Origin of the sequence: Lyngbya sp. CCAP 1446/10, assembly GCF_026130175.1 — a bacterium.
Lineage (GTDB): Bacteria > Cyanobacteriota > Cyanobacteriia > Cyanobacteriales > Microcoleaceae > Microcoleus.
The window spans coordinates 1-101898 of record NZ_JAIGNI010000031.1; the positions used below are offsets into that span (position 1 = coordinate 1).

The 101898-nt window shown below is 45.4% G+C and carries 100 protein-coding genes and 1 tRNA gene; 35 read left to right on the plus strand and 66 right to left on the minus strand.

Annotated elements, in window-relative coordinates; all coding sequences use genetic code 11:
• The 4 genes from K4039_RS14345 to K4039_RS14360 form a co-directional block, all read left to right on the plus strand.
• A partial coding sequence (locus K4039_RS14345; protein ID WP_265235863.1) for a hybrid sensor histidine kinase/response regulator occupies nucleotides 1-1959 on the plus strand: 1959 nt, incomplete at its 5' end.
• A gap of 131 nt (nucleotides 1960-2090) precedes the next feature.
• Complete coding sequence (locus tag K4039_RS14350; protein WP_265235864.1) at nucleotides 2091-2567, plus strand: chemotaxis protein CheW; 477 nt, start codon at nucleotides 2091-2093, stop codon at nucleotides 2565-2567.
• Between the two features lie 193 nt (nucleotides 2568-2760).
• Complete coding sequence (locus tag K4039_RS14355; protein ID WP_265235865.1) at nucleotides 2761-3468, plus strand: pentapeptide repeat-containing protein; 708 nt, start codon at nucleotides 2761-2763, stop codon at nucleotides 3466-3468.
• Complete coding sequence (locus tag K4039_RS14360; protein ID WP_265235866.1) at nucleotides 3401-3538, plus strand: hypothetical protein; 138 nt, start codon at nucleotides 3401-3403, stop codon at nucleotides 3536-3538. The genes K4039_RS14355 and K4039_RS14360 overlap by 68 nt, the downstream gene beginning before the upstream one ends.
• A 158-nt stretch (nucleotides 3539-3696) precedes the next feature.
• Here K4039_RS14360 and K4039_RS14365 read toward each other — a convergent pair whose 3' ends face one another.
• From K4039_RS14365 to K4039_RS14470, 23 genes are all read right to left on the minus strand, one after another.
• Nucleotides 3697-3828 (minus strand): hypothetical protein, encoded by a 132-nt coding sequence (locus K4039_RS14365; RefSeq protein ID WP_265235867.1) that lies wholly within the window; start codon nucleotides 3826-3828, stop codon nucleotides 3697-3699.
• Nucleotides 3797-4495 carry an urea ABC transporter ATP-binding subunit UrtE gene (urtE, locus tag K4039_RS14370; RefSeq protein ID WP_265235868.1) on the minus strand — a complete coding sequence of 233 codons (699 nt, stop codon included), beginning with the start codon at nucleotides 4493-4495 and terminating at the stop codon, nucleotides 3797-3799. Before urtE ends, K4039_RS14365 begins: the two co-directional genes overlap by 32 nt.
• 69 nt (nucleotides 4496-4564) lie before the next feature.
• A complete protein-coding gene (urtD, locus tag K4039_RS14375; RefSeq protein ID WP_265235869.1) occupies nucleotides 4565-5311 on the minus strand; it encodes an urea ABC transporter ATP-binding protein UrtD in 747 nt (248 codons plus the stop codon).
• Between the two features lie 204 nt (nucleotides 5312-5515).
• Complete coding sequence (locus K4039_RS14380) at nucleotides 5516-6244, minus strand: TIGR00266 family protein (RefSeq protein WP_265235870.1); 729 nt, start codon at nucleotides 6242-6244, stop codon at nucleotides 5516-5518.
• A 91-nt stretch (nucleotides 6245-6335) separates the two neighbouring features.
• The gene (gene urtC / locus K4039_RS14385) at nucleotides 6336-7478 is read right to left on the minus strand and encodes an urea ABC transporter permease subunit UrtC (RefSeq protein WP_265235871.1); all 1143 of its coding nucleotides are present in this window, start codon (nucleotides 7476-7478) and stop codon (nucleotides 6336-6338) included.
• 26 nt (nucleotides 7479-7504) lie between these two features.
• Complete coding sequence (locus K4039_RS14390; RefSeq protein WP_265235872.1) at nucleotides 7505-8665, minus strand: urea ABC transporter permease subunit UrtB; 1161 nt, start codon at nucleotides 8663-8665, stop codon at nucleotides 7505-7507.
• Between the two features lie 185 nt (nucleotides 8666-8850).
• Nucleotides 8851-10170, minus strand: coding sequence for an urea ABC transporter substrate-binding protein (urtA, locus tag K4039_RS14395; RefSeq protein ID WP_265235873.1), 1320 nt, complete (start codon nucleotides 10168-10170; stop codon nucleotides 8851-8853).
• A gap of 464 nt (nucleotides 10171-10634) precedes the next feature.
• A tRNA-Ala gene (locus K4039_RS14400) sits at nucleotides 10635-10707 on the minus strand.
• A 132-nt stretch (nucleotides 10708-10839) separates the two neighbouring features.
• Entirely contained in the window at nucleotides 10840-11559 is a 720-nt protein-coding gene (locus tag K4039_RS14405) for an HAD family phosphatase (protein ID WP_265235874.1), read from the minus strand.
• A gap of 432 nt (nucleotides 11560-11991) precedes the next feature.
• Nucleotides 11992-12891: a class I SAM-dependent methyltransferase gene (locus tag K4039_RS14410; protein WP_265236040.1), complete on the minus strand. Its 900-nt coding sequence runs from the start codon at nucleotides 12889-12891 to the stop codon at nucleotides 11992-11994.
• A gap of 127 nt (nucleotides 12892-13018) precedes the next feature.
• Complete coding sequence (locus K4039_RS14415) at nucleotides 13019-15523, minus strand: ATP-binding protein (RefSeq protein ID WP_265235875.1); 2505 nt, start codon at nucleotides 15521-15523, stop codon at nucleotides 13019-13021.
• 472 nt (nucleotides 15524-15995) lie between these two features.
• Nucleotides 15996-16724, minus strand: a complete 729-nt coding sequence (locus tag K4039_RS14420; RefSeq protein WP_265235876.1) for a TVP38/TMEM64 family protein — start codon at nucleotides 16722-16724, stop codon at nucleotides 15996-15998.
• On the minus strand, nucleotides 16717-16914 hold the full coding sequence (locus K4039_RS14425) for a hypothetical protein (RefSeq protein ID WP_265235877.1): 198 nt from the start codon (nucleotides 16912-16914) through the stop codon (nucleotides 16717-16719). The genes K4039_RS14420 and K4039_RS14425 overlap by 8 nt, the downstream gene beginning before the upstream one ends.
• On the minus strand, nucleotides 16893-17879 hold the full coding sequence (gene arsS / locus K4039_RS14430; protein ID WP_265235878.1) for an arsenosugar biosynthesis radical SAM (seleno)protein ArsS: 987 nt from the start codon (nucleotides 17877-17879) through the stop codon (nucleotides 16893-16895). Before arsS ends, K4039_RS14425 begins: the two co-directional genes overlap by 22 nt.
• A gap of 160 nt (nucleotides 17880-18039) precedes the next feature.
• Nucleotides 18040-18441: an arsenate reductase, glutathione/glutaredoxin type gene (gene arsC / locus K4039_RS14435; protein ID WP_265235879.1), complete on the minus strand. Its 402-nt coding sequence runs from the start codon at nucleotides 18439-18441 to the stop codon at nucleotides 18040-18042.
• Nucleotides 18442-18614: 173 nt separating this feature from the next.
• The gene (gene arsH / locus K4039_RS14440) at nucleotides 18615-19274 is read right to left on the minus strand and encodes an arsenical resistance protein ArsH (RefSeq protein ID WP_265235880.1); all 660 of its coding nucleotides are present in this window, start codon (nucleotides 19272-19274) and stop codon (nucleotides 18615-18617) included.
• A gap of 7 nt (nucleotides 19275-19281) precedes the next feature.
• The gene (locus tag K4039_RS14445; RefSeq protein ID WP_265235881.1) at nucleotides 19282-19968 is read right to left on the minus strand and encodes an MIP/aquaporin family protein; all 687 of its coding nucleotides are present in this window, start codon (nucleotides 19966-19968) and stop codon (nucleotides 19282-19284) included.
• 120 nt (nucleotides 19969-20088) lie between these two features.
• A complete protein-coding gene (locus K4039_RS14450; RefSeq protein WP_265235882.1) occupies nucleotides 20089-21117 on the minus strand; it encodes a PstS family phosphate ABC transporter substrate-binding protein in 1029 nt (342 codons plus the stop codon).
• Nucleotides 21118-21239: 122 nt separating this feature from the next.
• Nucleotides 21240-21593, minus strand: coding sequence for a helix-turn-helix transcriptional regulator (locus K4039_RS14455; RefSeq protein ID WP_265235883.1), 354 nt, complete (start codon nucleotides 21591-21593; stop codon nucleotides 21240-21242).
• 99 nt (nucleotides 21594-21692) lie between these two features.
• Nucleotides 21693-21947 (minus strand): hypothetical protein, encoded by a 255-nt coding sequence (locus tag K4039_RS14460; protein ID WP_265235884.1) that lies wholly within the window; start codon nucleotides 21945-21947, stop codon nucleotides 21693-21695.
• Nucleotides 21948-22031: 84 nt separating this feature from the next.
• Nucleotides 22032-22280: a hypothetical protein gene (locus K4039_RS29815; RefSeq protein WP_321161610.1), complete on the minus strand. Its 249-nt coding sequence runs from the start codon at nucleotides 22278-22280 to the stop codon at nucleotides 22032-22034.
• Entirely contained in the window at nucleotides 22273-22509 is a 237-nt protein-coding gene (locus K4039_RS29820) for a hypothetical protein (RefSeq protein ID WP_321161611.1), read from the minus strand. The genes K4039_RS29815 and K4039_RS29820 overlap by 8 nt, the downstream gene beginning before the upstream one ends.
• Nucleotides 22510-22867: 358 nt before the next feature.
• On the minus strand, nucleotides 22868-23542 hold the full coding sequence (locus K4039_RS14470; RefSeq protein WP_265235885.1) for a HEAT repeat domain-containing protein: 675 nt from the start codon (nucleotides 23540-23542) through the stop codon (nucleotides 22868-22870).
• A gap of 347 nt (nucleotides 23543-23889) precedes the next feature.
• Between K4039_RS14470 and K4039_RS14475 the strand changes: the two genes are divergently transcribed.
• Nucleotides 23890-26349 (plus strand): CBS domain-containing protein, encoded by a 2460-nt coding sequence (locus tag K4039_RS14475; protein ID WP_265235886.1) that lies wholly within the window; start codon nucleotides 23890-23892, stop codon nucleotides 26347-26349.
• Nucleotides 26350-26371: 22 nt separating this feature from the next.
• Here the strand turns inward: K4039_RS14475 and K4039_RS14480 are convergent, their stop codons facing one another.
• Nucleotides 26372-28750 carry a tyrosine-protein kinase domain-containing protein gene (locus K4039_RS14480; protein ID WP_265235887.1) on the minus strand — a complete coding sequence of 793 codons (2379 nt, stop codon included), beginning with the start codon at nucleotides 28748-28750 and terminating at the stop codon, nucleotides 26372-26374.
• A gap of 206 nt (nucleotides 28751-28956) precedes the next feature.
• Between K4039_RS14480 and K4039_RS14485 the strand changes: the two genes are divergently transcribed.
• On the plus strand, nucleotides 28957-29307 hold the full coding sequence (locus K4039_RS14485) for a hypothetical protein (protein ID WP_265235888.1): 351 nt from the start codon (nucleotides 28957-28959) through the stop codon (nucleotides 29305-29307).
• A 121-nt stretch (nucleotides 29308-29428) separates the two neighbouring features.
• On the opposite strand, the gene K4039_RS14490 is transcribed toward K4039_RS14485, so the two are convergent.
• From K4039_RS14490 to K4039_RS14505, 4 genes are all read right to left on the minus strand, one after another.
• Entirely contained in the window at nucleotides 29429-29554 is a 126-nt protein-coding gene (locus K4039_RS14490) for a hypothetical protein (protein ID WP_265235889.1), read from the minus strand.
• Between the two features lie 322 nt (nucleotides 29555-29876).
• Entirely contained in the window at nucleotides 29877-31301 is a 1425-nt protein-coding gene (locus tag K4039_RS14495; protein ID WP_265235892.1) for an MFS transporter, read from the minus strand.
• Between the two features lie 380 nt (nucleotides 31302-31681).
• Nucleotides 31682-32359 carry an ATP-dependent Zn protease gene (locus K4039_RS14500; protein WP_265235894.1) on the minus strand — a complete coding sequence of 226 codons (678 nt, stop codon included), beginning with the start codon at nucleotides 32357-32359 and terminating at the stop codon, nucleotides 31682-31684.
• 213 nt (nucleotides 32360-32572) lie between these two features.
• Nucleotides 32573-33421 (minus strand): DUF3598 family protein, encoded by an 849-nt coding sequence (locus K4039_RS14505; RefSeq protein ID WP_265235896.1) that lies wholly within the window; start codon nucleotides 33419-33421, stop codon nucleotides 32573-32575.
• Nucleotides 33422-33439: 18 nt separating this feature from the next.
• Here K4039_RS14505 and K4039_RS14510 point away from each other — a divergent pair, with 18 nt between their 5' ends.
• The gene (locus tag K4039_RS14510; protein WP_265235898.1) at nucleotides 33440-34270 is read left to right on the plus strand and encodes an S-adenosyl-l-methionine hydroxide adenosyltransferase family protein; all 831 of its coding nucleotides are present in this window, start codon (nucleotides 33440-33442) and stop codon (nucleotides 34268-34270) included.
• Nucleotides 34271-34411: 141 nt separating this feature from the next.
• Here K4039_RS14510 and K4039_RS14515 read toward each other — a convergent pair whose 3' ends face one another.
• The 4 genes from K4039_RS14515 to aat form a co-directional block, all read right to left on the minus strand.
• The gene (locus tag K4039_RS14515) at nucleotides 34412-35425 is read right to left on the minus strand and encodes an alpha/beta hydrolase (RefSeq protein ID WP_265235900.1); all 1014 of its coding nucleotides are present in this window, start codon (nucleotides 35423-35425) and stop codon (nucleotides 34412-34414) included.
• Nucleotides 35382-37940: a leucine--tRNA ligase gene (leuS, locus tag K4039_RS14520; protein WP_265235902.1), complete on the minus strand. Its 2559-nt coding sequence runs from the start codon at nucleotides 37938-37940 to the stop codon at nucleotides 35382-35384. Before leuS ends, K4039_RS14515 begins: the two co-directional genes overlap by 44 nt.
• A gap of 250 nt (nucleotides 37941-38190) precedes the next feature.
• Entirely contained in the window at nucleotides 38191-38850 is a 660-nt protein-coding gene (locus K4039_RS14525; RefSeq protein WP_265235904.1) for a Uma2 family endonuclease, read from the minus strand.
• 100 nt (nucleotides 38851-38950) lie between these two features.
• Nucleotides 38951-39529, minus strand: a complete 579-nt coding sequence (gene aat, locus K4039_RS14530) for a leucyl/phenylalanyl-tRNA--protein transferase (RefSeq protein WP_265235906.1) — start codon at nucleotides 39527-39529, stop codon at nucleotides 38951-38953.
• A 64-nt stretch (nucleotides 39530-39593) separates the two neighbouring features.
• Here aat and K4039_RS14535 point away from each other — a divergent pair, with 64 nt between their 5' ends.
• A complete protein-coding gene (locus tag K4039_RS14535; RefSeq protein WP_265235908.1) occupies nucleotides 39594-39923 on the plus strand; it encodes a hypothetical protein in 330 nt (109 codons plus the stop codon).
• Between the two features lie 223 nt (nucleotides 39924-40146).
• Here the strand turns inward: K4039_RS14535 and rpsN are convergent, their stop codons facing one another.
• The 4 genes from rpsN to rseP form a co-directional block, all read right to left on the minus strand.
• Entirely contained in the window at nucleotides 40147-40449 is a 303-nt protein-coding gene (gene rpsN, locus K4039_RS14540; RefSeq protein WP_265235916.1) for a 30S ribosomal protein S14, read from the minus strand.
• Between the two features lie 144 nt (nucleotides 40450-40593).
• Nucleotides 40594-41238 carry an endonuclease III gene (gene nth, locus K4039_RS14545; RefSeq protein WP_265235918.1) on the minus strand — a complete coding sequence of 215 codons (645 nt, stop codon included), beginning with the start codon at nucleotides 41236-41238 and terminating at the stop codon, nucleotides 40594-40596.
• A gap of 58 nt (nucleotides 41239-41296) precedes the next feature.
• A complete protein-coding gene (locus tag K4039_RS14550) occupies nucleotides 41297-42076 on the minus strand; it encodes a Uma2 family endonuclease (RefSeq protein ID WP_265235920.1) in 780 nt (259 codons plus the stop codon).
• Nucleotides 42077-42387: 311 nt separating this feature from the next.
• Nucleotides 42388-43488, minus strand: a complete 1101-nt coding sequence (gene rseP, locus K4039_RS14555; protein WP_265235922.1) for an RIP metalloprotease RseP — start codon at nucleotides 43486-43488, stop codon at nucleotides 42388-42390.
• Nucleotides 43489-43548: 60 nt separating this feature from the next.
• On the opposite strand from rseP, the gene K4039_RS14560 reads away from it, so the two are divergent.
• Nucleotides 43549-43671 carry a hypothetical protein gene (locus K4039_RS14560; protein ID WP_265235924.1) on the plus strand — a complete coding sequence of 41 codons (123 nt, stop codon included), beginning with the start codon at nucleotides 43549-43551 and terminating at the stop codon, nucleotides 43669-43671.
• A gap of 85 nt (nucleotides 43672-43756) precedes the next feature.
• On the opposite strand, the gene K4039_RS14565 is transcribed toward K4039_RS14560, so the two are convergent.
• The 3 genes from K4039_RS14565 to K4039_RS14575 form a co-directional block, all read right to left on the minus strand.
• On the minus strand, nucleotides 43757-44434 hold the full coding sequence (locus tag K4039_RS14565; protein ID WP_265235926.1) for a GIY-YIG nuclease family protein: 678 nt from the start codon (nucleotides 44432-44434) through the stop codon (nucleotides 43757-43759).
• 163 nt (nucleotides 44435-44597) lie between these two features.
• Nucleotides 44598-45461 carry an aldo/keto reductase gene (locus tag K4039_RS14570; RefSeq protein ID WP_265235928.1) on the minus strand — a complete coding sequence of 288 codons (864 nt, stop codon included), beginning with the start codon at nucleotides 45459-45461 and terminating at the stop codon, nucleotides 44598-44600.
• 202 nt (nucleotides 45462-45663) lie between these two features.
• A complete protein-coding gene (locus tag K4039_RS14575; protein WP_265236042.1) occupies nucleotides 45664-46446 on the minus strand; it encodes an ABC transporter permease in 783 nt (260 codons plus the stop codon).
• A 464-nt stretch (nucleotides 46447-46910) separates the two neighbouring features.
• Between K4039_RS14575 and K4039_RS14580 the strand changes: the two genes are divergently transcribed.
• Complete coding sequence (locus K4039_RS14580; protein ID WP_265235930.1) at nucleotides 46911-47984, plus strand: radical SAM protein; 1074 nt, start codon at nucleotides 46911-46913, stop codon at nucleotides 47982-47984.
• Between the two features lie 774 nt (nucleotides 47985-48758).
• A complete protein-coding gene (locus tag K4039_RS14585) occupies nucleotides 48759-49124 on the plus strand; it encodes a DUF2500 domain-containing protein (protein ID WP_265235932.1) in 366 nt (121 codons plus the stop codon).
• Nucleotides 49125-49314: 190 nt separating this feature from the next.
• Here the strand turns inward: K4039_RS14585 and K4039_RS14590 are convergent, their stop codons facing one another.
• Both K4039_RS14590 and K4039_RS14595 read right to left on the minus strand, forming a co-directional pair.
• Nucleotides 49315-50097, minus strand: a complete 783-nt coding sequence (locus K4039_RS14590) for a TerC family protein (protein WP_265235934.1) — start codon at nucleotides 50095-50097, stop codon at nucleotides 49315-49317.
• 84 nt (nucleotides 50098-50181) lie between these two features.
• Complete coding sequence (locus K4039_RS14595) at nucleotides 50182-50415, minus strand: hypothetical protein (RefSeq protein ID WP_265235935.1); 234 nt, start codon at nucleotides 50413-50415, stop codon at nucleotides 50182-50184.
• A gap of 66 nt (nucleotides 50416-50481) precedes the next feature.
• Between K4039_RS14595 and psaM the strand changes: the two genes are divergently transcribed.
• Nucleotides 50482-50577 carry a photosystem I reaction center subunit XII gene (gene psaM / locus K4039_RS14600; RefSeq protein ID WP_015174804.1) on the plus strand — a complete coding sequence of 32 codons (96 nt, stop codon included), beginning with the start codon at nucleotides 50482-50484 and terminating at the stop codon, nucleotides 50575-50577.
• 277 nt (nucleotides 50578-50854) lie between these two features.
• The gene (locus tag K4039_RS14605) at nucleotides 50855-51268 is read left to right on the plus strand and encodes a hypothetical protein (protein ID WP_265235955.1); all 414 of its coding nucleotides are present in this window, start codon (nucleotides 50855-50857) and stop codon (nucleotides 51266-51268) included.
• Between the two features lie 157 nt (nucleotides 51269-51425).
• Here K4039_RS14605 and ctpA read toward each other — a convergent pair whose 3' ends face one another.
• Nucleotides 51426-52712, minus strand: coding sequence for a carboxyl-terminal processing protease CtpA (gene ctpA / locus K4039_RS14610; protein WP_265235957.1), 1287 nt, complete (start codon nucleotides 52710-52712; stop codon nucleotides 51426-51428).
• 597 nt (nucleotides 52713-53309) lie between these two features.
• On the opposite strand from ctpA, the gene petB reads away from it, so the two are divergent.
• The 3 genes from petB to proB all read left to right on the plus strand — a co-directional run bounded on the left by petB (nucleotide 53310) and on the right by proB (nucleotide 56189).
• Complete coding sequence (petB, locus tag K4039_RS14615; RefSeq protein WP_265235959.1) at nucleotides 53310-53978, plus strand: cytochrome b6; 669 nt, start codon at nucleotides 53310-53312, stop codon at nucleotides 53976-53978.
• Nucleotides 53979-54161: 183 nt separating this feature from the next.
• A complete protein-coding gene (petD, locus tag K4039_RS14620) occupies nucleotides 54162-54644 on the plus strand; it encodes a cytochrome b6-f complex subunit IV (protein WP_265235961.1) in 483 nt (160 codons plus the stop codon).
• A 435-nt stretch (nucleotides 54645-55079) separates the two neighbouring features.
• Entirely contained in the window at nucleotides 55080-56189 is a 1110-nt protein-coding gene (gene proB / locus K4039_RS14625) for a glutamate 5-kinase (protein WP_265235963.1), read from the plus strand.
• A gap of 92 nt (nucleotides 56190-56281) precedes the next feature.
• Here the strand turns inward: proB and K4039_RS14630 are convergent, their stop codons facing one another.
• Nucleotides 56282-57037 (minus strand): hypothetical protein, encoded by a 756-nt coding sequence (locus tag K4039_RS14630; RefSeq protein ID WP_265235964.1) that lies wholly within the window; start codon nucleotides 57035-57037, stop codon nucleotides 56282-56284.
• A gap of 372 nt (nucleotides 57038-57409) precedes the next feature.
• Between K4039_RS14630 and ndk the strand changes: the two genes are divergently transcribed.
• Both ndk and K4039_RS14640 read left to right on the plus strand, forming a co-directional pair.
• Entirely contained in the window at nucleotides 57410-57859 is a 450-nt protein-coding gene (gene ndk / locus K4039_RS14635; RefSeq protein ID WP_265235966.1) for a nucleoside-diphosphate kinase, read from the plus strand.
• Between the two features lie 446 nt (nucleotides 57860-58305).
• A complete protein-coding gene (locus K4039_RS14640) occupies nucleotides 58306-58563 on the plus strand; it encodes a hypothetical protein (RefSeq protein WP_265235968.1) in 258 nt (85 codons plus the stop codon).
• 225 nt (nucleotides 58564-58788) lie between these two features.
• On the opposite strand, the gene K4039_RS14645 is transcribed toward K4039_RS14640, so the two are convergent.
• Nucleotides 58789-58935, minus strand: coding sequence for a hypothetical protein (locus K4039_RS14645; protein WP_265235970.1), 147 nt, complete (start codon nucleotides 58933-58935; stop codon nucleotides 58789-58791).
• Between the two features lie 175 nt (nucleotides 58936-59110).
• Between K4039_RS14645 and K4039_RS14650 the strand changes: the two genes are divergently transcribed.
• A complete protein-coding gene (locus tag K4039_RS14650) occupies nucleotides 59111-59413 on the plus strand; it encodes a DUF433 domain-containing protein (protein WP_265235972.1) in 303 nt (100 codons plus the stop codon).
• Nucleotides 59410-59775, plus strand: coding sequence for a DUF5615 family PIN-like protein (locus K4039_RS14655; RefSeq protein ID WP_265235974.1), 366 nt, complete (start codon nucleotides 59410-59412; stop codon nucleotides 59773-59775). Before K4039_RS14650 ends, K4039_RS14655 begins: the two co-directional genes overlap by 4 nt.
• Nucleotides 59776-59924: 149 nt before the next feature.
• Here the strand turns inward: K4039_RS14655 and K4039_RS14660 are convergent, their stop codons facing one another.
• The 8 genes from K4039_RS14660 to K4039_RS14695 all read right to left on the minus strand — a co-directional run bounded on the left by K4039_RS14660 (nucleotide 59925) and on the right by K4039_RS14695 (nucleotide 64541).
• Complete coding sequence (locus K4039_RS14660) at nucleotides 59925-60587, minus strand: Na(+)/H(+) antiporter subunit B (protein WP_265235976.1); 663 nt, start codon at nucleotides 60585-60587, stop codon at nucleotides 59925-59927.
• Complete coding sequence (locus K4039_RS14665; RefSeq protein ID WP_265235978.1) at nucleotides 60584-61198, minus strand: DUF4040 domain-containing protein; 615 nt, start codon at nucleotides 61196-61198, stop codon at nucleotides 60584-60586. Before K4039_RS14665 ends, K4039_RS14660 begins: the two co-directional genes overlap by 4 nt.
• Entirely contained in the window at nucleotides 61195-61500 is a 306-nt protein-coding gene (locus tag K4039_RS14670) for a monovalent cation/H(+) antiporter subunit G (RefSeq protein WP_375339807.1), read from the minus strand. The genes K4039_RS14665 and K4039_RS14670 overlap by 4 nt, the downstream gene beginning before the upstream one ends.
• Nucleotides 61497-61748: a hypothetical protein gene (locus K4039_RS14675; RefSeq protein WP_265235980.1), complete on the minus strand. Its 252-nt coding sequence runs from the start codon at nucleotides 61746-61748 to the stop codon at nucleotides 61497-61499. The genes K4039_RS14670 and K4039_RS14675 overlap by 4 nt, the downstream gene beginning before the upstream one ends.
• Nucleotides 61745-62128, minus strand: coding sequence for a Na+/H+ antiporter subunit E (locus K4039_RS14680; protein ID WP_265235982.1), 384 nt, complete (start codon nucleotides 62126-62128; stop codon nucleotides 61745-61747). Before K4039_RS14680 ends, K4039_RS14675 begins: the two co-directional genes overlap by 4 nt.
• Nucleotides 62129-62393: 265 nt before the next feature.
• Nucleotides 62394-63836 carry a cation:proton antiporter gene (locus tag K4039_RS14685; protein WP_265235984.1) on the minus strand — a complete coding sequence of 481 codons (1443 nt, stop codon included), beginning with the start codon at nucleotides 63834-63836 and terminating at the stop codon, nucleotides 62394-62396.
• Between the two features lie 8 nt (nucleotides 63837-63844).
• Nucleotides 63845-64180 carry an NADH-quinone oxidoreductase subunit K gene (locus tag K4039_RS14690; protein ID WP_265235986.1) on the minus strand — a complete coding sequence of 112 codons (336 nt, stop codon included), beginning with the start codon at nucleotides 64178-64180 and terminating at the stop codon, nucleotides 63845-63847.
• Between the two features lie 43 nt (nucleotides 64181-64223).
• Nucleotides 64224-64541, minus strand: a complete 318-nt coding sequence (locus tag K4039_RS14695; RefSeq protein WP_265235987.1) for a hypothetical protein — start codon at nucleotides 64539-64541, stop codon at nucleotides 64224-64226.
• A 273-nt stretch (nucleotides 64542-64814) separates the two neighbouring features.
• On the opposite strand from K4039_RS14695, the gene mnmG reads away from it, so the two are divergent.
• Nucleotides 64815-66731 (plus strand): tRNA uridine-5-carboxymethylaminomethyl(34) synthesis enzyme MnmG, encoded by a 1917-nt coding sequence (mnmG, locus tag K4039_RS14700; RefSeq protein ID WP_265235989.1) that lies wholly within the window; start codon nucleotides 64815-64817, stop codon nucleotides 66729-66731.
• Between the two features lie 247 nt (nucleotides 66732-66978).
• On the opposite strand, the gene K4039_RS14705 is transcribed toward mnmG, so the two are convergent.
• The 3 genes from K4039_RS14705 to K4039_RS14715 all read right to left on the minus strand — a co-directional run bounded on the left by K4039_RS14705 (nucleotide 66979) and on the right by K4039_RS14715 (nucleotide 68321).
• Nucleotides 66979-67242 (minus strand): type II toxin-antitoxin system RelE/ParE family toxin, encoded by a 264-nt coding sequence (locus K4039_RS14705; RefSeq protein WP_265235991.1) that lies wholly within the window; start codon nucleotides 67240-67242, stop codon nucleotides 66979-66981.
• Nucleotides 67235-67489: a hypothetical protein gene (locus tag K4039_RS14710; protein ID WP_265235993.1), complete on the minus strand. Its 255-nt coding sequence runs from the start codon at nucleotides 67487-67489 to the stop codon at nucleotides 67235-67237. Before K4039_RS14710 ends, K4039_RS14705 begins: the two co-directional genes overlap by 8 nt.
• Before the next feature lie 124 nt (nucleotides 67490-67613).
• Entirely contained in the window at nucleotides 67614-68321 is a 708-nt protein-coding gene (locus K4039_RS14715) for a hypothetical protein (protein WP_265235994.1), read from the minus strand.
• 332 nt (nucleotides 68322-68653) lie between these two features.
• On the opposite strand from K4039_RS14715, the gene K4039_RS14720 reads away from it, so the two are divergent.
• The 8 genes from K4039_RS14720 to K4039_RS14755 all read left to right on the plus strand — a co-directional run bounded on the left by K4039_RS14720 (nucleotide 68654) and on the right by K4039_RS14755 (nucleotide 77608).
• Nucleotides 68654-70576: an ABC-F family ATP-binding cassette domain-containing protein gene (locus tag K4039_RS14720; RefSeq protein ID WP_265235996.1), complete on the plus strand. Its 1923-nt coding sequence runs from the start codon at nucleotides 68654-68656 to the stop codon at nucleotides 70574-70576.
• Between the two features lie 80 nt (nucleotides 70577-70656).
• Nucleotides 70657-71775 carry an AAA family ATPase gene (locus K4039_RS14725; protein ID WP_265235998.1) on the plus strand — a complete coding sequence of 373 codons (1119 nt, stop codon included), beginning with the start codon at nucleotides 70657-70659 and terminating at the stop codon, nucleotides 71773-71775.
• A 187-nt stretch (nucleotides 71776-71962) separates the two neighbouring features.
• Nucleotides 71963-72319, plus strand: a complete 357-nt coding sequence (locus tag K4039_RS14730; protein WP_265236000.1) for a hypothetical protein — start codon at nucleotides 71963-71965, stop codon at nucleotides 72317-72319.
• Between the two features lie 450 nt (nucleotides 72320-72769).
• Complete coding sequence (locus K4039_RS14735) at nucleotides 72770-73996, plus strand: hypothetical protein (RefSeq protein ID WP_265236002.1); 1227 nt, start codon at nucleotides 72770-72772, stop codon at nucleotides 73994-73996.
• Between the two features lie 358 nt (nucleotides 73997-74354).
• Nucleotides 74355-74933: a TIGR04376 family protein gene (locus K4039_RS14740; protein ID WP_265236004.1), complete on the plus strand. Its 579-nt coding sequence runs from the start codon at nucleotides 74355-74357 to the stop codon at nucleotides 74931-74933.
• 95 nt (nucleotides 74934-75028) lie between these two features.
• Nucleotides 75029-76090 (plus strand): S-methyl-5-thioribose-1-phosphate isomerase, encoded by a 1062-nt coding sequence (gene mtnA / locus K4039_RS14745; RefSeq protein WP_265236006.1) that lies wholly within the window; start codon nucleotides 75029-75031, stop codon nucleotides 76088-76090.
• 196 nt (nucleotides 76091-76286) lie between these two features.
• Nucleotides 76287-76751 carry a type IV pilin-like G/H family protein gene (locus K4039_RS14750; protein ID WP_265236007.1) on the plus strand — a complete coding sequence of 155 codons (465 nt, stop codon included), beginning with the start codon at nucleotides 76287-76289 and terminating at the stop codon, nucleotides 76749-76751.
• A gap of 14 nt (nucleotides 76752-76765) precedes the next feature.
• A complete protein-coding gene (locus K4039_RS14755; protein ID WP_265236009.1) occupies nucleotides 76766-77608 on the plus strand; it encodes a sulfurtransferase in 843 nt (280 codons plus the stop codon).
• A gap of 219 nt (nucleotides 77609-77827) precedes the next feature.
• On the opposite strand, the gene K4039_RS14760 is transcribed toward K4039_RS14755, so the two are convergent.
• Entirely contained in the window at nucleotides 77828-78175 is a 348-nt protein-coding gene (locus K4039_RS14760) for a hypothetical protein (RefSeq protein WP_265236011.1), read from the minus strand.
• 241 nt (nucleotides 78176-78416) lie between these two features.
• Between K4039_RS14760 and K4039_RS14765 the strand changes: the two genes are divergently transcribed.
• Entirely contained in the window at nucleotides 78417-79334 is a 918-nt protein-coding gene (locus tag K4039_RS14765) for a cation diffusion facilitator family transporter (RefSeq protein ID WP_265236046.1), read from the plus strand.
• Between the two features lie 140 nt (nucleotides 79335-79474).
• On the opposite strand, the gene K4039_RS14770 is transcribed toward K4039_RS14765, so the two are convergent.
• The 6 genes from K4039_RS14770 to metK all read right to left on the minus strand — a co-directional run bounded on the left by K4039_RS14770 (nucleotide 79475) and on the right by metK (nucleotide 87549).
• Nucleotides 79475-79663 carry a hypothetical protein gene (locus K4039_RS14770; protein ID WP_265236013.1) on the minus strand — a complete coding sequence of 63 codons (189 nt, stop codon included), beginning with the start codon at nucleotides 79661-79663 and terminating at the stop codon, nucleotides 79475-79477.
• A gap of 279 nt (nucleotides 79664-79942) precedes the next feature.
• Nucleotides 79943-80089 (minus strand): hypothetical protein, encoded by a 147-nt coding sequence (locus K4039_RS14775; protein ID WP_265236015.1) that lies wholly within the window; start codon nucleotides 80087-80089, stop codon nucleotides 79943-79945.
• A 78-nt stretch (nucleotides 80090-80167) separates the two neighbouring features.
• Nucleotides 80168-82183 (minus strand): HAMP domain-containing sensor histidine kinase, encoded by a 2016-nt coding sequence (locus tag K4039_RS14780; protein ID WP_265236017.1) that lies wholly within the window; start codon nucleotides 82181-82183, stop codon nucleotides 80168-80170.
• A 575-nt stretch (nucleotides 82184-82758) separates the two neighbouring features.
• On the minus strand, nucleotides 82759-84666 hold the full coding sequence (locus K4039_RS14785) for a HEAT repeat domain-containing protein (protein ID WP_265236019.1): 1908 nt from the start codon (nucleotides 84664-84666) through the stop codon (nucleotides 82759-82761).
• 331 nt (nucleotides 84667-84997) lie between these two features.
• Nucleotides 84998-86164 carry a glycoside hydrolase family 10 protein gene (locus K4039_RS14790; RefSeq protein WP_265236021.1) on the minus strand — a complete coding sequence of 389 codons (1167 nt, stop codon included), beginning with the start codon at nucleotides 86162-86164 and terminating at the stop codon, nucleotides 84998-85000.
• 122 nt (nucleotides 86165-86286) lie between these two features.
• Nucleotides 86287-87549 (minus strand): methionine adenosyltransferase, encoded by a 1263-nt coding sequence (metK, locus tag K4039_RS14795; RefSeq protein WP_265236023.1) that lies wholly within the window; start codon nucleotides 87547-87549, stop codon nucleotides 86287-86289.
• A 298-nt stretch (nucleotides 87550-87847) separates the two neighbouring features.
• On the opposite strand from metK, the gene K4039_RS14800 reads away from it, so the two are divergent.
• A complete protein-coding gene (locus K4039_RS14800) occupies nucleotides 87848-89572 on the plus strand; it encodes an AAA-like domain-containing protein (protein ID WP_265236024.1) in 1725 nt (574 codons plus the stop codon).
• Between the two features lie 65 nt (nucleotides 89573-89637).
• Here the strand turns inward: K4039_RS14800 and K4039_RS14805 are convergent, their stop codons facing one another.
• Together K4039_RS14805 and K4039_RS14810 are read right to left on the minus strand one after the other, a co-directional pair.
• Nucleotides 89638-89985: a rhodanese-like domain-containing protein gene (locus K4039_RS14805; protein ID WP_265236026.1), complete on the minus strand. Its 348-nt coding sequence runs from the start codon at nucleotides 89983-89985 to the stop codon at nucleotides 89638-89640.
• 319 nt (nucleotides 89986-90304) lie between these two features.
• Entirely contained in the window at nucleotides 90305-90913 is a 609-nt protein-coding gene (locus K4039_RS14810; RefSeq protein ID WP_265236028.1) for a hypothetical protein, read from the minus strand.
• On the opposite strand from K4039_RS14810, the gene K4039_RS14815 reads away from it, so the two are divergent.
• Complete coding sequence (locus tag K4039_RS14815; RefSeq protein ID WP_265236030.1) at nucleotides 90912-91067, plus strand: hypothetical protein; 156 nt, start codon at nucleotides 90912-90914, stop codon at nucleotides 91065-91067. The genes K4039_RS14810 and K4039_RS14815 overlap by 2 nt on opposite strands.
• A 42-nt stretch (nucleotides 91068-91109) precedes the next feature.
• Nucleotides 91110-91718 (plus strand): 30S ribosomal protein S4, encoded by a 609-nt coding sequence (rpsD, locus tag K4039_RS14820; protein ID WP_265236032.1) that lies wholly within the window; start codon nucleotides 91110-91112, stop codon nucleotides 91716-91718.
• Between the two features lie 229 nt (nucleotides 91719-91947).
• Here rpsD and K4039_RS14825 read toward each other — a convergent pair whose 3' ends face one another.
• On the minus strand, nucleotides 91948-93378 hold the full coding sequence (locus K4039_RS14825) for an MFS transporter (protein WP_265236034.1): 1431 nt from the start codon (nucleotides 93376-93378) through the stop codon (nucleotides 91948-91950).
• Between the two features lie 636 nt (nucleotides 93379-94014).
• Between K4039_RS14825 and cbiD the strand changes: the two genes are divergently transcribed.
• Both cbiD and guaA read left to right on the plus strand, forming a co-directional pair.
• Nucleotides 94015-95166, plus strand: a complete 1152-nt coding sequence (gene cbiD, locus K4039_RS14830) for a cobalt-precorrin-5B (C(1))-methyltransferase CbiD (RefSeq protein WP_265236036.1) — start codon at nucleotides 94015-94017, stop codon at nucleotides 95164-95166.
• Nucleotides 95167-95498: 332 nt separating this feature from the next.
• Complete coding sequence (guaA, locus tag K4039_RS14835) at nucleotides 95499-97112, plus strand: glutamine-hydrolyzing GMP synthase (RefSeq protein ID WP_321161612.1); 1614 nt, start codon at nucleotides 95499-95501, stop codon at nucleotides 97110-97112.
• 135 nt (nucleotides 97113-97247) lie between these two features.
• On the opposite strand, the gene K4039_RS14840 is transcribed toward guaA, so the two are convergent.
• Entirely contained in the window at nucleotides 97248-101279 is a 4032-nt protein-coding gene (locus tag K4039_RS14840) for a zinc-ribbon domain-containing protein (protein WP_265236038.1), read from the minus strand.
• Nucleotides 101280-101898: the final 619 nt, after the last annotated feature.

The window sequence follows — 101898 nt, forward strand, 5'->3', positions numbered from 1 at the left end:
CCTCTCCCCCTCTCCCCCTCTTCCCCTCTCCCCAACCCGCAAAGACCAACAATCCGCGTAGATTTAGAACGCTTAACAGAATTAGTAAATCTAGTCGGAGAATTAGTCATCAACCGTACCAATTTGGAACTGCAAGAATCAGAATTGCGGGGCGAAGTCAAGCGAATTCGCCGCAGTATCGTAGATTTAAACCAATTCGGCGGCCAGTTGCGGGAAGAATACGACAGACTGAGTTTTGCAGACTGGAAAGGAGGAAACGGCAATTCGGGATTGGTGGGAAAAATTGCAGCAGCAGAAACAGAATTTCCACTGCTTGCTAACGTCAAATCCTCGATCGCCCATAATCACTTCGATATCTTAGAGATGGATCGTTATACAGAGTTCCACTCGACAGCATCTGAAGTCATCGAAACCGCCGAATCAATTTCACAATCCGCCACCAAATTAGACACTTTAGCAATGAAATTCGAGCGCAGTACCGACCAACTGCGCCGCATTACCGAACAGCTACGCAGCCGCGTCATGCAGTTGCGAGTCGTGAGTTTCAGTCGCGCCGTAGATCACTTACCTAGGGCGCTTCGAGATATGTGCCTCACCTACGATAAAGATGTCAACTTGCTGTTAGTAGGAAGAGATACCAAAATTGACGAAAGTTTGCTGGATGCTTTGCGCGACCCCTTAATACACTTAGTCAGAAACGCTTTCGATCACGGCATCGAAATGCCCGAAATTCGGCAAGCAATCGGCAAGCCAGCCAGCGGTCAAATTGAAATAGAAGCCCGTCACCAAGGCGGTCAAACTATTATTACTATCGCCGATGATGGCAAAGGAATTGACCCGGAAATCATTCGCAGCAAAATTGTTAAAAAAGGTTTAGCGACGGAAGAACAAGCTCAAGAATTTTCGATTATTGAACTCTATGATTTTCTATTTTGGCCCGGTTTTAGCACTGTCGAAGAAGTGAGCGATCTTTCCGGGCGGGGAGTCGGACTCGACGTGGTGCGAACAAATTTGCGGACTGTGCGCGGGACGGTGAAGGTGGATTCTCGCCTGGGAAAAGGTACGAGTTTTATCATCAAACTGCCGCTGTTGCTGTCGATTACTGAGGCTTTGATGGTAAAGACCGATCGCAATAAAATAGCAGTTCCACTGGATGCAGTCGAGGAAATTCTGCACGTTAAAGCTTCGGAAGTTCACACCGCCGGCAATCAACCAATGTTGTGGTGGCGGGATGAATTTATTCGTTTGGTGCGGATGCAAGATTTGCTCGAATACAGCGTTCTCGGCCCCGATGGCCCCTCCCCAGACCCTTTGACTCAAGATCACATTCCCGTGCTGGTTTTGGCTTCTAGCGAAGGAATGCTGGCGGTAGCAGTGGAACGCCTGATCGGCCAGCAGGAAATTGTGGTTAAACCTCTGCCGCCGCCTCTCTCGAAGCCTCGCGGGGTTTTGGGGAGTACGATTTTGGGGGACGGGCGGGTGGTGACTATTTTGGATGTGGATGATTTGGTGGGTCAACCTTCTTTAGCCAATAGTTCGATCGCGCCTGTGTCGGGTACAACGCCGCATATGGCGCCGAGTTCGAGTCAGTCACCCCAGATTTTGATAGTGGACGATTCCTATACAATTCGGCAGTTATTGTCTCTGATGCTGACTCGCGCCCGCTACCGAGTCGTGCAGGCTAAAGACGGTTTGGATGCCCTGGAAAAGCTGCAAAATGGTCTCGATTGCAGTTTGGCGATTGTTGATATTGAAATGCCCCGGATGGATGGATTTGAATTATTGCGCTCTATGCGATCGACCCAGCGGTTTGCTAAAATCCCTGTAGCCATGCTGACCTCCCGCAGCGGCGAAAAACACCGACAAATGGCAATGGAATTAGGCGCAAATCAATATTTCACCAAACCTTACAGCGAAGCCCAACTTTTAGAAGCCATCCCCAAATTAATCAAACATTAAATAATTAGTCAGTAGTCATTAGTCAGTAGTCAGTAGTCAGTAGTCAGTAGTCATTAGTCATTAGGAATACAAATGTTTCGAGCTTTTGGATTTACCAATTACCAATTACCAATCCCCCAATCTAAAATCGCATGACTCACACGAATTACAATCGTCGTTTTCGCAGCAAGAAACAAGGCGCTGTCAGAACGCCTCCTCGAAAACTTATTTCCTTTGAACTGGGAAACGTTAATTATGCAGTTTCTATAGAAAAAGTGCAGCGCGTGGTTAAAGACTTTAATCCCTACGGTTTTTTAAATAGCGGTCAAAGTTTAGTGCGGCACCAAGAAGAACTGATTACCTTGATTAATTTATCCAAAATATTTCCTAGCAGTCGGAGCATTGCTGACTGCAACTACCTGATTGTTTGCAGCTTAAATAAGAGCGATCGCCTGGGAATTCCCATTCCTGATATGCCCAAGATTTTGGAAATTTCTGAAGAAAGCTTCGGCGAAATTCCCGAATTGTACCGCAAACAGCAACTACCTCCGGTAATAGAAAAGATAATTCGCGCACCCGACGGTTCTGAAGTCTTTTATCTGAATTTGGATCTATTTAGCGAAATGTAGCGCGCCCGCTGCTAATCAATGTTAGGTAGTAATGAGGACTTGAGTTTTCTTGAAAATCTGAGGACTAAAATCCTCACTACCAACCAATTTTATATTTTTATGTCAAACACATATAACGTAATTATTATCATATAATACGGCAATAAAGGCGCATAATATCATACAATATAAATGATTTATTTGCAATGTTTTTATGAAAAAAATCACAAGATTGTCGATCGCCCTGCTAATGTTTGCCGCTACTCTACAATATCCGAAGGTGGGACTGCAACAAAGGGCGATCGCCCAAACACCAACACCCCAACCAGAAACACCTCAACCACCAATCATCCAACCACAAATACCCGAACCACCAAGACTCCAACCACCAACAACTCAACCACCAACACCCCAAACACCAACACCCCAACCAAAAGCAGAAGATCCCAAAAACCTCGGCTACGTCTCCCCAGAATTTGCCGAAAAATTTTCCCAGCAACAAATTGACCAAATTAACGCCAACGTCGAAACGCTGTTGCTAACCCAAAGCTGCGTCCGGTGTGACCTCCGAGCGATAAAATTAGTTAACATACGCTTAAAAAATGCGATCGTCACAGGAGCAGATTTATCAGACGCCAACCTCAGCGGCAGTACCTTCGAGATCTCAGATTTTGTCAACACCAATATGGCTCGCACAGACTTAAGCGGAGCCCAGTTAATCGGAGCAAGAATCAGCAACACCAACCTCCGAAAAGCCAACTTGACAGGAACCAATTTAGACGGTGCAGACTTGCGATTTTGCGACCTCAGAGACGCAAATCTGTCAAATGCGAACCTCCGCAATGCTAATATAGATGGCGCTAGTATCGATCGAGCAAGCATGGCCGGCACCACAATGCCAGACGGCAGCAAAAAGCAATAACACAGTAGAAGGAAGAAGGAAGAAGGAAGAAGGAAGAAGGAAGAGGGAAGAAGAAAGAAGAAAAAAGTAATGAAATTCCTACAGGCAAAAACCGGGTTTTTAAAATCGTTACCAGGCAGAGCCTGGTAACGAATATCTGGAGGCTCTGCCTCCTTTTTCCTCTTTCGCAATCGAGGCAGAGCCTCGCTGATATGGGTTCCCAGGCAGAACCTTGGAACCAGTTAAGTTTCACATAAAATTGACACCAATTCCTTCTTCCTTCTTCCTTCTTCCCTCTTCCTTCTTCCTTCTTCCTTCTTCCTTCTTCCTTCTTCCCTCTTCCTTCGATTCAAACAGCCAAAAATCTCTGAACCACCTCATCGCTCAATTCGCCAGTGCTTCCAGAAGCCACAATCCCACCTTTTTGCATAGCATAATACCAGTCAGCTTGCCGCACAAAATGCAAATGCTGCTCCACCAACAAAACCGAAATTCCCCTAGTCGCAACCACGCGGCGCACCGCAGCCTCTATATCCAAAATAATAGACGGTTGAATCCCCTCCGTCGGTTCATCCAAAACCAGCAATTTCGGCTCACCCATCAAAGCCCTAGCAATCGCCAACTGCTGCTGCTGTCCCCCACTCAAATCGCCTCCCATGCGATCGAGCATAGTCTTCAAAACCGGAAATAACTCAAAAATCTCATCAGGAACTTCAGGATTTTTTGTCAGAGTTGGTTTCGCTTCCAAACCTAACAAAAGATTTTCTTTCACAGTCAAACGGGGGATAATTTCGCGCCCTTGAGGCACATAACCAATGCCCATTTTAGCCCGCTGGTGAGTCAACTTAGAAGCAATAGATTGTCCGCCAAAATTAATTGTGCCGCTGCGCGGTTGCAGCAACCCCATAATCGTTTTTAGCATCGTAGTTTTGCCAACACCATTGCGGCCGATCAAACAAACCATTTGCCCCGCATTGACGCTTAAATCGACACCGCGCAAAATGTGACTTTCGCCGTAATAAACATTCAAATCAGAGACTTGCAGCATATATTTAATAATGGGTAATAACTAATGATCAATGACTGATGACTAATGACTAATGACAATTGTCAACTATCAACTGTCAGGTTTTCCTAAATATACCTCAATTACGCGATCGTCATTTTGCACCTCATCCATCGTTCCTTCACACAAAACAGAACCCTGATGCAGCACCGTCACCTTTTGAGCAATTTGCCGCACAAACTCCATATCATGTTCTATCACTAACACCGAATGACTTTCGGCCAACGAAATCAGCAAATCTCCAGTCAGCGCCGTTTCCTCATCAGTCAAACCAGCCACAGGTTCATCCACCAACAACAAATCAGGAGATTGCGCCACCAACATCCCAATTTCCAACCACTGCTTTTCCCCGTGAGAAAGCAAACCAGCCGAAACATCAGCCTTAGCCACCAAACCAATTGTTTCTAACAAACCCGCAACCGTGCGCTTTTCAGCAGTAGGAGCAGGCTTAAACAAAGTTGGAAATACATTTTTATTGCCGTTACAAGATAGCTCTAAATTTTCGCGTGGCGTTAAATTCAAATAAACTCGCGGCGTTTGAAACTTGCGGCCAATACCCAGACGAGCAATCTGATATTCCGACAACTTCCGCAAATTTTTTCCCTTAAATAACACACGCCCTTCTGTCGGCTGCACCTTCCCAGTAATCGAATCGAGAAAAGTTGTTTTCCCCGCACCATTTGGGCCAATGATAACTCGCAGTTCGCCCGCATCCATACTAAAATTCAAACCATTGATAGCTTTAAAACCATCAAAGCTAACAGTCAAATTTTCTATTTCTAATACTTTTCCACTCATAGATTTGTCCTTAATTTTATTTGTATTTTGTAGGGTGTGCACTGCGCACCGATTGACTTTGAACACCATCGAAAATCATCGGTTGACTTTTTTGGTGCGCAATGCGCACTTTATTCTTTAGTCCGCGCACCATCCGGACTTCGTTTGTGTAGTCGCGGTTTCAACCGCCGACTCCAACTCTGACTGACGAACCCTACCGCCGATTTACTCTAACTGAAAACTGCTAGAACTGCTCGGTATTGCAGTTGGCATTGCAGCCATAATTCGCTCAGCCAATTTCGAGAGTGGCAGACTTTGCAAATACACTTTACCAGGCCCAGTTAGCTTGACCAAAAACAAGCCTTCGCCACCAAATAAAGCATTTCTAAACCCGCCCACAAACTGAATATTGTAATCTACAGTCGGCGAAAAAGCGACCAAACAACCAGTGTCTGCTCGCAACACTTCGCCAACTCCCAAATTTTTCTCAACTATTGTTCCTCCCGCATGAACAAAAGCTAACCCGTCACCCTGCAATTTTTGCAGAATAAAGCCTTCTCCGCCAAAGAAACCAGCACCGAGTCGCTTGGTGAAAGCTACATCAATGTCAATACCGTTTGCCGCACAGAGAAATGAGTCTTTTTGACACAGAAATTTGCCGCCAAGTTGACCTAAATCGAGGGGAATTATTTTCCCAGGATAGGGGGCGGCAAAAGCGACGCGGGCCTTGCGATTTCCGCTGTTGACAAAGGTGCTAATAAAAAAACTTTCCCCTGTCAGCATCCGTTTGAAACCTTGAAATATGCCACCACCTGTGGCTGTTTGCATCTGGATGTCACCTTCCATGTATGTCATGGCTCCCACTTCAGCCCTGACGCCTTCTCTGGGGTCTAGTTCAATTTCGATGAGTTGCAAGTCGTCGCCGTAGATTTTGTAGTCAATAATATCTGCCATCTCTTTGTCCCTAAAATTAAATAACTCAATATTTTACTACAAAATCTTTCCTGGACAATCCGCAAGCATAACGTATATCATTTTTGAGCATTCAATGTTCAAGTTCTTCTTTTTCTCGCTGTACTTCGGGGTCTTGTTCCAGGCTGGGATAAGTAGATGCGTACTTTGGTTTTTTGAACAGGCGGCGGATGTGTTCAAAATCGTGATTTTGCAGCCATCCAACTAAGCCATCTGGCAGGACTGTGACGACTATTAAAAATAGCGCGCCTTGGAAAAATAGCCAGACTTCAGGAAATTGTTCGCTCAAGAAACTTTTGCCAAAGTTGACTAGCAGCGCTCCCAATATTGCTCCTGATAATGTGGCGCGGCCTCCTACGGCTACCCAAATTACCATTTCGATCGAAAATGCAATGTCCATTGCTTTCGGGGAAATGATTCCGGTTTGTACTGTGAATAAGGCGCCTGCTATTCCGGCTAAACCGGCGGATATTGCAAATACTAAAACTTTGTATCCTGTGGGATTGTATCCGGAGAAACGCAGGCGCACTTCGTCGTCGCGAATTGCTAGTAGCAAGCGCCCAAAACGCCCGCTTGTCAGCCACCGACAGAGGGCGTAGGTTGCTACTAGAAATAGTATGGTGAGAATGTAGAAAATATATTGAGTATCTCTACTGTTGACTGTGGCTCCGAACAGGGTTTTAAAGTCGGTGAGTCCGTTGGTTCCGTTAATCAGTTTTTGCTGACCGTTGAAAAAGTTGAAAAATACTATTGTTGCTGCTTGGGTGAGAATTGAAAAGTAAACGCCTCGAATTCGATTACGGAATACTAAGTAACCTAAAAGTCCACCTAAGATGGCTGGAATTAGGAATATTGCGATGATTGAGAAGGGAAAAGAGTAAAATGGTTGCCAAAACCAAGGCAGTTCAGTAACGCCGTAGAGGCTCATAAATTCGGGCAATTGAGTGCTGGCGTTTGGGGGAATTTGCAGTTTTAGGTGCATGGCGAATGCGTAGCCACCTAGGGCAAAAAACACGCCATGTCCCAGACTGAGTAAACCTGTGTATCCCCAAATTAAGTCTATGCCGAGGGCGGCAATTGCTAGTGCTAAAAATCGTCCTAATTGGTTGAGACGAGCGTCAGGAACTATTCCTGGGATGAGCAATATTAGAGTTAGGGCGATCGCCCCTACAATTGCTGCTTCTTTTAGCCGTGCCTTTTTTTGTGTATTTTTCATTTTTTTGGCGATCGAAGCTGTAGTTGTTAATTCTCAACAGTGCGTCCTTTTTGCGGAAAAATTCCTCCTGGCTTCACTTGCAGAAAAGCCATAATTAAGGCGAATACCATGACTTTTGCCATGCTGGTTGTGGCGAAAAATGTGAAGAAGTCCGCTAAAGGCTTGACAGGAGCGAACATTATTGCTAAGGTTCCCGAACCTATCAAGTAATTTGCAGTGCCGATCGCCATTGCAGCAACTACACTGCCCATAATCTTGCCCACACCGCCCACAACCACAACCATAAAAGTATCGACAATATAATTTTGTCCGGTATTTGAGCCTACCGAACCGATCAGACTAATCGCGCAGCCAGCAACACCAGCCAACCCAGAACCCAAAGCAAAAGTCAGCGCATCTACTTTTTCGGTAGGTATTCCCAAACAAGCGCTCATGCTGCGATTTTGCGTCACAGCGCGAATCCGCAATCCCCACACAGACTTTTGCAAAAATAGGTAAATTCCCGCCAAACAAACTCCTGTCAGCGCAATAATAAAAAGTCTGGCGTAGGGGAGTTGAAAATTGCCCAAGGGGATGCCGCCGCGCAGCCATGCAGGCGCTGTCACATCAACGTTTTGAGCGCCAAACCAAGGTTGAGTTACTGCGAGTTTGTAAGTTTCGCTTAAAACTGCGCTGACAGCCCAAGAAATACCCAAAGATAGAGGTAAAATTATGGCGATAAATGTGCTGCGAGTGCGATCGAAATCCGGGCGTCGTTTCAGCACCTGCAAACCGCCAAAAAATAACAAACAAAAAACCACTATTCCCGTTACCAGCAGCCAACTAACGCTGCGGACAAACTGCTGTAAAATCAAACTTACGCCCCACGTCGCCAGCAGAGTTTCTAGAGGCCGCCCGTAAAGATAGCGAATCACTCCGCGTTCGAGAATTAATCCTACCAGTGCCGCGACTAAAAAAGCTAGGGGAATGGCAAATAAAATATACATTTCAAAGGCAAATCCTCCAATACCTTTGAAAACATTCTGCACTACAAAAGTTGTATAAGCTCCCAGCATCATCAATTCGCCGTGAGCCATATTAATCACGCCCATCAACCCGAAAATAATCGCTAATCCCAGGGCTGCAATTAGTAAAACAGCGCCGATGCTAATGCCGTTGAATAAACCGTCCAATAAGCCGCTCAGCACTTTTTTACTCCTATTTTTCTATAATATTTGGTGTAGTTATGTAAGAGATAAGGTACGCATTTCGCACCACGAGCCACCTTTTAGGTTCGTAGTTATCTAAGGGATAAGGTGCGCATTGCGCACCTACAAACTGACATCCGTTACATCCCGTACATTGCTCGTTGCCGAACTTGATTCTGCTTTACTTAGCTGGTCTTAAATTTGCCGCCTTTTGCCGGATCTGACCAATCACAAGAAAAGCCTTTTGTTTCGGGGACAAACTGATTCCAAGGCACCGGCTTCACTGCTTCTGGAGTAGCAAAAACAATCTCAAACAAACCGTCTTCTCTTACTTGGCCCAATCGCACAAATTTAGCAAGGTGGTGGTTAGCTTCCAGCGTTACTTTGCCCTCCGGCGCGTCAAAAGTTTGACCCAAAGCTGCTGCCCGCACTTTGTCCAAATCGTCGGCTGTTCCTGCTTTTTCGACGGCTTGCTTCCACAGGTAAACCATGATGTAAGCTGCTTCCATCGGGTCGTTTGTCACTCTGTCTTTGCCGTATTTTGCTTTGAATGCTGCGACAAACTTTGTATTTGCGGGAGAGTCCACAGTCATGAAGTAATTCCAGGCGGCGTAATGGCCTTTAAGATATTCTACGCCGATCGCCTTTACTTCTTCTTCTGCAATACTGACAGACATGGACGGATATTTGTCCGGGCCCAAACCTGCACCCTGCATCTGTTTGAAAAATGCGACGTTGCTGTCGCCGTTGAGCGAATTGAAGATCACGCCGCCGTCGGGCAAAGCTGCCTTGATTTTAGTAATAATTGGCGTGACTTCTGTACCGCCCAAAGGTATGTAATCTTCGCCAACTAATTCGCCACCTTTGGCTGCTAGCTGTGCTTTGATAATTGTATTTGCGGTGCGGGGAAAAACGTAGTCAGACCCAACTAGAAAGAATTTTTTACCTTTATTTTCTAGCAGCCAGTCTACTGCGGGTTCGATTTGTTGGTTCGGGGCAGCCCCGGTGTAAAAGATATTCTTGGAACACTCTTGACCCTCGTATTGTACGGGATACCAGAGCATATGATTTTTTTCTTCAAATACTGGCAATACTGCTTTGCGGCTGGCGGATGTCCAGCAGCCAAAGACGGTGACAACTTTGTCTTGATCGATCAATTTTTTGGCTTTTTCGGCAAAAGTTGGCCAGTCTGAGTTGCCGTCTTCTACTATTGCTTGAATTTGTTTTCCCAGGACGCCGCCAGCTTTATTGATTTCTTCGATCGCTAATTGTTCGGCATCGACAACGCTTTTTTCGCTGATTGACATTGTGCCGCTCAACGAATGCAAAATTCCTACTTTGATCGTGTTTCCACTGACTGCTGCTGGTGTAGTTCCTGTTGCTGTTGGAGAAGCCGCTGGGGTGGCTGTTGGAGTCGGAGTTCTACAAGCTTTGAGGAATAAACTTGTTGTGAGGGTAGCAGAACCGTATAAAAGAAATTTCCGCCGATCGAATCGCTTTGTCATTTTTTCTTGTTACTCTTGAATAGCTCAGTCCGATGATTGAGAATAATAACACATAGCGACTTGATATTAAGACTAGCTTAAGCAGAATGTTGTATGTTTAGATACAAAAATTATTATTGATTGACAAAATGAAGGTGTTGTGGGGATTGATGACAACTGCGGCAGAAACCGGGTTTAGAAACCAAAATACGTCTTTTCAGCAATTGATCTGAAATTAGAAACCGGCTTTTTTTAGAGAAATACCTGATGAATGCTTGGAGTTAGGCAGTAATTGGTCGATCGCACACTCATAGGCAAATATCAAAAGCAGATGACGATCGCCCTTTCTACAAATATAGCAACAGCCACATCCGGCGCGGACATAAATAACCTGAATGAATAGAGCCGAAAACCTATAGCATAAATGGTTTGATTCCCCTACTCTGCAACTGTCAACTGTCAACTGTCAACTGTCCACTGATTTATGGAGAATAGCGGACTCGAACCGCTGGCCTCTGCGGTGCGATCGCAGCGCTCTACCAACTGAGCTAATTCCCCTGATTTACTACCTTCAATTTAGCATTTTAGATGCCCGATTGCCGAATCTCAAAGGCTTACAGGCTGCATTTGCGTTGACTTCGGCAGACAGTCACCTACATTAGCACGTAACTGCTAAAAACGTCAAGTGTTTTATGCTGCTGGTGGAGTCGGGGCGATCGAGCAAAGTTGGGCTACTCTATCCAATTCTAAATCAGCAAAATAGTCCACCGTCCAATTAGCTTGGCGCTGGATCATGTGAAACGGGTAAGTGTGAGTCACTCCCGCTACCTGCATCCCCGCTTTTTTCGCCGCTTCAATCCCCGCAAAAGTGTCTTCTAGGGCCAAACACTCGATCGCCCGCAAGTTAAAACCGGGATATTTCTGGTTGAGAAGTTCCACAGCCAACAGATAGCCGTCAGGTTCTGGTTTACTCGCCGCCAAGTCGTCGCCTGCGATAATTAACTCGAAATTTGCAGCCAAACCCGATCGATCTAACACCAATTCTATATCCGATCGCATTGCCCCACTAACTACCGCCATTTTTAGTCCCGAAACCCGAATTTTGTCAATAAATTCTGCCAAACCCGCATAAATGGGCAATGTTTCCAAACTATTGATTGTTTCCTGATAAGCTTTGGCCTTGCCAAGTAGCAAGCGATCGAGGTATGTTTCTGTCAGATATCGTCCCCGGCGTTTCAGCAGTTCGGTAATACAAGTGCGATCGCTCCTTCCCAAACAAACTTCTCGAAACTCCCCACGTTTGAGCTGGAGATTTTCATCGAGCATCAGGCGATCGATTAAGTTCTCGTGAATCGACTCGTCATTAATAATAACGCCATTAAAATCAAATAAAACTGCTTTTAGAGTCATTAGAAGAAGGAAGAAGGAAGAAGGAAGAGGGAAGAGGGAAGAATGAAGTTGTATCAATGATTCAAAGTACGGTAACACATAGATTATGCGCGATCATCTGTAGGGACATGGCGCCGTGTCCATTGGTGTCAACTTAAGCCTAAAAACTTTTGTATCTCTCGTTTATAGCAGAGGCCAGATCCCCCTAAATTCCCCGAAAGCAAGGGGGACTTGGAGTGCTTCTTGTCCCCCCCTTCTTAAGGGGGAGTAGGGGGCAAGCTAAGGGGGGATCTGGCCTTAATCGCCAAACAGCCGTCTGTGACTACGTTCGCAGCTTAAGTTGACACGCCTTGGGCAATGCCGTGTCCTTACCGGGATCTGCGACTTTTAATAATTGATATAAGATTCAGGATTGTCGCAAAACTTTTTTAAATTGGTATTACTAACAATAAATCAAGCGGGAGCCGGAATGCCAGGTAAATCGCCATCAAAATCAGGAGTGCGATCGCCCAAATTCGACACCTTCGCCTGACGCACCGGCTCGAAATCTTCTCCAAGAAGAGGTTTCACGCCCTGCGTCACCTGATGCACCCACCAATGTTCCTGAGTTTGCACCGCAGCAAATCCCGCAGCCCCCGCCCAAGCATCAATACTACCAGCCGCGTAAGACTTAATATAAGGCTCTTCAAAGATATCAGTCAGCCACTCTGTCTGCCGCAAAGTTTTTTGATTTCCGTCCAAAATTGCCACTTGTCCCCCAACCTTCAGCAGTCGGAAGCTTTCTCGCAAAATTGCCTGCGAGACAGCAGGCGGCGTTTCGTGAAACAGCAACGAAGCTGCGACTAAATCGAAGCTGCTGTCAGCAAAACCCACGCTTTCAGCATTTCCGTGCAACCACTCGATATTTAACCCAGCTTTTTGCGCTTTCATTTCGGCGACTACCAGCATATAAGGCGACAAGTCCAGGCCGATAACTTCCGCTTCAGGAAAGGCTTGTTTGAGCATCAGTGTGGTCGAACCGGTGCCGCATCCCAAATCAACAATTCGGCGCGGTTTTACCCGCACAGCGTCAATCAAGCATTGCCTGACGACTGTTTCGTGGGGAGGCAAAACGTATTGCGTGATTGGATCGTAGGAAACGGCGGCACTGCGGTTGAGGTAGCCGCCTTTGATGCCGTGAAAGTTTTGGCTGCTGTAATATTCGGGATAAACTAGGTTTGGTTGTCGGTGGCGATCGCCCGCTGTTTCCCAGTCAATACCCTCGTAGAGTCGTTTGATTGCTTCTTCGTCGATCGCCAGTCGGATCAGCGGCGACAAAAAGCGCTCGAAAATTGTATCCTTACCAACAGCCATAAAAACTCCTTGCACAACAACTCTTTTAATTTTAGCCAACGCCAGCCAGTTAGTCGATTTGAGATTTTCCATTTTTCGATTTGAGATTGGCGTTTACCTCCCGTACCCTGCTTCTTGCCGAACCTCTTTAGATTTTAGATTTTAGATGGGAGTTTGCCTCCGCGACACTCATCCGTTGCCCAACTTGCTTCTTCCTGCTTGCTTCTTGCTGTTCGTTACTAATCGGAATTTTTATCAAAAACTCCGTCCCGCCAGCCGGAGGTTGAGAAATTTTGATGCTACCGCCGTGTCCGTCCACTACAATTTTGTAGCTAATTGCTAATCCCAAACCAGTCCCTTGCCCAACTGGTTTTGTAGTAAAAAATGGGTTAAAAACTTGATCTTGAATGTTGTCGGGAATGCCCGGGCCGTTGTCGGTAATCGCCACTTTCAGAAATTTACCGCCATTTTCTCGAATTACTCCCGTGGAAATAGTAATTATTTTATCCAGGCGATCGATCTCATTCAAAGCATCCATCGCATTGCTCAGCAAGTTCATAAACACCTGATTTAGCTGAGAAGGATAACACTCAACTGAAGGCACTTTTCCGTATCTCTTGACTATGTAAATGCCATTTTTGATACGGTTGGAGAGCAGCAGCAAGGTATTCTCCATACCTTCGTGAATATCCGCCATTTTTTTGTCAGATTCATCGAGGCGAGAAAAGTTGCGTAAAGAAAGAACTATGCTGCGAATGCGTTCGGTTCCTATTTTCATAGAATTTAATATATGTGGCAAATCCTCTTCAATAAAATTTAGTTCGATTTCTTCGGTAAAATCGGCAATTTCTGGGGGAACTTCTGGGAATGTTTGTTTGTACAAACTCACCAATTCTAATAAATCTTTAGTATATTTTGTGGTGTGAGGCAAATTAGCCGAAATGAAGTTAACCGGGTTGTTGATTTCGTGCGCTATCCCCGCCACCATTTGACCGAGGGATGACATTTTTTCGCTCTGCACTAAATGGGTTTGAGTCTTTTTTAGTTCGTGTAAGGCACTATTCAGCAGTTTTACTTGGTCTTGGGTTTGAGTGTAAAGGTGAGATTGAGTAATTGCGATCGCCAATTGATCTGCTACAGCTTTTAACAGTTTAATTTCCTCCCCGCTCCAAAACCACTGAGTAGCGTGGCTGCAAACTAAATAACCCTGTCGCTGGTTTTGAGTCGGCACAGGCACGGCTAAATAGCTATTAGCTTTCAGTTCGAGCGGTTGACTTGCACCCCTAGTCCAAGTGTCGCCAGTAAAAATAATTGGCTCTGATTGGTCGCTCCCTACTGACAAATTTTCCACCAAGTAAGGCTCAAAGTTTATCGCTTGTCTCGGACAATCAAATTGGGAAGATTCCCACAAAATTTGTAAAGTTTTGTTCTGCGGTTCGTACCAACCAAAAGCCGCTCGTTCTAGATGCAGCAAATTTACTATTTCTTCGACTGTACTTTGCACGATTTTGTCTAATTCTAGAGAAGCGCGAATGCGTCCAGCAATCCGGTTGAGCATGGCTTCTCGCTCGGCTCTGGCGTGATTGTTTTCCGAGTAATAAATTAGCCAAATTGCTGCTAGCATTGCCGGAACGAGCAGTCCGACGACGACGGATGTCAGAAAATTTAATGCTTGCAGTTTGGATTCAATATTTTCACGGGGAATTATTAAGGCCATCGACCAATTCACTTCCTCGAGGGGAGCGTAGACCGCATAGACCCATTTGTTATCTATGTTTACCAGTTCGATGTTCGTCTGGCGAGCGATCATGTGCCGCGCAATTGTGGAGAGTGCGGAATCTTTTGACTGTAAAAAGCTTGGAGCAGGCCGATCGCTATTTCCGATTAAGTTATTGTTGGGATGAACAATTGGCACTCCTTCTGAATTGAGCGCAAAAGCATAACTCTCGGAACCGTAATGCAGGCTGTTAACAACATTTGCTACTCTGTCTAATTTAATGCTGCCCGATAGGACTCCAATTACTTGATTGGAAGCCTGTGGCAATGCCCAAACAGGAGCTGAAACGACAATCGTCGAAACTTGTGTACTGCGGCTGATCAGCGGGTCAGAAACGTTAATCTGCCCGGCGATTGCTTTTTTAAAGTGTTGGCGGTCTTTGACGTTCGTGCGGTTGCCTAGAGTGTTAGTTAGTGAGCCGTCGGGTTGAATTAATGCCAGGATGAAATACTCTTTTAACCTGTATATTTCTCCTTGCAACCGGGGTTCTACTAATTCCCAATTGAGAGTGCGAACCTTTGGAGAGTAAGCGATGGTTTCTATTTCTGCTTTGCGGCTGCTGAGCCAGCGATCGATTTCATCGGTGCCTTTTTGTAGTTTTAATAGTGCTATTTCCTTTAAATTGTCGAGGATTAGCCCGCGCACAAAAAAATAGCTGACGCAAGTAGTTGTGCTAATGGTTAAAGCCGTGGTGCCGAGAATTAGCAGGGTCAGCAAATGGCGCCGCTGCCGTCTGTGCTGCGAAAGACTTTGCAGTTGCTGCCAGCGCGATTGAGCGCTGATGCTGATGTTTTGCCAAAAATGGCGCAGTTTTTGCCTTTGGTGGGGCGGCGGCGCAGAAACGGGTCGGGCTTGATTTGCTGGTTTTTGCATCATCAAATGTTCTCGTCGAGAGTCAAATCGATCGAACGGCATTGGTCAATGGGCAGAATTAATATCAGGTCAGCAGTGAGGACTTGAGTGGGAGCATTTTATTTCTGTAAAAAGCATTTTTTTTCGATTGCTGTTGGCCCTGAGCGACCTATATAAGGCTCGTGAGGGAGACAGCACTACGACGATCCCACTTGATTCCTCCTAGGTTTTGCCGATCGGGATGTGGATTTCTGGCTGCCAACTATTTTTATTTCGATCGCAATATCGCATTCTATTTTGACATCAATTTTGTATTTTGACCTTTGAGTGTACTTTCTGGAGGTTAGTGCTTTACGATATATTTAATATCTATCTCGTTTGTATAACAAAATCTTTGTAAATAACACAGAGAAAATACGGAGTTTTTTAAATTAGCAATGTATTATAAATTATGGGCAAAACCGTATTGACATTTTTACAAATTTGCGCTAGAGCTTCAAGCAGAAATCTTTTCGTCTAAAGCTTTTTTGGCCAAGCGGGTTGCATAAACGGTGAGGGCGATCGTTGCTAGCAAACCAATGCCGTATAGAGCCCACTCAGCAGTAGTGCGCGATCGCCCTTCGGCTCCGATTGCAGCCAAACTCCCAGCCAGGGAGCCGATATAAACATACATCACGGTTCCGGGAATCATACCAATCCAAGAGGCGAAAAAATAGTCTCTGAGAGACACCTGCGTGACTCCAAAAGCATAGTTAAGTAAATTAAACGGAAAAATTGGCGAAAGCCGCGTCAGTAATACAATTTTCCATCCTTCCGAAGCAACTGCGGAGTCGATCGCCTGAAATTTGGGATTTCCTTCTATCTGTTTGGAAACCCAATCGCGAGTTAAATACCTACCTATTAAAAAAGCGCAAGTTGCGCCCAAAACCGAGCCGATAGAAACGCAAACCGTGCCGCCAACGACTCCGAACAAAACGCCAGAACCGAGAGTCAGCAAAGAACCGGGGATAAATAAAACTGTTGCGATAATATAAATTACGATAAAAGCTGCGGGGCCCCAAGGGCCGAGATTGGCGATCGACTCCAGCCCATTTTTCAGAATTCCTTGAAAATTGAAAAACTTTCCCGCCACAATCAAAGCCACAACCAAACCAATCCCTACAATTAGCTTCCATTTATTTGATGGTGGTGGATTTTCTTCACCGGGCGATCGCAAATCATTCATAACTTAAAATCTCCATTCTCAATAATATGGGCATGGGGCATTGGGCCCAAAAGCATGGGGAATCGGGAATCGGGAATCGGGCCCAAAAGCATAGTTTCTTCCTTCTTCCTTCTTCCTTCTTCCTTCTTCCTTCTTCCTTCTTCCTTCTTCCTTCTTCCTTCTTCCTTCTCAAATCAAAGTACCGCCGCAACTAGAACCGGAACCTGCCGTACAGCCGTAACAATAAGCAGCAGTTTGCACCTCTGGAATTACATCTAAACTACCAGATTCTAGCAATTTAGCAACAGTTATCCTTTCCCCGCTGCCAGTTTTAGCCGGCAGATTCTCCATTTGGTTAAAATCGCAGTCGTAGACATTGCCCAAATAGTCGATCGACAATTCGTTGCGACACATTAAATGTTCCAGAGTACCGGGATTAAAATTATCCTCCAAAAATCCTAGATAAGGCTTGTGAAGTTTCTTATGTTCCAAATGAAACTTAGTCCGTCCCACGGGCAAATTAGTAATCGCGAACAAGTGATTAAAACAAATCCCAAAATGTTCGGCTAAATAAACCTTGTAATCTTGCTGTAACTTCCCCTGTTCCGCTGTTAGCGAAAACTTATCTGTTGTCGGCACTTGCGGATTGTACACCAAATCCAGAATCAAATTGGGGTTTTTCCCGTATCCCAACTGATTTAGCTTTTGCAGCGCTCGAATCGAACTGTCAAAAACACCGCTACCGCGCATTTTGTCAACATTATCAGCTTGGTAGCAGGGAAGCGATGCCACTATTCTAAGTTGGTGTTGCGCGCAATATTCGGGAATATCTTCAAAACCCTTTTCAAAGTAAATCGTCAAATTAGAACGAACAATTACCTCTTTACCTGTCGTCCGGGCAGCTTCCGCCAGCGGTTTAAAACCGTAAAGCATTTCGGGAGCACCGCCAGTGAGGTCAACAGTTTTAATTTGAGGAAAACGGCGAATGATTTCGATTAATTGGTCGCATATTTCCGGGGAAAGTTCTTCTGTTCGTGTTGGGCTAGCTTCTACGTGACAGTGAGTGCAAGCGAGATTGCAGCGTTTCCCTAGATTAATTTGTAAAACTGTAATCGGCTTTTTAGTTAAAGCTGAGTTGAGTTTCTTTTTGAAAGGTGTGATTGCTGTCTGAATCATGTGCTAAATTTTTTAGTCTGTGCTCGCAACGAATATAGAGGCGTTCCGGGGGAACGCCTCTCATAATTTAGCACTAATTCTTTGGATGCGACAGCGACAGGTTAAAATCTGTCAGTTGAGAATCGATCGCCACCCCAAGCCAAGGATGATAATTTCAAGATTAATCTGTTTTGAGAGAGTCAACTAATTTTTCAACTCGTGCTTTAATTTCACCTCGAACGCGATGAAAAGTTTCGATAGGTTGTCCGTCGGGATCGTCGAGTTGCCAATCTTCAAATACTTCTCGCAATACCCACGCTTCGGGTAAATTCACGCCGCAGCCGCACAGAGAAATTACTGCGTCGTAGTCTTCGGCATTGAATTCGCTTAATGCGTTAGATTTTTGGTCGGTGATATCAATGCCAATTTCTGACATGACTTGAATTGCTGTCGGGTGAACTCTGCTTGATTCTAAGCCGGAACTGCTGACGGCAATTTTGTCTTTGCCGATGGTTTTAGCGAATCCTTCTGCCATTTGCGATCGGCAGGAATTTCTTTTACAAACGAACATTACTTTTTTCATGGTTTTTTTGTTGGTTGTTGTTACTTATTGCACAGGCCTCGGCGGTTAGAAACCGCGGCGACACAAGCGAAGTCCGCCTCCGCGGACTGAAGAGAAATTCTTGATTCTTCAACCCGCGGAGGCGGGTTTTGTCTGTGTCGCCGCGATTTCAATCGCCGGGTGATTCCGCGATTTCAATCGCCGGGTAATTCCAGGGCGCGATTTGCTAGGGCGATCACCTCCTTAGCGGCTTGTTCCTTGCGTTCGCTGTGGCGATCGGTCAAATAGTCAGTTTGCTCCCGCAACAACAAGGTAAACTTGTACAATTCCTCCATTACGTCGATCGCCCGATCGCGATACGGCGAATCCTTCATCGTCCCATCATCATTAAACTCCTGATAAGCCTTAGCAACCGAAGACTGATTCGGAATCGTAAACATCCGCATCCAGCGGCCCAAAATCCTCAAAGTATTAACAGCATTAAAAGACTGAGAACCACCGCTAACTTGCATCACCGCCAAAGTACGGCCTTGAGTCGGTCTAACAGCCCCAATACTCAAAGGAATCCAGTCAATTTGATTTTTCAGAATGCCCGTAATATTGCCGTGCATTTCTGGACTAGACCACACTTGACCCTCCGACCAAAGGCTCAATTCCCGCAATTCCTGAACCTTCGGATGCGTATCTGGAACGCTGCCATAAATCGGCAATTCCAGAGGATTGAAAAACCGAACTTCCGCACCAAAGCCCTGAATAATTCGAGCCGATTCTTCCGCCAACAAGCGGCTGTAAGAACGCTCTCGCAAAGAGCCGTATAAAAACAGAATTCTCGGTTTATGCGTAAAATTTGCCATGATACTTTCAATTAAAATCCCGAAATCCGTTAGATAATTGTCGGTAAACAGCGACTGCTAACTGTGCGCCCCAAATCGGAGCAACCCAGTACACCCAGTGGTGTTCCCAAAATCCGCCAATTAAAGCCGGGCCGAGCGATCGCGCCGGATTCATGCTCGCTCCGGTAATCGGCCCCATAAATGCAGCTTCTAAGCCTACAGTTAACCCAATTGCTATCCCCGCAAAACCGATATGAGCGCGTCTATCTAATCCAGAACCTAAGATAACAAACATTAGGATAAAAGTCAGAACAGTTTCTAAAATTAGAGACTGCAACCAGTTGCTATTAAGAGGGATAGTTGCACCGAGATTTGCTACTTTTCCTAAAGTAATTAACAGCAGCGCGGAAGCTGCGATCGCCCCCGCACACTGCCCCAAAATATAAGGCAAAACTTTGTATTTTGGGAAAAACCCGCTCGCCCAAAATCCTAATGTTACCGCTGGGTTAAAGTGCGCGCCGCTGATATGCCCGATCGCATAAATCATCGCGGCTACAACTGCACCAAACACAAAACTAACGCCCAAATGAGTGATTGCACCCTGGCTAATTTGGTTGACCATCACCGCGCCGGTGCCTGCAAAAACTAGAATAAACGTGCCGAGGCATTCGGCGAGCGCTTCTCTCCTGCACTCCGGTGAAAACAAGCTTCTCACTGTCTTAGAAACTGACTTGAACATTGAGTCAATACGTGATAAATTTACCTCTGTGGTTAAATTTTAGTTGCACTCCAGGTTGACCGATCGCCAGCTACAACTGTCGATTTCCGCTGATACCTAAAAAGTCGCCTGTTTTCGTAATAACTCCTCAATTGTCGAGTCAAGCTGAGCCTTGCCACCAAACACTGTCCCCACCTTGCCATTGTAGAAGTGCTGATAAATTATTTGATAGCCTTGTTTGGGTAAAGGAATATAACCCACAGAACTAACTAAGGTCGGAGCTTTCTTCATGTAAAATTCTACAAAGTTGCGTACCTCTACTTTCTTTTGAGCAGAGTTGTAGTTGACATAGATAAATAGAGGTCGTGCAAGGGGGTTATATTGAGCTTTTTCTACAGCTTCGCGCGACGGTAGCACGGCTCCTTTACCCCTGTCAATAGCTACAGCTTTCAATTTACTTTGATTGTCTTCGTAATAGGCAAATCCAAAGTAACCCAAAGCATTTTCATCTTTAATAACTCCCTGCACTAAAACTGTGTCATCTTCACTAGCTGTATAGTCGGTGCGACTGGCTTTAGCATTACCTACTATGGCTTCTGTGAAGTAGTCAAATGTACCGGAATCTTTGCCTGCACCGTAGAGGGTTATAGGTCTATTTGGCCAATTTGGTCGAATCTGATTCCAGCTAGTAATTTTTCCTTGGGCTCCTGGTTCCCAAATCTTTTTCAATTCATCTACAGTAATGTCTTTTGCCCAGTCATTTTTGGGATTGACTACTACTGTAAGGGCGTCAAATGCGATCGGCAATTCGTAGTAGCGGATACCAGCTTTGTTGCAAGCTTCCATCTCCTCGGCCCGGATGGGTCGCGAGGCGTTGCTGATGTCAGTTTCGCCAGCACAAAACTTTTTAAATCCACCGCCAGTGCCGGAAAATTCAACAGTAATTTGTGCTTTTTTGGGATGCGTATTTTGATATTCTTTGGCCATCGCATCCGTAATTGGATACACAGTGCTGGAACCGTCAATTTTAATGCTTTGCGAGTCTTGCGACTGGACTTGTCCGCAGGAGTTGAGGAGCCCGATCGCACCTATTGTCAAAGCAATTATACTTAGTGCGAAAACCTTGGGCTTTGCTGCTGAGTTCATTGACCTCACCCAATGCCATAACTAAGGGGTATACTCAAATCATATCAATAAATTTTGATATGTCAAGTATGAGGGAAGACAAACAGGCAATAAACATATTAAGAAATATTGATGGGTCAACCCTAGTCAGCACAAGGGCGCGCCGGCAGCATCTGGCTGAAGTACCGATACTCGGCGAGGTACTGTTCCAGGGCGACAAACTGAGCTAAATTGAGGCTGTAGTAGACCCAGCGGCCTTCTTGGCGGCTGCGAACTAAACTGGCTTCTTTTAAGGTTTTGAGGTGGAACGAGAGTTTAGGCTGAGGGACAGAAAGCCGATCGCACAGATCGCAAACGCACAACTCCTGTTCCCGCAGCAACTCCAAAATCTGAATCCGTAGGGGGTCAGAAAGAGCGTGAAAGCCTGCGGAGACCAGTTTTTCCGAAATCTGTCGCTGTGGAATGCGATCGGGCGCAGCCGTAGAATTTTTAAGCATCAATTATTTTGAAAAAATCCATACAAAATATCATCGTTTCTCAAGCTTAATCCCAGAAAATTGGTGCATTTAGCATCGAGAGATCCCTCCGACAGAATATTACTTCGGAGTCTGTACCCGCGCCGGCACATCAGTGAGTCCGGCTTTTTGCATCAGCGTCAGCACCCCTACAGATAGAATTCCCCCAATAACTACCCCGACAACTATCAGGATGAGAAAGGCTTTTTGCAGAGTTTTTTTAGTAGCTGGGTGGTACTGTCTCGGCAATTCTTCACCTTGCTCGTCAAGTTCTTGCTCCAAGGGGTCTAGCGGATTGGATGGATTTGAGTTAAAAGGATTCGGCGCTTGATTCATGGCTGGCTTTGGTTAAAGGATATCAACAACTATTTTAACTTGCGATTTGCACGCCGCAGCTTAAATAATAAATTCTAGTTTAACTCAAGACTCTATAAAATTTATTAAGATATCGAGGATTTTAGCAACATTATTGATAAAATGTTCGTCTGTGTCAATTTCGATCGCAATTCGTTCTAGCTTAAAGAATTTCCAGATACTCCCAGTTGTCAAAACTCTATAAATTGTCTGAATATCATTTTCGTGACGCTCGTTAAAGATTTGTGCTGCGATCGTTTCTGCCATGCACTCTCCTAGGCCGGATTGAATATTATCATTTTTTGCTTCAACCAAGGCGATTACTGGGGATTCTATGACAAGCTGTTCGGGCGATCGGAAGCGTGAGAAAATCGCAATAACCGCTCAAACCCCTAGCAGGGTCTACATTAAATTCTCGACCTGAAAATAAACTCATCCGTTCCGGCAGCCGTTTTTTGATCTCAACTAATATCGGCGCGATAATTAGCTCCGATCGAGCTTTATCTGAATTAATTTCTAGTGCTAAAGGTAGATTGAATTGCAAAGTTTATTGCAAAAATTTGCTTGGCTTTATTTCGGGAATATCGCCAAACAAACCAACCGTTCTATTAAAAATTATGCCAAAATTTGTCTTAATTTGTTCGACGCTAAATTGACTGTACGGCATTTAAATTACTCTCCAAAAACAATCAAAAAACCTCTAGCACTCATTCACTATCTTGTCTTGAAAAACCTCTGCGTTTATCTGTGTTAATCTGTCCTTCATCTGCGGTTGTTCTCACTTATAAAAAATTTATGAAATTCAAGTCTAATAACTTATTTAAAATATCGCAATCGGGGCGGGTCGATCTGATTTTATTGCTTAAATTACAGATTTTTGGTGAACCCGCCTCTACAACATTTTACCCTTCTGCTTTGGAAAGGCGATCGAGAGAAATTGTTGCGGCTTGAGATACTTGAGAATTGCTGTCTTTTTCTAAGTATTTCAAAGCAGAGACACTTTTAACACTAGGCAAATTCCCCAAAGCTTCAGCCAGCCTCTGGCGGATCAGCCAATCTTCCGACTGAGCAAAGTTGAGGATGCGATCGATCGCCCCAATGTCCTTAATTTCCCCCAAAGCCGAAATCGCCGCCTGCTGGATCACCACTTGCTCGCATTCGAGAGCTTTCAGCAGCACGTCGCGAGCCCGCGGATCTTTGAGATTTCCCAGAGAAACCGCCGCACTAAAGCGCACCAGCCATTCAGTATCTTCATAAAAAGCCCGCACCAAAGCCTCAAAAGCTCTGATATCTTCCAGATAGCCCAAAGCACCAGCAGCGTCAGCGCGAATGCCGTAATCCGGGTCAGTTTCTAGTAATTTGACTAAAATGGGATAACACTCTGCTGTCGGTTTGACTCCTAGAGCAAACACAGCCATCGATCGCACTTGCAAACTTTCGTCGTTCAACACCTTTTTAATCAAAGGTACAGCCTCAGCCGCCGGTACGTTTCGCAAGTTAGCCAAAGCCACCATGCGATCGGCTGAATTTTCGCTTTCTAACTTGGCTGCAATTTGCTCTAAGCTTAAAGTTGTCATTATCGGTAAATCTTGTAGTAAAACTTTACATTCTGGTTATTTTGATTATAAGTGAGTCTCCGGTTAAAAGCAGGCAGTAAAAACCGCCCCATGATTTGAACTCAGTGAAATTACGGATTAGTGAGACTATTAATATGAAAATAATAAATTAGAAAGTCTATTATTTAAAATTCAAGCACAGGCGAGGTGTTTGGCCCCTTCCCTAAGGCTTTGCCCGATTGTTATACCATTTTCACAAAACAATGCAACTTTAGGGAAGCTCCAAACCCTTATGCAATAAGCGATTACCATCGGAAATCGAAAATCGAAAATGGTATTAGCCGCTCTCCGACAACCTGCAATTAACTATGTCCTTTTATCACCCGCCCTTTTATTCCTCAGCCTTAGAACAAGCGATCGACCGCTACCCCCTAACTGCCGGCCCAGAAACTTCCTTAGCAGTGGCGATCGCCCTGATGAGTCAGTTGCAAAACAGTTGTCTCCTAGTCAAAGGGCCTTTACCCTCAGACAAGGGGGCCATGACCGAAACATCCCCGCCGGACAAGGTGCGGGCCCGCTGCGTCCTCGTCGTGCAGAACCAGCAGACTATCACCACAGGCAACTTATCCGAAAACCCCAGCCGCGGGTTGTTAATCGGCATCTTAACCCCCGCCGACTTAGTGAGGCTGATTGCTTCTGGCAAAATAAACAGCCTGCAAAAAGTGGCCCTCCACAAAATACCAATTTCCGAAGTGATGTCCCCGGTGTCGGTTTCCCTCACAGAATCCGACGACCAAGACGTGTTTACCGCTTTATCCTTATTTCGCCAGCACCGAATTCGCTATTTGCCGATCGTCAATCAATTCCGGCACTTGGTAGGAGTGCTGACACGAGAAAGAATTCGCCAAGTATTGCAACCTTCCAACATTCTCAAATTGCGGCGGGTAGCAGAATTGATGACTACGCCAATTACAGCGCCCCACACCGCCTCGCTGCTGAGCATAACCGAACTGATGTCTGAGCATCAAGTCAGTTGTGTAGTCATTACAAAAAACAAAGAATTGACAATGGAGAAGCCCAAAGATGACTCTACCTCCATTTTTCACTATTCCTTTCACCAACCCCAAGGAATTGTCACCGAATACGACATCGTGCAGGCACAGTTTCTCGAACTGAATTTCGAGCAAACCCCAGCTCAAAAAGTCATGAGAACTCCCCTGCAATTTCTGGAACCTTCCGATTCCCTGTGGACGGCGCACAAACAAATGCAGCAGCAACAAGTGCAGCGGTTGGTGGTGTGCGGGGGACGTGGAGAACTGTTGGGAATTATTACCCAAACCAGCTTGCTCAGAGTCCTCGACCCGACAGAAATGTACCGAGTTGTCAAACAGTTGCAGCAGTCGGTTTATCAACTGCAATCGGAAAAATTGGAACTGCTGCAAAGCCGCAATGCTAAATTGGAACAGCAGGTGCGCGAACGAACTGCCAAACTCCACGAACAGGTGCAGCGCGATCGGCTGTTAACTCAAATTTCCTTGCGGATTCACCAATCCTTAAACCTCGAAGAAATTCTCAACGCCAGCGTCGATGAGGTTCGGCAAGTTTTGCACGCCGACAGAGTAGCGATAGTGCGTTGGGAGTCGAGCAATTTCGGCATTTTTGTGGCAGAATCCGTTGCCCCCAAGTGGTCTTCTATCTTGGGAGAAACCATGCCAGATAATATTTGGCAAGAATCTGCATTTGCGATCGAACAGGAGATTTATGCCGTCTCAGACATCGACCAAGCTAGTTTAAGTCCCGAAAAATATGCGCGGTGGCAGCAAGCCCAAATCAAAGCTTATTTGATTGTACCAATTTTGCAAGACGGCAATTTGTGGGGGATGATGTGCGTCCATCAGTGTTCCAAATCCCGGCAGTGGCAGGCTTCGGAATTGGATTTGCTGCTGCAACTGGCAACTCAAATCGCGATCGCCATTCAGCAAGCCCAACTCTACCAGCAAGTACAAAATCTCAACACCGACCTCGAACGCCAAGTCCAAGAACGCACCGCCGAATTGCAACAAAAAATTCAGGAACTCCAGCATTTAAACGTCCTCAAAGATGAATTTCTCAGCACAGTTTCTCACGAACTGCGGACGCCTTTAGCTAACATGAAAATGGCTATTCATATGCTGAAAATTTCTCCCACACTAGACCGGCGCCAGATTTATTTAGAAATTTTAGAAACAGAATGTACTAGAGAAACCGATTTGATTAATGCTTTGCTAGATTTGCAGCGGCTCGAAGCAGCAGCTTGTCCAATCGACCTCGAACCAGTAAACTTAGAAATCTGGCTGCCTGCGATTATCGAGCCATTTTACACCAGGGCCCAGAACCGCCACCAGCATTTGCGAGTCGAGTGCGATCGCCACCTCCCCACGATCAGTTCCAACCGCGCTAGTTTAGGACGAATTTTAGCAGAACTCCTCAACAATGCCTGTAAATATACTGCCAATGACGGCGAAATCTCTTTGAAAGTTGAGTGCAAAAAGAGAGACTGGGAAAAAGGAAGAATCGAGAAAAATCCGCGACAAGCAAGTGTTCTGGCTTCCGAAATTCAATTTACACTCAGCAATCAATCGTCTATTTCGATAGAGGAATTGCCTCGAATTTTTGAGAAATTTTATCGAGTTCCCAACGCCGATCCCTGGAAACAAGGAGGTACAGGTTTGGGTTTAGCTTTGGTGCAAAAACTTATCGAACAGTTGCAGGGAAAAATTGAGGTTGAAAGCAGCAATGGCTGGACTAATTTTACCGTAACATTTCCTATTAACCAGGATGAGAATTAGTCCGCCGTCATCTTTTTTGCTCTCACTCTTTTTTGGGAGCTAGTTTGCGGATGCCAGACTCTACTGGTACAAAATTCAAATATTCATTTTTATCTTCCACAAGTGATGATTTAGATACTTGATACTTCTTGCCTTTGGTGGGGTGATTCGCAACGGTGCCCAAGCAGGGTATGCCAAAATTTTCTAATTGACTGAAAACTGTTTTGACTACAGAAAACTTGACCTGGCGAACTGATACAACCATCAGTATTCCATCGGTGCGCGCCGCTAAAAAATTGGCATCTTTACTGTCAACCAGCGGCGGCGTATCATAGATAACTAAGTCAAATGTTGCGTGCAGTTCTTCCATCAAATACTGCATCTGAGATGAGGCAAGCCGTCTGGCAGTACCGGGGACAGGAAGACCGGCAGTTAATACAAACAGATTATCTGCTAGGTGCGATCGCTGGATAATTTCATTGGGTTCGTGTTTACTGTCGTCGAGCAAGTTGCTCAATCCCTTGATATTAGGCAGTCCCAAGAGCAAGTGCAAGCTGGACGAATGCAAATCGGCATCTACTAACAGCACTCGCTGGCCCGCCAGCGCTGCGACGTGGGCTAGGTTTAAAGCAACGGTAGATTTGCCTTCGCCAACTGTAGCCGAACCAACTGCCAAAGATCCAATAGTTCGATTTGAAGAAAGAAAACGGATATTAGTATAAAGAGAGTCAAAAGCTTCTATAAATTCGGAAGCTATTTTTTTATCCCCCTCTTTTCCTTCAAGATAAGCATAGGCATTAGCAATAGAAGGCGGAAATTTTTTAGCATTTTTGTCCCGAGGAATCACTCCCAATAAAGGTGGATCAAACGCATCTTTAACATCATCAGCAGAGTAGAAAATATTGCGGAACTTTTCAATCAGGATAGCCACGGCCACACCCAAAACTAGCCCCCCAACAATTGCCATGAAAAATTTGTTGGCATTTTTCGAGGCCACGGGAATATATTCGCCACTCTTAGGCTCTCGCGGTATCTGCGGCTCAGAAATTATTTCCCAAGGTACTTGGCTTTGAGCTGCTTGGACGCGCAGAGTTTCTCGCTGAGTTAAAAGTTGATCGCGGGTGCGGGCTGCTATGTCTAATTGCTGTTGCAGTTCGTTGTAGCGACGAGCTATACTGGGAAATTCTCTTGCTTGTCGGCTCAAATCATTTTTTGTTTGGGTGATCGCCTGACTGCGAGCTTCTAAAACTTGAACTTGGTTAGCAGTATCAACTAATTGTTTGATCAAACCTATGCGAATCGAATTTTGAAAATTCTGAACTTTAGCATTGGCTTGAGGGCCTACTAAATTTTGCCCCAAAATTCGCTCCGTTTGCTGGTTGAGCAAAGCTACTAAATTTGCCCGCTTGCGCTCTAAAGCTTCCACTATCGGGTTAGCAGATTTAAAACGAGCTGTTTCTATAGCAATCTGACCTTCTACTTCCTTAACCTTGGTCAGCAACTCTTTATATTGAGGTTCTTCGCTTAAAGCTGAAGCGGCAATAGCTTCATTTGGTGTAAAATCTAATTGCTTTTGCAAATTAGCGTACAGCGTTTTCTGTTCCTGGAGCAGCCTTTGAGTTTCTAACTCTAAAGTTTCTACGGCGCGAACTTGCACGATCAATTGCGCGCCTTGTTCTTTAGGATCGGTAATTTTTTGCTGCTGCTGTATCACCTGTAACTCCGACTTCAGGTCATTTACGCGCTTGCTAAGTCCAGGAAGCTGGTTTTCAATAAAATTAACACCTTCACCAATACGACTCTTGCGTTCGTCAAGGCTGTACTTTAAATATTTCTTTTTAACTTCTTGTAAAACAAACTTAATTAATTCAGGTTCATTGCCCAGGAAACGAATTTCCAAAATTTTAGTTAGCGTCAACTCATTCTCTCCGAGGCGCAAAACGACTAATCCTTTTTGAAGAAGTTCCTCGGTCATTTTTGGATATTTTTTTTGGACTTGTTTCGTAATAGCCGATAGCATCTGAGGACTCTGGAGAATTTGCAGTTGAGTTGCGTAGTCCAAACTAAAAAAATCTCGACTGGGCACTCCCCCCCCCTCGCTGCGATTGGCGAGAGCAGCGGGGTCAGCAATTCTTGCCTCCGTTGTCACGGGTTCCACTAGCAGCCGAAAATCGCCTTGATATGTTTTTTTGCTTTGCTTGATCTGAAAATAAATTCCACCGCCTGCTAGAGCGACAATCCCAATGATGACTAGGGCTTGTCGCCCAAGAGTTCTAAACAAGGGCTTGAGATTCAATCCTTTCTGAGGCGGCCCGCTTAACTCTTCTCCCTCGTCAACGGGAAATTGCTGCACCTGTCTGCTCTGGTTGCTAATTGGTACGATATGAGCGTCCTGTTCTTTTTCCATGTTGACCTCTTTCATATTTTTTTGGTAAAATCAGCTTGATTCTGCGAGCCTTCTGCTTGATACTTTCACCCTTGACTTCAGGATATCACAGGAGATTCTGGGTTGGTTGGCTCTATTTCCTGCCAATAGTTGTCACTACTTTCACATAGTATACAAAAATAACTAAATTCATATCTTGTGCCGGCTGCAAAAGTTATTTTACTAACTGAAGAGAGAGTTGTATGCGACTGTATTTCTGTCGGCTGTGTTCTGCTTGTATTCCGGGTTTCTGGGGGACTCTGCCAACTTTTTCTGGTATCGCTGAGCTTCACCGCAGCTCGCGCCATAACTTTACCAAAATTTTACAATTTCGGATCACACCTGGGCTACCGATCGTGCTGGTATTGCCTTCTCATCTCTGCCATTTTGGCGATCGCCACCAACGACAGCAGCACCTGTTTAACTTACCCGCGAAATCGGCTAAAAAGTTTGACATTTTCCACGTAGATATAATAATTAACACCATTGGGCAGATGTTTGGAACGGCAAGGAATCGAATCAATTTCCGACAAAAATCTGCTTTTATCTTTTAATTGTCAATTTTTTGACGATATGGATAGGTGTTTAAATTTATATAATTAGACAGCCTAATTATAGTATCACAAATTGATCTCGATAGTACGAAAACGACATAAAAATTAATACTTGGTGCGCTCAAACTCGATCGACATCTGGAAAAACTGAAGCCTTCTGGGTTTTGCTAGCGGGCGGATGGCGCTGGGCGATGTGATGTCGGAGAAATATGCGGTTTCTGGGCTTTTCCAGTCTTACTAAAACCATCGCTGTGATTCGCCATCCGAGAAGAGTTATCGCACCAATAGCAGCGGGAAACGCGCAACTGGCTGTTTTTTTTTGGAGGAACAGATGAAAGAGGCTGATGACAGATTCCTAAGGGAAGAGAAAGAGTTCGCAAGTGATGCGATAATTTCTCTGGATATCGCCCAGATGAGATTTTTGTAGTTATTGGTTTTTGACTTTACTAATTACCAGAAAGAATTGGTTTAAAGTCGGAACCCTTGTAGGGAGAAATTAAAATCAGACGATTCCTTACTCCACTCCTCTTCCTTCCAGGTAGAAGTCGCTGTCAACTGTCAACTGTCAACTAATTCTGTGCTTTCTTTTCTCGAAGTTTCAACAAAACTTCTGCATGAACTTCGCGGGTAATCGGATAGAAATATGTGAGAATCATGCCGCAAATTAAAGCAATTGTGGGCAGTGGTCCGATCGCAACTCGAATCGCAAACAGCGCAGAATTAGGCTGTACGGGCGCAGCCTGTCCCTGAATTGTGGCGAGAAATCCAGCTTGTTCTAATGCTTGGCCTACCAACCACAAGCCGATCGCCAAACCAATTTTTTGCAGCAACACCATAAACGAATAGAACACGCCTTCGCGTCTTTCGCCTGTTTGGAGTTCGTCGAGTTCAATCACATCCGGTATCATCGACCAAGGTATGAGATAAGCAGTAGAAACTCCCACACCGGCCATAACTGCTAACAGGTACATCTGGACTACTTGTCCTGGTTGCAGGAAAAACAGTCCAGCTTGGGCGATAATCCACAAACTCATGCCCATAAAATAAACGGCTTTTTTGCCATATCGCTCGCTGACTCTACTCCAAACAAATAACATGGCGAGTGCAGTGCCTTGAACGGCGATCGCGGTTTGAGTAAAAGTTGCTGGCGGCAGTCCCATCCAGTTGATGACAAAATATGGCAAAATCGAAGCAGTTAATTGCACTCCCAACCAAGAACAGAGGTAAATTCCAATTACGTACAAAAAAGGACGATTGTTAAAAGCAATCCGCAACTGTTCTCCTATCGGCAAGGAAGTTGAATAGTCGTCTACGGGATTTTCTGCTAATTGAGATAAGACGTGTTTGCGGGTTCCCAAAAAGCACCAGTACAAAGGCAATACTGAAATCACTGCACAGAGTGCGCCTAATATTAAGTATTTTTGGGTATCATCTTTAACTATTGCAAAGATAATTTGCGCTATGATTAGTGACAAAATGCTGCCACCGATCGAGAAAGTAAACCGGAAACTATTAAGGCTAGTACGTTCGTTGTAGTCTTGGGTTAATTCTGGGGTGAGGGCGGTGTAAGGCAGGTTGACGGCGGTGTAGGCTGTATTAAACAAAATGCCGATCGCCACATAGTACCAAAATAGTATCGTGGGGTCTTTGCTGGGCACAATCCACTGCAAAAAGAAGAAGATGCCGAAAGGAATTGCGCCGTAAACCATCCAAGGATAGCGGCGGCCCCAGCGATGAGATGTGCGATCGCTCAAAACCCCGACAATCGGGTCATTGATGGCATCCCAAACCTTACCGATTAGCAAAATGTTGCTAGCAGTCCCCGCAGCCAAACCGGCTACGTTAGTAAAGAAAAACAGCAGGAAAAATACCAGAACATTCGCCGTAATTGCGGGGCCGAGGTCTCCTGCACCGTAAGCTAATTTTGTGGAGAAGCTGAGTTTTTTGGTTTCGGGGTTATTGGCCGCTGGTTCAGGCGGGGAAGTGTTGCTCATAAACTTTTGTTTCGGGATTTTTGGGCAGGCGCAGTCTTTCCAGTAGGAGTATAACTCATGCTATGGCTTAATCACCTGTTGCAGCATTTGGATTTAATTTTTCAGGGCGCTGCTCAGAGCAACGGTCCACTCATGGTTTCAAGAAATAGAATTGTTAAAATTAGATGCGGGCGGGCTTACTAAGTTGTTTTTAGCGATCGGTCTGAGCATGAATACTTGGTAATTCCGAAGTCATAAAGTGTTCTATGTTTCAATTATTGTATGTCAAAAAGCAATCAAACTATTGTGGGCAGTTGCTCCGACAGCGCCCCGAATATTCAAGTTAAATGCGTAACATCTTACTCCAAAAACAATTTTGTTTTGAGATCATTTTTTGGTTTTTACAAGTTTTGCTGGATAATGTCGCAACACTCAGCAACGGTTGCTCTTTCTTCCATTGCTGTGACTAAAGCTTCGTAAGCTGGCTTATGACTTTCGATGAGGTTTTTTGCTCGCAGCGAACCCCAGTTTTGTTTGAGTTGAATTTCGGAATTGGGACGGCGGAGTTGTGTTAAAATGGCGCTGATTTTGGTGCGATCTTCTGCGCCGCCTAGTGCACTGCCATAAACAAAGTTTTCTGCGACTATTCCGGCCATCCACACGGTACAATATTGGTCTAAAAGTTGGGATGAAAGATTGCCGCTTTGTAGTTGAGATGCTAATTGTTTGTCTTCAAATCGGACGCCACCTTGGGCGGTTTGACCTTGTTTGAAGGCTTCCCAAGCGTTGAGGGCGTAGCTGGTTACGGGAATTCCTAACAGGTGCGCGACTAGGAAATGTCCGGCTTCGTGATGGAGGATGCGATCGCGCTTTTGCTTGGAACTTCCCCCCAGCCAATCTACTAATATTGTACCGCCTTGACCTTGCCACTGGAAACTGTCGAGGGTGGCTAGCCCCAATAGGCAAAAAGTGGCGATCGCAGGTACGGCCTCTGGTAAGTTGAATAGGGGGCCCAATATAATCGAAACGGTGATGGCGAAGATAGAAATCGCGATAATATTCAAAGAAGTGTCTTTCATATTTGAGAATTGGTAATGGGCAATTGGTAATTTGGAATTGGTAAGTAGGTCGGTACAAATAAACATTAGATGGGGAGATGGGTTCGGCGACTTTTGCCTTGTTCTTCTCGCTTGTATAGGAGTGATTTTTAGATGGATCGGGCGTGTTTTGCCTTGTTCTTCTCGCTTGTATAGGAGTGACTTTTAGCTAAACCCGCCCCTACTAACTAATGACTAATGACTAATTTTGCGTTCAGTAACTAAAGTCAAACTGACCCATTCACCTTTGTCATTATAACTGCGAATCATCCGAAATCGCAAGTCAGGTTCTACCAACCAACCGGCCTCAAAAAATATAGGTTTTCTGAGTTCAATTTTGACAGGTAAAGTGCAAGAACCGCCGTCAGGAAGTAGCAAAAATTGCACGGGCGAAGCACTTTCCTTAAAATTAATCACAGAGCCGTCAATGCTGCCACTAGAACTGATAACATTAGCATTACTGCCAAAAGTGATTTTCTGCACGAGGCGATCGCCATTTTGCAAATCCAATTGTAGTTTGGTAGAATAACGATCGGGAGAACGCCAGTCTGGATACATCATCACGGCCTCGCCCTCCCATTCTCCCAGCAAATCACCAACAGTTAAAGGCGGACGTTCGGGGACATTTTTATCGAGCTGTTTTTCGCGAATTAAGGTAAGTTGTGAGAAATTGCCGTCGGTATTGTAGATCATAAGGAAGCGCAACCGGCGATTATTGTAGATAAAACCAAACTCGGCACCGCACTCAGAAAAAGGCGCTAGTTGAATAGTACCCTGAGAAAAAGATCCATTCTCAAAAAATAGGATATCTCGTCCCAAAGTTTGATATTCTCGAAAAAGTTCGCTGACTTGGGGTTCGCCGACACCGCTAGGATTTGGGGAGAAACGCCGCAGTTTTAATCGTACAGTTTTGTTCTCGTTGAGTCCTTCGATAGAAATAATACTTGGAGTATCTTGCATTACCTCTCCCCGCACTGATAGCTGAGTGAAGGAACCGTGCCATTCTCCTAAGTTTTGCAAAAAGTTTTCCCACTGCGCTACCATATTCTTACCTTTGGATTTATGTCTAAAAATAGAATTATAACTCTACTGACGGATTTTGGATTAAGCGATGTTTATGTGGGAGTGATGAAAGGTACGATCGCCCAAATTAACCCGCAGTTAAAAGTCATTGACATTACGCACCAAATACCCTCGCAAAATATTGCGGCGGCGAGGTTTTGTTTGATGGCTGCTTTTGCTTATTTTCCAGCGGAAACCGTACACATTGCGGTTGTTGATCCGGGTGTGGGTAGCAACAGACGCGCAGTTGCAATTAAATGTGCTAATTGCTTCCTTGTCGGGCCTGATAACGGGTTGTTTAGCGGGGTGTTGAGTCGGGAAAGTGCGTTAGCGAAGCCCTCGAAGAGGATCGCCGCTGTGGAGTTGACCAATTCGCAATATTGGCGATCGGCCGAAGCCAGCAGCACGTTTCACGGTCGCGATATTTTCGCAGCAGCGGGGGCTCATTTGGCGAACGGGGTGCCGCTGGAAGAGTTGGGAAGGGCGGTAAGCGCTGCAAGTTTAGTGCAGCTACAGATACCAAATTGCGCCGTTACAGCCACAGGTGCGACTGGTTGCGTTCAATATGTCGATCGCTTCGGCAATTTAATTACTAATATCCCGAATAATTGCATTGTATCTAACAATTGGTCAGTGATAATTAGCAATAGTTGCGATCCAATTCGCATTCCCAGCGGTAAAACTTACAGCGATAGCAATCCCGGTGATTTAATTGCGATAATTGGTTCTGACGGTTGGCTAGAAATTGCCGTTAATGGCGGTAGCGCTCAATCCGTTTTGCAGCTACAATTTGGAGATATGGTAGAAGTAATTTACAGAGATTACGTGTAATCTGCATTTATAGTCGTGGAGGCAGAAACCGGGTTTTTTACAAAAATATTGCATCATAGCTTTTAATATCGGTGAAAAACCCGGTTTCTTTGGTCTTGATTCGTAAGTCTAGATTTCAGATCGGTTCTAAAAACACCTTATTCATTTAATTCTATATTGCTTTGCAAAATTAACAATAGTTTGGCGGTATTCGCTGCTGTTAAAAAAAGTATCTCCATTATTGTGCTTAGCCTTCGCAACGAGCAAAATTTGCTTGGGTTCACCAGAAGCAGCATACAACTGTTTACTCATCGCAGCGGGAATCAAAGTGTCAGCGCTTCCGTGGGCGAACAAAACCGGAATTTTGATCGATTTAACTTTATTCAAAGAATCAAATTTTTGCGTCAGCAGCAGCCTCGCTGGAAATAGTCGCATTATACTGTAGCTTTCTACCATATTCAGCATGGAAGTGAACGAACTTTGAACGATTAAGCCCGCAGCTTCAGAATGTGCTACTGCTAATTCTACAGCAACAGCACCTCCCAGTGAATGGCCGTACAAAAATATTTCGCTGGGCGACAATTGCCGCTGTTTGACTAAATAATTATAAGCTGTTTCCGCATCTTCATACACCCGATTTTCGCTGGGAAAACTGCCTTGACTGCGCCCGTAACCCCGGTAATCTATCAGCAATACGGAAAAACCCAATTGCCGAAAGCGGTAAGATTGATTGATATTCGCGCCGATGTTAAAGCCCTTGCCGTGCAGGTACAATAGGGTTCCTAGTGGCTGTGGATTGGCTGCTGGCAGCCACCAACCGTGAATTTTATCTGTTTTTTCTGTTTTGGGCGATCGATCGCCAACTGGCAACCAAACCTCTTCGTAGGGGATGTTGAAAGCATCAGGTGTTTTGGCGATCGCAGATGTGGGACTAAAGATGAGACGAGTTTGCAGAATAAATAATAGTATGCAGCAGGTGATATAGGCGATCGTCAAAAATTTCACTAAAGACGATAGCCATCTCAAAAAACGCGGTTTTCTAATTTTTAGCTGACTCATTATTTTGCCGCCTACTTCGTAACTCCAAGTATCAGAAACCCGGTTAACTCCCAACAAACCGGGTTTCTGATCTTTATCCAGATACCACGAAATTAACCAATTTTCCAGGAACCACAATCACCTTTTTAATCTCCTTACCTTCAAGATGACGCTTCGCCAAATCCGACTCGCGGGCGTAATTTTCCAAAGCAGCTTTATCCGCACCAGAAGGCACTTGAATCGTGCCGCGCGTTTTGCCCATAACTTGAATTACCAGGGTAATTTCATCAGTAATTAAAGCAGATAAATCTGCAATCGGCCAAGTTTGCAGGTGAACCGATTCGCTGTTACCAATTATGTGCCATAGTTCATCAGCAATGTGCGGCGAAAAAGGCGCTAACAGCAAAATTAAAGTGTTAATTCCCTCTGCATAAACTGGCGAATCTTTACATTTAGCATCAGCCAGCGCATTGTTCAATTTCATCATTTCCGAAACAGCGGTATTGAACTGATACTCACCCTCCAAATCTTCTCGCACTTCCTTAATTGCCGTGTGAATCGCCCGCCGCAAATCTTTCTCAGCTTTACTCAACACATCTTTCTCCCCCCCTTGGTAAGGGGGGGCTGCGGGGGGTGAAGCAAACTCTGTTACCACGCGCCAAACGCGATTTAAAAACCTAAATTGCCCTTCAACATCAGCGTCATCCCACTCCAAATCTTTCTCAGGTGGCGCTTTGAATAAAATAAACATCCGCGCCGTATCAACCCCATATTTCCCCATAACTTCCAAGGGGTCAACACCGTTGTATTTAGATTTAGACATCTTCTCATAGAAGACTTCCAAAGCTTCGCCAGTTTGCGGATCTTTAGGATTTTCCTGGTCTACATCTGATGCAGCAACGTATTTGCCAGTCACAGGATTTTTGTAGGCTTTTGCTTGCACCATGCCTTGAGTTAATAGGCGTTTAAATGGTTCATCGCAATTGATTAAACCCCGATCGCGCAAAACCTTCGTAAAGAACCGCGAATACAGCAAATGCAGGATTGCGTGCTCGATCCCGCCGACATATTGGTCTACCGGCATCCAATCATTCGTCTTCGCAGAATCAAAGACTTGCTCTTGATTTTGAGCATCAGGATAGCGCAAAAAATACCACGATGAATCCATAAAAGTATCCATCGTATCCGTTTCTCGATGCGCTGGAGTGCCGCAATTCGGACAAGCAACGTTTACCCATTCTGGCATCTTTCCCAAGGGTGAACCTTTACCAGTAAATTGTACATTTTCCGGCAACAATACGGGTAAATCAGATTGCGGGACTGGGACTGTTCCGCAATTAGGACAGTGAATTACCGGAATCGGAGCGCCCCAATAACGCTGGCGAGAAATTAGCCAATCTCTCAAGCGATATTGCACTCGCGCTTTGCCACAACCTGAATTTTCGGCAGATTTAATTATTGCTGCTTTGCCTTTAATTGAATCCATGCCGTTGAAGCTTTCGGAATTAATCATAATTCCTGGTTCGGTGTAAGCTTCCGTCAGCGGAACTTCATCATCATCCACAATTACTACTTTAATTGGCAGTTGATATTGATTAGCAAATTTGAAATCTCGCGTGTCGTGGGCGGGTACTCCCATAACTGCGCCGGTGCCATATTCGTACAGCACGTAATCGGCAATCCAAATTGGGATTTCTTCATCGTTGAAAGGGTTGATTGCTTTGCCGCCTGTGGGGATGCCACGCTTCGGTTTGTCATCGGCTGTGCGATCCATTTCGCTTTGCAATGCAACTTCTTTGATCAAGGTATCAACAGCGGCTTTTTGGTCTGCCGTGGTCACGAGCTGAGTTAACGGATGTTCCGGTGCTAAAACAACGTAACTCACGCCATAAATTGTATCGGGACGGGTGGTAAAAACGGCGATTTTTTCATCCATGCCGACAATGGGAAATTCTAAGTAAGCGCCGACTGATTTGCCAATCCAATTGGCTTGCATTAATTTGACTCTTTCGGGCCAATCTGGCAATTTGTCTAAGTCGTTTAATAACTGTTCGGCGTAATCGGTAATTTTGAGGAACCATTGCCGCAATAATTTGCGCTCGACTTTGGCACCGGAACGCCAAGAACGACCCTCGTTGTCTACTTGTTCGTTTGCTAAGACGGTTTGGTCGATCGGATCCCAGTTAACTGCGGCTTCTTTCTGATATGCTAATCCTGCTTCTAGAAATTGCAAGAACAGCCACTGTGTCCACTTATAATAATCGGGAGAACAGGTTGTAACTTCTTTTGTCCAGTCGAAAGAAATACCTAGGCGACGAAATAAGCCTTTCATCTGGGCAATATTTTCATACGTCCATTTTGCGGGGGGAATTCCGCGCTCGATAGCAGCATTTTCTGCCGGCAAACCAAAAGCGTCCCATCCCATCGGATTGAGTACGCGATAGCCTTGCATCCGCTTGAGTCTGGCAATTACATCGATGATTGTGTAGTTGCGGACGTGGCCCATGTGCAGGCTTCCCGACGGGTAGGGGAACATGGATAAGGCATAAAATTTAGGCTTTTCGGTATCTTCTGGCATTTGGTCTAAGTTTTGCTCAGCCCATATCTGCTGCCATTTTTCTTCTATGGATTGGGGGTTGTATTTGGAGTCCACAGCAATTGCTCCGTGCAGAGTTTAGTAATGTTTGCTTCAGTATTTTTGCACATTCATGGGGCCACGATTAGGATTCTTTTGCACCCCCAAGGATTTTGGCTCAAATATCTGTATTATATATTGTAGTATATGCGATTTTCGTTGGGGGCGATCGACCAAATCTCTCCGTTCGTCCTGAAAAAAGTAAATAACTGCAATCTGTAGCAACCCGATTTCTTAAAAAAACCGGGTTTCTACTCATCGTTTGGGCTTAGATACTATCTGGATCAATGTTCAATTCGCGCAGTTTGGCGGCTAAACGTTCGGCACGCTGCGAGGCTGCTTTGGCACGCTCTCGCTCTAGTAGTCGCTCTGCATTTATTTCGGAAGGGGAAAGAAACTTTTCTCCATCAGGTTTATAAATTTCTAACCCTGATTCTGGCAGCTCAAACCGCACTCCTAGTCTCGGACTTATCCATCCCTCCATCGGTTCAATTGGTTCTAAGCTTCCTTCAATTCTTTGCCAACCTTCCAACTCATTTATTTCGGGGTCGTAAAGGTAATATTCCTCAACTCCATAGCGATTGTAAAATGAAAGTTTTTTGTGCATTTTTGTGTTGCTGTCGTTGTGGGATCGAATCTCAAAGACGACTTGAGGAGCAATATTGTCTTCGCGAGATTGTATGTAGGAACTTCGATCGCCTTTTGGTCTGCCCAATATTACCATCGTATCTGGTGCTTGAGAAATGTCATTTCTTCTCTCAACCGGATACCAGAGTAAATCGGCTGCTACAAACACGTTGGGGTTATCTTGAAATAGCGACTCGCAACCTTCTTTGATGGTGACAATTAATTTGTATTGAATTGTACTTTCGGCCATTGGTTCACCGTCGCTGGATGGATAAATGATTTCTTCGGTTGTGACTTGCATTGTGGTTGTCTCCGAGAAGTATTTATGCTTGATTATACTATTTTTTGAAGTAGGCATATCGGGTGAGGACGCGGCAGTGCTATTTGCCTGACAAGAATATTCACAATAGCGAACAGCGGCGCTTTAAAGCTGCTTGCAAAAGAATGTTGTACTGTTTTTGGTTGACAGTATATGCTCCGAATCTTTCCAAGTGGGGATTGTTCATTTGAGCGTCGAAAAGTAGATAAGATCGATCGCGCAATCTCTCCACCAACTTCACCATCGCCACCTTAGAACCTTCGGGAATGCGGTAAAACATGGATTCCCCGATAAATGCGCCACCTATAGACAATCCCAAAATACCACCCGCCAATTCGTCGCCGCACCAAGTCTCGAAGCTGTGAGCCCAACCAGCCTCATACAAACCCCAGTAAATCTGCTTGAGCTCCTTAGAAATCCACGTCGTTTCTCGATCGGCACAACCCTCAACCACCGCCCCAAAATCGCGGTTCACAGCCACCGAAAACCGATTTTGATTCAAGGCCCGACGGAGCGAGCGCGGATAGGTAAATCTCTCATCCAGCGGTATCAGCGCCCGCTGCCGGCTCGAATACCACCCCAAACTCTCCTCGCCATCATTCGCCATCAAGAAGTAGCCTTGCGCGTATCCCTGTATAATTGACGGTATATCATATTGCATATATTTATCAGTTGTCCTTTGTTCACTAACCTTTCAAAGTCAACATTAGCAATTAGGAATAATTATGTCTGAAACCATCAAACCTATTACCTTACCGCCCGCCCAAAACCCCGAACAAGAAAGCCAATGGCTGCAAGAAACACTCCTGGCATGGCTAGACTCTGAGTTTATCCCAGAAGCCGCCAACCAGCAAATAGCTAAAAGAGCCGCCCAAATCTACCTCCGCCAGCGTATGGAAGGCGAAAACGACGTGGGCAGCCTCGTAATTGCGATCGTCACCGAAATGCAGGCTTATGATTTTTCTAAAAGCTTTTACGGCGAATTTGCGATCGCCAATGCCGTCAGTGACTTATTACTCGAAAGTCTCGGCATCGATAAATGCTGCGGCCAATGAAGTAAGAAAGAGGAAGAAGGAAGAAGGAAGAAGGAAGAAGGAAGAAGGAAGAAGGAAGAAAGTCTGAAACAAAAATTGACCCTAAATATAATCTTGCCGATTATTCATAAGTTTTTCTTCATTCCTTCTTCTTTCTTCCCTCTCTCGCGACGATAACTAAACCCTTCTTTCTTCTATCCGTTAAATTCGTTACGAAATCCGTTGCCGAACTTCCTTCTTTTTACTACCAGCTAGACTTCACAACACCGGGCAAAAGACCTTCGTGAGCCATTTCTCGCATCATGTTGCGAGACAGCCCGAAATCGCGATAGTAACCTCTGGGGCGACCAGTTGCCCAGCAGCGGTTACGCAAGCGAGTGCGCGAACTGCCGCGGGGTAGCTGTTGCAGTTGGCGGTGAATGGCCATTTTGTCCATCTGATTCGCAGCTTGGTCAAACTGGTCTTTCAGGTCTTCGCGCTTGTCAGCGTACTTGTCTACGAGTCTTTGGCGCTTTTTCTCGCGCTCGACCATGCTCTTTTTAGCCATAATCTGTTTATATCCTTAGATAAATCACAATCTAGTATTTTACTATATTCTGGTCATTTGCGATCGCTTTTATTTTAATTATTTTTTTCTTAACAAGATTTTTAGCCACAGGGATCTTACCTGTCTCTGAAAATAGTGCAACATCTAACTATTAGCAGAAGGACACAAATCTGCAAGTTCGCAAATATTGCAAATCGGCTTTCTCGCATTACAAACCGCCCTACCGTGATACACCAACCGAATCGACCAATTTTCCCAATCCGGCTGCGGCAACAATAGCATCAAATCCCGCTCGATCCGAATCGGATCGGCGTGTTCGGTCAATCCCAACCGCTGACTCAAACGCTTGACGTGAGTGTCTACAGTCACGCCCAGATGAAGACCAAAAGCGTGAGCGAGAACGACATTAGCCGTTTTGCGGGCAACTCCGGGCAATTCTAGCAGCAGTTCCATTTGCTGCGGCACTTGATTATTGAATTTATTGACGATCGCCCAACAAGCAGCTTTAATATTTTTAGACTTATTCCGGTAGAAACCAGTCGATCGCACAAGACGCTCCAATTCATCCAAATCAGCATTTGCCAAAGCCACCGCATCCGGGAAGCGCTCAAACAACGCCGGCGTTACCAGATTTACTCGCTCATCCGTACACTGAGCCGAGAGAATCGTCGCCACCATCAACTGCACGGGAGTTTCGTAGTTGAGAGTGCAAGGGGCTTCTGGATACAGGCGTTTGAGGCGAATCAAAATTTCGAGCGATTTTTGTTTTAAACTTAACTTTTTAGTCATTAGTCATCAGTCATTAGTCATCAGTCATTAGTCATCGATCGAACTTAATCTTAGTCATTTACAACTGATTGGGGTCAATTCCCATGTCTCGGAGCCGAGCTTCTAAAGCCTGCGATCGCGATCGTTCTTGTTCCAGCATAGTTTCTGCCTGTTGAGTGCGCTGCCGTTCTTGTTCCGCTCTTGATTCTGCTTGTTCGGCTCTTTGCTGTTCTTGTTCGGCTCTTTGCTGTTCTTGTTCGGCTCTTGATTCTGCTTGTTCTCGAAGTTGAGCGAGCTCCACAAAACTCACAAACGGTGTTCCATCAGGCCTGAATATTTCCAGTTCAGTTTCTGATACTTGAAACCGCACTCCCATTCTTGGACTTACCCAGCCGTTGACTTGTTCGATTGGTTCTAATCGTTCCTCTCGGCGCTGCCATATAGTTAAATCTACATTTGCCGGATCGTAAAGATAATATTCTTCTATGCCGTACTGTTCGTAAAATCTCAGTTTTTGCAGCATCGGAGTCAGGCGATTTCCCCGCGACCAAATTTCAAACGCGACTTGTGGCGGAATGTTATCTTCATGCCATTGTTGGTAAGAGCCTCGATAACCTTTCGGTCTTCCAAAGGCTACCATCACATCTGGCGCTTGAGCAATTTTGTTGTTTCCTTCTACTGGATACCACAGTAAGTTTCCCGCTACAAAAACATCGGCCATGCTGGCAAATAACAGTTCTAAATTTTCTTTGATCCACACGATCAATCTAAACTGTTCAGTATTATCTGACATTGGTTCTCCGTTATCATCTGGGTAGATAACTTTTGATTTTTCGGGAGATTGCAGTTGTGTAACCATTGCTGTTTCTCCTATTTTACTGGTTGATTTATATTACTCATCAGCCATCAGTGATTTCATTCAGTTGACAGTTGACCGTTGACAGCGAACTCTACTTAGAAGGAACAGGATTGGAGTAATGAATCGTCTGATTTTAATTTCTCCGTAAAAAGGAGAGGCTTTAAACCAATCCTTTCTGATCATGACTAATGGCTGCTGACTAATCACTAATGATAACTATCAACTATCAACTGCCAACTGCCAACTGTCAACTATCAACTGGCAACTGCCAACTGTCAACTGTCAACTGTCAACTGACTACTGTCAACTGACTACTGCTGCCGGAGAGTTCGCACCAAATCAAAGCCAGCCAAATTAGCAGTATCGCGAACAATCAAGAAAATTCCCAAACCCAACAACAGCACCAAACCAGTCTGCATCACATTTTCCTGAATGCGGTTCGGCAGAGGCTTACCACGCAGTGCTTCTATTAACAAAAAAGCTAGTTGACCGCCATCCAAAGCAGGTAAAGGCAAGATATTAATCACAGCCAAATTGATGCTAATTAACACGGCAAACTGAAACAAATTCGCTGCATCCGATCGCGCAATCCCTGCACCAATGGCTACAATTGCCACGGGCCCGGACAGCTTTTCGGCAGTCTGGCTGAAATTGCTAACTAACTGCCCGAAACCTTGAAACGTCAGCACTACAATCCGCTCAAATTCAGTCGCCGCCTTGCTAAATGCTTCTACAATTCCCGCCCGCTGCCGCACGACAGTACCGTTAGAAGTTAGCTGCACGCCAATCTTACCTTTACCGTCAGGTGACAATTCAGGAGTAACTGTGACCACAAATTTCTGTTCTGCGCGCTGAATTTCCAACGCCAGGGCTTTGTTGGGATTATTTTGGATTGCTGCGACTAAAGATTTGATTGCTTCGCCGGAAGCGCCCAATTCCTTGCCATCAACGGACAGAACAATGTCGCCCGATCGAATTCCCGCTTGTTTCGCCGCCGAACTAACTTCCGCCGCCACTTCCGGGACTTTAACACCCGGTAGGTAGTTCAGGGATGCTGCACCGACGGTAGTCAATTGCACCACCAGCAGGAAATAAGCAAAAACTAAGTTGGCAATTACCCCTGCACTAATCACGATCGCCCGATCGAACACAGGGCGATTTCGCAACAAATTCGGGTCATTTGGAGGAATAGCGCTGTCTGGATCGTCATCCGGGAAACCCACGAAACCTCCCAGGGGAAAGGCGCGGATGGCGTATTCTGTTTCCGGGCCTTGATACTTCCAGAGGATGGGGCCGAAACCGATGGAGAAGCGGTTGACGTGAATGTGTTGCAGTCTCGCCGCCAAGAAGTGGCCGAGTTCGTGAACGACAATCAAGATACCTAAAACTGCGATCGCTGCCAAAACTGACATGAAGGATTCCACTAACGCTTTTACTTGACTTTGACTTATTTTAATCTGTTTTCAATATCGATGGCTGGCGATCAACAATTTTCAGTCAAACTGGAAGATGATGTTTTTTTGGGAAGTCCCGGCGTGGCGATCGACCGGACACTACCAAGCGATCGCGCGATCGTACTCGTAGGGCGGTTTTAGCGCGAAATCCTCGCATCCGGCACGCAATCTCCGAACAAAACCCACCCCGCTTTACGACAAACGAAAGTTGATCTAGCAGCGAATTTTATTCGTCGGACTTTGTTTCCTGGGTTTGCGATTGAATCACCGCACTCCAATCATCATTGTTAACTGCGGCTTCTAGATGTTGGTGTCGTTCGCCGTCAATTTTAGCGGCTGTTTCTAACTCTTTAGTAAGAGTAGAATCTGCCATTGCTTTGCGCAATTTTAGCTTCTTTTCCTCATAAGCTTGTTGCTCCGTGGCCGACATTGCCGATCGCGCTGCTTGACCTACCGTACTCGCCCACATCTCGCTGTCTACATCGTTTCCCGGCGGAATAGTGCCGAGTTCTGCTATCCAAGCATCCCGCAAACTCTCCATTTCTTCCCGCTTGGGGAATTTGAAAGTTTGCACGCGCAAAAAAGCACAATTTTCCTCGCCGTTTTGGGCGATGTGACCATTGATTGAAAGCAGGATATTTCGCGAATAACCTACATATTGAGTGTTACCGGAAGCGTCGATTACAGCGTAAACACCGGCGACTTTGGCGTTAGTTGCTAGAGCGCGCCACGTATCGATCGACATTACTTGCGTACCGTCATTTTCTACTTCCGAAATAGCCGTCGATGCGCTATGTTCTGAGTCGGAACTGTATAAAAAATTGTGCAGTCCTTCATGGGCGATAGGTACGTTTTGATGTTCAATTGCTACGTCTCCATCGGTATTCACTTGATTGACTTCCATAAAACTCATTTCCTCACAAAGGGGTAACTTAACTAATTAAATCTCTGGTATTATAAGCTCTTCTGCATTCAAATTGTATATCAAAAATTAATAAATTTTGTGGGGGGGGTGGGCTTCAAGCCCGCCCCAAATATGCAATTTAAATGCCCAACAGCTTACGTATTTAACTTGCTGCAATTTGTTGCAATTCTTCGTCAGTCAATTTAACTTCGATCGCCCCCACGGAGTCTTCAATGCTGGATAGTTTTGTCGCGCCGGGAATCGGAACGACGCAGGGGGATTTTGCCATCAACCAGGCTAATACTATACAGTAAACTGAAACGTTTTTTTCTGCGGCTAATTTGGCGATCGCGGGCATATCTTGCAAGCTGGTGGCGCGACGGCTTCCCCCCAAAGGACTCCAGGGGAAAAATGTCAGTTTTTCGGCTTCGCAATATTCCAGTACGCCGTCGGATTCCGGCTGTCTGTGCCACGGATTGTACTGATTCTGCACCGAGACAATTTCTACTGTGTCGCGGGCGCGTTTGATCTGCTCTACAGAGAAGTTGGAAACTCCGATAAATCGAATCATTCCTGCTTCTACTGCTTCTTTTGCGGGTGTTAGGGCTGCTTCGATTGTATAGGCTGGATCGGGCGAGTGGTACTGCCAAAGGTCGATCGGCTTTTGACCGCCCAAAGCTTCAAAACTTTCGCGAATTGTCTTACGCAAATGGTGGGGATTGCCGTTGCGCGTCCAGGCGCCTTGAGGGCGCATTAAGCCGCCTTTCGTGGCGACAGTAACCGCCCGAATATCTCCGGTGTACTCTTGCAAAGCTTTGGCAATCAAGTGCTCGTTGTGGTGTTTGTCGGATTGATCTTCGCAATAGGAATCTGCGGTGTCAATCAGGGTGACACCCAAATCGAGGGCGCGGTGAATTACCGCAATTGCTTGCGATTCCGGCGGCTTGCCGCTTAAGGACATTGGCATACATCCAAGACCGATCGGACTGATATTGAAATTACTGTTGCCCAGTTTTTTTGTTTTCATTCGTTTGCCCTCGTTTGCGTGGTTGATTGAGAGTTGAGATTTCAATATAAGGATATGTTGAAATTTTACTTTATTTTGAAGTATACAAGTAGATAAAAAAATATTTTGTATAGATTTGTGGAGGCGGATTTAGCCAGAATTTTTACCAACAGGCTGTCTATTGATGCAAAACCTGCTTGTAGGTCAGTTTATTTACACTTAACTAACTGGAAGCGCTGGTGTAAAAGCGGAGTGCAAATTGCCAGAAGTAGCGAGAGAAAAATAAAAGCCCGATCGCCAATATGCCCGCCCCTGCGATCCAAACGATTTCACCTCTACCCAGCATGGCTTCTGCCGGCACAGTCGTCAAGAAGGCAACGGGAACTACAAAAGTGAAGAAAAATCGATAAGCTGCGGGATAAGCTGCCATCGGAAACCTACCCGCTTCTAACAATCCTCTCAGGACTTCGGTCACGTTGTAAATCTTCACAAACCAAATGCTCGTTGCACCTAACATAAACCAGATACTGTAAAGAGTAATAGTGCCAAATAACAGCGGGATTGCTGTTAAAAAATAGTTGCCGATTTGTACTCCCAACTTGTTAGCAGCATACAGCAGCAATAGCGCGCCGAAAATTAGATCTGGGATTCCCCAAGGCGAAACTGTGTTTGCAGATAGCCAGAATTGGGAACTGATGGGTTTGAGGAGTACGAAATCGAGAGTACCTTGCTGGACTCGATCGACAATACGGTTGAGGTTAGGCGCGAGAAAGGTTGACGAAAACCCCTGCAAAATCGTAAAAATGCCGAGTACAACCAAAGCTTCCTCCCACGAATAGCCTGAAAAGCTGTAGCCAGTACGATAGAACAGCGACAGCCCGAACCAACTACCAGCCAGGTTTCCGAGGCTGCTCAGGGTCGCGAGGACAAAGTTGATGCGGTATTCGAGTTCCGCTGCGATCGCCGCACCCCAAAACAATTTCAGTACCTGCAAATATCGTCCCATATTTATCGCCATTTTTTGCTCTTCAAATACTTAAATTCTCTCCTATTGTAAAGCTGGTGTGAAGCCAACTTTTGTACGAGCTGCTTATTTGACGATAAGTTTAAGTTATTAATACAATATACTTAAGTATTATTACATAGAAAAATATTAAGTTAATTTAACAAATTTTAACTAAAGTTACATTTTTGGGGCTGAACTCAGCTTTAAGCGTATATGATGCTTTGCCAAAAACTCAGTAAACTTCATCTTTGAACACGAAATATCGCTAAATACATTAATAAAACTAATATATTACAACGCTTAACATTATAAATCTTTGAAAAACATCTAGCCATACCCAAAACCAACGCTTAGGATGGTGCTTACGTACTCGTAAGGAATACGTAAGGAGCAATGCGTAATAATACGTACAAAAATCTGTTCGATAAATCAACTTAAGTAACAACACATAAGGAAAACAAGACATGGATGCTTTAACATTATCCAGACTGGGCGTAAAACACACCCAGAGTGCAGTAGCCGAATCGCTCAGGATTAATACAGGATTCGACGTGACAAGCCCCGTCACTTTTTACGGCATTGTTAACGAACGCTGCAACGTTAAATGCCGCCAGTGCGAGTATTGGCGGCTCAAAGAATATAAAGACGAAATGACAATCGAAGATTGGCAAAATGCCCTGTTGAGCGTCAAAGAATTTGTGGGCGAATTTTCGATCAACTTTAGCGGCGGCGAACCTTATATTAAAAAAGGTTTTCTAGACTTGCTAGCTTTTGCAAACAAAAACGGCATCCACGCCGGCGTAACCACCAACGGTTATTGCATGACCAAGGAAAATGCTGCTAAAACTGTGGCGGCGCGTCCTTTTAATGTGAATATGTCCGTTGACGGGCCGAATGCAGAATTGCACGATTATTTGCGCGGTCAACCCGGATTGTTCGATAGACTATCCAAAGGAATCGGTTATCTGCGCGCCGAACAAGAAAAGCAAAATGTCCTGTTTCCGATTAACGTCAAACCAACTATCAACCGCCTCAACTTCCGCCACTTAGAGGAAATTGTCACCTGGGCGAAAGGAATTGGAGCCACAACGGTGAACTTCCAACCAGTCAACCGCTGGACACCAGAAACCTATTCGGAATTGTGGATTGAAGAAGCAGACAGGGAAGAATTTTCACAGGTGATTGAGCGCTTAATTGAGATGAAGAAAAACGGCGCGCCAATTATGAACAGCGATGAAGTATTGCGTTTGATGGTTCCTCACTTCCAAGAAGAAAAAGCTCCCGATTCAACTCGCCCTTGTCGCGTTGGACTGCGTAATTACTGGATCGATACGCGCGGCGACGTGAAATTGTGTGATGAATATCCGGTGATTGGCAATGTGAAAGAAGGCAGCGCCCGCGCGATTTGGTACGGCGAAAAAGCTCAAGAAGTTCGCCGGGATACTTTGAATTGTGGCAAGCTTTGTCTGATTACTTGTGTGTCGCAAAAGACGATTTTCGACAAGGTAAAAATGGGGATGAAGTTATTAAAAAATTGAGGTTTGAGCAGTGTTAAAATTGCTTGTGTTTATGGTGCCGGGTTTTGGTAACAAACCCGGTTTTCTGTTTGATGAATTGTATTTTGGTTCGTACTGAGGAGTTTAGTTTTATTCAAAAAATGAGGACTTGAGTCTTCACTACAAACACTTGGAGAAAATTTTCCTTGCCAGCACCAGGATACCCAGTATCAACAAGTAGCAGAACCTCAACTATAGCCTTTTTCAAAAAGATGAGATATCATGTTACTGACACTCACGAGTGAGGCGAAAATATAGCAGATCAAATGAACTATAATTACATGGTTGAGTAAAGCCTCCCCTGCGATACCAAACTTCCTAGCCTTTTTTAACTCATAGCAAGCAATGCTTGACTCACAAAACGTTTAGTTGTACCAAACATTATAAGCTGTTAGTCATTTAAATTTCTTGCCTGAACCCCTTACAGTATGGGGTATAGACCACAAATAATGCAGTTTAAATGTGGAACAGCTTACATTATTAACAATCAAAGCTTATTCGATTGATTTTCGGCCAAAAATACTTGAAATTTATCATGCAATACGGTTTACTTAAGACTGTTCAGTCTATAAAATTATGTGAAAAATATACACGCTCGTTTGCCGCGCGTGGACGTTCTCTTCGGACAAAAAAGCGTTAAGTGAACCGTATTGACAGATAAACTATCGGCAAGCTGTAGGAAAACTGCATTGCCTTTGGTCGTGTGAAGAGTAACATCAAATTCGACTGCACATCAATTGATAGGGAATCTAAGTTATGGAATTCTTGATGGTCTTCCTTCCTGTAATAGCGCTCATTCTATTTATTATCTGGTTTGTTAAATGGTTTGCTGCATGGTCTGCTAAAGTAAAGGCTTCCTTGCCAAGTTTTTCTAGAGAAGCTCGTGTCGTTACCAAGCGTCAACATCTCTTACCTGGTTGGTTATTCGGAACAATATATTATGTAACTTTTGAATTTTCCGATCGCAGCCGAGCAGAGATTTGTTTAGAGCCTCACGATTATGCTATGCTAGCCCAGGGCGATCGAGGTACACTTTCTTATAGTATTGTGCCGGGTGCCGCTCCAGGAAAACTTGATTTTCAGAGCACTGTGTTTAAGAGATTCGATCGAGATTTGACATAACCGGTCGATGTTTCACGCTTCGCCAACCTCTCAGCTTCAACATGAAACATTTCAAGTCGTGGTGTTACAGCATAAAAGCCTAAAAACCCCGTGACTTTTGTCCGGGGATGTGAGGCTGTTGCATATTTAATCTGCCTTCAGTCTTTTTAGGTTGACAGATTTAAGCGACTTGGATCGAGATGAAAATATGTTAAATTTCAGACTTCTGTGGTTGCGATTCCGGCACAGCAACTTCTACATCCGGCAGATTGACAGCAACTTCCGCAGATTCTGTAAGAGATTCTACAATCTCAATATGCTCAGGAGTGCGTTTAGAAAAGCCCCAAACAAACATCAAGGCGATAGAGGAAATTAGCAGCCACTGCGGAGGTACTAAATTTTCATTAATTACTCTTACCAACAATCGCATTCCCACGAAGCCAACTGTAATGTAGCCAGCATCTTCAAGGTGTACGAACTCGTCTAACCAGCGGATGAATAATTCCGCCATAAATCGCAGGGCGATAATTCCAATTGTGGCTCCAGTAACCACCAGCCAGATTTCGTTAGAAATTGCGATCGCAGTTGTAACGCTATCCAAAGAAAATGCTAAATCCGTCAAAGCAATCACTGGAATTGCTTTCCACAGAGACGAAAATCTGGGGCCGTGATGTTCTCCATCGGAGTCAGCATCTGAGGCAAAGTGCTGGAAAACTAGCCACAGCAGGTACAGCGCCCCCAGCAGTTCAAACTGCCAGTATTTGATTACCCAAGTCGCTGTTAAAATTAGTGCGATTCGCAGTACAAAAGCAATTATTAAACCGAGGTTGAGAGCTTGTTGCTGTAGCTTTTCATTTTCCAAACCTTTGGAAATAGATGCCAGGGCGATCGCGTTGTCAGCCGAAAGTACCGCCTCCAAGGCTACCAAAACCAACAATAATAAAAATGTGTCAACTCCCAAATTGGGCGAACCGTCGAGAAATTGCTCTAGCATTTAGTATTTTGTGCACCTAACGATTTGCAAGGGTCGAGCTCAGCGCAAATTACCGGCTCTGTCTAAAATGAGTGTCACCTTCACTTATCTTAACCTAGTGGGGTAACTTTGTCGCGGGCGATCGCTCTCAAGGAAGTTCGGCAATGAATTATCTAACGGATTTAAGGGATTTAACGGATTTACGCGATCGATGTTGAGCCTAGAAGTCAAGCGTGAAGACTTTTCCCACTCTCCCACTCCTGCACTCCCCCACTCTCCCACTCTCCCAATCCCCCACTCCCCGACGCACCAAATATATTGCAAGTTGTAACAAACCATTCCCAAAAGTGCCAATTTGTCTCAAATTGGTGAAAGCTCGTGCCCGCGAAAAGGAGTTTTCCGAATATGTCTTTAACAGATACCCAAGTCTACGTAGCGCTCGTAATTGCTTTGATTCCCGGAATCTTGGCTTTCCGGCTGTCAACTGAACTGTACAAGTAGTTTCGAGACACCAGTAGCGAACCGCAAAACGCCTGCACAAGCAGTTAAATCTCGAAATTACAGACAACTGCTGCCACCGTGGAGTAGATTGTTTGTGGTCAGCAAGATGAGACTGCAAGGGCAGGCATTTTTATTGGAAAATTCCGTCTTCATGCGTCACCCAGTCTCAAAAATTTTGGCTGTCAGCACCCTGACAAACAGGGGCGAGTGTGCGTTAAACTCAGAATTTTCGGTTTTCAGCTCAAAAACGTCAGTCTCAGGTATTTGAAAAAAGATTATGCAAGCGATTCAACCCACCGTTACTCCACTCCGTCCTGTAAAAAACCCCCCTCGGGCTACTCCTCGTCGTAGCAGCCGCCAGCGTTCCTACCCTCACCAAGCGCTCGCCGCCGAAACAGGAGTCAAGTTAGCAGTCAACATGGTACTTTCAGTCTGTGCGACTTCTGCTTTGATTCAGCTTTGGCCTCACTACCGGGCTGTGCAAGAAAAATTGCACGAAATCCAAGCTGAAGTCAATCTTACGAGCGAGCGAGTAGAGAAGTCGCGATCGGACTTTAACCGCTATTTTGACCCCAGTCAAGCTAAAAGTGTCATGCAAGAGCAAAGCAATCGAGTTGATCCCCAGCAACGTCCAGTGATTTTGCAGGAACCCCAAGCACCCGATGCCGAGGAATCCACCCCGCAGCCTTAATCGTGGGATAGCAACCTTAATCTGAAGATTGTTGTAGGATGTGTACCGCGCACACAGAAGAAAGAAGAGCGCACAAATAAGAGCGGGCGAATGGAATTCGCGCCTATACAAACAAAACCCGCCTCCGCGGGTTGAAGAAGGGACGGTTGAAATTACCTTATTCTCTTCCGTCGGCGGAGGCGGACATTGTTTGTGTAGGCGCGGTTTCCGCCGTCTTTGCCATCACGGTTTTTTCTTTCAGCAGTTGCAGTGCAGCTTGATATTGTAAGTCTTCTTCAGTGCCAATTCGATCGCGCGCAATCGACTCTAAAGGCACTACGCGATCGGGCGCAATCCCCAATTTGTTAATATCCGTGTGGTTCGGCGTCTCGTACTTAGCCACAGTCACAGCCAACCCGGAACCGTCAGACAAATCAAACAGCGACTGAATCAGTCCTTTGCCGAAAGTCTTTTCGCCCACCAGTTGAGCTCTGCCGTTATCTTGTAGCGCACCAGCCAAAATTTCGCTAGCACTGGCTGTTCCCTTGTTCACCAAAACAATTAGCGGATCGCCAGTCAAAGCTTGTCCCGAAGCCTCAAAACTGCCGAGAATGCCTTGTCTGTTGACCGTGTAGACGATCGTCCCGGAATCGAGCCACAAGCGCGCAATTTCAATCCCCGCTTGCAATAGCCCGCCTGGGTTGTTCCGCAAGTCGAGAATGTAAGCGGCGGCGCCTTGTTTTTCCAAATGGTCGATCGCGTGGGCGACTTCTTCCGTGGCGTTAGCGCTGAATTGGCTCAAGCGAATATAGCCCAGCGGTAAATTGTCCGGCCCAGACTGCAATTCGGCATAAACCGGGTGGAGTTCAATCCGATCGCGCACTAACTTAACATCCTCTGGAACGTCCCTTCCTTCGCGTCCCAAGGTCAAAGTTACAGGAGTGCCGATGCGGCCGCGCATTCGAGTGGCGGCTTCGTCTAGGCTCAATTCTGAGGTAGCAGTGCCGTCAATTTTCAAAATGCGATCGAGCGGTTGGATGCCGGCTTGATCCGCCGGTGAACCAGCTAAAGGAGCCACCACTGTCAGCGTATTTGTCTGGGGGTCGATCGCAATTTGCAGCCCAACTCCCGTCAATTCTCCCGAAGTGTTGACCTGCAAACTGCGGTACTGTTCAGGTTTCAGCAGTCGAGTGAAGGGGTCGTCCAGATTCGCCAGCATCCCCTGAATCGCCGTGTAAGTCTGCTGTCTGTCGTTCAGCGGTGCCTTAACGGCTTTTTCGCGAATCGACCACCAGTTTTTCGAGTTGAAGCTGTCATCCACATAAGAACGATTGACAATGCGCCAAGCTTCGCTCAAAAGCTGCTGTTCTGGAGTTAGCGCCGCCGCAGGCCCAGCCCACGCGCCGAGAACCAGGGCGACTTGGAGTAACAGTACAATTGCAGTTTGGAAAACTCGTCTGTGCATGATTTTTCTGTAAAAGATAGGCAAGTATTGCATTTCCTGTATTTTGAGTTTGTAGGCTTTTCAGCTTTTGCGCAGTCAAATCTCCCGGAGACATTCAGGATTTGTCAAACGTTCGCGTCAAATGTCCGCCGCGAACAAAAAATTATTTAAATGTAACATTTAATCTCAAAATCAATGAAGTTTTATCATTAATATTAATCTAACGCTGTGACTCGCTGGGTGGCTCAGACTTTGGTCTGTAGCTTGGCTTTTGGCTCTATGCCAGCTTGGGGCGGATGTTGAGCTTGCAGAAAATGGTATTTGAGGCTCGGAAAAAGCATCGCTCCGTGAAATCTGCACAGCAATTATGTTACATTTTTTATCATAGTCTGGAATTCGATCGCGCAACGCCAGCGAGTAGGGACAAGCGACCGCTTAGTTTCCAAGCACTTGCGGGCGATCGCACAATAGAGTTCCTTTCGTCAGCTCCAAATTTAAAAATAGCCTCAGGCATTTGCTAGTAAAAGCCAACTGCTCGGCGCGGGGCGACAAAAAAAACCTTGTGGCGGCTGCCCTGAACCTCAACCACAGCAATATTCTTTTAGGAATTCTGGCTCCATGTTTTCTAAACAAATCACCGAATCAAAAACCTACCAGTGGTTTGATGAACGCCTGGAAATTCAGGCGCTCGCAGACGATATCACTACAAAGTATGTACCTCCCCACGTCAACATCTTCTATTGCTTGGGTGGCATTACTCTAGTTTGTTTTCTGATCCAGTTTGCCACCGGCTTCGCCATGACTTTCTATTACCGTCCCACGGTAGCAGAAGCTTTTTCTTCAGTGCAATACCTGATGAATGAAGTTAACTTCGGCTGGCTGATCCGCTCCATCCACCGCTGGTCTGCCAGCATGATGGTACTGATGATGATTCTGCACACCTTCCGGGTTTATTTGACCGGCGGCTTCAAAAAGCCCCGCGAATTAACCTGGGTGACAGGAGTCATCTTGGCAGTCCTCACCGTTTCTTTCGGTGTAACCGGCTACTCTTTGCCTTGGGATCAAATCGGTTACTGGGCAGTTAAAATCGTTTCCGGTGTACCCGAAGCCATCCCGTTTGTCGGCTCTTTGTTGGTTGAACTGCTGCGCGGCGGTGTCAGCGTCGGTCAAGGTACTTTGACTCGTTACTACAGCTTGCACACTTTTGTCTTGCCTTGGCTGATTATCGTCTTCATGCTGGCTCACTTCTTGATGATTCGCAAGCAAGGCATCTCTGGCCCATTGTAAATTTTGAGTTGCTGGGGCGGTATTTTTTTTGCCCCCCTGCTGAATTTTGGGTTGAAAATTCAGAATTCATCTCTCATGATATTTATTACGGTCAATACTTCCTGCGATCGCGCCGCTGATTCCGACTAACGAATACAGCGGAATGCCAAGCCCAAGTAAAACTAAAAGGAGAACACTGTTACTATGTCTATTCTCAAAAAACCAGATTTGAGCGATCCAGAGCTACGCGCTAAGCTCGCTAAGGGCATGGGTCACAACTACTATGGCGAACCAGCTTGGCCTAATGACTTGCTCTACGTTTTCCCAATTGTGATCATGGGAACGATTTCTCTGTGCGTCGGCTTGGCTGTACTAGACCCGGCTATGATTGGCGAACCTGCCAATCCTTTTGCTACACCGCTGGAAATTCTGCCCGAATGGTATTTGTGGCCTGTGTTCCAACTCCTGCGCGTTTTGCCTAACAAATTGTTGGGAATTGCTTGCATGGCTGGTGTTCCTCTGGGCTTGATTTTGATTCCGTTCATCGAGAATGTTAACAAGTTCCAAAATCCGTTCCGCCGCCCTGTTGCTACTACAGTCTTCCTGTTGGGAACTGCCATAACTCTGTGGTTGGGTATTGGTGCTGTTTTCCCGATCGACAAATCTTTCACCCTGGGTCTGTTCTAAGATTCACGGTTGCTTAAATTTGACGCCCGTGGGTTTCCTGTAAAGTGCTTTTGTACTACCCGGAAACTTTAACGGGCGTCATTTTATTTGAGATTTGAGATTTGGACTAAAGTACGAAATATAGCTTTTATCAGAAAGATGTGGTACGCTTCCGGCATAGGGGATATGGCATGAGGCTCTCCTCACTTTTTTGAGAACCGTTATACCATGATTAAAGTAATTTTTTAAGTAGAATTTCTACTAAATTAGATGCTCTTACCCTGCTGTCCCCCAAGAGCGAACTATGCAACAATCGCTCTTGGGGAACAGCACTACAACTGTAAAACTGAGATGCTTTCTATGAAGACTTCCATTCTTCATTACAAACAAATTTGATGGCGGGTGTGCGATCGGAGATAATATAACTAATGACCGATGACTAATGACTGATGACTGATGACTCAAACTATTGTCGTTAAAATAGGAACTTCGACGCTGACTCGATCGACTACCGGGAACTTAGCTCTCTCAACTATTGCTGCATTAGTCGAAATCTTAGCCGATTTGCGGCAGCAAGGACATCGAGTAGTCTTGGTTTCTTCGGGTGCGGTGGGGGTGGGCTGCGCGCGCTTGGGCTTGACGGAACGCCCGCGAAATATCGCTCTGAAGCAGGCTGTGGCCGCCGTGGGGCAAGGGCGGCTGATGCGCGTGTATGATGACTTGTTCACTACTCTACAACAGCCGATCGCCCAAGTATTGCTCACCAGGGGCGATTTAGTGCAGCGCAACGGGTATGTTAACGCTTACAATACCTTTCAACAACTGCTCAGGTTGGGCGTAATTCCGATCGTCAATGAGAACGATACTGTAGCGGTAGACGAGCTCAAATTTGGCGATAACGACACGCTTTCGGCGCTAGTAGGGAGTTTGGTAGAAGCAGATTGGTTGTTTTTGCTCACGGATGTCGATCGGCTGTATTCCGCCGATCCGCGCAGCAATCCCGACGCGCAGCCGATCGCCCTAGTAGAAAGTATGGCACAACTCACAGAATTAGACGTGCAAACAGGAGATTCCCGCAGCGGTTGGGGAACCGGCGGAATGGTAACAAAAATTGAAGCAGCGAGAATAGCCACAGCATCGGGAGTGCGGACAGTCATCACTAACGGCTGCTTTCCTGGTAATATCGAGAAAATACTTAACGGAGAGTCCATCGGCACTCAATTCGAGCCACAACCGCGCCCTGTAAATGCTAGAAAACACTGGATAGCTAACGTGCTAATTCCAGCCGGAAAACTGTATTTAGATGCCGGTGCTGTCAACGCAATTTCCCACGGCGGAAAATCGCTGTTAGCTGCGGGAATTTCTCAAGTAGAAGGAGAATTTCAAGCTGATGATTCCGTGCAGTTGTGCGACGGATCAGGCAAGCAAATTGCTAGAGGACTTGTGAATTATAGCAGCTTAGAATTGAGACAAATCCAGGGCTGTAAATCCGATAAAATTGCTGAAATCTTAGGCTATGCCGGCGTAGAAACGGCGGTACATCGAGATAATTTAGTGATTGTTTAATCATTAAGCCGTTATACATTATAATGTACAATTCTGCTTATTGAAACTCTTGTGGGGTGTGCTTATAGCCCAAAATATAAATACAGAATAGCTTAACAAACATCCAAACAGTCAAAAGCGCGATCGATCGCAGAAATTGACGATACTTGCAGCATAGTATTGCAAGAATTTGTGGTGCTGTGTCCGAACAACTCATTCATCGCTTCTGTAAACAGTTCAAATACATTTTGTGCTAATTCTAAAGCTGCTTGGCGTTCGGAATCAGTAAGTTCTATTTCTGCTAAAAGTTGCAGCATCTCCGGTGTATTTAAAATGTGATGATTTTCCAAATTTACATAACCTCCTCCCAAATAAATATATTCTTTTTTCGTAATTTGCTGTAATTCCATTACCACTTCTAGCACCGCCTCACAAAAAACTGTGGCGCTTCCTTCCAAGGCTTCGGCTAACACCAGTTTCTGAATGGGAGAGGCTTTCCAAGCGTAACATTCGAGAACTGAACACAGCGATCGAGTTTTTTGAGTTTCTTCACCCCAAAGCATCCTGAAGTCGCCGTAACTCATTAATTTGTTCAAGCCCAATGTTTCTAGATGTTGCAGATATCCCTGCCAGTAGTAGTTTTCTTTGTAAGTATATTTGTTAATCAGTTCCTGAACCTTGTGATTGCTAGAAGATTCTCGGAGGACGTACTTGTTTAAGTCGCTCAAGCCCATAGCCAAAGGATCGAGTACAGGTGCAAAAATTAGTCGTTGATTCGGGTGAATCTGTTGATTGGCGAGGAATTCAAATAACGGCAAATTTGTAAACTCATGTTTTTTTTGTGCAATGAATGCTAGAATCGTTTCCATAGATTTTTTGCCTAAGTAGCTGCTATCAAGATAATCTCTCAACATAATGTTGATGCTCCGTTAATTATCTATGTTGTTGAGATTAAATAAGTGTGTTTACGATCATACATATTTGTATTTTAAATCATAGCTAAGCGTGTTTGTGGTCACAGGAAATTGTGATTTGCATCAGATTTGGTAAATTACAAGATCAGGACTTGCGCAAAAAATGGTTTGACGCGCTGCAAGATCAAAGTTATGCGTAAGTTATATATTGTCTCTCTTCGGACACTTCTGTGTAAAATAACAATTTCTAATTTTCATAATTGCCTTTAGGTGCATTGTGAGTTACTCTGTCTTTTGGCTCAGTTAAGAAAATAATAGGAGTTAATCTTGGAACGGACTTTTTTAGCGATTAAGCCAGACGGCGTACAGCGCGGACTCGTCGGCGAAATTATCGGTCGTTTTGAAGCCAAAGGCTTCACGCTAGTTGGGATGAAGCTAATCACGGCGAGTCGCGAACTAGCCGAACAGCATTACGGCGTACACAAAGAAAGACCGTTTTTTGCGGGACTGGTAGACTTCATCACTTCCGGGCCGATGGTGGCGATGGTGTGGGAAGGCGACGGCGTTGTGGCCTCGGCGAGAAAAATGATTGGCGCCACAAATCCTCTGAATTCAGAACCTGGGACAATTCGCGGCGATTTGGCTGTGAATGTTGGTCGCAATATCATTCACGGTTCTGATGCTGTGGAAACTGCGAAGCAAGAAATTAGTCTCTGGTTTAAAGCTGAAGAATTGAGTGATTGGACTCCTTGTTTGACTCCTTGGATTGTGGAGTAGTTTTGATATTCTCCCGATTGTTAATCGGGAGATATAGCCTTTTTCAAAAAGGTGAGGTACGACTGGGCATAGGGCATGGGGCATAGGGCATAGGGCATAGGGCATAGGGCATAGGGCATAGGGCATAGGGCATAGGACATACCTCACTTTTTTGAGAACCGCTATATGTCTGGTAATTGGTAATTGGTAATGGAAAAAAAGGTAATTAGGAAAAAGGTAATTGATAGTTCCTCTAAGCTTTCTGAGGTTTCTTTTATGTAAAGATGCTCGGTACTGTGGTTCTCCCTGGCGATCCAGAATTTGGCATACCTCATCTTTATGAGAACCGCTATATACGCGGCAGGCATTTTTTCCAAATTAATATGGCTGAGACAGGCAGCAGAATAGTCTAGGTACTTCCCTGCTTTTAAAAGGTTTGAAACACTTGGAAATATTAAGTTTCGCGATTGTTCCACCCACCTCACCGCGAAAGAGACGGCTTTTTAGACTGGCTTGCTGCTCGCGATACTACGCCTGTGATGATTATCTTGACTCAACATTTCACCCATTTTGATAATTTAATTGAGGTGGATGGGCAGACTGTTCGGCTGTTGGAATTGCCAGATAATTTAATATTTACTCCAACTTCTGGCAATGGGTTTAACGGTGGATTAAGTGGCTCAGGCGCTGTCGCTGTGGGTGGCAGATGTGGAGAGATTGGGTAAAGGGCGATCGCACCCAGATACAACAGAATCGGGAGTATAATCATCGAGTAATCATGTAGTCTTCCGAGTGCGTCCGCCAAATCGACGGACATGGGGAGAAAATCTAGATTTGAGCATTTGGATAACCTGCATCACAGGGGATTTAAGCCCTCACCTTTAGGTAGATTGTTTTTAGGCTGGGGCTTAAATTCCCTGCCTAAAAACTTCGCTGTCAACTGTCAACTGTCAACTGTTAAGGGCTTTGAGGCGATCGCAAGCAGTGATTTGACTTGCATCAACTCCAAAAGCTCCTGTCTCAATGTCGATCGCCACAATCTTACCACGATCGCCTGTCTCGACTTGAGGTCGGACTTGAGATTCATAATATCTCATCGCCCGGTGCACGCAAATTCCTCTTTGTTGTAGCGAGGTTGTCGGACTATCATCGTTTTGACCTCGTTCATTGCTCTTTTATTTTAACCTGGGCGCTCGCACCAAAAATAGCTATGATTGATCGCCCACGTGTTATCCTGTAGCAGTAGCTCCGTATTTTCAAAATTAGAGCGTCATGACAACAGCAGTCTCGATAGACATTGGTACACTGATCGCACGCACCCCCGGACTGCACGGTGGATGTCCTCACATCGTCGGCAAAGGTGTCACGGTTCGGCGAATTGTAACTTGGTACAAACGCGGGCTTAACGCTGAAGAAATTTGCGATCGTATCGGACATCTCACCCTCGCCGAAGTCTACGCCGCACTCACATACTACCATGCCAATACCGCAGAAATAGAGACCGATTTGCTCCATCAAGAATCAGAGGCTAAGCGTTTAGAATATCTGCACAGCAAGTCGAATCAAAAAGCATGACTGAAATTAGGCTTTACTTAGATGAAGACTCCCAAGATCAGTCCCTACTACGGGCGCGAGCACGTCAAGTTGATGTCACAACCGTCAACGAAACTCAAACAGAAGGGGTAATAGACGAAGAACAACTTCGGTTAGCTGCAACTCAAAGTAGAGTCTTGTACAGTCACAATATCGGAGACTTTTGCCAGTTACATAGTGAATTCCTTGCGAGAGAAGAATCTCATGCTGGCATTGCGCTGCTGTCACAAGACTATTCCGTCGGTGAGCAAGTTCGAGCTATTCTGGAACTAACTGCTAATAAAACAGCAGAGGAAATGGTGAACCTGTTAGAGTTTTTGGGTAAATATTTGAAAAATGGCTAGTGTAAGTCTCAGCCGATATTGATCTACACAAATCGATCGCACAACCGCTATCTTCTAACAGTAGCTTAGTCTTTGGAAAAGGCGATCGCCATAACAACAGCAGTCCAAAAATAGAACCACTGTTTCCCCTAAAAACATCCTAAAATCCATCACAACAACCCGCGATAGCGAATAAAAATCAACACCACAGCCCACGAACCCAAAGCAACCTTTATCGCCACTAAAATATTCAGCAAAGGCACTACACCACCGCTAACTAATGCCCCAAACTCTCCGTGCGGCAACTCGTAGCCAGACAAAGTAATCGCCGACAACACCACAAAAACCAGTACCGAAATCTTCTCCCATATCGCCGCGTGCGATCGCTCATAAATCCGCTGCATCCACTCGGATGACGAAGTAATCGCCACCAAACCGATCGCAGTCCCCCCCGCGACACCCGCCGCAAAACCGCCCCCCGGAGTCAAATGCCCCCGCAGTGACAATTCAATACTCACCAAAGCCGCAATAGTTGCTCCTAAACGAGCTAAAACAATTGAAGGTTGATCCGTAAACTGATAAATTGTGCAGGATGGTCTTTCCGTGGCTAACAGAAAATTAGCGCCCATAATGGCGATCGTAAATACCACCACTTCAAAAATCGTGTCATACAGGCGATTTCGGAAAATAATCGCCGATACTGCATTTGGAATCCCACTATCTTTGACAATCAATTCTACTATTGCCAAACCTGATAAACCTGACGCAGGATTCGCAAACAACAGCATTTTAATGTAAAGCAATATCCCCGCTGCAATGTAAACCCATTTCATTGATAATCCTCCCCTGAACCTGAAGCAATTTTATAATCTAGACTGGTATTTATTGATGAAATTTCAGGCTGCATGATGTCATATAGCCGTTGGATTCTAGTCACAGTTTGATAATGTTTTGTTTCTGCATTACCTGCTGCATCACTATCTAGCACAGGCACACAACTTGCATGAATTTCTTTCTCCATCAAGGCGCGGTGTAAAGCCTGGGGAGTTGTGAAAGGTACTACCTCAATACGGAGATAATACTTGTTAAAAATTCTGCGAAAATCATTCATCAATGAGTTAAAATCGCGGGGACTCTCTACCGTCAACTCTACCTTTAAAACATCACCCTCCGACTCGACTTTCTCCTCTTCCAACACGCCCAAACGCATCACCAAGGACGATCGCACTGCCACCGCATACAGGGTTATTGCCAGCATTGTACCCATCAATGCTTCCGTCAAGGCCACATCCGCCGCCCCAAACACTGAATATACCAATGCTGCGATCGCACCTAATATGCCGCGAATGACTAGGGCATGGTAGGGATTCACCTGAACTACTACCATACAAGCAGCCAAGGGCAACAGCGCAGTTAAGATATAGATATAGCTATCATCATTCATAATGTCTCTGTTGGAAACTCCTTCTGATTTTCTGCCTCTTCACTCGAACAGTGTGCAAACACATATCCCAGCATTGTATTCCAGATTGCTAAGGAAATAATTGCTAAAGTTAGCAGCGGCCATCTACTAGGTATTTTGATCAGCAGCCCGATCACTATTAGCATGGAACCCAAGGTATCCGCAACCGAAAGACTGTGTAACTTAAATAATACCGATCGCTTGCCGAGTAGGTGAGAAGTTCCCCAAAACCAGAAGAATACTCCTACAACCATCAAGAAATAACTCAAAACATCAATAATCATAGGTCGTCCAGTCGTTTTATGATATGTGCCAACAGCATTAATCCCGCATTTCCTACGGTGAGGATAATCGCCCCCACAGCGCCAATCATCCAATCATCGCGCAAGACAGATATGAACAAAGTCATAATTCCTGCCTTTGTGGAAATACTGGCCAATGCCAACATTTTCTGCCAAACATCATCATCCGTCAATGCCTCGTACATGGGGATTAGCATCGCTGCAATCATCGCAATTAAGAGCCAATTCATGATTTTTTAATCGGGAAAATCCGGTGAACTTCGTAGCAGCCTTCTTCGTTGTATTTCACCACAATTGTTTTGGGTGTAAAGGTGATTAGAAATACATCCAGAAATATCATGATCGGCGATCGTTTCATTTTTGCCTGTTCCAAAATCATGTCTTCTCCGTTATGGGGACGAATGATAATTTCAAAAGCCTCAATGTATGCTACTGGAATCGCAATCAGGATTTTTTTGAGCATACTTAGCCAATCCTTTATCCGTTCCGGGGATGTATAGCCGCGGGGGAGGAGAAATGCGATCGCTATACCAATGATGATATTTGGCACAGTGAAATCGGCTGTCAACAAAAACCAAATTGTCAATCGTAATATCAAACTTCCAATCATCTTTTTTCTTTTTTAAACTTCTTGCATAAATATTTCATTGCTGCAACAACCGCAGATATCAGGCAGATAAACGGAGACAATTACAAGATAGTTTCTAGTTTTACCAGAAAGAATTGGTTTAAAGCCTCTCTCTTTTAGGGAGCAAATAAAATCAGACAATTCATTACTCCAATCCTCTTCCTTCTTTTGTCAACTGTCAACTGTCAACTGTCAACTGAACAGATGTTTCTTACATACCCTTACTGTTAGTGATCGCAATTTCGATTTAACTGTGGGTTCCTGTCGCTAATGCCATCCAAAAAAGTACGATCAAAGTTAGAGTCATCACACCTACCAGATGATCGAATTGCTCAGGTACACGCGGCAGAGCGATCGCTAACCGTTTAATAATTAAAACATAAATCAGCCACCCTATCGCGATCGTGATAAGTGCTTTGATGATGCTTTCAATGGTATAAGCATCTAAGTATACTACATTTGCGATAATTAGCCCGCTAATTAAGAGGATGACGGCAGGCCACAAACCGGACTTGACTTCCTGTTTTTCTCCGCGCGGGATAAAGATGAATTTGGCGAAGGCTATGGCTGTGCCTGCGGCGGCGATATTCATAGGGATTACCTGCCAAGGTGCTACACTTGTTAATGTCAACACTTTAGACCCAAATCCTGCCAACAAAGGAAAGCCGGAAATCGATAGACTGGCGATAACTAGGGCAATCCAAAGGTTTGGATCAATCGGTTTAGATTGTAGTTCTTTGAAGTTTCTACTTGGTAATGAACCTGCAATTAAAAATAGATTGGATTTCACTAAACCGTGAGTCAGCGCATAAAATCCACCGACTTCTGGTGCTGCTAAAATAAAGCCTAACTGGCCAATTGTGCTGAAGGCTAACATCCGTTTGGTGTCTTTTTCAAAGACGGCATAAAATCCCCCCATCAAGGCTGTTGCTACGCCAAATATTTTGACGATATTACCAATATCGTCGGAAATTAAAGCACAGCGCAAGAGAGGTAAAATACTGGCTTTGATGACAATTCCTGAGAGTAAAGCAGATACTGGGGTTTCTGATTCTGAGTGAGTTAGCGGCAGCCACAATCCCGATACAAAAATCCCCCCTTTGAGCAATAATCCCAGAAAAATCAGGGCTAAGGCTTCTGGTGGCGCACCTTTTAAGCCGTCAAACAAAAAGGAATTATGTTTTTGATAGACTAGCACTGCGCCTACTAGATAAAATAGCATGGCGGTGTTGCTGATAAATAGATAGCGCAAGGCTACCCATAAAGAGCGATCGGTGCGAGGATAGGCAATTAACAGAAAAGCTGCTATTCCGCTGACTTCTAGGGCGACATATAAACTGACAAAATCTACACAGATAAAGGTAGCATTTATACTACCATGCAGAATAATCATCTGGGAGTAAAAAAAGGCTGATTTACCACTGTCCCAACAGTAAAAAATCACGGCAGCAGTTACTATGGCATTTGTCAATATAAAGTATGCGCCTAAATGATCTGCGACTACTTGAACGCCGAAATTATCTAGTAACTGTAGTTTAACCGGTGACTTTTCGAGAAATAGTTGTAGCGCATAGCCGGCCGAAACAAAGGTGACTGCTAAGGCGAGATATTTGTCAAGCTTGGGGAGTAAATAAATGACGAATCCGATAAAAAATGGTATGGTCAGCCAAGCGATCGTAATAATATTCATGGATGGGTTTACGGCGTGTTATTTTTCTCGATCTCGCTGGTTTCCAATGTGGGGTTATCTCGTGCTAGCTTCATCACACCCACCAGCATCAGGGCTTGAATCGAAAAGCCGATGACGATCGCAGTTAAGATGATCCCCTGGGGAACGGGATCGGCGAAAGCTCTATTTTTGACTTCTCCCATAATTGGCGTGAACAAGCCATTTAGGGATGCAATCACGACATAATAGGCAATTACACCGGTGCTCATCACGTCCATAGAGACGATCTTCATCACCAGGTTCTTTTTAAGGATGATACCAAAAAAACCGCACAATATTGTGGCAAATACGAAGGCTTCTAACACGGAAATTTTTGTTGCTTAAGGTTTGGTGACAATCATACATTATTTAGGTGCTATTAATAAAGTAGAGCGAGTCGATCGATTTTAGGTTGGAGATTTTATCTTTGAGATTAACTCGGCAATTAATGCGATCGCGGTTGGGAATCTCTCCTATGGTGGCATTGGTTGTGGGAATTGGTGTTAAATGGGAGTACAGAGTGTAACTGGGGCGATCGCGCGTGCAGGACGATCGGGCGATCGCACCCAGATACCACAGAATGGGAGTACAATGAATGATATTTCTTTTAATAGTGATGCGCCGACTGGAGACAATAACCCCCGCGTGTATTGGCGAGAGTGTGTTTCTTGAGTGTATGATGTCCATTTGCTTATGACTCAATATACCCTGCCTCCGCAAGTGTTATTCTGAATACACCACTCGTGACTGCCGTGAAGATAGGGATGGGCTATCAGCCAGCCTCGGAACAGGCAAGATGCCCGTTCCACAAAAAAATGATTTTTCTTATTTATTTATTATGGGTATAATTCTCGCCCGCCCACCAATTATTTGCCAAATATTATGCTCTTTTTACGCTTACCTACTTATCCAAATTACTGCTAAAATAAAGTACGAGTCCTTGCCACTCAAACGCAGATCATGACCGCACAAACCCCAGTACAATTCCAAGACAGCTTCGACATCATCGTAGTAGGTGCTGGACACTCAGGCTGCGAAGCCGCCCTCGCCACATCTCGCCTCGGATGCCGCACTCTTCTCCTCACCCTCAACCTCGACAAAATCGCGTGGCAACCATGCAACCCAGCCGTCGGCGGCCCCGCTAAAACTCAACTCACCAACGAAGTCGATGCCCTGGGCGGAGAAATCGGCAAAATGGCCGATCGCACTTATCTACAAAAGCGCGTCCTCAACGCTTCCAGAGGCCCCGCAGTCTGGGCGCTGAGAGCACAGACAGACAAGCGAGAATACGCCGCTGTCATGAACAATATTGTCGAAAATCAAGAGAATTTGACCATCCGCGAAGCGATGGTAACAGACTTAGTATTGGGCAAAAACGAAGAAATTATCGGCGTTGAAACATACTTCGGCGTTGCCTTTGAATGCAAAGCCGTAATTCTCACCACTGGCACATTTCTCGGCGGCACAATTTGGGTTGGCAATAAGTCGATGCCCGCCGGACGCGCCGGAGAATTTGCCGCAGTCGGCTTGACAGAAACTCTCAACCGTTTAGGCTTTGAAACCGGACGTTTGAAAACAGGAACTCCGGCAAGAGTTGACAAACGTACCCTCGATTACACCAACCTGGAACCGCAGCCTGGAGATGCAGAAGTTGGTTGGTTTAGTTTCGATCCTGAAGTTTGGGTGGAACGCGAACAAATGCCATGTTATTTGACTCGAACTACGCCCGCAACTCACCAGTTAATTAGAGACAACTTGCACCTTTCTCCGGTTTACGGTGGCTGGGTTGATGCGAAAGGGCCACGCTACTGTCCGAGTATTGAAGATAAGATTGTGCGCTTTGCAGATAAGGAAAGTCACCAGATTTTTATTGAACCGGAAGGTAGGGATATTCCTGAACTTTATATCCAAGGATTTTCCACTGGCTTACCGGAAAGTTTGCAACTGGAAATGCTGCGGACTCTTCCCGGTTTGGAAAAGTGCGAGATGATGCGCCCTGCTTATGCTGTGGAGTACGATTATTTGCCGGCAACTCAGTGCTTTCCGACGCTGATGACTAAGAAGATCGAAGGGCTGTTTTGCGCGGGTCAGGTGAACGGTACGACGGGATATGAGGAGGCGGCGGCACAGGGGATTGTCGCAGGGATTAATGCAGCTAGGTTTGCGAAAAATCAGGAAATGATTGTGTTTCCTCGCGAGCAAAGTTATATCGGTACTTTGATTGATGATTTGTGTACGAAGGATTTGCGGGAACCTTACCGGATGCTGACTTCGCGATCGGAATATCGGTTATTATTGCGATCGGACAATGCCGACCAACGCTTGACTCCGCTGGGACGGGAAATTGGCTTGATAGATAACCGCCGCTGGGAGTTATTCGATCGCAAAAAAGCTAATATTGTCGCGGAAAAATCCCGTTTGTACTCGACTCGCGTCAAAGAGCACGAAGAAGTTGGAAAGCAAATTTTTGCCGACACCCAACAAGTGATTAAAGGTTCAATTACTCTCGCTGATTTGCTGCGCCGTCCCGGTTTTCATTATGTCGATTTGGAACGATACAATTTAGGTGATTCCAGTCTACAATTAGCCGAGAAAAATGGTGTAGAAATTGACCTCAAATATTCCGGTTATTTGCAAAGACAGCAAAATCAAATTGATGACATTGCGAAACACGAACGCCGCCAATTGCCTGGGGATTTGGATTATATGGCAATTACAACTCTCTCGAAGGAGTCACGGGAAAAGTTGACTAAAATTAGGCCGCTGACTATTGGCCAAGCGGCGAGGATTGGTGGGGTGAATCCGGCTGATGTTAATGCTTTGTTGATTTATCTGGAAGTGCGGAACCGTAAGCAGCCTGCTGCTGTGGGAAAGTAGGGTGAATGGCTGAAAATGTCTGAAAGGGCGATCGACTCCAACGAAGTCTCCCCGTTTGCTACCAAAAATAATGGTTGTCGGTGAATCGAACTTTTTGAGTTAAAAAAAAAGGTAGCGTTCGAGTTGCGGCAAATCTTGTAAATTGATTGTTTTTTGGCGCACCGCATCGGCATTAATGCGGTTGATCAAATGGGGCGCGGACAAATATGTATCGAGTTAATGTACGACGCGAGTCCCTAACTTGCCTTCAGGGTTCATACGCCTCACTGCGATTAGCTATCGCCACAACAAATACCTGCACTATTTCATCGTCGATCGAGTAAATGACTCTGTAGTCTCCAATTCGGTAGCGATAGTACGCTGCAAAATCTCCTTTGAGGGCTTTAATGTTAGGGTGTAACAGGGGAGTTTGTTCTAACTGCTCCAAACATCTGGCAATTTTCTTCGCTAGGGCTTTGTCAGCATTGACATAAACCTTTTGAGCATCAGGATGGAGAAGAACTTCATACATCGGAGCGCAGAGTTCTCCAGTTTGCGTAATCAGTTTTAGGGGTTGCTTGATTTTGCTTAACTCGCTCTAGCAATCCAGAAATTGCCAAAAGTTCTTGAGTTGCAGCTTCGCTTTCAGCATTTGCTAAGTAAGCGGCAAAATCAGTAAGTACCTGTAATCGTTCCGGTGATAGTTGCTTGAGTAAGTCGTTAAGCTGGCGGTGTAACTCTGTCACAGATATCAAGTCTGCTGAAGATTTATCATTCATTTGGGAATTATCCGTGCTTTATTTCTAATTTTACCGCAGAGGATTTTTGTTTGTCAATCCCACTGGCGATCGCTATTTCAATCAATTAAATTTTTATATATTACAATATTACGTCAGTATTATATTAATTGTTTTCATAAAGAACATAACGAATAACGGCCCCTTCATACTCAATTTTTACAGCAGATTGCCAGAGCATTTCTTCTGACCAGAAAGGTTTATGATAGTAAACAGTCTCTAATGAAAGGCAGGACAAATTCTCTGCCAGGATTGCTTCGGGCGATAAAGGTTCGTCGTATGATATATCGTTAGAAATATCTCTCGACCAAGGAGGGGGAGGCTCACCTGTAATGTATTGATAGTCCTGATTGGTGAATTGTGTTTCTCTCCATTTAACTGCTAGATCGGCGAACAAATCTGTTGCGCCGATAAACTCACCTCGCTCGGTAAAAATTTCGATAAAGCTAGTATTATTTTCCCAACCATCATCACACAAGCCTGCAACGAACAAAAAAAATGTGTCTTGTCCAGCGATCGGAATCTTTACCAGACATAATTCACTAAGCGTCCACTGGGAATACCAGAAGTGACGCTCAACAGCATCAGAAACAGCTTGAGGAATATTCTGCTGCGTTCTCTGGATTTCTACACAATCAAAACCTGCACTAACAAACTTTGCCAACAATTGAAGACTGGCAATTTTTTGATGGATCGGGCAAACGTCAGGGCATTTATTATCAACTACTGTCTCGTATAAAGTCACTCCAGGGTTCGCTTTCCAAAACTGCTCGTAAAACTGCCTGACGGCAAACTTTCTTTCATCTAAATCCATAACCATGACTATTTTTACTTTGCGATCGAAAAACAGGCGCGGCGAAAAGCCGGCGGGAATTGGGGAATGGGTGTACGTGCGATCGCGTTGAGCGACTGCAATGGGCCCAGCGGAATTACGATCCGGTACAGCGCCCTATTATTCCATGATAGTTCATACACATATTTAATCTAAACTGGAACAAAAAGTGTTGACTGAGAGAGTTTTGCTTGAAGAGCCTGAAGTATTTGTTCTAGCTTAACCCTTGCTTCAAGTTGAAGTCGGTATTACCACAAGTAAGCTTAAATCACCATCAGCGCTACACTAAGTTAGGTAAACGACCTGATATACTCATGACTATTTTTACTCTGCGATCGATCAAAAAAGACTTCGGCATCAAAGAACTCTTGACAAATGCCAGTTTCAGCCTCGACGAAGGCGATAAAGTCGGACTCATCGGCACCAACGGTTCCGGGAAATCCACCCTGCTGAAAATGATTGCCGGTATGGAGTCGATCGATGCGGGCGATCGCTGGGTCAATCCAGGGTCTACAATTGTCTATCTCCCGCAACAGCCCGATTTAGACGAAAATCACACGGTTTTAGAGCAAGTATTTGCCGACAGCGGCGAACAAATGGCATTGGTGCGGGAATATGAGGAAATTTCCGATCAACTGTCCCACGGAAAAGGCGATACCGACAAGTTGATGGCGCGTCTGTCTGCGGTGTCTGAACGCATTGATGAGGTGGATGCGTGGGATTTGGAAACCAAGGCGAAATTAATTTTGACTAAGTTGGGAATTGAGGATTTTGATGCGAAAATTGGCGACTTGTCCGGCGGCTACCGCAAGCGCATTGCTTTAGCAACGGCTTTACTTTCCGAACCTGACGTATTGTTGATGGATGAACCGACAAACCACTTGGATGCGCTGTCTGTGGAGTGGTTGCAGAACTATTTGAACGGCTATCGCGGTGCACTGCTGCTGATTACGCACGATCGCTATTTTCTCGATCGCGTCACCAATCGCATTCTGGAGATCGATCGCGGCGATCTATACAATTATGCTGGCAATTACGCTTATTACTTGGAGAAAAAAGCGCTATCTGAAGAATCCGCTAGCAGCACTCAGCGCAAACACGCGGGAGTATTGCGGCGCGAGTTGGAATGGCTCAAAAAAGGCCCGAAAGCCCGCAGTACCAAGCAAAAAGCTCGGATCGATCGCATTAAGGATATGCGCGCCCAGGAATTCAAAACATCCAACGGTAAAGTCGAAATTGCCACAGCGGGCCGCCGGATTGGTAAGAAGGTGATTGAATTGTTGAATATTCGTAAAGCCTATGACGATCGCACTTTAATCAAAGATTTTACCTACAATTTCACTCCCGAAGACCGGATTGGAATTATTGGCTGCAACGGCGCGGGAAAATCGACGCTGATGGATATCATCACCGGGCGCATTCAACCGGATTCCGGTACTGTCGAAATTGGGACAACCATTCATATCGGTTATTTTGACCAGCATTCAGAGGATTTGACGCCGAATGAAGACCAGCGAGTTATTGAATACTTGAAAAGTGTAGCGGAATTGGTGCAAACGGCGGACGGGGAAATCATTACTGCTTCTCAAATGTTGGAGAAGTTTTTGTTTCCGCCGATTCAACAGTATGCACCGATTAACAAACTTTCCGGCGGGGAAAAGCGCCGGTTATTTCTGTTAAAGGTGCTGATGAGTGCGCCCAACGTGCTGATTCTGGACGAACCTACAAACGACCTAGACGTACAGACTCTGGCGGTTTTGGAGGATTATCTCGAAGACTTTAACGGCTGCGTAATTGTAGTATCGCACGATCGCTATTTTCTCGATCGGACGATCGACATGGTTTTCGCCTTAGAACCGGGTGGCAATTTGCGCTTGTATCCCGGCAATTACTCGGTATATTTAGACCACAAAAAAGCCGAAGAAGCCAAGGAACTCAAAGGACAAAAAGACAAAGAAAAGCTTGCACGCACCCCTGAATCTAACAATTCACAAGCCAAAGCTTCTACCACAAAATCAACCAAAGTTTCGTTTAACGATCAGCGGGAATACCAGCAGTTAGAGGCTCAAATTCCGAAACTGGAAGCTGAGAAACAAGAAGTTGAGAAGATTTTGTCAAACAATGCTCCGAGCGGGTTTGCGGAGGTGAAGAAGTTATCGGATCGTTTAGCTAAATTGACCCAGGATATCGATCGCGCGACTGAGCGGTGGTTAGAATTGGCCGAACGGGTGGGGTAATTTTGGGGGGTGTTCGAGTATTGTGTTTAGCTCCTGCTCACATTGACAGGAGCTAGAGGAATTATGACTGAAAAAATCCCATGCTGAAACGAATATATATTGACAATTTTCGCTGTTTGGTAAATTTTGAACTAGATTTTGATGCAATTAATCTATTTCTGGGATCTAACGGCTCAGGTAAATCAACAGTTTTTGAAGTGTTGCAGAAAATCCAAGCATTTGTCAGCGGCGACAGTAAGGTAGAAGGAATTTTCAAACCAGCGGACTTCACCCGCTGGCAAACTTTACAAGCTCAGCGTTTCGAGCTAGAAATTCTCGGTAATGGTGGCTGCTACACATATCAATTAGGAATTGATCACAATCGAGATAAATGTCGTGTTGGGTACGAGCGCCTGTTCTTTGATAACCAGCCTTTACTAAAATTTGAATTAGGCGAAGTTCAACTTTATCGAGATAATTATTCAGAGGGGCCGCAATACCCGTTTGATTGGTCGCAATCTCTACTCGCTTCATTAATGCCAAGAAATGACAACACAAAGTTAACTTGGTTTAGAGAAAGGATGGCGCGATTTATCATTGTGCAAATGGTTCCGAGTTTGATGGTTGATGAAAGTAATCAAGAACAAAAGCGTTTGACTCCTAAAATGGAAAATTTTGTTTCTTGGTATCGCTACCTGTCTGAAGATCAAGGTAAAATTGCTGAAATTGGGAATATTTTAAGAGAGGTTTTGGATGGATTCACGAATTTTAAGTTTGAGCGATTCAGCGAAGATAATTTGGTGTTAAAACTGCGGTTTTCAGGAGAAACAGATAACAGTAAGCCAATTGAATATCGTCTCGGAGAATTGTCGGACGGACAAAAAACATTAGTTGCTTTATACGCGCTGATTTACGGTACAAAATCTGAAGACTATACCTTGTGGATTGATGAGCCGGAAAACTTTTTAGCATTGCCAGAAATTCAACCCTGGCTGATTGAGCTTTATGACCTTTGTAGCGAAGGAAAACTTCAAGCATTACTAATTTCTCATCATCCTGAGTTAATCAACTACCTTTTAGCTTCACCGATTGGCTATTGGTTTGAGCGTCAAAGTAATGCTCCGGTTCGAGTCAGACGAATTAGCAGTGAAGTGGCTGATGATTCTGGACTACCGATTGCTGAACTGATTGCGCGGGGATGGTTGAATGAGCCAGCGTAGAGTTCAGATTGTGATTCTTTGTGAGGATAGATAGCAGGAGGTTTTTGCGCGTTATTTCCTCAAAAAACGAGGTTTTACAGGTGTATTTCGGGCTAATATTTGTCCGAAAGGTAGCCAATCTGGAGAACAGTATGTACGCACTCACTATCCTGCGGAAGTGAAAGCTTATCGCCAGAATAAAAACCGGGTGTCGATTGGATTAGTTGTTTTGATTGATGCAGATACTGGTATACTGGAAGCAAGGCTTAATGAATTAGCTGGTATGCTTGAGGAAGATGAGCAGGAAAAAAGGCGATTGGATGAAGCGATCGCGATTTTCGTTCCCAAGCGCAATATTGAGACTTGGATACATTATTTGCAGGGAGAATCTGTGAATGAGGAGGCTGGTTATGCAAAGTTTGAGCAAAATGAGGCTGTTTGCAAAACATCTGTTGAGGATTTAGCCGATCGATGTTATTCTCAGAGCTTACCAGAAGATGCGCCGCGATCGCTTCAGGCAGCTTGTGGGGAATTACAGCGGTTGCTACCACTTTTGGAGTCATGAGTTATGAAAAAATCTGGAGCTTGTTATTACTCTCAAGCAAACTGACCAACAAGCTTAAGACTGGTAAAAGTCTAAAATCCTTGTCTAAGCTGCAATGCGAGCGGAAACAGCGGCAAAAAAACCGCTTTTTTTGCGAGAGCCTCAAGTAAAGTTGTATGTCAAAAACTGCGAATTCCCGCTGGGTGAGGTTGACAAAAGCAGTAGAATATGCAGTAAAAGTCAGCATAAGCAAGTAAGACTGGCAGCAGAAAAGACGGGTCAAAAGGCGCAAAACAGGCAAAACAAAAGTCGATCGCACAAAGTAAGTTGACCGAAGACTAAAAATATTGTAATCAGTGAGCTACAATTAACCTGTTCTGTGCCAAGAATTGGTCAACATCAAAAGTATCCTGTAGAAGTCTGAACTTGAGAATCTCAGGGTGGTCGAGGAGCGGGAGTAAACAGAAAACTATGCCTCAAAAAGTAATCGCCAAACAAATGTCTTTGGAATCATCGTCAGAGCCGATCGCCGTGGTGGCAAGAGTCGAAACCGTGCCAGCCGAAACAGTGGCAGTAGAGTCCTACGCCGATCGGTTGATGGACGAACTGTTTGAAGGAGTCGATCGAGCATTCGACGGCAGCGCCGGACTGCCACCCGATCCAGTGGCGCCAGAGTTCGTGGCGCTCAAATCTATATCAGTACCTCAAATAGTTTTGTCGCAGTTGACGCCAGAGCCGACGCGAGATGGTAAAAAAGACGTAGCAGCGATCGCCCGCCAAGTCGCGCTAGAAACAACTAAAAAACAGCAGTCCAAACAATCATTCGATAAAATCCTGCTCGGAGCAGCATTTGGGTCGCTACTGCTAGTCATGGGATTGTGGCTGGCAAGCAGGTCTGGACTGGTGCGCTTGCCCGCAGCCGTTGCCCCACAGACGCCGGCAGCAAGTAGCAAAACCGCACCAGATACCCAGTTTGTCGAATACGTGCAGCGCTCCCTAGTAGCGATCGAACAAAAAAAAGCACCCCAGGCTAACTCCCAACTTGCCACAGTTCCCGGAGCCGCAACCCCAGGGACACTGCCGAGCATTTCAATTTCCGGCGCGCCACCGCCAACAGCAGGTCTTTCGACAGCAGTCAACCGCATCGCGAATGCCCTAGAACAGGTCGCCGCCCAGCCGGGAGCACCTGCACCCCAAGTCGTAGTCATCCCTCCCCCCGCTCAGGTGACTGTGGCTCCGGGGGCTCCTGTTCAGGTGACTGTGGCTCCGGCAGCTTCTCAAACCGCAGCAGGTTCGACTTCGCCGGCGGCCCCAGCCTCCGGTCGTGCGATCGCCACCGCTGGCAATCGCACTCCCCTCGCGGCTTCTCCTTCCTCCTCGGAGTCTGTGCAGCCGAAGATTTTGGCTCGCGAAACGGAATCAGCACCAGCGCCGGCAGCAGGACAATCCGCGCCAGCGCCCCAGCAATCCGTAGCGGCTGTGAACAGCGCTCCGATTTCCGCGCAGACGCTGGTGGGGATTTTGGAGTTGGGCGATCGATCGGCTGCTTTGTTTGAAATAGACGGTGTAGCCCGCAGAATCTATGTCGGCGAAAGTATCGGTGCTAGTGGTTGGACGCTGGCAGAAATCAAAAATCAAGAAGCAGTTATCCGAAAGGGTGGAGATGTGCGATCGGTTTTTGTCGGCCAAAAGTTCTAATCAGTCATTGGTCATTGCATTGGTCATTGGTCATTGGTCAGTAGTCATCAGTCATCAGTCATCAGTTAGGATTTTAGTAATCGGTAATTGGTAATTGCCAGCGATCGGGCTGTACCTCACGAGCGGTGACAACAGTTATAATATAGCAACCGCGCCCGACGTTTTAAATTGCTGAAACGCTTGCTCTTATTGCTCCTTCCTTCTATCCGTTTGCATCCCGTACAGGGAGACGGAAGCCGAACTTGCGAATGCTATAACTAACAACTAATGACGGATGACCGATTGCCAGTAACTGAGAACCAATGACTCACAACTAATGACCAATGACTAATAACTAATGACTGAGGAATTATAAAAAATGGGCTTATTTGACGATTTCAGCCGCTTACTAGAAACCAGATTAGAAGAATTTTTGCGCAGCAACCCTCATCTGGAGTTGCAAGCAATAGAAGAACAACTCAAGGAACAAGAAGAAGACACGCTGCGGCTGATTCTGGAGATTCAAAAACAAGAGAAAACACTGCAAGCTGAAATTCTATCCGCCGCCCAAGAAATTCAGCGCTGGAACGATCGCGCGAACAAAGCTAAAGCAGCTCAAAGGCTCGACTTAGCTCAAGCAGCCCAAGAACGACAAGCAACTTTGCTACGTCAGGGAAATCAGCGCTGGGGACAAATGCAAGGCTGCAAAGAACGGATTGAAAAAGCTAAAGAATTGTACCGCCAAATTCAATTGCGCCGAAAAGAAGTCCGCGCCAAAGCAGCGGAAGCCGCAGCAACTCGAACCACGGCGAAAACAGAACCGAATTGGGATACAAAGGGTTGGAATCAGACTTCTAATTATAGCAGTTTTAATGCGGCAGACCCTCTCGAACAAAAGTTTCAACACTGGGAAGCAGACGAAGAACTCGATCGCATGAAGCGCAATATCAACCGATAGTTTTTAGTCAATCTAAAATCTCTCTTATCTTCCTCTGTGTCCTCTGCGCCCTCTGCGGTTCAATCACTCATTCCTAAATCAAATAACAGAAATCCATGACTGCTCAAAACTCCCCCGTTTCCCCCATCACCTGGCTCGAAGACCGAGTTCTGCTAATTGACCAAAACCGACTGCCGAAAGAATACGGTGTAGTCGAAATTAGCCGCTCTCAAGATATGGCTGAGGCCATTAAAACTATGATAGTCCGAGGTGCTCCGGCGATCGGCGTAGCGGCAGCTTACGGGATGTATTTGGGGGCGAGGGAAATCGAAACGGGCGATCGCACCGAATTTCTAGCTAAACTAGAACAAGTTGGTGAATTATTGCGATCGACTCGTCCCACAGCCGTTAATTTGTTTTGGGCAATATCGCGAATGCTCAAAACAGCCGAGAAAACTAGCGGTTCCGTCGAACAAATACAAAAAACTTTGTTAGAAATGGCCAAAACCATTCAAGCCGAAGACTTGCAAACTTGCAAAGATATCGGCGACAAAGGCTTAGAAGTTCTGCCCGCCACACCCGAAAAATTGAACTTACTAACTCACTGCAACGCCGGTGCCTTAGCCACAGCAGGCTACGGAACAGCATTAGGTGTATTTCGTTCTGCTTGGCGAGAAGGCAGACTCGGTAGAGTATTTGCAGACGAAACTCGCCCCCGTCTCCAAGGTGCAAAACTCACAACTTGGGAATGCGTGCAAGAAGGAATTCCAGTCACATTAATCGCCGACAACATGGCCGCTCACTGCATGAAACTCGGCATGATTCACGCAGTAGTTGTCGGTGCAGATAGAATCGCTGCTAACGGCGACGCAGCCAATAAAATTGGCACTTACAGTTTAGCAATTGTTGCCAAAGCTCACAATGTCCCGTTTTTTGTTGCCGCGCCTCTATCAACAATTGATTTTGAACTTTCAGACGGCAGCCAAATCCCCATTGAAGAACGTGATGCTGTGGAAATGTATCAAGTGGGAACTACGCGAATTTGTCCAGAGGGTGTAGAATTTTACAATCCCGCTTTTGACGTAACTCCGGCGGCGTTAATATCGGGAATTATCACCGAACACGGCACGGTTGCTCCTGGAGAGTTGAAACAGTTTCAAGCAAAACAATTAGTTTAATTGTATGTTACTCACCCGATCAATTCACGAGTTATTGCTGCAAATAATCCCGCTTTTGTCAAGCGGGTTTGCCGATAAAATTGACGTGAAATCTGTAGAAGAAAGCCGGATATCGGTAGAGACAAGCCTGACATCTGTAAGGACACGGCAGTGCCGTGTTCCTACCGGAAATCAACTTTTAAGCAATCGTAAAAACATGACTTATATATCTCGCAACCGGCAGAGGAAAGTTGCGATTGCAGCTATAACTTTGCCAGTTGTTTTTGCTACAGTCGCTCAGGCTCAATTGTCGCCAACCTTGAAAGCTCAGGAATCAGCAGCCAAAGAATATGTGGCAGCGATGAATAAAGCTCAGCAAGCCTACTATGCAAACAATACTGGTTTTACCAGTTCTGTTTCCAATCTAGGTCTAGGCCGCATTAAAGCTGATACAGCTAACTACAAATATTCAATTAATAACGGTAACAAAGCTGTATTTAATTATGCAGTGTCGAATCAAGCTAATCTCAAAAGTTTTGTGGGAGGAGTTTTTTTGGTAGACAACAAGAGGCAAACAATTTTGTGTGTAAATGTAGCTCCGGGCAAGATTAAACCAGCTAATCCCATTAATACTCATGGGGTTTTAAACTGCGCTGCTAAAACAGCAAAAATTGTTAAATAAACTATTTTTAATTTATGTATGATTTAGCTGAAAAGTGGATTGTTAGCGCCGATTTTTCTAAGCAATTGCTGTCAGAAGGAGCTACTCTGCTTGATGCTCGCGAACCTATTTTAAAGTGGTTTTGCCGTCTCCCGCCAGCTATTCCCGTAACTTGGCAGCAATTTACCTGTTCCGACTTTCCGCACCAAGGCAAAATTATCGAAGATGATGCAGTTTTAACAGAAAAATTGCAAGCATTGGGAATTTGTCAAGACCAACCAGTCATAGTCATTGCCGATTCAGCGAAAGGCTGGGGCGAAGACGGGCGGATTGTTTGGATGCTGCGAACTTTGGGACAGGAAAAAGCCGTGTTTGTCGATGGAGGATATCGAGCTTTTGTGAAAGCTGGAATCGATCGCACAAAGCGCACAAATCATCCATCGCATCCTGGAGATTTTATTGTATCTCGCCGCGATAATAGAGCAATCAATCGAGATGATTTAAAAGCTATTTTAGGCAATGATAATTTAGCCGTGATTGACGCGAGAGAACCGCGAGAATATGCAGGTAAAACGCCTTACGGAGAAACTAGGGGCGGTCACATTCCCGGTGCGGTGCATCTCTACTACAAAGAGTTAACAAACAAGCAGGGAAAACTGCTGGAACGCGAGGAAATTGTGGCTATGTTGCAGCAGAAAGGAGTTTCGGAGTCCAGTGAGATTGTGAATTATTGCTCTGGGGGAGTTCGCTCTGCTTGGTTAACTTGTGTATTGACAAATTTGGGATTTAATGCTAAGAATTATGCAGGTTCTATGTGGGAATGGTCGGCTTCGCCGGCGGATAGCTATCCTTTGGAAAAAAGTCGTAGTGTAAGTTAGTATATTTAAGATTTATAAGAATTTTAGTCAAGTATCAGCAATCAAAATAGGTTCGATCGTTCGGACTTCAGTCCGCATCTCTCATGACTAAGCTGTTCTGCTTTTAAACAATTTAAATGCAGAACAGCTTAACTAACGCACCGTACTAAATTGTGACAAAACCCGCTAATTTATCAGGCATTTAACCTTGACAAACGGGCGGGTTTTAGTTGGACAATCTCAACCGACTTGTTCGATATACTGAGCGAGATCGTCGCGCAGGCGGCTCAGTTCGGCTTCGGTGGTGACGCGCAGGCGATCGTCCCTAACCGTAATCAGCACTTTCGCAGCAAAAGGCGTCGCCCAGATATTCGGGTTGCAGAAAACCTCCAAAAATACATCTCCTGCATACCGATATTCCATCGGTTTTTGGGGAGAAGCTTTACCACCAGCGGTTTTGGCTGCTACGGCTTTCAAGCTGTCCATCAAAGTGGCGATCGCACTTTGCAAATCCCGCGCGGCTTGCGCGGAAAAGCTAAAGGAGACAGAACCTTCAATTAAATTCAGTGTTAGCGGAGAAAGAGACATGGGCAATGAAATTTAACATACGATTGTTAATGATAAAATATACACTAACCTAAAAGAAGTACATTCCAGCTTTATTGGACTGCGAGAATGCTATTAATTGAAATTTGTCTCAAGAAGCTCGGCTAAATTAATGAATATAAATCTAGTCGCAAGCTAGGTTCTGCAATACTTTTAACCTTTTATGACTGGATCAGCTTTAAACTAGAAGCCTGAAAACTAGATGGCTGATAGAGGAGATTCTATGGTTGCCGATAACCGTTCCGAAGTCCGCAAGGTTTTAATCATTACCTTATTGCTAAACTTGCTAGTGATGGCAATTAAAGCAGCCGTGGGATGGCTGACAGGTTCCCTGAGTTTACTGGCAGATGCCTTGCACAGCGTCACTGACAGCGCTAATAATATTTTAGGATTGGTAACTAATCATTATGCCAATCCGCAGCCCGATCGCGATCATCCCTACGGACACCAGAAATTTGATGCTCTCGGAGCTCTGGGAATTGCGGTTTTTCTGGGAATTGCCTGTTTTGAAATTCTCAGCGGTGCTGTCGAAAGGTTGCTACACGGCGGTAAAGTTGTCAAAATATCCCCAAATGAACTGTGGATTTTGCTGCTGGTACTGGGAATTAATATCTTTGTCACGTTTTACGAGCGCAGAGTTGGCGAACGTCTCCGCAGCTCGATTTTGGTGGCGGATGCTCAACACACGATGAGCGATGTTTGGGTGACAATTATGGTCATCGGCGGGTTGATCGGTGTTTGGCAAGGTCAGGTTTTAAACATACCTCAATTGCAATCCCTGGACGTGTTTTTGTCTTTTCCTGTGGCTCTTTTGGTATTTAGCAGCGGTTGGAAAGTTTTAAGGGAAAATTTGCCTTGGTTGGTGGATGAAATGGCGATCGCACCGGAAACTATCCAGGCGATCGCGATGGATGTGCCCGGAGTTATCAACTGTCACTCGATCGCCTCCCGTGGCATGATCGGGCGTCAAGTGTTTATTGATATGCACATGATCGTCAATGCTGTCGATGTAGAAACTGCTCACCAGATTACAGAAGAAGTAGAAGCCCGTTTGGAAGAACGTTTCAGCCCTGTACGCATCTTAATTCACGTCGAGCCTCCGGCTTACAAGTCCGACCAAATTAGCTACGAAGCCCAATAGAAGGAAGAAGGAAGAGGGAAGAAGGAAGAAGGAAAGAGGAAGAGGGAAGGAGGAAATATCTAGGCCGTATCCCCCAGTAAACAGCAGGTTGAGGGAGGAACGAGGAAGGGAGTTTTTGCGATCGGCATTCCTCGATTTTTTTAAATCTTATCAATCGGATTCAAGCGATCGCACTTCATTTTGTGGCGCTTTTCCACAGGAAAAGGGGGGTTTTCCACAGGAATCGGCAAGTTTTCCACAATAAATTTGATAATTATCGATCGCAAGACTATTGGTACAAGTTGGCAGTTTTTTGGATTTCTACAGCCATTTTCTGTCGCAAGTCCCAAGGTAGCAGAATTTCGACTTGTGAGCCCAAAGCTCGCAACCACCGAGCGCGGGTAGTAGTCTGTCACTCATTCATTCAGTTGACAGTTGACAGTTGACAGTTGACAGTTGACAGTTGACAGTTGACAGTTGACAGCACTTGACAAAAGAAGTCCGAGGATTGGAGTAATGAATCGTCTGATTTTAATTTCTCCTCGCTCAGGGTTCCGGCTTTAAACCAATTCTTTCTCGTAAGTGACTTGATAGCAAGCATCGTCGGTTGGGCGACACTGGAAGATTTCTCAAAGAGCCGATCGCTCTTGTGGATCGGGGATGTATTGTGTGATTAATCTGGCGGCGCGATCGTACTCTATGGCGCTAAAGGTATGATCAATGCTGATTCCCAGCAGGTAGGATTGAGCAAAAGTGCGATCGAACCGCAATACCATCGTGTATAGCGGTTCGATCGCGTGGTGAGGATAGCCCTATGCCCTATGCCCTATGCCCTATGCCCTATGCCCTATGCCCTATGCCAGATCCCGTTCGCGTATCTGATCTTTCTGAGAAAGGCTATATGAACTATTTCCTGCTGGTATGCGGACAGTAAAAATAGACCCTTTGCCCTCCTCACTTTCCACCAAAATCTCCCCGCCCATCATCTGACAGTAGTTGCGGCTAATTGTCAGCCCCAATCCAGTGCCGCCGTACTGGCGCGTCGCCGAACCATCAGCTTGGGTGAATGCTTCAAACAATTTGTGCTGCTGTTCTTCAGACATTCCAATGCCAGTATCTTTAACTCGAAAGCAAATCCAATCTGATGCTTCAACATGAGCACCTGGACAAGCAATCGAACTCGATTTAGTGCAGCCCGCAGCCATTGAATTGTCAACATCCGACAGCTTAGCTGCATTCGATTCTCCAGTGCCTTCAGTGCGGCTGACGCTGATTTTTATCCTGCCGTTTTTGGTGAACTTAGCAGCATTGTTCAGCAGATGCAGCAGCACTTTCTGCACTTTCGCCAAATCTGCGTGCATTGTGCCGACAGTTTGATTATCGCACTCTATTTCTAAAACATTGCCATTCTTTTCTACCGACAATTTCATCGTCAACGCCACACGATCAACCAACGATTCGATGTCAAATTCTCCGATGTTGAGTTTCACACCACCCGCTTCAATTTTTGACAAATCGAGGATATCGTTAACCAAAGATAGTAAGTGCGTACCAGCATTTTCAATCTTATCTAAGTCATCAACAAAATCTTTGTATCCGAAATCCTTAGCATCTTCTAAAAGTAGTTGACTGTAGCCGATAATCGCGTTTAAAGGCGTCCGCAACTCGTGGCTCATATTGGCGACAAACTGGCTTTTAGCAGTGCTAGCCGCTAAGGCTTCTTCCTTAGCTTGTTCCAATTCTTTTGTATGTTCTGAAACTCGCTCGATCAAGTGATTGAGAGACACAGCTAATGAGCCTATTTCATCTTGTCCGGTGACGGGTGCTCGCAAATCAAAATTCGACTCGGCGGCCACTTGTTCGGCTACCTGGGTGACGCTGATGACTGGTTTGGCGATCGCCCGACTGGTACGGTAAGCCACAATTCCGGCGATCGCTACCGAAAGCAGCATACTAATAATGATGATGCCCTTTTCGATTCCTTGGGCATCCTCCATCACTACACCGCCTTGCCACTCTTGCTGCTGGGCAATATCGAGGACTTTGCTCAATTCCTGAAGATGGCTGTCGAGCACTTTTGCACCTTCTCCGCTTTCTGTAGCCAACATTTTTCGGGCAGACTCTATCTCCAGAGGCGAGAGTTGCGATTGCTGGATTTGCTGCAAAGTTGATTTGAGAGTATCGGCGTAGGATTCTAAATTTTCCGTGCAATCTTGCAGTAAACCTTTGAGAACTTCCGGCTTTGCTGCCAGCCAAGCGGGTTGGCTATCAGCAAACTTTTCTATGCGAAACCGCAAGTTTTTTGCCTTGAGAATACTCTGGGAAAACTGTTTTTCTTGGAGTTGGAGCTTGGCAGAATCATCTACAAAAGAATCTAGCTGTGCTCCCTGCAATTGTGCAGCCAGCGCTGCATCTTTAAAATTTCCGAGCAATTGCGCTTGTGCGTGAGCATCATTGAGTTGTTTTAATCCTTCTCCTTGGTAGAAGTCGGCAATCACCAGTCCGCTCAGGGAGCCAATAAAGCCGATTCCTATTGCTAGAAAATACCCACCGCCAATTTTTTGATGGATGCGCCAACCTGCAATGTTAGATGGCAAAATTTTGCTGAGTTTCAAGGATGCTCTTTTCAAAAAATCATGGATGGATACTTTGGGATGTGGGGTTTCTACAGAAGAAATTTGTTCGGACACAAAGAGCCTCATTAGTTTACCTACATTGCTTTGTTTTGGGTTGACCTCTGGCGTTACCACAGGTTTTTTCTGCTGGTTAAATTGTTCTAACTCTGGATTTAACTCATTCTTACCTTCCCAAATAGCAACCGATAAACTTGCTTCGTTCCCTGTTTTTTTGAGCAAGTTAATTTTTGACATATGCAACCGCTGTATTCTGTTAAAATCTACCACGTTCTTAAGTTCTTCAAAGGGGAAAGCTTGTCTGTTTTCCAGTAGACATCTGCGAAAAAGTATCTGAAACTCTGATCGAGTTTGAGGAGAAACTTAAATTCGGTTGATGTCTAATTGATAATTAGGCTGTTGATGGCTGTTGCCAAATTACTTTTTCGACTGGTAAAAGTCTCCAGCAGGCAAAAAATTAAATATTTATCCCGGCAGTGAATTATTGCTGCATAGAATATTACAGGCAGAAAATTCTGTCTGATGTGTTTTGCCTGTGATTCGCCCAAAGCTGATATTGTCTGTTGACAATGCACCCGATTCCTCAGCTTTGGGGTTTTGCTGCCAGTAATGCGACGATTGCTTGACAGTTTTTGTTGAGCATCCGACTACTTTTTACCACAGAATGTCATAAATGTGGCAGCCGATCGCGCTTTTGCACTAAGAGCGATCGACTTTTGGCATCCCTGCCCCACTTTCGACAAGTCTGAGGCAAAGTTTTGTAAGTTGAGTATAACTTTATGACTTACCAAAAGAAACCGGGTTCCTGCGGGTTAACTGTTGGCAATTGCGACCTCTGTAGCGGTCAATTCGATCGCAAGTGCTAACTTACCATTTCTACCCAAAGCTTGATCTGCCAATTCCACCATCCAGCGATTCGGCCTAGCTTGGGGTCTGGCGGCGAGTACCAGGGCCCAAGCTTCCCGTTCTTTGCCCCGGCCTAACAGCGCAGCAAAAACAGTCAAAGCTGCGGCTGTTGAACGGCTGATGCCGCTTCGACAGCAGACGAGCAATTGGCCGGGGTGCGCCGATATTTGGCGGGCGAAGTCAATAATTTGAAGTACATCATCAATGGTAGCCAAAACGCGATCGGGGTCGTCAACGGGGGTTTCGAGGTCATTAAATTCTAGCCGGAGTCGGTTCGGGACTTTGTGAAAAGTTTTGGGTTCGGGTACACCAGGACTGCTGATCGAGATCACGTATTTGAGAACCCGCCCCGCAGCGCGATCGATAATATACTCGCTGGCTTCTGCTTCCGAAGCAATCAGGATTTTCGGCAGTTTTTCACCCGATAAATCCGTCGCAACTTCCTCCTCAAAATAAACTGTTTTTACCTCAGCGCCGACATCCGGCAAATATTGGGCTGCTAGGGCGCGAATGTCAGCAAATTCGCGCTTTAAAGCTGCTTCCAGAGCTAAAATAGCAGCGGTTGAGCCAATTTGACCGAGGGATTTAACAGCCTTTTGGCGGACTCCAGAGGTTTCGTCTTCCAGCAGCCGCACCAAACCTGCGACAGCCTCGTCTGTCCCAATTTCCCCCAAAGCAGCAGCAACTCTCCATCGCACATAGGATTCACTGTCGCCTCGTGCGATCGCCAGTCCCGCTGCGACCATTTTTTGCAAGTTAGCATCTCCGGCTGTATTGATGTTCCCCAAGGCAACAGCCGCCCTGCCGCGCACGAAAATGTCTCGATCCGAGAGCGATCGCATTACTGCCACCGCAGCCACCTCGCTGCTGATTTCCCCCAAGGCAGAAACTGCACTGCCGCGCACATCTGAGTCCTGATGGTTGAGGGCTTGCAGCAGCCCAGCCACAGCCGTTTCCGTCCCGATTTGTCCCAAGGCTTCGGCGGCCCTCAAAGAAACGGCATAGGAGTCAGGATCGTGAAGCAATTCTACTAAGCGGGGTACTGCGTCGCGATCGCCAATTTTCCCCAAAGCCGCCGCCGCCCTAGCGCGGACGAGTTGATTTTCGTCTCTGAGGGCGCAAAGCAGCCCCGGAACCATCTCAGATCCGCCGATTTTCCCGCAGTTGACGGCCGCCCGCCAGCGCACTTCCGCGTCTTCGTGTTTCAGGGCTTTGAGCATGGCGGGGACAGCTATTTTCGGGTTAATTTTACCCAAGGCCCAAACCGCCCAGGCGCGAACTCCGGGGGCTTTGTGGTTGAGGGCTTCGATCAGTGCTGCGGCTGCTGGTTTCGAGTCAATTTCTCCCAGGGCCCAAGCCGCCCAAGCTTGTACTTGGGAATCTGCCGATTCGAGCACCTGCGTTAATTCAATTACTGCCACCCTTGAGCCAATTTGTCCGATCGCGCGAATGCCATGAAGGCGCACTGCACTTTCTTTGTGGTTCAAGGCTTTGACAAGCATCGGAATTGCCATGTCGGAATTTGTTAGTGCCAACAGTTGAATTTTGAGCTGCGGCGAAGTTTTAATTTTTTTGATTAAATTTACTGTTTTTAGTTGAAACTCCGGCTTTACCATTCCTGCTAGCTTCGAGCCGAGTTTTAAATTTACTTTTAGGGCTAATTTTATGGCGCGCAAAGCCAGACTTTGCTGTTTTACTTGCGGCAATATTGCCGCCAATTTGTGCATCCCTTGTTTTTGTTTCAAATATTTTTGGTTGAATTCAGCATCGCTGAGCTCTGGTAGCTGTTGGATGAGGGTTGCTGCTGAGTTCATTGATTTATCCTCATATTTTGGCGATCGCGTGAGATTGCTCTTTTAAATTCGCTGTCATAAAAAAATAAGTCTGCACTACAAAACTCAACTTATAAAAAAACTTGCACCACTTATAAAATATGTCGGATTCGACTATTTTAACAACTCCCAAATGATTGATTATCTGTTTTTTTGCGATCGGCTTAACAATTAGTAGCGCTGGCTGCTTGGCATAGATGCACTGTTAACTAGACGAGCTTCGCGCTATATCATTTTATACCAATTTGGCTGGAAATATCGATCGACCGTTGAACGCAGCAAAGCAGAAACAGCCCGATTCCGCCACAGTCTCTCACCTCGCATAGGGCCCATTTTTCAAAGCCTCAGCCAAAGCATTATCGTGATCGCGCAAACCTTCGTAAAAAAATAGCACTTCTCCTGGAATGCCACGAGAACGGTTATAAGCAATTACTTGTAACAACAGATCGGGATTCATGCTATACTTACTACCTCGATTCGCCAACAAAACACCGGGCGACACGCAATGCACTTGTTCGCCAGTAAGTTGTTGATCAATTAGTCGATCGACCAATTGTTTGTAACCGTTAAAATCGCGGCGGTAAAACTGCGGGTGAAGCATATCGACCAACTTTCTGTCAACCCAAGACTTAGAATCTTGCAAATATTCCACCAATCCCCATTCATAGGGACTTGGCGACATCGACAGCAACAAATCAGGATTAATAGCCTTCAATTCTCGGTGCAATCGAGCGACAAACTCAGTAATTATACCAGCGCGCCAGTGCAGCCAATGTTGCTCTCTCGGATTCTGTGGCGGTTCTCTCCCGCACTCTTGGCGGTAGCGTTTAACCGTTTTTGCATCATAACCGCCTTCACAGGGTAGCGCAATGCGATCGTCTCCTTGAACACCATTTACCGGATAATTCCTAGCAACTTCCAGCATCAACCCCAGCAAAAAATCTTGCACTTCCGGGTCAAGAGAATTCATCCATTCAAAGTTATTTTTCTTAAGTAAATTGCCGCTGCAATCATGCGCCGCCCACTCAGGTTTCTTTGCCAGCAAATGACCGCCGTTGAGATTGTAAGAACTCACAAATCCGTATTCAAACCAAGGAATAACTTTTAAACCAACTCTATTAGCCTCAACAATTAATTCTGCTAAAGGGTCGCGACCTTGATAGCGTGCGTCAATTTCTACCCCAAATTGTTCGCGCATAATTTGAGAAGGATAAGCAGTAAAACCTCGGTTCCAAACTACAGGAAATACTGTATTAAATCCCGTATCGGCGAGAAATTCCATTGCTTCAGCAATTCGCTGTTTTGAGGTGAGAACTTTGCAGTCGGTGCTTGGTATCCAAACGCCGCGAATTCCATGATTGCGAGGATCAAAGGTGGTTGGCGTTATGGGATTTTTTGCGTTGACTGGAACCGCAAACTGCTGTTTTAACAAAGATTTGAAACTGCTAATCACTGACTGGAATGGCTCTAAAAATGGCATTGAGTCTAATGATTTACCAGATTTTGTACAATTTTTTATGATTAGCAACGGGCTAGAAGCCCGTTCCACAATTAATCAAATTTCTTGTGGGGTGGGCCGAAGAGCCCGCCCCTGAAATTTTACTATCCAGCTACTCCAGACAACTGCTGGCTCAAGGCTTCCTTCAAAAGCTCGGCCTTATCAGTTTGCTCCCAAGGCAAGTCTAAATCAGTGCGTCCGAAGTGACCGTAAGCCGCCACATCTTGATAGAAACGACCGCCTCTTTCAGCAGGCAAATTCTGCAAATTAAATGCCTGAATGATTCCCGCCGGACGCAGTTCAAAATGCTGCTTCACAACTTCCAAAAGGCGATCGTCATCAACTGTTCCAGTGCCAAAAGTTTCGATCATCATGCTAACAGGCCGCGCTACGCCGATCGCATAACTCAACTGCACTTCACACTTTTCGGCCAAACCAGCAGCCACGATATTTTTAGCAACATAGCGACAAGCATAAGCCGCGCTGCGGTCTACCTTCGTGGGGTCTTTGCCCGAAAAAGCACCGCCGCCGTGACGGGAATAGCCGCCGTAGGTATCCACAATAATTTTGCGGCCAGTCAAACCCGAATCTCCTTGAGGCCCGCCGACGACAAATTTGCCAGTGGGGTTGACAAGGAAACGAGTTTCTGCATCTGGCTTGATGCTAATATCGGCAAACACGGGTTGGACGACAGCAGTCCAAAGATCTGCTTTAATCTTGGCTTGAACTGCGGCTGTATCAGTGATATCGCCGATCGCCTCAGTGTGCTGCGTAGAAATTAAGATCGTATCAATACCAACGGGTTTCCCATCTTCGTAACTTACGGTAACTTGGCTTTTGCCATCGGGACGCAGGTAAGGCAATTGACCAGTTTTGCGGACTGCGGCCAATTGACGGCAAATCCGGTGCGCTAAACTAATCGGCAGAGGCATCAATTCCGGCGTTTCGTTGCAAGCAAAGCCGAACATCAAACCTTGATCCCCAGCACCAATGGCATCCAACTCCTCTTCACTGGATTGTTCCCGACTTTCATGAGCCGTATTCACCCCTTGGGCAATATCGGGAGATTGAGAGTCAAGAGCCACCAACACTGAGCAGCTATTAGCAGAAAATCCGTTGTCAGGGTGGATATAGCCAATATCGGCTATTTTTTTCCGCGCCAACTCTATGTAATTTACGTGAGCTTTAGTGGTAATTTCGCCCGTCAGCAGCATCAAGCCCGTATTGACGACAACTTCGGCAGCCACGCGGCTTTTAGGGTCTTCAGTCAGTAAGGCATCTAAGATTGTATCTGAAATTTGATCGCAGATTTTATCGGGATGGCCTTCAGTAACAGATTCAGAGGTAAACAGGTAGCGGCGTGACAATGATTATTTCTCCTTTGATTGGTGTGAATCCTGCGACATTGGCGACAGACGACTGATTTTTCACGTAGAGGCGCAGAATCATCGCGTCTCGGTCGCCGAAAAATTTGTGTCTGTCTGGTGCGAGTTTAAGCAGGGTTTGAGATTAGCTAAAGTGACACTACTATAGCAAACTCAGTTCCGGGAAGTCCCGAAAAACTGAGATTGTGTAGGATTGTCGATCGAACTTTGACTGCGATCCTGCACCCCCCTAACCCTAGAAAGGTAAGATACAGTCAGGGTATCGCCTCGCGGATGCACTATGGCAGGAATCGAAAAATCACCAAATTTAATCCAAACGGTTGCAGACTTAGAATTTCCCGGCGGCCCAATACCGCTTGACTCTCGATTTTATATCAATCGATCGCCCGCCGAAGCCAGAGCTTGCGCAGAAATTGGCAAGCCAGGGAGTCTAATTCGGATTAAAGCTCCCAGAAAAATGGGCAAAAGTTCGCTGATGCTGCGGATAATTAACGCGGCGGTCGATCGCGGATACCGCACAGTCACTGTAGACTTTCAGCAAGCCGACGAAGCAGTTTTTGCTACTTTAGATAAATTTTTGCGCTGGCTGTGTGTCAATGTCGCTCGCCAACTCAAACTCGAACCAAATCTCGATGAATTCTGGGATGAAGATATGGGGAGCAAAGTAAGCTGCTCTCTTTACTTTGAAAACTATTTGCTCGAACAAATTGACAGTCCCCTTGTCTTGGTACTCAACGAAGTAAACCGAGTATTTGAACGCGCCAAAATTGCTCAAGAATTCCTGCCACTGCTCCGTTTTTGGTACGAACAAGCACGACAGAGCGAAACCTGGGAAAAACTGCGAATTGTGGTCATTCACTCGACAGAAATTTATATTGCTTTGAGTCTAAATCAATCTCCATTCAATGTAGGACTGCCGATTAAACTCTCCCAATTTACTACTGAACAAGTCGAAGATTTGGCGCGCAGGCACGGACTGAACTGGAGCGATAGCTATCCGATTGAGCAATTAATGCAAATGGTAGGCGGTCATCCTTATTTAGTGCATTTAGCGCTGTATCACCTGGCAATTTTGCAGGAAAACCGCCTGTCGGTTGCGGAACATGAGTCTGGGGAGGAACTGGGGCGAGCCGAGTTGGAACAACTATTAAAAACAGCTCCTACTCAAAGCGGCATTTATAGCGACTACTTGCGAAATCAGTCGATCGCGATTCAACAGAATCCCGAACTCGCCGCCGCCTTCCAACAAGTTCTTGATACTAAAAATAGCATTCACCTCGAACCTTTGATGGCCTATCAGTTAGACAGCATGGGACTTGTCAAATTAGAGGGAAATAACTGTAGTTTGTCTTGCGAATTGTATCGCCTGTATTTTCAAGACCAAAATTTGTGCGAGGACAGTTTCTCGGCTGTTGGTTGGGAGGAGTTGCAGCAAGAAAATGAAAGGCTGCTAGCTTTGGTGAATGTGGACGAACTTACTCAAATTGGCAACAGACGGCATTTTGACAGTTGCTTGCGAGCAGAATGGAAACATAATGCTCGCGATGGCTCTCCAATATCTTTAATTTTGTGCGACATCGATTATTTCAAAATATATAATGATACCTACGGACATCAAGCTGGAGATAGTTGTTTGCGATCGGTTGCTCAAGCAATTCGCCGAGCCCTCCAGCGTCCCGCTGATGTAGCCGCTCGCTACGGTGGCGAGGAGTTTGCTGTGATTTTACCTCAAACTGATGCGGCGGGTGCTCTGTTGGTTGCCGAACATATTAGAACCAAAGTTAAAGCTGTGAATATTGTTTTTAACCCGGAGAGTGTTGACTGTTTGCCTAATTCTGTGGTGACAATTAGTTTGGGAATTGCCAGCGTTGTTCCGGGGCCGGAAAATGATGCAGCAACGCTGGTACTGGCGGCTGATGAGGCTCTTTACGACTCGAAAAGGCACGGGCGCGATCGATTGACTATGAGCACGCTTTTAAATTTTCGATTTGCTGCTGTTAATTGAGCTACTCGGCGGTTGAAACCGCTACTATACAAACGAAGTCCGCCGGACGCCGACTCAAGAATTTTTCAATAGCGGGGGATGGTGCGATCGACTACCATTGAGTAAGCATCGATCCCGCCAACGATATTTTTAACGTTGGTAAATCCTCGATCGCTCAACCAGTGACACATTTGAGCCGATCGCACTCCATGATGGCACAGAACTAGGGTTTCTGTGTCGCGGTTTAGTCGATCGTCAATTTCACCAGACCATTCGGCAAACTCGCTCAGAGGAAAAGCTACAAATCCCGGTAGCGCCGCGAGTTCAATTTCATCAGGTTCCCGCACGTCTACAAGCTGCAATTTATCAGCATTGGTTTCTGCTAAATAGCGACCTAATTCTTCGACTGTAATTTGAGCAAACATTTCTGACATTTGATTATAAAAAAAGAAGTCATTGGTCATTATTCATTGGTCATTAGTCATTGGTCATTAGTCATTGGTCATTGGTCATTCGTCCTGAATCAGTTAACAGTTAACAGTCAACTCTTCGGACAGTTTCATGGATGACGAATAGGAGCTATAAACCCGGTTTCTAGGAGTTTTACGTCCATTCACGAGAAAACTCGTAGAAACCGGGTTTCTGAGGTCGCAAGTGCGTCCACAGATTGTTGTGAGGACGGTCGTACTCACAACAATTACCAATTAGCAATTAGCAATTCCCAATTCCCAATTCCCAATTACCCATAACTAATTAATTGAGCCGCGAAGGCGGTGGCATTAGCTCCATAGGAGGCGTCGGTGCAGGACGCCCGTCCAACTGGCTGACTGTGCCCCTGGGATCGAGACAACTGGCAATTAACCTGTCCGTGGGAAAGTCGAGCCTGCCGCTCAACCCGACTACACATTCAGCAAACACTTCTGGCAATAAACTGCGGCGGCACCCATCAAGCGTTAACAGGGCAGCAGCAGGTTGAGTTTTAGTTTTACTGTTAATATTCACCACGCAAGTAGTCAATTCGTCGGGGCGTCTCACCTGCCGACAGCTAGAGAGCGCTTCGAGGCCAGAAATATTGGTTTTGCGGTTGATTTGGAGGGTGCATCGAGATATATCGCGGGGGTGGAGGGCGTCGGCACAAGCTGCTGCTGCTGCCTCGGCCCCGACTCCGGCTTCGATTAGTTCCTTAGCGCAGACGCGATAGGGATTTTGAGTGCGAGGGAATCTCAGAGTGATCGCTGATGCTGGCGAGATTGGCAGTGCTGCTGCTAACAAACTCAGCGCGACTAGGGGAGTGCCGAGAGCCAACATCCAGCGCGGTGCTGGCTTTGGGGAAGCAGTGCGGAAAAAATTGGGGTTGTGCATGGCAGCTCGATTTGTGAGTTTTTTGGGCTGGTTGGGTCGATCGCGCGATCGGCTTTTACTTCAAAATTTACCGCACATTACGGATGGCTGCGGTCGATCGATTTTTTTTATCGATTTTTGTGCAAATTTTCACCGTTACCAACATATAATATAGAGTCTGCATAAAATTGCATACAGAAATTAGAGAGGAAAATAAATGTCTCGATATCGAGGCCCCCGATTAAGAATCGTCCGTCGCCTGAAAGAGTTGCCGGGTCTAACCCGGAAAACTCCCAGACGGGATTATCCGCCTGGGCAGCATGGTCAAAACCGCAAAAAGCTCTCTGAGTACGCGGTTCGATTGCAGGAGAAGCAAAAACTCCGTTTCAATTACGGTGTGACGGAACGCCAACTGCTCCGTTACGTCCGCAAAGCCCGCCGTGTCACCGGCTCCACAGGTCAAGTGTTACTGCAATTCTTGGAAATGCGCTTGGACAATACTGTGTTTCGGATGGGAATGGCTCCAACCATTCCGTCCGCTAGACAATTGGTAAATCACGGTCACATCACTGTTAACGATCGTGAAGTGAACATCGCCAGCTATCAGTGCAAGCCTGGTGAAGTGATTGCAGTGAAAAACAGAGAGCGATCGCGCACGATGGTTGAAGCTAATCTCAAAGATCCAGGCTTGGCTAACTTGCCCAGTCACTTGGAATTTGATAAGCAAAAAATGGTTGGCAAAGTTAACGGCATTGTCGAACGTGAGTGGATTGCTCTTCAGATTAACGAACTGCTAGTTGTGGAATACTACTCGCGGCAAGCTTAATTTATTAGTCATTAGTGCGAGCGTCCTCGCTCGCACGCAAACCTTATTAGTCATCAGTTAGTTGCTAGCAAAAAATCAATAATTGGGTTTGTCCCTAGTTATTAGTTAATTGTTACTGAATAGTGAGGACTAAGGACTAAGGACTAATTTTTTAGAAACAGCTATGCTGAAGGCTGAAAAAAGCTTTTCAACGGTCAATGATTAACTGTTAATGGTTAATCGTTGGCCGTTAATCGTTTAATTTGAAAAGTCCAAAAGTGGGGACGATCGACCTCAGCGACACACTGCGGGGTTCTCGTACCAAAATCAAAGGCAGCAATCCCACCAGCCGCACAGCAGCCGAAAGGGCAAACAGTGCCCCCAAACTCATGCCGGGAAGTTCGGCAAGAAAGCCTCCGGTGGTAGTTCCCAAAGCCCCAGCTAATCCCGAAACTGCTGCGGCGATCGCAAAATAAGTCGATGGTTGTTCGATCGACGCGATCTCCATTTGAATATTGTTAGTACAAAGCCCGATCGCCCCTAAAGTCGTTCCCCCCAGCAAGTGCAGCAGCGGCAGCCACACCCACACCGCAAACGGGTAATTGCCCGTACCCAGCCACAGCAAAGGCGTTACAGCCACCACCAGCCCCACCGCAATCAACAACGGGCGATTTCCCCAGCGATCGGCTAACTTGCCCCAAAACATCAGCAGCAGCAGATTTGCTGCGGAACTCAAGCTGCAATAAATCGTGACCAAACTCACATCTAAGCTTAAATCTTTCAACAGGTAGATATTAAAAAAAGGCGCGCTCAGATTAACTGCAAATGTCCACACGCTAAAGTAAAGAATAAACATTAAGAAATTAGAATCTTTCAGCACTGAAGGCACAAAATCTGTTAATTGCTTTTCTTTTTTCTCTGGGAGTCGATCGCTCTCTGCATCTTTTCGGTATGTCTGCGGATTCACATCAACCATCAAGAATTGATACCCCAAACTAATCATTCCCGCCACAACACCCAAAAATAAAACAACACCATAGCCCAAAATTGGGTGGGAATCCCAGGCTGACACGAACAGTCCCATTAGTGGTACTCCCAGTAAAGCAACTAAGCTGGTAGCACTGTTGCGAAAGCCAAAATAGCGTCCCCGCAAACGGTGAGGAACCACCGCAGCCATCCAACTAAACCAGTTAGAAGTGGCAAAAGCTGCGATCGCGCTAGCGGCTAGGACTGTTGCTAGCGTCCACTGGAGCAGTTGTTGGCGATCGGCGCGGGAAGGCTGCCAAACAATTGCGACTACCAGCACCAGCCACAGCAGCCGCGACACGCCGAATATCGCTAGGTTGTACCAGTGGCGGCTAGTTGTGCGATCGGCGATGTACGCTCCTAATGGTTGCAGGAGATTTACCAGCATCGGAATAGCAGATAATATGCCTATTTCTACGCTGCTTGCGCCGAGTTGCAGCAAGAAGTTGCTCAGTAGCAGGCCGGTAGTCGCCGACTCGAAGACCGCGGCAAAAACGCCTTCTATAGTTGAGGCTTTGAGCGTCAATCTAATATCTTGTTTGGAAAATTTGAGAGGTGTTTGTGAAGGTAGAACGAGTTGAGATATTTTCTTTTCTAGTATTTCAGGAGTCTGAATAAATAGATGTTTATTTGACTCTGTAACTGGTTCAACCATAGTCAGATAATTTTAGATTTTATATTTGCACAATTCTTATTTTGTAAAAGTTTGAGGGTTGCTGGAGATTTAATTATTTTCGCCGGTAAATGTCGATAAAATTTATTTTTTTTACTACAAATTGCTGAGTTTGCCTATTAAGATAAAGCCAGTCCCACTTTCAAGATGTTAGCTTGAAAGTGAGACTGGCACTTCCGGGTAATTATGATTAATATAGTTGATCGTCGGTCGCTGTGGCATCGACCGCTTGGAAGATATAAACGTTGTGACTGCTAAAACCTAGGTTTTAGGGCTTAACAAGCAAGCGATCGCAACATTTAGCCAAAAATTGCTCTAATTCTCTGTCAAACAAGTCGCCCCAAGGCTCAAAATAAATTTGGCGCGATCGCCTCCAGTCGGCTCTCAAACCTTTAGGGTTAGCTAAATCTATAGAATCAAAGACGATCGAGTTGCCGATCGCACTTCAAAAAAACTGTTCCTTGCTTCAGGGCAACTGACAAGACAAAATATCACTTGACAAAAATCACGTTAACTGATAATAATAGCAAACCCTAGAATTAAGCTTAAATGCTTAAGGGGTATCACTGCTAGTGCATGATGTCGCTCGCCGACTAATTTACCGATTCCTGAATTTTCGTGACCAAAACTCAACCTTTATCCGGGTATACACTACCAGTATTTGCCTGTGCCGCCGCACTTGCAGCACTGCGGTGCTTGCGTGATGCTACTAAGTGTGTAGATAGCGTATCAGTAGATTTACTGGAACCGCCAATAACGGCAGAAATTGCGATCGAACAAGCATCTGTACTGAAAACAGATACCGCCTTAGGTGTGACTCGCTCGGAGCCGGGAGACAACCTCGATCTGACTCGCAATACCCCCGTTTGGGCAATGGTGGAATTGCGCAGAGGGGGAGAGGGAGAGAGGGAGAGGGGGAGAGGGGGAGAGGGGGAGCAGATTGTGATTCTCGGCGGTGAAGGTATAGGGCGTCATGCAGTGGGTGGAGGAGCGGCAATCTATGATTATGCGATGCGGCTGCTGCGATCGAATCTGGGGCGAGAACTCGCACCAGGAGAAAACATCACTGTCACCCTAATTCTGCCGTCTGGGCGGCAACTAGCCACCCGCACTTCTAACGAAGCTTTCGGTGTCGTAGAAGGACTTTCCCTGCTGGGTACAACTGGGATTTCTCAACCGCTGAGTGCCCCCGGACAGTTGGAAGTTTATCGCGAACAACTGCAACAAAAAGCCGAATTGTTTGACTGTTTAGTCTTCTGCATCGGCGAAAATGGCTTGGATTTGGCGCGGAAATTGGGCATCAATCCGCAGCGGCTGGTGAAAACGGCTAACTGGCTGGGCCCGCTACTGGTAGAGGCTGGATGTCAGGGCGTGCAGTCAATTTTGCTGTTTGGCTATCACGGTAAATTGATGAAATTGGCGGCGGGGATTTTTCACACTCACCACCACCTCGCCGACGGGCGCAGGGAAATTCTCACCGCTTATTGTGCTCAAGCTGGAATGCCCGCCGATGCGTGTTCCGCGATTTTTGCCGCGGCGACAGCCGAAGATGCTCTCGGCCAACTGCGGGCTGTGGATGCGGCAACTGGCAGCAATTTGGTCTATCGAATTTACGGCGACATCGCCCGACAAATCGACTTGCGATCGTCCGATTGCATTTTTACTCACACTAACCAGCGTATCCCCGTGGGATCAGTGATGTTTGGGCGCGATCGCCAAATTATTGTTAAAAGTGACATAGGGGATACATTTCTGACCCAAATTTGTTAATGTAGTGTGAATATCCCTGAATTCTTTTTAAAAGAGCGATCGGGGATAATATTTAACAAGTAATAATTCTCAGTCCCTAGATCTTAATTATACTAGGTTGCTACTTGACGCAATTTATGATGCAAGAGTGCAATTAATTAGAGTAAATCTCGCAGTAAATATATGCTTGCCGTAAGCCCTATTAATCGACTAACATCGCTGACAGCAATCTAGTCTAAATAAGATTTATTCCTAGCGACTAATGCTCGCTCGCCTTCAGTCTTCGACTCAGGTGGCGACAAATACCTCCGCTACGTTCTGCCAAATTATCAATTAGCAACTACGCAATAACCGTGACTACTCAAATAGAAACTGAATCAGACCTCACAGACTCTTCTCTGGGGCTAATAGACCGCCAGATCATCGTGATTCTCGACTTCGGTTCGCAATATTCCGAACTGATTGCTCGCCGGATTCGCGAAACTCAAGTATATTCAGAAGTTATTTCTTACCGCACTACGGCAGAACAGTTAACAGCTATCAATCCTAAAGGAATTATTCTTTCAGGAGGCCCAAGTTCTGTATACGATGAACAAGCTCCCCAATGCGACCCGGAAATTTGGAATCTGGGAATACCGGTGTTGGGCGTCTGCTACGGGATGCAGTTGATGGTAAAGCAACTCGGCGGGACAGTTGAGCGGGCTAAGTTAGCTGAATACGGTAAGGCATCGCTATTTATTGACGATCCTACGGATTTGCTGACAAATGTCGAAGAAGGCGCCACGATGTGGATGAGCCACGGAGATTCCTGTACCGAGTTGCCGGCGGGTTTTGAGATCCTCGCTCACACGGATAATACTCCGTCTGCTGCTGTTGCTAACCACGAGAAAAGTTTGTACGGGGTGCAGTTTCACCCAGAAGTGGTTCACTCGATCGGCGGACAAGCTTTGATTCGCAATTTTGTTTACCATATTTGCGAGTGCGAACCGACTTGGACGACGGCTACTTTTGTCGAGGAAACTATTCGCGAAATCCGCGCCCGAGTGGGAGACCAACGAGTTTTGCTGGCTCTATCTGGCGGGGTTGATTCTTCAACTTTGGCTTTCTTGCTGCACCAGGCGATCGGCGACCAACTTACCTGTATGTTTATCGACCAAGGGTTTATGCGAAAGCACGAACCGGAACGGTTGGTGAAATTGTTTCAAGAGGAATTCCACATTCCGGTGCAGTACGTTCTAGCTCGCGATCGCTTTTTGGCTCAACTTGAAGGTGTTACCGATCCTGAAGTAAAACGCAAGCGGATCGGCCACGAATTTATCAGTGTGTTTGAAGAAGAATCGAAGCGCCTTGGCCCCTTCGATTACCTCGCGCAGGGTACTCTTTACCCGGATGTGATTGAGTCGGCTGATACGAATGTAGACCCAGCAAACGGCGAGCGAGTTGCTGTTAAAATCAAAAGCCACCACAACGTCGGCGGTTTGCCTAAGGATTTGTGTTTTAAGCTGATCGAACCGCTGCGAAAGTTGTTTAAGGATGAGGTGCGAAAAGTCGGCAGATCGATCGGGCTTCCCGAAGAAATCGTCAACCGACAACCTTTCCCCGGCCCTGGATTGGCGATTCGGATTACGGGAGAAGTTACCGCCGAGAGACTGAATATTTTGCGGGATGCTGATTTCATTGTGCGTCAAGAAATCAATCGACACGGATTGTACAACGAACTTTGGCAAGCTTTTGCAGTTTTGCTGCCGATTCGCAGTGTAGGGGTGATGGGCGACAAGCGGACGTATGCTTACCCGATCGTTCTACGATTTATTAAGAGCGAAGATGGGATGACGGCTGACTGGGCGCGGGTTCCATACGATTTGTTGGAATTGATCTCGAACCGGATTGTGAATGAGGTTAAGGGTGTTAACCGGGTGGTTTACGATATTACTTCTAAGCCGCCTGGTACGATCGAGTGGGAATGATTGCTAGTTAGGGCGGGTGGGCGGACAATTCTTTTGTCCGTCTGCTGGATTTGCGAACTGTTGAATGAGAAAAGCAAAATTTGCAAATCCGCCCTCAAAATTCCGCGACAACGATTTGTTAGCCCGCTCGGTACACTAGAGTTGTACTCTAATTTGAGATAGTTCAACCTCCTCTGATTTGATTGCTCGAATATACCAGAATTTCCATACCTCTGTATTTTCAATTATTCTAAAACCTGCTAATTCAAGCCCCCTAATAAACCCTTGAAAATCTTTAATCTGGGACGTTACCTCATAAATCCAAAGTTGTCCATCAAGTTTGAGTGTACGGGCTGCTTCTCGAATATAATCAGCACTGTTTAAACCCATGAGCGATAGATTAAACATGGCAACGTCGAGACAGCTATCCTCTAAAGGAACACGAGCTATATCACACTCGATGACTGAATCATTAATAGCAATGAAATCAAAGTTATGAACTGTATGCTTACCAACAAGAGCTTTAGCTATCTGCCCTTCCCCACAACCCAAATCAGCTATAATTAAATCAGAGCGCTTCTGAAGCCACTTGATAGCTTCCTCGTAAGGAATAACTGACCAGGTTTTTCGAGCTTCTTGATAAAGGGTATGGTACTGCATCCACTCCTCTGGATTAGCTTGTAAGCGTTTATAGGTAGTGTGACTGTAACTATTATTCCAACGAGCATTCATCCGGCTAAAATCACCGTACTGAAGATTCCGTCGCTGGACATCTACAGGATCAATATCTGGAAGTGGAACAAAGATTCTAGGGCGAATAATTGATTTTTGTTCACCTGTCTTCAATCGTTCTAACCACTGCCGTAGATCTCGAAATGCTTGAGATTCGCTGCGTAGCTGACCTTCAGGCATTACACCATCAACCGCAGCATCAGCAACCGTCTGTTTATTTTGTAGCCTAGCTAATCGCCCCTCATCCCAACTCCAGTGTTCTCCATCATCTAAACCATAAGTTACAGGCATAAGGATTGTGAGAGTATCGTGAACTTGTCCCTGACGATTCAATCGCCCTTCTAACTGCTCTAGTTCGGCACTTGTCCAAGGTGGAATGTTTATAATTAGGCGATCGCAAACTCGTTGAAATCCATCGACACCAGTAGCCATTGCACTACTAGCAATCAAAATATCTGTAGAGCCATCAATAAAATTGTTACGGCCACTTTTATCTCCCCCCATGTGAAAACCGACAGTCCATCCTTCTGCCTCTATTGCCTCTTTTAGCTGATCAACAATACCATCAACATAATGGGTATAAACGATAGTTTTGGGACGGAGTTCCTTGAGAATTGCTGGAATTCTAGCACGAGTAAGGATCTGTTCCATTTTTAAAATAGATGTACCTTCTTGCCGAATTTCATCAACTAAGTGAGTGCAATCAACTAAAAGTGTATCCCTATTGATTTTGATTTTGGGTTTGACTCTGGAACGAATTCCCAGAGTCACAAATGCCTGATGCAGTCGCATACAGTTATTAAGTGTAGCTGTTTCACCTAAATCAGATCGTTCTAATCCTGTCACTAATTCAACCAAACTTTTACCTTCTTTTAGGTTGTTAATAACAGGAGTTGCGCTCATTCCAAGCACATGAAGATCAGGATTATTTTCTGCTGCATTAGTAATTAGCGCAAGAACCATTTGCCGCCGTTTGGATGGATCGTCACCACGCTGTTTACAACGATGAATCTCATCCACAATGATAAGATCAATTTTGTATTGGTCTAGCAGTTGTCGAATGTGAGCAGGTGTTGAGGGTTGCTGGAACATTTCATGATTCAGCAAAATGTAGTGATGTCCCTCCTCAATATTTAACCAATGAGGATTAAAATTTTTGATTGTTACTCGACTATCTGGAAAAGTGTGCTTGATTTCTCCATGCCAGTTGGGAATTGTGTCTAATGGACAGATGATGATTGTGAGATGGGCATCAATAATCCGGCTGCTAAGAATACCACCAATTGTTTTACCTGTTCCAGTCAATGAAAGGTTTAACATTCGCTGCTGACTGCGTAATCGTACCGCAGACAATTTTTGCATTAGGTTGGGAGAGGTAATTTTGCCATCAACTCGGAATGCCCAACCTGATGGAATTGACATATCTCGTGCCTGGTTATATTCGTCAAGAAATTGATCTCTCACCTGATGACCATAACCCTCCTCGGTAAAAGCTTCTACACCTTCAACAGCAGATTCATCCTCAAAAACTTCTGCCCAAATTCGATTAAGCTTAGACGCGATAAAGAAATCAACTGCCTCTTTATCTGCTGAAGCAACAATTTTACTACTGAGAAATTCTAGGCTTTTCTGGACTTTTACCCTTGGCAGTTCATTAGATTCATCAAGCTGTTCTGGCAAATCACTATTTATTACAAAACTTTGAGATCCCTCATTAACGATTTTTAGTTCAGTATCAGCTTTGAAATCATCATTTGAGCCACTCTCAACCTCAGATATTTGGATTTCCTTAAATTGAATTACATCTCGAAGCTTTTGCCCGGAAAGCTTACCCCTGATGATGTTTTTGATAATTTTAAGTCCCTCAGTATTCGTTGTATCTAAAACACCTGATTGTTCAAATATTTTATATAGTTCTGCTTGGGTTAGATTGGGAATATAAACTTCTAAGCTAGCAACAAACTGACGAATTGCTTCTAAAGACCAGCCAAAACAACGAGCGCATCCACTGTTACTCAATCTCCATGAAGCCCTAGTAATGCTGCCTATTTTAGTCTTCCACTCATATCCATCTATAGGACATTTAAACCATGCTTCTTGTTGAGAACCCTTCGTTAATGCTGTTGGAGCTAAACCAAGTTGATTATTTTTTTCATAGTCCCAATACTGAGCAACATAGTCAGGATATAGAGCAATTAATGAAGTAGTTTCAGTGGCAATTAATCCTCTACAGGCTGGACAACCGCTATTTCCTTTTTTCCAAGATCCTTTTGTGATCGCAGTGATTGTTGCTACCCACTCATGACCATCAATAGGACATTTAAAAAAAGCTTCTTTCCTCGATCCAATTGTTAATTTACTCGGATCGACTCCTAGCTCATTATTGGCTTCATAAAACCAATATTTAGCAACTTCATCAGGAAATTCAATCCCAATAAGATTTGCTTTACCCCATTCCCCTCGCTTTCTTTCATTAGTACCATTACATACTCGGCATCCAGCATTACCCTTTGACCACTGTTGATTGATTGTGGAGCCAACAATTGCCTGCCATTCATTTCCATCATGAGGACATTTAAACCAAACTTTTTTATTACTACCTAGAGAAAGGGTTGCAGGGTCTAAATTAAGTCCTTTATTTTTTTCGTAATCCCAGTATTGACTCACAAGTTCAGGATAAACTTCTATTAAACTAGCCTGTTTTTCAGCCTTCTTTTTTCTACCTGCACACATTGGGCATCCACTTGTTCCCCTCCCTTCCCAACTTCTTCTAATAGAGTGAGGTTTCGTTTTCCAAGAGTGTCGATCAAGAGGGCATTTAAGCCAAATCAATTGGGTGACGCTCCCAGCAAAAACATCTTCAGGTTTAAGATTTCCGTTTTTCTCATAATCCCATAGTTCTGCAACTCGTTTTGGATAAAGTATCGCTAAGGTTTGTGAATAGAGTTCCTGCTTTAACCTTTCTGCTTTCTCTTGTTCAGCAACGGCTTTCGCTTTCTCGCGTTCTTCCAAATACTCATGGAATGCAGGATTAATATTCAGAACTTGCCTGACTCTTTCTCTGCTTAGTCCATGCTGATCACCTATCTCTTGATAACTGAGTCCTTGTTTGTAGAGTTCGATAAACTGATTACTTTTCTCAAGTTTTTCTTCTCTAATTTTAGTTAATTTAGATGATTCTTTTTTGCTTTCACTTTCTGCTTCTGGTGAAAAATCTACTCTTCCATCATCATTCTGCCCTTGCCAAATTTGACAAACAGCCTGCCCCAAATCGGTTAGAGAAACCTGATTATCTTTTAATTGAACAAGACCTCTATCCTGAAGATTGAGTAATGTGCTTTTGACAGAAGTAAATTTTTTGATGGGTTCAGAGGATAAATATAGCGATTGAAGAATGAATTTCTGTATCCTACCCAACCCCTTTGTAGCCTCTCGGATATTGTACGCATCATCCATAGTTCAACCTGAATAATTAGAGGTGCTTCTGTACTATTTTATAGGCAAATGCGGAATATATGTTGAGTATAGCCCAAAAACAAATCAGGAGATTTTAGACTAACGGGAAGTGATTGATCCAGGACTGATGCGGTTGGTGATTTAGACTTGGTTATGGGATGAAACTTACCAAAGTTAGATGGGTGAACTTACCGCCGACGGCATTCGTGACTTCCGCACGACCTACGGGCAGGCCACAAACCCTAGCAGTTTCCCCCTTTTTCAATTTACCGGAACCTTCCATAGCAAATAAATCAACAATTGACCCGGAGGTGGTTGCAATGACAACTTCCTAAGTTTCACCGTCGCCAAGTGCTTGTGAAAGATTACTTTCCGATGGTTGATCTTCGACTAGACCGACAGTACCGCTGAAGCAAAGCATTTTTTACTCGTTACCAGGCGCTTTGCCTGGGAACCAATTATCATTAATCAGTTATCCTTAAAAGTCCCAGAACCCTGCGCCGGACACGGCAATGCCGTGTCCCTACGGATATCCTGTACAATTTAGCCAACAATTAAGGCCAAGTCGATCGATTTTGTGGTTCTATCTATTCATTTTCCCACAGCAGCAGGCTGCTTG

Coding starts and splice junctions, on each gene's coding strand:
- K4039_RS14350 (WP_265235864.1), top strand. CDS start 2,091: ATGACTCACACGAATTACAATCGTCGTTTTCGCAGCAAGAAACAAGGC.
- K4039_RS14355 (WP_265235865.1), top strand. CDS start 2,761: ATGAAAAAAATCACAAGATTGTCGATCGCCCTGCTAATGTTTGCCGCT.
- K4039_RS14360 (WP_265235866.1), top strand. CDS start 3,401: ATGGCGCTAGTATCGATCGAGCAAGCATGGCCGGCACCACAATGCCAG.
- K4039_RS14365 (WP_265235867.1), bottom strand. CDS start 3,828: ATGAGGTGGTTCAGAGATTTTTGGCTGTTTGAATCGAAGGAAGAGGGA.
- urtE (WP_265235868.1), bottom strand. CDS start 4,495: ATGCTGCAAGTCTCTGATTTGAATGTTTATTACGGCGAAAGTCACATT.
- urtD (WP_265235869.1), bottom strand. CDS start 5,311: ATGAGTGGAAAAGTATTAGAAATAGAAAATTTGACTGTTAGCTTTGAT.
- K4039_RS14380 (WP_265235870.1), bottom strand. CDS start 6,244: ATGGCAGATATTATTGACTACAAAATCTACGGCGACGACTTGCAACTC.
- urtC (WP_265235871.1), bottom strand. CDS start 7,478: ATGAAAAATACACAAAAAAAGGCACGGCTAAAAGAAGCAGCAATTGTA.
- urtA (WP_265235873.1), bottom strand. CDS start 10,170: ATGACAAAGCGATTCGATCGGCGGAAATTTCTTTTATACGGTTCTGCT.
- K4039_RS14405 (WP_265235874.1), bottom strand. CDS start 11,559: ATGACTCTAAAAGCAGTTTTATTTGATTTTAATGGCGTTATTATTAAT.
- K4039_RS14410 (WP_265236040.1), bottom strand. CDS start 12,891: ATGGCTGTTGGTAAGGATACAATTTTCGAGCGCTTTTTGTCGCCGCTG.
- K4039_RS14415 (WP_265235875.1), bottom strand. CDS start 15,523: ATGATGCAAAAACCAGCAAATCAAGCCCGACCCGTTTCTGCGCCGCCG.
- K4039_RS14420 (WP_265235876.1), bottom strand. CDS start 16,724: ATGAATGATTTGCGATCGCCCGGTGAAGAAAATCCACCACCATCAAAT.
- arsS (WP_265235878.1), bottom strand. CDS start 17,879: ATGATTCAGACAGCAATCACACCTTTCAAAAAGAAACTCAACTCAGCT.
- arsC (WP_265235879.1), bottom strand. CDS start 18,441: ATGAAAAAAGTAATGTTCGTTTGTAAAAGAAATTCCTGCCGATCGCAA.
- arsH (WP_265235880.1), bottom strand. CDS start 19,274: ATGGCAAATTTTACGCATAAACCGAGAATTCTGTTTTTATACGGCTCT.
- K4039_RS14450 (WP_265235882.1), bottom strand. CDS start 21,117: ATGAACTCAGCAGCAAAGCCCAAGGTTTTCGCACTAAGTATAATTGCT.
- K4039_RS14455 (WP_265235883.1), bottom strand. CDS start 21,593: ATGCTTAAAAATTCTACGGCTGCGCCCGATCGCATTCCACAGCGACAG.
- K4039_RS14460 (WP_265235884.1), bottom strand. CDS start 21,947: ATGAATCAAGCGCCGAATCCTTTTAACTCAAATCCATCCAATCCGCTA.
- K4039_RS14470 (WP_265235885.1), bottom strand. CDS start 23,542: ATGACAACTTTAAGCTTAGAGCAAATTGCAGCCAAGTTAGAAAGCGAA.
- K4039_RS14475 (WP_265235886.1), top strand. CDS start 23,890: ATGTCCTTTTATCACCCGCCCTTTTATTCCTCAGCCTTAGAACAAGCG.
- K4039_RS14480 (WP_265235887.1), bottom strand. CDS start 28,750: ATGAAAGAGGTCAACATGGAAAAAGAACAGGACGCTCATATCGTACCA.
- K4039_RS14485 (WP_265235888.1), top strand. CDS start 28,957: ATGCGACTGTATTTCTGTCGGCTGTGTTCTGCTTGTATTCCGGGTTTC.
- K4039_RS14490 (WP_265235889.1), bottom strand. CDS start 29,554: ATGGTTTTAGTAAGACTGGAAAAGCCCAGAAACCGCATATTTCTCCGA.
- K4039_RS14495 (WP_265235892.1), bottom strand. CDS start 31,301: ATGAGCAACACTTCCCCGCCTGAACCAGCGGCCAATAACCCCGAAACC.
- K4039_RS14500 (WP_265235894.1), bottom strand. CDS start 32,359: ATGAAAGACACTTCTTTGAATATTATCGCGATTTCTATCTTCGCCATC.
- K4039_RS14505 (WP_265235896.1), bottom strand. CDS start 33,421: ATGGTAGCGCAGTGGGAAAACTTTTTGCAAAACTTAGGAGAATGGCAC.
- K4039_RS14510 (WP_265235898.1), top strand. CDS start 33,440: ATGTCTAAAAATAGAATTATAACTCTACTGACGGATTTTGGATTAAGC.
- K4039_RS14525 (WP_265235904.1), bottom strand. CDS start 38,850: ATGCAAGTCACAACCGAAGAAATCATTTATCCATCCAGCGACGGTGAA.
- aat (WP_265235906.1), bottom strand. CDS start 39,529: ATGCAATATGATATACCGTCAATTATACAGGGATACGCGCAAGGCTAC.
- K4039_RS14535 (WP_265235908.1), top strand. CDS start 39,594: ATGTCTGAAACCATCAAACCTATTACCTTACCGCCCGCCCAAAACCCC.
- rpsN (WP_265235916.1), bottom strand. CDS start 40,449: ATGGCTAAAAAGAGCATGGTCGAGCGCGAGAAAAAGCGCCAAAGACTC.
- nth (WP_265235918.1), bottom strand. CDS start 41,238: ATGACTAAAAAGTTAAGTTTAAAACAAAAATCGCTCGAAATTTTGATT.
- K4039_RS14550 (WP_265235920.1), bottom strand. CDS start 42,076: ATGGTTACACAACTGCAATCTCCCGAAAAATCAAAAGTTATCTACCCA.
- rseP (WP_265235922.1), bottom strand. CDS start 43,488: ATGTCAGTTTTGGCAGCGATCGCAGTTTTAGGTATCTTGATTGTCGTT.
- K4039_RS14560 (WP_265235924.1), top strand. CDS start 43,549: ATGGCTGGCGATCAACAATTTTCAGTCAAACTGGAAGATGATGTTTTT.
- K4039_RS14565 (WP_265235926.1), bottom strand. CDS start 44,434: ATGGAAGTCAATCAAGTGAATACCGATGGAGACGTAGCAATTGAACAT.
- K4039_RS14570 (WP_265235928.1), bottom strand. CDS start 45,461: ATGAAAACAAAAAAACTGGGCAACAGTAATTTCAATATCAGTCCGATC.
- K4039_RS14575 (WP_265236042.1), bottom strand. CDS start 46,446: ATGGGACGATATTTGCAGGTACTGAAATTGTTTTGGGGTGCGGCGATC.
- K4039_RS14580 (WP_265235930.1), top strand. CDS start 46,911: ATGGATGCTTTAACATTATCCAGACTGGGCGTAAAACACACCCAGAGT.
- K4039_RS14585 (WP_265235932.1), top strand. CDS start 48,759: ATGGAATTCTTGATGGTCTTCCTTCCTGTAATAGCGCTCATTCTATTT.
- K4039_RS14590 (WP_265235934.1), bottom strand. CDS start 50,097: ATGCTAGAGCAATTTCTCGACGGTTCGCCCAATTTGGGAGTTGACACA.
- K4039_RS14595 (WP_265235935.1), bottom strand. CDS start 50,415: ATGGTTTGTTACAACTTGCAATATATTTGGTGCGTCGGGGAGTGGGGG.
- psaM (WP_015174804.1), top strand. CDS start 50,482: ATGTCTTTAACAGATACCCAAGTCTACGTAGCGCTCGTAATTGCTTTG.
- K4039_RS14605 (WP_265235955.1), top strand. CDS start 50,855: ATGCAAGCGATTCAACCCACCGTTACTCCACTCCGTCCTGTAAAAAAC.
- ctpA (WP_265235957.1), bottom strand. CDS start 52,712: ATGCACAGACGAGTTTTCCAAACTGCAATTGTACTGTTACTCCAAGTC.
- petB (WP_265235959.1), top strand. CDS start 53,310: ATGTTTTCTAAACAAATCACCGAATCAAAAACCTACCAGTGGTTTGAT.
- petD (WP_265235961.1), top strand. CDS start 54,162: ATGTCTATTCTCAAAAAACCAGATTTGAGCGATCCAGAGCTACGCGCT.
- proB (WP_265235963.1), top strand. CDS start 55,080: ATGACTCAAACTATTGTCGTTAAAATAGGAACTTCGACGCTGACTCGA.
- K4039_RS14630 (WP_265235964.1), bottom strand. CDS start 57,037: ATGGAAACGATTCTAGCATTCATTGCACAAAAAAAACATGAGTTTACA.
- K4039_RS14645 (WP_265235970.1), bottom strand. CDS start 58,935: ATGAGATATTATGAATCTCAAGTCCGACCTCAAGTCGAGACAGGCGAT.
- K4039_RS14650 (WP_265235972.1), top strand. CDS start 59,111: ATGACAACAGCAGTCTCGATAGACATTGGTACACTGATCGCACGCACC.
- K4039_RS14655 (WP_265235974.1), top strand. CDS start 59,410: ATGACTGAAATTAGGCTTTACTTAGATGAAGACTCCCAAGATCAGTCC.
- K4039_RS14660 (WP_265235976.1), bottom strand. CDS start 60,587: ATGAAATGGGTTTACATTGCAGCGGGGATATTGCTTTACATTAAAATG.
- K4039_RS14665 (WP_265235978.1), bottom strand. CDS start 61,198: ATGAATGATGATAGCTATATCTATATCTTAACTGCGCTGTTGCCCTTG.
- K4039_RS14670 (WP_375339807.1), bottom strand. CDS start 61,500: ATGATTATTGATGTTTTGAGTTATTTCTTGATGGTTGTAGGAGTATTC.
- K4039_RS14675 (WP_265235980.1), bottom strand. CDS start 61,748: ATGAATTGGCTCTTAATTGCGATGATTGCAGCGATGCTAATCCCCATG.
- K4039_RS14680 (WP_265235982.1), bottom strand. CDS start 62,128: ATGATTGGAAGTTTGATATTACGATTGACAATTTGGTTTTTGTTGACA.
- K4039_RS14685 (WP_265235984.1), bottom strand. CDS start 63,836: ATGAATATTATTACGATCGCTTGGCTGACCATACCATTTTTTATCGGA.
- K4039_RS14695 (WP_265235987.1), bottom strand. CDS start 64,541: ATGGACATCATACACTCAAGAAACACACTCTCGCCAATACACGCGGGG.
- mnmG (WP_265235989.1), top strand. CDS start 64,815: ATGACCGCACAAACCCCAGTACAATTCCAAGACAGCTTCGACATCATC.
- K4039_RS14705 (WP_265235991.1), bottom strand. CDS start 67,242: ATGTATGAAGTTCTTCTCCATCCTGATGCTCAAAAGGTTTATGTCAAT.
- K4039_RS14710 (WP_265235993.1), bottom strand. CDS start 67,489: ATGAATGATAAATCTTCAGCAGACTTGATATCTGTGACAGAGTTACAC.
- K4039_RS14715 (WP_265235994.1), bottom strand. CDS start 68,321: ATGGATTTAGATGAAAGAAAGTTTGCCGTCAGGCAGTTTTACGAGCAG.
- K4039_RS14720 (WP_265235996.1), top strand. CDS start 68,654: ATGACTATTTTTACTCTGCGATCGATCAAAAAAGACTTCGGCATCAAA.
- K4039_RS14725 (WP_265235998.1), top strand. CDS start 70,657: ATGCTGAAACGAATATATATTGACAATTTTCGCTGTTTGGTAAATTTT.
- K4039_RS14735 (WP_265236002.1), top strand. CDS start 72,770: ATGCCTCAAAAAGTAATCGCCAAACAAATGTCTTTGGAATCATCGTCA.
- K4039_RS14740 (WP_265236004.1), top strand. CDS start 74,355: ATGGGCTTATTTGACGATTTCAGCCGCTTACTAGAAACCAGATTAGAA.
- mtnA (WP_265236006.1), top strand. CDS start 75,029: ATGACTGCTCAAAACTCCCCCGTTTCCCCCATCACCTGGCTCGAAGAC.
- K4039_RS14750 (WP_265236007.1), top strand. CDS start 76,287: ATGACTTATATATCTCGCAACCGGCAGAGGAAAGTTGCGATTGCAGCT.
- K4039_RS14755 (WP_265236009.1), top strand. CDS start 76,766: ATGTATGATTTAGCTGAAAAGTGGATTGTTAGCGCCGATTTTTCTAAG.
- K4039_RS14760 (WP_265236011.1), bottom strand. CDS start 78,175: ATGTCTCTTTCTCCGCTAACACTGAATTTAATTGAAGGTTCTGTCTCC.
- K4039_RS14765 (WP_265236046.1), top strand. CDS start 78,417: ATGGTTGCCGATAACCGTTCCGAAGTCCGCAAGGTTTTAATCATTACC.
- K4039_RS14775 (WP_265236015.1), bottom strand. CDS start 80,089: ATGGTATTGCGGTTCGATCGCACTTTTGCTCAATCCTACCTGCTGGGA.
- K4039_RS14780 (WP_265236017.1), bottom strand. CDS start 82,183: ATGTCAAAAATTAACTTGCTCAAAAAAACAGGGAACGAAGCAAGTTTA.
- K4039_RS14785 (WP_265236019.1), bottom strand. CDS start 84,666: ATGAACTCAGCAGCAACCCTCATCCAACAGCTACCAGAGCTCAGCGAT.
- K4039_RS14790 (WP_265236021.1), bottom strand. CDS start 86,164: ATGCCATTTTTAGAGCCATTCCAGTCAGTGATTAGCAGTTTCAAATCT.
- K4039_RS14800 (WP_265236024.1), top strand. CDS start 87,848: ATGGCAGGAATCGAAAAATCACCAAATTTAATCCAAACGGTTGCAGAC.
- K4039_RS14805 (WP_265236026.1), bottom strand. CDS start 89,985: ATGTCAGAAATGTTTGCTCAAATTACAGTCGAAGAATTAGGTCGCTAT.
- K4039_RS14815 (WP_265236030.1), top strand. CDS start 90,912: ATGGCAGCTCGATTTGTGAGTTTTTTGGGCTGGTTGGGTCGATCGCGC.
- K4039_RS14810 (WP_265236028.1), bottom strand. CDS start 90,913: ATGCACAACCCCAATTTTTTCCGCACTGCTTCCCCAAAGCCAGCACCG.
- rpsD (WP_265236032.1), top strand. CDS start 91,110: ATGTCTCGATATCGAGGCCCCCGATTAAGAATCGTCCGTCGCCTGAAA.
- K4039_RS14825 (WP_265236034.1), bottom strand. CDS start 93,378: ATGGTTGAACCAGTTACAGAGTCAAATAAACATCTATTTATTCAGACT.
- K4039_RS14840 (WP_265236038.1), bottom strand. CDS start 101,279: ATGGATGATGCGTACAATATCCGAGAGGCTACAAAGGGGTTGGGTAGG.